The organism is Aeromonas sp. INTO2 (genome assembly GCF_049860605.1).
Lineage (GTDB): Bacteria > Pseudomonadota > Gammaproteobacteria > Enterobacterales > Aeromonadaceae > Aeromonas > Aeromonas caviae.
In genome coordinates this window covers 3,282,765-3,365,000 of record NZ_CP187588.1, presented here as the reverse complement: position 1 = coordinate 3,365,000, position 82,236 = coordinate 3,282,765, and the positions used below count along the sequence as shown (strand labels likewise).

Here is an 82,236-nt window from a genome sequence, read left to right as displayed (position 1 = left end):
GCCATGGGCAGGTTGAAGGTTGAGTAACATCAACTGGAGGACCGAACCCACTAACGTTGCAAAGTTAGGGGATGACCTGTGGCTGGGGGTGAAAGGCCAATCAAACTCGGAGATAGCTGGTTCTCCCCGAAAGCTATTTAGGTAGCGCCTCGGACGAATACTACTGGGGGTAGAGCACTGTTTGGGCTAGGGGGTCATCCCGACTTACCAACCCCATGCAAACTCCGAATACCAGTAAGTACTATCCGGGAGACACACGGCGGGTGCTAACGTCCGTCGTGAAGAGGGAAACAACCCAGACCGCCGGCTAAGGTCCCAAAGTTCTGGTTAAGTGGGAAACGATGTGGGAAGGCTCAGACAGCTAGGATGTTGGCTTAGAAGCAGCCATCATTTAAAGAAAGCGTAATAGCTCACTAGTCGAGTCGGCCTGCGCGGAAGATGTAACGGGGCTCAAACCAGGCACCGAAGCCGCGGATTCACGCTAAGCGTGAGTGGTAGGGGAGCGTTCTGTAAGTCTGCGAAGGTGTGTCGAGAGGCATGCTGGAGATATCAGAAGTGCGAATGCTGACGTAAGTAACGATAAAGGGGGTGAAAAGCCTCCTCGCCGGAAGACCAAGGGTTCCTGTCCAACGTTAATCGGGGCAGGGTGAGTCGACCCCTAAGGTGAGGCCGAAAGGCGTAATCGATGGGAAGCAGGTTAATATTCCTGCACGACTTGTAATTGCGATGGGGGGACGGAGAAGGCTAGGTGGGCCAGGCGACGGTTGTCCTGGTGAAAGTGCGTAGGTGGTGTTTCTAGGCAAATCCGGAGACACAACACTGAGACACGAGACGAACGCACCACGGTGCGGAAGCCATTGATGCCCTGCTTCCAGGAAAAGCCTCTAAGCTTCAGATTACAAGTCATCGTACCCCAAACCGACACAGGTGGTCGGGTAGAGAATACCAAGGCGCTTGAGAGAACTCGGGTGAAGGAACTAGGCAAAATAGAACCGTAACTTCGGGAGAAGGTTCGCTCTTGATGGTGAAGTCCCTTGCGGATGGAGCTGTCGGGAGTCGCAGTGACCAGATGGCTGGGACTGTTTATCAAAAACACAGCACTCTGCAAACACGAAAGTGGACGTATAGGGTGTGACACCTGCCCGGTGCCGGAAGGTTAATTGATGGGGTTAGCGCAAGCGAAGCTCTTGATCGAAGCCCCGGTAAACGGCGGCCGTAACTATAACGGTCCTAAGGTAGCGAAATTCCTTGTCGGGTAAGTTCCGACCTGCACGAATGGTGTAACCATGGCCATGCTGTCTCCACCCGAGACTCAGTGAAATCGAATTCGCCGTGAAGATGCGGTGTACCCGCGGCTAGACGGAAAGACCCCGTGAACCTTTACTACAGCTTGGCACTGAACATTGAACCTACATGTGTAGGATAGGTGGGAGGCTTTGAAGGCGTGACGCCAGTTGCGCTGGAGCCGTCCTTGAAATACCACCCTTGTATGTTTGATGTTCTAACGCAGGCCCATGAATCTGGGCCGCGGACAGTGCCTGGTGGGTAGTTTGACTGGGGCGGTCTCCTCCCAAAGAGTAACGGAGGAGCACGAAGGTTGGCTAATCCTGGTCGGACATCAGGAGGTTAGTGCAATGGCATAAGCCAGCTTAACTGCGAGACGGACAGGTCGAGCAGGTACGAAAGTAGGTCATAGTGATCCGGTGGTTCTGAATGGAAGGGCCATCGCTCAACGGATAAAAGGTACTCCGGGGATAACAGGCTGATACCGCCCAAGAGTTCATATCGACGGCGGTGTTTGGCACCTCGATGTCGGCTCATCACATCCTGGGGCTGAAGTCGGTCCCAAGGGTATGGCTGTTCGCCATTTAAAGTGGTACGCGAGCTGGGTTCAGAACGTCGTGAGACAGTTCGGTCCCTATCTGCCGTGGGCGTTGGATGATTGAAGGGAGTTGCTCCTAGTACGAGAGGACCGGAGTGAACGAACCTCTGGTGTTCGGGTTGTCACGCCAGTGGCACTGCCCGGTAGCTAAGTTCGGAATCGATAACCGCTGAAAGCATCTAAGCGGGAAGCGAGCCCTGAGATGAGTCATCCCTGACCCCTTGAGGGTCCTAAAGGGCCGTTGGAGACCACAACGTTGATAGGTGGGGTGTGTAAGCGTAGCGATACGTTGAGCTAACCCATACTAATTACCCGTGAGGCTTAACCATACAACACCCAAGAAGTGTTCTGGGCCTTGTAGCGAATGAACGAACTACTCATATTCAGTGGTAATGACAACGCACACTAGCGAAGTCGTTATTCACATCAGCTTTCTGGATTAAGATTTTGCCTGGCGGCAATAGCGCAGTGGAACCACCTGACCCCATGCCGAACTCAGAAGTGAAACGCTGTAGCGCCGATGGTAGTGTGGCATTCGCCATGCGAGAGTAGGACACTGCCAGGCACCCAATAGAAGAAACCCCGCTCAATCGAGTGGGGTTTTTTATTTCCTGTAATTTATTTATTAGATAATAAGTCTGGCTAATGCACAAAATCCAGTTTATTACATCGATAAACATTGCTATTCAGCCAGTATCACTGCCTTTCAAACGGCTCAATCTCTCTTTCTCACCAGGTTGAGCGTCAAGTATCTCCGGCTCAAACGCTATTCCCTTCCTTGATAATCACTATCGCCGGAAACGGGAGTGACAAGTACTTCAGGATCCATAGACTGTTTCTTTCATGTATAAGGAGCTGTCTATGTTGGGGATCCACGATCTGGCGTTGTTTGTCGTTTCTGGCCTGCTGTTGAACATGATGCCTGGGCCTGACTCCCTGCTCATCATGCTGCGCAGCGGCTCCCAGGGATGGCGTGCAGGGTCCATGGCGGCATTGGGTATCGGGACAGGTACCATGGTGCATGTGTTGGCGGCGGCGCTGGGGCTGTCTGCCCTGTTGAGTGCCTCCGCCGAGCTGTTTGCCGTCATCAAGCTGATGGGGGCGCTCTATCTGGTCTATCTCGGCGTGTCCATGCTCTGGCAGAGGAGTTGCACTTCAACGTCTGTGGATGGGGCTGTGGCGCTGCCTGCGCTCTCTTATGGGCGCATCTTCCGGCAGGGGTTGCTCACCAATGTCCTCAATCCCAAGGTGGCGCTCTTTTTTCTCGCTTTTGTGCCCCAGTTCATCGATCCCGCTTCACCGCAAAAGGCGATGGCATTCATCGTGCTGGGCTGCATCTTCAATCTCAACGGCATGATCTGGTGCCATCTGCTGGCGTTTTCCACCGCGTTTGCAAGCCGCAAGGTACGATTGCCCGCCCGGGTGGCCACCTGGCTGAATCGCGTGATGGGGGGGCTGTTCGTGTGTCTGGGTATCAAGTTGGCGGTGGAGTGAGCAGGTAAACTCCGGGCATAGAAAAAGGCGTATCCCATCGCTGGGATACGCCTTCGTCTGCACTGCAGCAGAATGACCGGGATCAGTTCATGCCGTATTATCGCACCACTTGTCTAATGCTGTTTTATGTCGTCCGTGACTTGCTCATATCTAATTGATTTATATCATTTAACCTTCCATTCTTGTCTAAAGTCATCTTAGGGGATATAAGACAGGTGTGGGTTCAAATGTGGGTTCAAAATGGCAATCTCAGATTCAAAACTCAAAGCAATGCTGCGTGGTCACGATGATGATACGCCCAGAAAGGTTGCAGACAGGGATGGGCTATCTGTTCTGTGGAGGAATAGCGGAAAAGTCAGCTTCGTGTACCGCTATCGAATTTTAGGCAAGGCAAAAAACCTAACTCTGGGCTCCTATACCGGCCAAGAGGGGGGGCTGTCGCTTTCCGAAGCAAGGAAAAAGGCGGCGCAATGTCGAGCTTGGTTGGAAGAGGGCAATGATCCCGCCTTGATGACTCGGATCGGGAAGGATGAAAGGCTTAAGCCTGTTACGGTTAAAGATGCACTCGAGTATTGGCTTTGCCATCACGCCGATAAGAAAAGGTCGAACAGTGAGAAGCATCGACAGCAATTTGCGAAGTGGGTCTATCCCCGTATCGGAGATCTTCCCTTGTCAGACTGTGATACTCGTCACTGGTTGAGCGTCTTTGACGAGTACTCGAAGGTAGCACCTGTGGCTAGTGGGTATTGTTTCCAAAACTGTAAGCATGCTCTGAAGTTTTGCCGTGTCCGACAGTTTGCAGTGAGTAATGCGTTGGATGACTTGACCGTCGCTGATGTTGGGCAAAAGGCGAGTAAGCGAGATAGGGTTCTGACGCTAGAAGAACTGCGAACACTATGGGATTGGGCTGAGAAGCTAGGTCTATATTGCTACTACGGAAATTTGGCAAAGATTCTGTTGTCGTTTGGTGCAAGGACTCAAGAAGTTCGGCTATCAGCCCCCGAAGAATGGAATCTAGTCGAAGGTACGTGGACAGTTCCTGCGTCCAACTCAAAAACAGGGAATAAGATCGTGCGGCCAATACCCGATTTTATTCTGCCCACTATCAAGACTCTACTACATGCAGCTGCAGAACAAGCATCCCCGTATCTATTGGGAGAGCTCAAACGTCCCGAAGCAGTAAGCCAGTGGGGAAGGGGGATTTGGAAACGGATCGGGCATAGCACCCCTTGGACATGGCACGATCTCCGAAGGAGTTTGGCGACCCGCCTAAACGAGGCTGGGATTGCCCCTCATGTCGTGGAGCAAATTTTAGGTCATGCTCTACCTGGTGTAATGGCTCACTATGTTCATACGGTTCGGTTACCTGAGCAAAAAATGGCTCTGGAGTTGTGGGGAGGGATCTTGAAACTATCAGAAAAACCGGCAGACAATATTGTGCATCTGCAAGTGGGGTAGGGGAGAAGAGCAACAGCCCTATTCTTCAGATCGATTTGTAGACTGTGTCTATGGAGGTTACACTAGGTGTAACCTCCATTTATTTTTTACCCTGTCTGTATAGCTAGTGTAGTGTGTACAGATATAGTTCTTCAGTGAATAAATAAGAAGATGGCCTATTAGGCCACCTATATTTAGTGTGAATATTGCCGCTGATATTCTTGAACTATCATATCTTCTACAACCTGATAGATCCGGCGGTTTGAATCCTTTGCAATCCTCTTTAGCATTTCTTTCCGCTCTTCGGAAAGTGGAATACTCATAGACTTACGACCTTCTGAGTTTATGCGATTTTTTTGCACAGACCCACTCTTGCTTATCGAGGCCATTAGTATGGTGCGATGTTCTGTCGATAGCAGATCGTAAAGAGTAATCATAGCTTGCTTTGCTTTATTGCTTTTATTTACCCCAGATAAATCAAGCCAAATGGGTGCTGTGAATGCAAGGTAAGTTTTGAATGTATAGTTCCAAGCCCATTCAGCCATCCCCTCGTTCTTTATTAACCAATCCTCCATCTTTGATTTGTTTTTAATTTTGCCCCAAGTATGTGAAAAGTACTCCAATTGTCGTTCTTTTTTTCGTCTAGAAGCTGTCCATAAATCAAAGAAATGAACTATGCATTCCCTCTTCTCTCGGCTACTAGTTACGTGAAGTGGTAACTTAAAATCAAGGTAGACGTATTCATTTTCTCTATGTGGGGGAATGAGCTCTATTACTGATTCAGGTCGCTCACCGTTCGTTCCCTGCTTTTCATCCTTTATGCTCAGTGATTGTTTACATTCTAAGACATCACCCCTATAAATAGATGTCAGAATATAAGACCAAACAAAATTGCATAGACGCTCATTATCCGGATCAATCCAGCTAAAACTGTCCGCACTCAAACAATGTGCGTTGAAAACATCCAACATTAATGTCTTTATTGCATTTTGTTCTTCGAAATCCTTTCTATATAGAGATGAGCCTATTTTTTTTAACTCGTTTACCAATAGCATTCTTTCTCGTCTTTCGTATCTATCAGCAACGACATTATATATAAATGATTCCAGCTTGCTTGCCTTATCTTCAATGCTTACCATTGCCGCGCTTCTACGCGGTCGATCATCTCCATTTAAAAAAACGTGGTAGAGAAAGGTGATTTCTCTTTCTTCCTTTTTGGGATGCCATGTCACTTTTGCCATCTGAACCTCACCATCAACCAAACCTGCGATCTAACCCGTAAGAGTCTCTTAAATGGGCGAACCATATCGTGAGGGAAGGGTGACCTTACCCACTGAAATGAAGATTACTATGTAGATTTTACGATGTGAAGTGGCGATTTTTCGTTGATTTAGGATAGAAAAATAGATTATTTCATGTTGATTTCAGGCTGATTTTATGCTCATGAAAAAACTTGGGTGTCACAACAACCTTGCCTCAGAGAGGTCCAATTCCCTTTTTTTGCGAACCGAGCTCGTTCGACCAAAAGACTGGCCACCCTCCTTGCTCCTGTTATCGGAAAGCCAACCAGATATCTGAGTTCGTGTAGGCTTACAGATACATTGACGTTTTGATGCTGCTATATAGGCTAATTACTGCCTCTGTAAGCCTATTTTACAAGGTGCCTCTGTTGAAATCTGTTTTTTTTTAACTGGCCCGTCCTTCTGATGAAACAACCCACCACGTCATTAGGAGCACACCATGAGCACCACCATCAAAGTCCTGCGCACCAAAGACCTCATCGCCAAGATTGGTATGGCACGGTCAACCATATACGACTGGCTCGATCCGAAGTCACCGCGCCATGACTGCACCTTTCCCAAACCGTTCAAAATTGGCAAATCATCCAATGCTTGGTTTGAACATGACGTTGACCGTTGGCTCATCCTTCGGAGTCAGTCCTGAGTCATTCGCTTTTTAGTCACCATCAGGCTCCTTAACTTCCCATTACCATCTGAGCCACTTTATTGCTGATAGCACAATCGAAATACTTATCTCTTCTTATATATGTTTTTCACTATTAGCCATCCTCTCTGAGGAGTATAGAGTTTAGGTTTATATATTATTTAATACCATTCATTACCATACACACTACGTACGATACGCATTACCATCCAACACCATGGATACCCAAGTATCCTATTGCTACACCCGCATACCACTACACCCGTATACATAACCACATTCCACTATGAGCAACCATACCCGCTATACGCGTGTGACTATCACACAGCGTAGGGGTAGCGCTGCCTAAGCGAGACCATCATGTTTAATACTGTTAGACTCTTAGATATCCTGACCCTGTCACGCAAACTCCAGCATACGACTTTCCCAGTCGTCATCGTGGCATATACCCCTATCCGCGAGTTGCATATAGATACGGAATATTCGAATGGACCATTATCGACTTGCCTCTTTAACGTATTGGATACCGTGTGTGATTATTTCTACTGCCACACCGAGATATCATCAGCCCACCCTACCATCGAGCTATTCCTGACTTATATGCGAGCAGTACCAAGGCTACACCTCGCCAAGATGAGCTCTCTCAATAGCCAGACTGCTCATAGACTGGCAGATGCTATCAATAACGCCTTGGAAGCCTTCCTAAGCGAGTCCAAGACTCAGTCGCACCGTAAGCGTCTCAATAACCTTCGACGCGTTGAGAAACGCAATCAGCGCAGCATAGCGACCTATATCGACAGCCTGTTCGCTCAACATGCAAAGTTATTATTCATTCGCTTGGATATTGGGTATCGCGAAGCCCATTATCACCAATTAACCGTAGATAGCACCAACTATGACCTACGTCAGTACTTGAACGTAATACAGCGACGATTCAAACACCTGAAGGGATATATCTGGAAGATAGAATACGGTGCCGACCGCCGTTTCCATTTCCATCTCACCTTTATCTTCAACGGGGCTGAGCATCAGCAGGATGTCTCACTGGGGCGATTGCTGGGGGAGCAGTGGGAGACCATCACCGATGGGCAGGGGAACTATTACAACTGCAATAGCCGGCGAGTCCAGTATCAGGAATGGGGGACCGATGGGATTGGTATGGTGCATTACGCCGATACCGGCAAACAGGCTCTACTACTGGACGCTCTCGGTTATCTGACCAAGTCCGATGAGCAGATCTTGGCGACCCTCCCAGCAGGTCGCCGCACCTTTGGCCGTATGGAGATCCCGGTAGCCCTCCCTCGTACCGGTAGGCCACGATTATTACTTCGTCAGTATGCATGAGGTTAAGCCGGCGTTAATGGGATGGTCGCCATCGCTGTGTGGTAAACCACCCACAGGTAGCAGGCCGAACTTGGCAAGCCGTGCATTCGTTTTGAACAGCAGTTTGGTATCTGCATCACATTACTGACGCTGGCTTGCACTGTTACTCGTGCATATTCCGGCCGATCATGAACACCAATTCCGATTCAACGTGAACACCATTTCCGGACCAATATGAACGCTCATTCCGGTTCAACCTGAACACTTCGCCCCTCCTTTCCGGAAACAGTGTTCAACATCCCGGAATCACTGTTCACATTCACCGGAATCATCCTTAACGCATTGATTTAAAAACCTTTGATACGCTCTCCCTTTTGCCAGGGAAGAGCCTATGTCTGCCAAGAGGATTGCAATGCGTAAAATTCGTGAAGTACTGCGACTGCGGCTGGAAGCTGACCTCTCTGTTCGCCAAATCAGTATCTGTACCAAGGTCAGTGTCGGCTCCATCCAGAAACTCCTCAAAAGTGCCCAGGCGCTCGGCCTTACCTGGCCCTTACCTACCGAGCTTGATGATGGCCGACTGGCTGCCCTGTTCTATCCGCAGGCCGATACCACCATCTCGGCCCGCCATGTTGTGCCGGATTGGCCCTCTGTCCATCAGGAGCTCAAGCGCAAGGGGGTCTCCAAACAGCTGCTCTGGGAGGAGTACACCCAGCGCTATCCCAATAGCTGTTACAGCTACTCCCAGTTCTGTGACCGTTACAAGTCCTGGTGTCAGTTGCAAAAGCGCTCCATGCGCCAGATCCACAAGGCGGGGGAAAAGCTCTTTATCGACTACTGCGGGCCCACGGTGCCCATCGTGTCGCCGACTACGGGTGAGGTCCGTCAGGCACAAGTCTTTGTCGCCGTGCTCGGTGCGTCCAACTACACCTTTGCCGAGGCCACCTGGTCACAGTCACTGCCGGACTGGCTGCAAAGCCATGTCCGTGCCTTTGAGTTTTTCGGCGGGACACCGGCACTGCTGATCCCCGACAACCTCAAGAGCGGTGTCAGCAAGGCTTGCCGATACGATCCCGAGCTCAACCCCAGCTACCAGCAGTTGGCCGAGCACTATCAGGTGGCGGTGATGCCAGCTCGTCCTTACAAGCCCAAGGACAAGGCCAAGGCAGAGGTGGGTGTGCAGATCGTCGAGCGCTGGATCCTGGCCCGTCTACGCCATCAGACCTTCTTCTCGCTTGCCGAACTCAACCAGTGCATCCGTGCCTTGCTGAACGAACTCAACGAGCGTCCGTTCAAGCAACTGCCCGGTAACCGACGTGACGCATTTGAGCAGTTGGACCGCCCGGCACTGGGACCACTGCCGGTGCATCCCTATCGCTATGTCGCCATCAAAACGGTCAAGGTCAACATCGACTATCACGTCAGCTATGAGCAGCACCATTACTCGGTGCCACACCAGTATGTGGGTCAGCAACTGGAGCTCCATGCAGGCGACACACTGCTTCAGGTCTATCACCAGCAACAGCTGGTCGCGAGCCATCCGCGTAAAACCATCCCGGGGATGAGCACACTCCCTGAGCACATGCCGGAACGTCACAGCAAGCAGCAACGCTGGACCCCAGGGCGTCTTAAACAGTGGGCTGCTGACATCGGACCGAGCACCTTGTGCTGGGTTAGCGAACGGTTGGAAGAGAAAGCCCATGCCGAGCAGGCATACCGACTCTGCCTGGGGCTGCTGAGTCTTAGCCGGGAATATCCGCCATCACGGGTTGAAGCCTGTTGCCAGTTGGCCAACCGGGAAGGTCTGGTGCGACTCAAACAGCTCAAGTCGGTGCTGACCAGTGGCCGCGACCAACTGCCCGCAAGCCCGCTGAGCTACCCAGAGTTACCGCAAGAGCACGAGAACATCCGTGGCCCCCAGAGCTTCCACTAAAGAGGATACGTCCCATGACCCAACAAACGCTGACCCGCTTGAGACACCTGAAACTGACCGGCATGGCGGATGCCGTGCAACAACAACTGGAACAGGCAAGTACCTACGAAGGGCTGCCCTTCATCGAGCGGCTAAGCCTGCTGGTCGAACACGAACAACTGAGCCGGGAGCAGCGTAAACAAGCTCGGCTGGTCAAGCAGGCGAGGCTCAAACTCCAGGCCACGGTGCAAGAGGTGGACTACCAGTCTGCACGCAACCTGGAGCGGTCACAGGTGGCAAACCTGGCCCAAGGAGAGTGGCTGCGCCGGGGCCAGAACCTGCTCATTACCGGCCCCTGTGGCTGCGGAAAAACCTACCTAGCCTGTGCGCTGGGCTACCAAGCCTGTCAGCAGGGGCACAGCACTCGTTACTACCGGCTGCCGCGTCTGCTACTTGAGCTGAGCCAGGCCAAGGTAGATGGCAGTTACGCCAGACTGCTGGGTCAACTGGCAAGGATAGAGCTGCTGATCCTGGATGACTGGGGACTGGAAGCGGTGAATGCCGAGCAGCGCAACGCCCTGCTGGAGATCATGGATGATCGGTACGGGAAATACTCGACGGTCGTGGTCAGTCAGCTGCCAACGGAAGAGTGGTACGCGAGCTTGGGGGACAACACTCTGGCAGATGCGATCCTGGACCGGCTGATGCACAACGCTCACCGGCTGTCACTGAAGGGAGAATCGATGAGAAAGAGGAGAAGTGAGTTGACCCAATCTGAACACTCGAGTTAGAAACGGGGTGACGTGAGCGCGTTAAGGATCAGGGTGTTCACGTTGGCCGGAATGGCTGTTCAACTTCGCCGGAATACGCAACTCGCCCGCCGGAGCCCTCGCTATTGGTAATAGCGACTTACCAATGGTACTGATATGGAAGGGGATTTGGTGTTCCCCTCTTTTTTAGAAGCACCATTCGGTCGTCAAGATTACGGAAACAAGGCCGATAGCAGAAATACTGCCACGGTTCCTTAATAAACAAGGACGTACATATGCCTTTGCCTCCCCCTCCCATGACTTTCAAGTGCACTCGATGCTCTTGGAGTAAAACCACTGCCCCAACCAGTGATGCTCTGCACTCAGGAGACTGGTTTCAAAAATGCCCGCAATGCGGTAGCCCAGATCTACAAATTTCACGAGCAAGGGTACTTGCCGCACTGCTAGCAAAGGCTAGCAGATACATCAACATCTAAGGACTTTCGGTACGAGATCCACCTAGTTCCACGCCAATCATCAGTACGTGAAGGATTACCACCATGCTTGAGAGCCAAAAAGAATTCGCAATTTATTTGAAAAAAATGGAAGGGTTGCTTAACGGCCAAGAATTTTCATTCGATCATTCCTTACTTCAGAAAGTGATGGAAACTGAACTGGTGGTCCCCGTCATAGGGGCCTTCAGTGCAGGTAAGAGCTCGGTGTTAAACGCATTGATAGGTACTGAAATCCTGCCGGTAGGGATTGCCCCGGAAACCGAACTGGCGACAGAGTTAAGGTACTCCAATGAGCCTTATTTATTAGCAATCAAACCCGATGGTACACAGGAGCACCTGCCTGTCGAAGCGCTGAACTCCATCAATTGTCGCTCTAGCGAGTTTTCACACTTACGGCTGTATCTCGATAGTGAAGCGCTGAAAAATATTGCACCACTGGTATTGGTTGACATGCCTGGGTTTGGATCTTCGCTGGAAAACCACAACAAGGCAATTGCTTACTACCTGCCGCGTGGTGTGCACTTTGTGGTGTTAACCAGCATTGAAGATGGCAATATCACGCAGTCAATGCTACGCAAACTTGATGATCTGAAAACCTACAATACCGAGTTCACCTTCCTGTTGAGCAAGTGCAACCTGCGTGCGGCCGATCAGGTGAAAGAAGTACAAGCATATGTTGATGATCAGCTCGGGGTGTATTTCGGAGAGCACTACCGCAGTCTTACCCTCGGCAACCAGATCAGTGACGAACTGAAGAATGCGCTAAGCGCATTGCGGCCAGACACTCTTTTTTCGCACCTGTTCCTCGACATCCTCAAAGACCAAAACTTTGACGTATTGTCGCAGATCAACCTAGCGCTCAGCCTTCTGAAAAGGGACAAGGCCGAAAACGAACAGGCCGCGCACGCACTCGAACAAGCTTTGCAAAAACTGTTAGAACAGCGGAAGGATGTAGAGTCGGACCTAAAGGAGCGCTATTCGAGTAAAATGCTCGATCGCAGTCTGCGCAGTTTGGACAATACCCTTAATGGGTCCTTAGAAGAGCTGGTCACGCTAGGCAACAGCAATAACCCTAGCGTCCTGTCGAACGCTCTTTCCGATATTATCCGTAACAGCTTGGCCAGCACCATCAAATCTGAAGTTCAAGATATCTCCGTCAACATAGTGGACCGGATTGCCAATAACCTGAGTTCCATTAGCAGCCAAATGGCTACACTCGACATCAATGGCAGTTGGAGCGAAGAGCTTTCCAGCAAGGTCAAGTTCTCGTTGGAACGTTCGACTGAAATGTTCAACGACTGGTCCACGCGCCTGAATGCTCGGGCCGAGAATGACGAGAACAAAGGCGCCACACTCTACCGCAGCCTTTCAACCGTGCTAGCCATCACCACCACCGTGGTCAACCCATTGGTTGAACTGGTAATCATCTTTCTGCCAGAAATCCTCAAGATGCTCAATGCCGGCGGCAACCAGCGCGAGAAATTCCGCCAAAAACTTACCGGTGAAATATTCCCCAGCATCAAGGCAGAACTACGTGGAAAGATTCCGGCAATCATCGACGAACAGCTCAGCGCCATGCTGAAGAAGATCGGCGATGGCTTTGAAGAACAGATCGCCAAACAAAAACATGTTGTTGACACCATTGCCAAGGAAAACTTGCAGCGTGAAGCCGAAATTGGCGAAAAAAGCGCGGCACTGGAAAGCCTTGCTGACGCCATAAAAGCCGCTGCAAATGAACACCTGTACAAGTAAGACGGACGACCTCATGAATTACCAAACTCTTGTCGCTTTTAGCGAAAACCTACACGTACTCGCAGAAAGTAATCAGGATCTGTTTGCACGTGAAATTGAGCAGTTCAAACGGACTAACGGCATTGACGAACCGCTGCAGCTCGCGCAAGCATGCCAAGTACTGCAGGACAAGAACCGGTTGATGAATATCGGTATTGTTGGCCGGGTGAAGGCTGGCAAGTCATCTTTGCTCAATGCCTTGATTTTCGATGGCGAGCCAATTCTACCCAAAGCCGCCACGCCCATGACAGCAGCGCTGACCACCATCACTTGGGGGGAAGTGTTCAAGGCCAAGGTCGAGTTCTACAACGAAACGGACATAGCAGCGATAAAATTCAAGTCCGATCAATTTGAACAACGGCTGGCCGTGCGCAGGCACGAGTGCTTGGAGGAACTGGTAAAGCGCCGCAGCCTTCAGGCCAATGGAACGCCCATCGATATGCAGCAACTGACACAGATGGCTGGTAAAAAAGCCTTCAGCGAGTTGCAACGTGAAGAGGGTCTTTTTGCAGCACACGATCAATACCAGCGCATGAAGGATTCCGGCCTCGATCCGACCACGTTGTATTTGCAGAGTGAGATAGAGGCCAGTAACCCGAAAGAGTTAGCTGACAGATTACACAATTACGTAGGTGCCAACGGCACTTTCATGCCATTCACTAAGACCGTGCATGTTGCCATGCCGCTAGATGCACTGCGCGATATCTGCATCATCGATACCCCTGGCATGAACGACCCTGTGCAATCGCGTGAAGAGCGTACCGTCGAACTGTTGAAGACTTGCGACGTGGTATTCATTGTTAGTCCAGCCGGGCAGTTCCTTAATGAACAAGATCTTGAAGTGATGGGCCGTATTACCCAGAAGGAGGGCATCCAGGAACTGGTGCTGGTCGCCAGCCAGATCGATACACAACTGTACGGCAGTGAAAAACGTACGCGCCTGCACGATGCAGTGGAGGCCATCCGCACCCAACTTTCGACACGGGCGCTAAGTACCCTCACAGACCTCAAATTGAGTAGCCCGGAAGTAGGGTCGGTATTTGATAATTTGATCAAAACGGTACATTGCAACCTGCTGCACAGTTCCGGTTTGTGCCACAGCCTAAATCGCCGCTTCGGCATGCCCGACACCTGGGACTCTAACGAGCAGGTGACTTGGGAGAATCTGAGCACAAATTATCCGGATTTCTTTTCACGGGATAACCAAGCGCTGACATTGAACAGTCTGGGCAAGTTGGCCAACATCGATGCGGTCCAAACCTTACTTGCAAAGGTACGTGAGAAAAAAACTGAAATCACCCGCGAGAAAATCAGCAGCTTGCTTCTACGCAAACAGAAGAACCTGGAAGCATTCAAGGCACTGATCATCAATCTTGCGCGTAACCAAATTCTGCAAATCAAAAATGCCAATGTCGAGCAATTGGAGGAACAGCGTGTTTCTCTGGAGTCGAAACGATTGGACCTATCTCTGGAGTTGGATGTCAGTTTCAAGTACATCATGGCTGACTATCGCCAGAAATTGCGTGACAACATGCGCAATAAGTCCGCCCAGCTACTCAGTGACACACAGTCCACTATCCAAGCGGCAGAAGGCACGTACACTGACACCTATATCGTCGATAACGACGGAATTGGCAGTTGGTTGGCTCGGAAACTTTGGGGTGGCGGCAAAACGGAAAAAACGGTCACTCGCGCCAAGATAATCAGTAGTCAGGTCGTGTCCACGATAGAAGAGTTCATGAACGATATTCAGGATGAATTGAGTTCCGCAGTTGAGCATTCTCATCGCGTACTGAATGAAGATCTGGCTCGAACACTCACCCCCAAGATTCGTGAAGTGCTTGAGAAAGATGCCAACCCGCAAATGATCAAGCTTGCGATTATTTCGGTCATCCAAGCTATTCCAGACGACGACTTCGACCTGAGTATCCCCTTGCCTGACAGTCTGAAGAGCAGAGGCACGCTCAAGGGCAACGAAGCCGAGCTGTTCAAAGATGCAGCCGATGACTTTGTCGGTTCATTGGGCAGTAAGGTCAAAAGCAAGATCAGTTCGTTCATTAATGATATTGAGCGCAGAGCACCCGCTACAATTTCCGACTCCTTCGTGAATGAGGTCCAACACCGGATCAATACACTCAAGGATCAGGTCGCCAACGCAGCGCAAACCATCGACAGACTTGAACGCCTGGCACGCAAAACCGAAGAGGTAACACTGTGAGCCTCCCACCACTCATCAATGAACAGGCATTGCCAACACTGGCGTCTCTCTCCCGATTCTGGCAGTTCAAACGCAAGAAACTGGCGGCTGAACTTCAAGGGCATTTGGTTGATGCCCAGCAACAATTGGACAGGTTATTCGGCACCAACCAGCAGTTAGCGACTCAGTGCACGCAGCAGAACGACGAAATTGCGCTTCTGCAATCAAGCAACAAATCACTCGCCGATCAGTTGCAGACTGAAATCGCCAAGTTGACCTCGACCACCCAGACTCTTGAACAGGAAAAAAGCAGGCTGCAAAAAACCATGCTGGCACTGGCACAGACTAAGACCCATATCAGAGATCTCGAACAACGCGAGGTTCAAGCGCTGAAGCAGATAACCGAGCTTGAGGTATTTCTGGAAGATAACCGAAACCAGTTACTGTCCAAGGAGCAGAGCGTCAGTTTGCTAGAAAACTTAGCAGAACAGCTCAAGTCCTCTCACCAGCACCTAGAAGATAGCTATACCAACATAAACAAACAGCACTTGTCACTCACTGAAAAGTTTACTCTGGTGAGCAAGATCCTAGCCCAGCAACCAGCTGCCAATGTGTCACTGGACAAGTTCGCAGAACTGATAAACCACGACTACATGGAGTTCGCCAACCGTGAATCGTCGTTGGCCGATGAAGCACAGGCCGTGCTCGATATGCAGTCGGTCCTCGCCGAGATGCGGATGATTAACAATTTCCCGAGCATTGCTGGCAAGACCATCCTCAGCATTGCCGGCGGTTTCAGCAGCGGTAAGTCGGCGTTCGTCAACAGCTTCATCTGTGATCCGAACGTAAAGCTGGCAACAGGTATCAACCCGGTGACAGTCGTACCCAGCTACGTGGTGTGTTCCGAAGAAACCCAGATCAAGGGCAACTCGTACAATGGTGGATCTCTCGATCTAGAGCCAAACCTGTATGCGTCCATGAGCCATGAATATGTCCAGGCCTTCGGTTTTGACTTACGCCGCATCTTGCCCTTTATCAGCGTCAAGGTGCCGATGAATGAGGATCTGTTTGAAAATCTATGCATTATCGATACGCCAGGCTATAACCCAGGCTCATCTGGTGGGACTGCTGCAGACCGTGGCACGGCAGCCTCGTTGGTCAATCAAGCATCGGCTCTGGTCTGGGTCATCGGCCTTGACCCGGCAGGGACTATTGACCAGTCCGATATCGAATTCATCGAATCTACGCCGTTTCGTGGGGAGTCGCTATATATCGTATTGAACAAGGCTGATGTGAAGTCCCAGACAGATATTCTGCAGATCATGGAGCAAGTTGCCGAGGATCTAAGTTTTGCTGGGATCGATTACGCAGGAATGAGCGCCTACTCATCCATTCGCCAGAAAGACTATCCATCCAGTGGGCTTACCCTCGACCAATTCTTGCGCTCGATCAACCGCAGGGTAGACGTAATCGGGAAGGTAACCCGCAAACTTGATGCTGTTTTTGACGCATACAAAGCGGCCATCGATGCCGATATTGCGCTGTTGGATAACCGTAAGTATGAGTTTGACGCCTTCAAACTTGATGCATTGGAAATAGGTGGAACGGCCCTATTCGACCGCATTGACAAAGCATTCCCGTTATCTGATCAAATGTTTGACACTTCAGAACTGGAAAGACTAGCAAATGAATGCGAAAGCCTTCGCCGAACCCTCAAACTTGCCGCTCAAGATGCTTTAACCACATTCAAAGATGTAAAAGGTATCTACAACGAAACGACTGCGGTTGAAAAAGGAAGAGTTGGCGGTTTTTGGGCCCAGTATGCTAGAGACATCGGCACGATATCGGCACAAATAGCCGGTATCGTTAAACGTATGGGGAGTACGGTCACTGAGGACGCGAATTCAGATAATAAATGAACGTTAGGTGAAGTCGGGGGAAGATCGGTTAGATCTTGTTTTGGAAGAAGGAGACCACCTTCCCCAACGACAGTCGCACAGTTTGGTACTGTGGGTCAGTCTAAAAAAATCTCAGTTATATATCATTGCCATGAACACCTACCGGGGCTGCTTTGTCAGCCCCTTTTTCATTGGAGATTTTTATATGGCTCACCTCATCGACACCATGGCCTATACCGGCCAGACGCCCTGGCACGGCCTCGGCAATCTATTACCCGCACAGCAATCGCTCGATATCTGGCTGCAAGCTGCCGGGATGGACTGGACCATCGAGCAGAGCGACGTGATGTTTAACGTGGCTTCCGATGCCCTACATATCCGTCCCTACAGCGATAGCAAGGTGCTTTATCGCTCCGATACCTTCGCCCCCCTGTCGGTAGTCTCCCAGCGCTATAACGTTGTGCAACCCCACGAAGTGCTGCACTTCTATCAGGATCTAGTGGAAGCCGGTGGCTTTGAATTGGAAACGGCTGGTTCGCTCAAAGGCGGTCGCAAGTTGTGGGCGCTGGCCCGTACCGGCCAGGATATGAAACTCAAGGGTGGGGATGTGGTGAAGTCTTACCTGCTGCTCGCCACCAGTTGCGATGGCACCCTCTGTACCACAGCGCAGTTCACCTCCCTGCGAGTGGTCTGCAATAACACCCTACAGATGGCGCTACGCGACAGCAGCGGGGCGATCAAGGTCCCCCACTCCACCCAGTTCGATGCGGCTACGGTGAAAGAGTCGCTGGGACTCGGCCTCTCCCATTGGGATGAGTTCAAAGCCCAGACCAAGGCATTGGCGCAGCGCCCGGTCGCTCCTGAAGAGGCCCTGCGCTTCTTTAGCGACCTGCTGGCCCAACCGCTGGATGACGAAAACATCATCCTCACTCGTCCTGTGCAGCGCCTGTACGAGCTCTATCAGGGCGCCGGGATGGGGTCTGATTTATCGAGCTCCCGCAATACCGCCTGGGGGCTGGTTAATGCGGTGACCGAGTACGTGGATCACCATCGCCGTGCCCGTAGTCAGGATCACCGGCTCGACTCCGCCTGGTTCGGACAAGGAGCGCAGCTCAAAACCCAGGCATTGAACCGGGCCCTCAATCTGTTGCAGTAATGGCCGTACCCATCTAGAATATAAACTAAAGATTATATTGGTGCGCTATGTGGACAGTAAAAACGACTGAGCTGTTTGATGCTTGGTTTGATGTGCAAGATGACGCGACACAGGAGAAAGTCTTGGCTGGGCTACTCGCCTTGGCGCAGGGTGGCCCATCGGTAGGACGTCCCCTGGTCGATACCATCAAGGGCTCGCGTTTTACGAACTTGAAAGAGTTGAGGGTGCAGCATCAGGGGGAGCCGCTACGTGCATTCTTCGCCTTTGATTCGTTGCGACAAGCCATAGTGCTGTGTGCTGGCAACAAGGGCGGGAACGAGAAGCGATTTTACAAAGAGATGCTGCCGTTGGCTGAGGCGCAGTACGCTAGGCATCTGGCTGAGTTGGAGGAAAAGTAATGGGAAGAACACTAGACGATTTGCTGGCCTCCCGTTCAGAAGAGAGTCAGCAGCGCATCCAGGAAATGGCTAACGAGCTGTTGCTGGAGGTGCGTATACAGGCGTTACGCGAAGAGCTGGAGGTGTCGCAGGTTGAGTTGGCCAAGGCACTCGGTGTCAGTCAGCCTGCCGTCGTGGCGATGGAGCAACGTGGCAGTGATATCAAGCTATCCACCATGAAACGCTATGTCGAAGCCATGGGCGGCAAGCTGCGTGTGGATGTCGAGTTGCCAACCGGACGACACATCGGATTCAACGTCTGACGCCGTTGCGACGACCCGATAACAGGCATCTACCAATGTAGATCGCTCTTCAACACCCCTATCCTGAGGCTGCATTTGCAGCCTCTTTTTCATTCCATCAGATAGCAAAAATCCCCTTACCCGGACTGGTATAAGCCAATCCGGGCGGGAATGTTTATGCCGCCGACAAGGAGCAATGATGAAAGCAAAAGCCAAATACGGTCAGGCCATTCGTTTAGCCTCCACCACCGACCTCTCTCGCGAACAGTGGTTGGCGATCCGCAAGCTGGGGCTCGGCTCGTCCGATGCCGCCGTGGCGGTGGGCCTCTCGCCCTATAAGTGCCCGCTGTCGCTGTGGCTGGAGAAAACCGGGCGCAAGGAGCCGGAAGATATCTCCCACAAAGAAGCTGTGTTGTGGGGTATCGAGCTCGAACCGGTCTTGGCACAGGTCTACGCCAAGCGCACTGGTTATCGGGTGCGTCGGGTCAATGCGGTACTCCAGCACCCGGAGCATCTGTTTATGCTCGCCAATCTCGACCGGGAGGTGGTGGGCCACCCCGACGGCCCCGGCATCCTCGAAATCAAAACCGCCAGCTATCACAGTGCGCCGCAATGGGAGGAAGGCGTGCCGGTCGCCTACCAGTGTCAGGTACTGCATCAGCTGGCCGTCACCGGTCATGCCTGGGCGGAAGTGGCGGTGCTCATCGGGGGTCAGGATTTTCGGATTTACCGCATCGAGCGCGACGAGGAGAAGATCCGGGATCTCACCGAACGAGAAGCGCAGTTCTGGCATCAGGTCACGAGTGACCAGCAACCCGATCCCGATGGCTCGGAAGATGCAGGCTCGGCGCTAGCCTGGCTATTTCCCCGCGATGACGGGGAAACCGTCGATCTCTCCGATTCGCCCGAGTTCAACCAGCTGTTCGGGGAGTTGCTGCATCTGCGTGAGCACAAGGAGGAAGTGGAGCTACGCGAATCGCAGATCAAGCAGCGGCTACAGGCCACGTTGGGCGAGGCCACTGCGGGACTCTTTGCCGACGGCAAGATCACCTGGAAACGCAGCAAGGATCGGCTGGCGCCCGATCTGGACCGGCTCGGTCAGGATCATCCCGACCTGCTCAGCCACTACGTCAAACCGGTGCCCGGCTCACGCCGATTCACCATTCAGGCAGTTCACACTGCCAGGAGACACACACCATGATCAAAGGACTAGCGATTACCCCGCCCGTGATCGGGCGGATCTGTATCGGTAGGCTGGTACAGAAAGAGGGGAAATGGGTGCCGGAGAAGGATGACAGTTTCACCCTCACCACCCAGGTCCAGCAGAAGGGGGGATGGTTGCTCCATCCCTTGCATCAGCAGTTCGCTCAAGGGCATGAGCAGGCCAAGATCCGCGCCATTCCGGTGCGGGTGCTGTTCAATGACAGCGATTTGAACCTGCGAGCAGAGTACAGCGCCTTTGACCGCCAAACTGGCAGACCGCTCTGTGTCGGCAATGGAGAGATGGCAAAACGGGTGGGGGCACAAGAGATGGAGGAGGTCAGTTGCCCCGGTCCGGAGCGCTGCCCTTACGGCCAGCAGCAGGGCTGCAAGCTGTACGGACGACTGAACCTGTTTGTGGAGGGACAGGGGGATGAACTCGGCAGCTTTATCTTTCGCACCACCGGCTACAACTCGGTGCGTACCCTGGCGGCACGGCTCAAGTACTTCGAGGCGGTGAGCGGTGGCCTGACCCGCTACCTGCCGCTGACCTTACGGCTGCGGGCCAAGAGCACCACCCAGTCCTACCGTACCCCGGTCTACTACGTGGATTTGACCCTGCGCGATGAACTGACCCTGACCGAGGCAGTCTGTCAGGCACGGCAGGAAGCGTTGCTGGATGATGAGGCTGGGCTGACGATTAGCGAGATGGAAGCCGTCGCACGGGCGCTACTGCGCAATGGTCAGTTCGAGGAAGTGGATGAAGAGGTGCCAATGCTGCTTGAGGAGTTTTACCCCCAGATGGAGGAAGGGGAACATTCGACTGCCGAACCAGCACCGCAAACAGTGGCCCAGCCACGGGGAACGCGAGCACGGGCATCTCCGTTAACCAACAAACTAGGTAAAGGCGCCACACCGGCACCCGGTGCGCCCTAACTCAGGATTTGGCTAGGCGCTCGACCAGCCGCTCAAACGTCTCCAGCAGCAATGCCCGGTCGGCACTGTCCAGCCGGGCGAGTTTCTGCCCCAAGACGATACCCTACTCAGTTGGCTGTGGGCGGGTCTCACACATCTTTTCACACCGACTCCAGGGCACCCACGAGGTGCCCTGTTGCGTTTATATGGCTAACCACAAGGAGTTAAGTTTATGTCTCGATTCACCCCAGGCGATCATCTGGTGACCGCTCGCCTCGGTTATACCCACCACGGCCTCTATGTCGGGGGCGACCTCGTTATCCACTACCAGGGGCCTAATCACGGCATACCCGGTGAGATAGTGATGACTTCTCTGGATGCGTTTTCCGATGGTAAGCCGGTCTGGTGCAAATTTTGCCCTGTCAGGCGGTATGACCGAACAGCGAGCCTCAAACGTGCCCGTACACGGCTGGGCGAGCATCGATACGATGTGTTGTTCAGTAACTGTGAACACTTCGTGATGTGGTGCATCCACGGTATCCACCACTCGACACAGGTTAGTCAGGTAGCAACGGCGGTGGCGAAAGCGGCCCTTCGTACTCCACAGACTACTATCATTCCCCCAGCTATGACTGTGTTGAGCCGCGAGCGCACAACGTCTGATTACATAACGCTCGCCACCTCTGCTATCACCCTGACCACCCTCGCGACATCGCCAAGCTGGGTCCCCCTGGCAACCGGCGCATTAGCCGTTCACGCAGTCAGCCGCCTCTGGTCCTGGCTCACCGACTGAGCCACTGCCTACCCTCGCACAACAAGGAGCACAACCTATGACTATTCCCTTCTACCGGGACGGCTTTGCCCTGCCCGTCACCCCCGCCCTGCTGGCTCTGCTCAGTCAGGAAGCCGAACGAACCGATCTCGATCTGGGGCGCTGCACCCAGCTGACCTTCAACTTCCGTAACCCCGGTTACAGCGCCGAGCAAGGCGGCGTACATCCTGTCGAGCTGCGGCTTATTCGGGGATTGCACGGCTGGGTCTTCGATTACATCACCGACTTCAGTTATCAGGGGCTCGGCCAGGATGCAGAGCTCGGCAAAGAGCTCGACTTCAACCTCTCCTGTGATGAGCACTATCTGCAGGGCTGGGGACCACTGCCCAGCGTGGAAGCGCGGGAACTGTTTGCCCTGTGGCAGAGCAATTTTATCGCCTATGGTCAGCTGGGGTATTTCACCGTCATCGTGAGTGGGGATTAGGAGGTGTGTGATGACTAACGAACTGCCGCTGTCCCACTACTCGCGCCAGTGGTTGGGACTGCTCGCGGCCAAAGCCGAGCTGCAGCCGACTCGCCAGGGCGAGCGCTGGTTGCTGCACCTAACTCCTGGTAGCCCAAACGCCCGCACCGTCACCCTGCATCTACGTTGGTCTGGCGTGCAGTGGCAACTGCTCTCCCTCACCAATGCCGAGGACTTGCGCACCATGAGTCAGCCCGTGGATGAGATCTGCATTGACCCCAAGCGCCGCTGTTTCTGGCGCTGCCAGGCAGGGCCCGTCCCGCTTTCTGAGCAGCCCCGCGTGCTGGGGAGCTTTCTGAGCGACCTGCAGCGTACCTGTATCCATCATGGCTATTGCGTGGAGAGTGACCCCTTACCCCAAGAGGGCGCGAAAGATGCCAAAACAACCGATAGCCGTTGAGCTTGAAGCAATTAATCGAGAGGGGGAAACGCAGGTGGTGCGTGACAGTGGCCTGGCCGTGCAGGGCTACAGCGTCTATCTGCGGGCGTTAGAGGCCAGTGGGTTGGCGCTGGCCACCTGCGTAGCGGATTACGACACCATCGGCCCCGCTTACGAACTGGCAGAGCGATTAAGCCTGGCACTGGTCATTTCGTTCACCGTACTGGTCCCCGAATCGCTGAGGCCGGTGCAGCGTGAACCCACAGCCAGGGTAGGAGCTATCACGACCGCCAACTGAACGACCCTCAAGATGAACCAACAACCTCTCTGCATTTAGCCCCGGTATGCCTCGCGCTGCCGGGGTTTTTTATTTTCAGGAGACCACTATGCGTTACCACAAACTCAAAGCCGGGGAATGCCCCGGCACTTATGTCGTCACCGAGCCGGTGACCGAGCAAGACTTGCTGCGTATCGCCAACCAAATTGCCCGCAAGCGTCTGGCCAAAGGGACCGCCATCACCAGTACCACGGAGGCCGCCGAACGGCTGCAAACCCTACTACAGGAGCGAGAGCACGAAGTGTTTGGCGCACTGTTCCTCGACTCCCAACACCGCGTACTGGCCTTTGAGGAGCTGTTTCGCGGCACCCTGGGCAGCGCCAGCATTTATCCACGGGAAGTGGTCAAGCGGGCCCTGATGCTCAACTGTGGGGCCATCATCGTGGTCCACAATCACCCCAGCGGCGACCCGGAGCCGAGCCACTCAGACCGGGTCTTTACCCAAGCCCTCAAAGAGGCCTTGGCCCTGGTCGATGTCCGGTTGCTCGACCACCTTGTTGTCGGCGCTGAGGGCGTGGTATCGCTGGCTGAACGGGGGATGCTTGTCGGATAGCGCCTGGCAAGAGCACGATACGGGCCTCGGTCTGCGCCTTGTGCTGCGCCGTCGTCCGTACCACGAAAAGCCGTTACCTCTAAACCGAGTTCATTCAACTCAACCCTTCTGTGCCTCAACCCGGATCATCAGTCACAACCAGCATGATCCCGATAATCCATCGCGCTCAACAGGGTCACCTCACCAAAGGTGGCCTTTTGCATTTCAAGGAGTCATCCCCATGTCTGCCTTCATGATTGACCGCCAGGATTACCTGACCTTTGCCGTGCAGTTGCACCGCTTTTGCAATGCCTCGCTGCCACCGCACTACACCCTGGAGCTACTGCGCACCCTCTGGTGGAACTCACCAATGGAGGTCACCAGTACCTGGACGTGGCGGGTAGACCGGTTGGTGCGGCTGATGATGCTCGCCAACCGTCGGGCGGTCTGGCATCGCTATCAGCTGGGGCGTCAGGAACCACGTCAGCACCGCGCTACCAAGCTGAGCCCGTTTAAACCAGCCCACCGTTATCACCAGGCACCGCTCACCGATGCAGAGCTGGTGGCCCTCTACAAATTCACCTGCTGCGCCCTGTACCAATCGAGCGAATGGACCGGGGGCCCTGAGCAGGCACCTCGGCTTGTGACGGTGCTACAGCAGTTGCAACAGGCTCTCGCACAAGACGTGCTGACCCGGCTGTCACTGTGGGAGCAAGCCCCCTGGGGAGAGATGTGATGGCCAGAACCGTCACTTACTCCCTTCTTCATCAGGAGCAATACCATGATCGAATTTAACGACAGCTTTAGCCAGGCCGCCGTGGCAGAGGCCATATGTGCTCACTCCGGGCTTGCCAAGCTCATCAGTCAGCAATTGATGCTGCCGGGCTTTGCCTATGCCCACGATGTGGAGGGGCAGCGTATTGGTGGCCCGCTGGTGGCCCCCAACCCTGCGCTGCACAAAACCTCGCTCTTTGTCAGCCCCCGCGATATGCGCGAGCACCTGCCACGAGAGATTAACTTCGCCCGCTTTCGCTGCGCCTGTAATGCAGCGGGTCAGCCGGTTGGTGAGTGGCAACGGGTAATAGTCGGGGCCTACGTCAACCACGGTAGTAATGACAAGCCGGATTGGAGTAGTCACACCTGAGCCACGGCCACCAGCACACACAAGACCTCTAACAGCCCCTCACACCGAGGGGCTGTTTGCATTTGAAGGAAACCCTACCATGCATGACTTACGTGATTACAAGACCCTGGCCGCTATGCAGATAACCGCCGCTATTGGTCAGCTCAACCACAACACCGCCCCGAAGATAATGGCCCATCTGGCATTGCGGGCCAGGCAGCCGCAATCGCTCGGTAATGGCCGTAGCAGAGCCAAGGCGCTCAAGCTGCTGCGCCGGGTCAAGAAAGCCCACAAGGTAGGGCGCATCCCGTTCGAGCTCACCGTAACGGGCTGCCGCATCGACCGAGGGTGCCATCAGGCAGACCGCTACTACTACGACCGCATGCTACTGGCCCAAGGCTGGCAGCAGTACGACACCGAAGAAGACGCGTGGTATTTCGGCATCTGGATTAACACCGAGAAGCTGGAGACCTATACCTACGCCGAAGGGGATACCTGCCATGTGATTGCGCCAAACGTTGAGGCGTTTCGCTCTGAATTGGCGCGGCTATACCAGTACCACCCACAAGCCCCGGCCTTTATCAGCATCGACCCGGAGGCGGGCGCTGTGACCCACCACTTTGAACGCAAGCCGGAGGTGTGAAATGGCCAAGCACATCACCATCAAGGTGCCAGGCAAACACCCGCAAACCGGCGAGCTCACGACCTTCGAGCTCAAGGGCCAGCGCATCGATATCGACATCGGCGGGCAGGCCGTGGCGTTTCTGATCCACGGGAGGGGCATTGGGACCTCGCTCACCCACATCTCGAGCGGCTATCGCATCGCGCTGCTCGGCGGATGGCTGACCGCTCGTTACGCCATACCGGAGAATAAGCCCAGCAGAATGGCCTGCGCTCAGATGGCCATAGATCGATTGGTAGCCCAGTACGGCTCGCTACACCTGCTGGACAGACTCAATTGCAAGCCGGTTATCAATGAGACGGCTGACTGCGCCCGTTGACGCCCAACCGTCCCGCTTATCCACAAACAGCATAAAGGGCCAGCCCTCTCAGGCTGGCCCTTGGCATCATTGGAGTAACCGACATGACCCGTCTTATCACCGGGCTCGAGGTGCATCGCTATGCCCCCGAGCTCAACAAACTGCATCTGCGAAACCGGCAGACGTTACCCGCTCCCGGCATCACCGCCATCAAAGAGGCCAAAGCACGCCTGTTTAGCCGATGGCAGCCAGGGCATCAGGTGACCATCACCGTGAGCCATCCCGACTACGTCAATCTCTCCCGGCTTTATCGAGGGAGGCTAGTAAACCTGAGCGAACTCCCAGAGCACCTGACCAGACTGCGCCAGCGCCACAATGTGCCTGGCACTATCATCCACACCCAGTTGAGGTATCGCTAATTATGACCACGAGCCATTCCGCATACCCTGCAGCCCACAATTCAGAGTTACAAGTTCCCGCACAAGCCTCCTGCATCAGCTGGGGCCTGCCGCGTGATATCTCACCACGCTTTGGCGCTCGTCTGATACAAAGTCACTACCGGCTCGATTTTCTATCCGATCGGGCCAGTCTGATAGGTGACTGGAGTGAGGTGCTAATAGCCAAGCTCGACCAGGCTTTCCCGGAGATCATCAAAGCTCTAGAAGCCAAGCTGCTGACCGGCGAACTGGATGCCCAACGCCAGCACTGCATCACTATCCAGCACGGCGGCTTTACTTGCGAAGCCGATACCCTGGGTAGTCACGGCTATGTCTATATCTGTATTTACTCTGCGGAGAGCATGGAGGCGACCCCTGATGTCAGGGATAGTCAGAGCTCATGTACAGAACCTTAAGCGGCAAGCGAATTAATAATACCGTCTAACGTGTTGTTTTGCTTGGATTTTCTCTGCCTACTCTTTTTGCCGTTTTTGGATAAATACACCATTGCCCACTCCAACTTCTCTGTTATTTCCTGCCACGCACCATGGATGATGCTCGCCAATATCGGCATTAACCAAAGCGCGCTGTTTTTGGCAATCTTCAGCATCGATAACTCCGCGCTGCCAATCAGCGTCAGCGCCAGCCGACGTTTGACCAGCAAGGCCAGCAAACTAGCCCAGATCAAGCCTTCCGCTATCGCTTTTTGTCGTGTCGCGAACGCCTTCAACCGGTTATGTGATTTCAGCTCTTTGAACAACAGTTCGATCTGCCAACGGCAACGATACAATGCCATCACCTTCTCGGCTGGCCATCGCTCACGCGGAAGATTGGTCATCCATATACAGAACCGTTTTTCCTCTGCAAACCAACGTCTTATGAGTCGATATTTATACTTTCCCGAACTCACATCCAGATCCAGAACCTCGGCTCTGCAGCTTCTCCGATCGATATCCTTGAGCTTTTTTCCGAGTAACTTGGGCATTTCCCTGCCGTCCTGTCGGTAAGCTGCCTGTACTTTGGGATTGAGATTTTGACTCCCTCTGACCAGATAGCTTCCTTTGGCTTTGGTCACATCAGCAAAGTACTCGCGGCTGATGTAACCGGCATCCGCCAATAACAGTTTGTTATTTAACGAATTTGCGGCCGGAAGATGCTTGCGCTCCGATTCGGTATCCGCCGTGATACTCATCGATATCGGCGACTGGTCCAGCAAGGACATGGTCATATGACACTCTACCGCAGCGGGGCTGTGCTTATTGAATCGGCCCGGGAAATGTTCTGCCAATTGCGGATGTAACGCGAATGACGACCCGTCCTGCAGCAGTACCTGCTCAAAGCCTGCCAGTCCGTGGGCGTCCGGTAGACACTCCTTGAGGCGTAAGGCGATGGCTCGTTCAACCAGTGCGCGCATGAACAAGGGAAAACCCTGCTTGCGTAACTGGTTGTGAAAGGGTTTATACGCTATTTGGTCAGTATCATGGAGCTGCAACGCATTGAAATGGCGATGCAAACCAGCAATACCATCCACCTTGTCGCAACCAAGCCCTGAGAGCAGAGCCGGGAGTAGTCTCGCAGGCTGGATATCCCGGAGTCGCTGACAAAAACCGGTAAATTTACCGATCCGGTTGAGTTCAGAAGAGCTAAGAAGTTGCTTGAGGTACTGGGTTGCATTGATAATAGTCATGGCTTCGGGCGTGTCGGTTTTTTTTTGCGATTAAATCAGATCACAAACGAAGCCTTTTTTCTATCTATTTCAATTGGTTGTAGCTAAAGATCCTGTACATGACAGGTCACTGCAGCGGCCAAACTGTTGCCACATCTCAGTTCAGGAGGAAACGCAATGACTCAGGAAAGGATCCAGACCCGCTACCCACTCGGCGGCCCCTTCGCCACCCAGGCTGAGCTGGAGCAGGCCATCACCCAGGCCATAACGACCCACAGACAAGATTTCTTCCCTCTGCTGGAACGGCTGGTGGACGTGGGGGACACCCGGGTCAACCTCAGTCAGGAGAACCCGCTGCGGGTGCTCAGCATCGAACTCGCTGACGGCCGTGAAGGAGTGGCCCATATCAACTACGAGTCCAACTTCGCCGAGAGCTGCCTGATTATCAACGAATACGACCAGCACCAGACCAGCCTGGCCTTTCGCCTCGACGGGGATGCACTTATCTTCGACGTCGAACTGCCGATCGCGTGGAATTTCAATAACTGAAGATTCAGCGGTGTAATGCCGCCTGGTTGCTACACCCGGTCAGCCAGCTCCCCTCACCCTAACCCTCTCCCAAAGGGAGAGGGGATCAGCCCGTGCCAACCTCCAGCCGTGGTAGTCACTCCATACTCTGCTGTTATTTCAGGCGCCTGTAATCTTCCCCATATGGCTGTCATCTGAATAGCAATATCCAGCATATAGCCACCATAACCCTCACTCATGTACAGGATCTTTAGCGGCAACCAATTGAAATAGATATAAAAAAGGCTTCGTTTGTGATCTGATTTTATCGCCAAACAAAATCAACACGCGCGAAGCCTATGACTATTATCAACGCTAATTACTATCTGGAGCAACTCTTGGCTCCCGCCGCACTCGAGCGCATTGCTCGGCTCTGCAAGTTTTGTCTGCGTCAGCGTGCCATTACCCCAGCCATGCTCGTACCTGCACTGCTGCGGGCCATGGGAGGCGACCAGGTCAATGACATTGCCGGTTTACACCGCCATTTCAATGCCTTGCAACTGGTAAACACCCATCAGGTTTCTTACAAACCGTTTCACAATCAGCTGCGCAAAGAGAGCTTTGCCCTGTTTATGAAAGCCCTGGTCGAGCGGGCCATCGCCTTGCGTATCGACCATCAACTCAAAGCAGCCTCCCTCGGCGCGTTCAAGCAGGTGTTACTGCACGATGGCACCTCCTTTGCGGTGCATCGGCGCCTTGCTGCTGATTTTCCCGGCCGGTTCAAGACCATCAGTCCGGCAGCTATCGAGTGCCATATGACCATGTCACTGTCGGAGCAGAGCCCGTTGTGCATGAGTGTGTCTGCCGATACCGCAGGGGAACGGCAATTTCTGCCTGAAGCCCACACGCTGACCAACTGCCTGCTGCTGGCTGACGCAGGTTACATTGACAGGGCTTGGTTTGAGCAGGTGAACGACGCTGGCGGATTTTATCTGGTGCGCGGCACGAAAAGCCTGAACCCCAAGATAATCCAAGCCTGGCGCGGTGATGGACGGGAAGTACCCAAGCTGGCGGGACTATCTCTGAGAGAGGCCGGACGGCGACGCTGTCGGGCCGAGGTACTGGATATGGTGGTGAAGTCCGGCCAGGTCGAGTACCGGTTGATCCGGCGCTGGTTTGCTGAGGAAAAGCGGTTCTGTCTGTGGATGACGAACCTACCGCGAGCAGCATGGTCAGCAGAGCAGGTGATGAGCCTGTATCGCTGCCGTTGGCAGGTGGAGTTGTTATTTAAAGAGTGGAAATCGCACAACCGGCTCAAGGGGTTTGTGACGGGCGAGAAAGCGATTGCCGAGGGGTTGGTGTGGACGAGCCTGCTGTCGCTGGTGATGAAGAGACGGGTCGCGCAGAGTGTGATGAGTGGGGCGCTATCGATGCTGAAAGCGTCGAAGAACAGTGCGACGTGGTGGCTACCGCTATTGGAAGCAGTGGCCCATAGGGCGCTGACAGAAATAAGGGAAAGATTGGAATGGGCTGCCGATTATTTGGCCAAGAACGCCTGCCGAACCAAGCAGAGAAAGTCGATACAGAACAGGACCTTGGAAGGCGTTTTAAATGGACTCGCCGCTTAAGGTCCTGTACATGAGTCAGAGCTAACTCTGATATCAGCACGATTGTAAATCGTTGGGAAGGTCAACTCGTGACCTTCCCGTAACGCCTGGGCGCAACTCCGCATAGCTCTTGGTTGTGTCTCAATTGGGTTCTTTCGGGATGATGATTGGCTACACTTCAGCCAATTTTATCGATAAAGATCATGGAGTTGTTATCTGGAGTGTCATTCAGAGTGACACCGTGATGTAATGTGATGCATCTCGCATCACTCTGTGACTTAGGCGCTATGAAATCCGTTAGAACGACCGTCTCTTTATCTCATTCACAGCTCGAGTCCTTGCAACGGATAGCTGAAAGCAATGAGGTGTCCATCTCATGGCTTATTCGCCAAGCTGTAGGGGATTTTCTGGCAGTTCATAACGAGGAGGATTTCCACCCCCTCAAGCGCAAAACTGCACAGCAAGAAGGCAATCAGGAATGACATTCTATTCACCACATCAACAGGCTTGGCTTGCCCATTACATGACCCTTGAGGGAAAGGCGGAAGAATCGTTAACCAAAACGATGGCCGGGGCTAAGGTGGACATGAACCCGCATCAGATTGAGGCGGCGATGTTTGCCTTGGCATCCCCCTTGTCTAATGGCGTTATTCTGGCCGATGAGGTTGGATTGGGGAAAACGATCGAGGCCAGCTTGGTTTTGGCGCAGAAATGGGCTGAGCGTCGGCGAAAGTTGCTTTTGATCGCTCCTGCCACTTTGCGCAAACAATGGAGCCAGGAGCTTGAAGAGAAGTTTTCGCTCCCCTCTTTCATCATGGAGGCCAAGTCCTTCAATGAGGCAAAAAAGGCAGGAATAGCCAATCCGTTTGATATGGAAAGTGCCTTTGGCCAGCCTGCAATCTGTATATGTTCCTACGAGTTTGCTGCTCGGAAATCATTGGAACTCCAACGAGTTCCTTGGGATCTAGTGGTCATGGATGAAGCGCATAAGTTGCGCAATATCTATAAAAATGATGGGGCCAAAACAGCCAAGGTGCTTGATAACGCTTTAATGGGCATCAAAAAGGTCCTGCTTTCTGCCACCCCATTACAGAACAGCATGCTGGAGTTGTATGGGCTTGTATCCGTCATAGACCCGTACTTTTTTGGCGATTTACCTTCGTTTAAGGCTCGATATGGTCGGCAGCAACTTGAGCAGGTTGAATTGGCTATGCTGCGAACTCGATTGAGCAAGGTTTGTAATCGCACTCTCAGACGTCAGGTCCAAGAAGAGGGCGGGATCAGCTTTACTCGCCGTTATTCCATGACTGAAGACTATCGACCGTCAGCGCAAGAAGAGCAATTGTACAGGCAGGTATCCGAGTACCTGCAACGTGAAGATCTGCTGGCAATCAAAAGCGGCGCTAGGCATCTGGTGACGCTGGTTATTCGTAAAATTTTGGCGTCCTCTTCACATGCAATTCAAGGTACTTTACAGACCATGATTGCACGGCTGGAACAAAAGCTGCCCCTGCTTGATGCCTTGGAGGATTATGAGAATTTTTCTGACCTTCAGGATGAAGAAGGGATTGGTGACGAGGAGCTGATCGACCCGCAAGCCCTGCAGGCCGAAATTGATCTACTTAAGGATTTTCAAGGCCTTGCCAGTAGTATTTCGAACAATGCCAAAGCTGATGCGCTTGTTCGTGTTCTCGAACGTGCATTTGAGAAAACGGCTGAGCTAGGTGGATCACGCAAGGCGGTGATTTTTACCGAATCGGTTCGGACGCAAACATGGTTGGCAGAGATGTTAGCCACCCAGGGCTATGATGGCCAAATCGTGATGCTGAATGGTAGTAACAGTGATTCTGTGTCGAAACAGATTTATCGGGACTGGCTTGAACGTCATCGAGGTTCAAGCCGTGTCTCTGGCTCCAAAACAGCAGACATGAAAGCCGCTCTGGTTGAGAAATTCCGCGATGATGCCACCTTGATGATCTGTACCGAAGCCGGTGCGGAAGGTATCAACCTGCAGTTCTGCTCTTTGCTGATCAATTACGACTTGCCATGGAATCCACAGCGGGTAGAGCAGCGCATTGGCCGCGTTCACCGCTATGGCCAGAAAAATGACGTGGTCGTGGTCAATTTCATCAACAAGGGTAACCGCGCCGATGAGCGCGTATTTGAACTGCTTAGCCAGAAATTCCAACTCTTCGAGGGCGTCTTTGGTGCCTCGGATGAAGTGCTGGGCTCTATCGAATCCGGTGTCGATATTGAGCGCCGGATCCATGATATCTACCAGCGTTGTCGCAGTGATGCGCAAATTGAGTCTGAATTTAATGCTTTGCAAGAAGAACTCAAGGAGCATCTGGAAGCCAAAAATAGCGACACTCGGCGCTCACTCTTCGAACACTTCGATGCAGATGTCGTCCGCCGCCTTAACCTTCGTCGCGGCAAGACAACAGCGGAATTGACGGCTTATCAGCAAAAGATGTTGTTGCTGGCACGTATGACCTTACAGGGGAATGGTGACTTTAGTGAGTCTATGGATGGTTTTGTCTGGCTAGGGAACAAGTACAATCTGAACTGGCAGAATGCAGAAATTGGGGAAGGTGAGTTTTTCCGCCCCCACGATGGTCTGGGTGCTGCATTGATCGAGCAAGCCAAGACCGCTCAATTGCCACCTGTTGCACTCCAGTTTGTTTATGAACGCTCGCCGGAGCAAGGGCAATGGGTTGATGTGAAGGGGCAGATAGGTAATAGCGGTTTGCTCAAAGTCATCAAGGTGAGCATTGAGTCAGAGGCGCAGCGACGTGAACAATTGCTGCTGCTAGCCACTAACCATCATGGCGAGCAGTTACATGCCGAGACGGTCGAACGGCTGTTACAACTCCCGTTAGCACAAGCTCCACTCGTCATTCCAGAGCCCGATGTATCAGCCCTGTTAGACCTGCAGCAAACACTGCTGGGGGATTTCCTGCGTGAGGTGGAACGGGATAACGAAACCTACTATGGCGAGGAAGTAGATAAGCTGGAACGCTGGTCAGAAGACAAACGCATTGCTCTGGACCTGCGTATCAAACAGCTGGACCAGGAGATCAAAGAAGCACGCAAGGCATCCCGGCAGCTGACCTCCTTACAGGAGAAGATGGAGGCCAAGAGAGCCCTTAAGCAGTTAGAGAGAGAACGAGACAACGCCATGCTGCATTATTACGAAGAGAAGAAACTGATTGAGCAGGAGGAGGATCGCCTGTTGGAGGAGGTTGAGGCACGCCTGGCTACCGAAACCCGCGTAACTGAGCTCTTTGCGGTAACATGGCAGATCGTAGCTAATGAATGTGAGGCTGCAGCATGAAGGATGTGACCAGTAGTGACCAGTTGAGCCGCATAGTGATTGATGGCTATAAATCGATTGCTCATTGTGACCTTAAAATGGGCAGTTTGAATGTACTAATTGGTGCCAATGGCGCCGGTAAATCAAACTTCATCGGATTCTTTAGATTAATTGCCACCCTGCTTGATCACCGTTTGCAATCATTGGTTGGCAAGGCGGGTGGACCTGATGCCTTGTTACATTTTGGTCGCAAACAAAGTGAAACGCTTAAAGGAGAGCTGTTTTTCGGCAACAATGGCTACAAGTTTGCACTGGAAGCCACCAACGATAACCGCATGATGTTTCAACGCGAGGCTTTATGGTGGAACATGAGCGGTGATAAAGGCGTTACATCTGGGCACTTTGAATCACAAGCAGATCAGCATAAAACCGGTATTAAACAATATACCTTGCCAATTATGCGCCGCTGGCGTGTCTACCACTTCCATGACACCAGCGAAAGTGCCAAGGTCAAGCAGATCCACCGTATCAACGATAATGATTATCTGCGTGAGGATGGATCTAATCTGGCAGCCTTTTTGTTCCGGGTACAAAAAAATCACCCTAGCCACTACAAGCGGATAATACGTACCATCCGCATGGTTGCGCCCTATTTTGGTGACTTTTACCTACGCGCCACGCCAGATAACCAAGACAGCATTCAGCTTGAATGGACTGAGAAAGATCACGATATCCCCTTCAAAGCCAGTGAGCTGTCGGATGGCACGCTGCGCTTTATTCTGTTGGCGACAGTGTTGTTACAACCAGAAGAGTTTATGCCCAGCGCCATCATCGTAGATGAACCCGAGCTGGGGTTGCACCCTTATGCGATCAACGTATTGGCGGAATTGATAAAGAGTGCAAGTCATGAGCATCAGCTGATTATTTCGACACAGTCTGTCGAGCTCGTTAACCAGTTCGATGCCGAGGATTTGATTGTGGTAGATAAACAAGGCGGCTCCTCAACCTTCAAACGCTTGGAGACTGCTTCATTAAGCGAATGGTTAGAAGATTACAGTCTCGGTGATTTGTGGAAGAAAAACCTGTTGGGTGGGAGACCACAATCATGAGTCGAGTATTGGTCTTCGTAGAAGGGCAGACTGAAGAAACATTTGTACGCGATCTGCTAGTGCCCTATTTTGCTCCACTTGGCATTTATCTCACCCCCATCCTGGCACAGACCAGTCCGGGTCATAAGGGCGGGATTGTCAGCTATGGCAAGGTAAAACATCAAGTCACCCGCTTGTGTCGACAAGATCACGGGGCTTATGTTACCACCTTGATCGACTACTACGGTTTGCCCACTGACTTTCCTGACAGCGATAACCAAGCACAGGATGCCCATCAACGCGTGTTGCAGATAGAGCAGGCGCTACAACAGGATATCGATGAGCCCAACTTTGTTCCTAATCTGCTACTGCATGAGTTCGAGGCCTTACTGTTCAGTGCGCCGGAAAAGTTTGCCGAATGGCTAGATGATCAGAGTCTGCTTGCACCGATGGCCGTGATCCGCGCCGAGTTTGCAACGCCGGAGCATATCAACAACAACCCACAAACCGCACCGTCAAAACGGATCCTGGCATTAGTACCAAGCTATAAAAAGACCGTTGATGGTCCTTTGATTGCTGAAGATATTGGGCTGGACGCCATTCGTGCCCAGTGCCCACATTTTAATAACTGGATTGATCGCCTGTTGGCGCTGCCTCGCTGATAATGACTGGAAAAAAACATGACAACATCTAAGCAAAAACTGGAACTCACCTGGATTGGCAAGGATAAACGTCCTCGCCTTGAGCCGCGTATTTTCCTCGAAGATAAGAGCCTCTCTTATCAGTTCTCACCAACCGCTGCAGATAGAGACAATGCAGCCAATACTGCTTTTAATGATAATCTGTTAATTCATGGCGATAATTTGTTGGCTCTTAAGTCGTTGGAGCAACAATATGCAGGAAAGGTGAAGTGTATCTTTATCGATCCACCATATAACACCGGTAGTGCATTTACCCATTATGATGATGGTCTTGAACACTCAATGTGGCTCTCTTTGATGAGAGATCGCCTAGAGTTGTTGCGGACACTAATGACATCCGATGGGTCAATATGGATTGCAATAGATGACAATGAATCCCATTACCTGAAAGTTCTCTGCGATGAGGTTTTCGGAAGAGGGAATTTCATTGGTAATGTTGTATGGCAGAAGAGAACATCTCCTGACAATCGGCTACGTCTTGGTAACGCTCAAGATCATATTTTAGTTTATGGTTTAAGCCCTGACACCCATAAACTTTTCAATCAGTTGGATATTAGCGAGGCAAGAAGGAGCGCATTTAAAAACCCTGATAACGATCCTAGAGGGCCTTGGGCTTCAACGGATTGTACTGCTCAAGCCGGTCATGCTACAGCTAGTCAGTTTTACACGCTAACTACACCAGGGGGGAGAGTGATCGAGTTACCTCAAGACCTGTGTTGGCGTTATACAAAAAAACGTATGGAAGAGGAGATTTCAGAGGGTAGGATTTGGTTTGGCAAAGACGGTAAAGGTGTTCCACGGAAAAAAACGTATCTTTCAGAAGTAGAAGGCCAAAACGCTTGGTCATGGTGGACGAACGCCGAAGTAGGACATAATCAAGAGGCAAAAAAGGAAATGGATTTGACCCCATAGATCCAGACACTTTTTCCCGCTTAGGGTTGTGATACCCGACTGCGCAGAAATTCCCGAGGTGAACGGTATCCCAAGGCGCTGTGCGGGTGGTGTTCGTTATAATGCTCAAACGCGATGGCCAAATTGCCTACCGCTGTTCGGCTATCTGGTTTCGGCATCATCTCGATATAGTCTCGCTTCATCGTCTTCACGAAGCTCTCCGCTATACCGTTGCTCTGTGGGCTTCTCACCGCCGTCGTTCTGGGCTCCAACCCGATTTCTCGTGCAAACGCGCGGGTCTCATGGGCTCGATACGCCGAGCCATTATCAGTCAGCCACTCCACCGGTGATGCCGGCAACGCATCCCCGAAGCGTCGTTCGACAGATCTCAGCATGACATCTTGCACCGTGTCACTGTCGTAACCCCCGGTGCTGGCAGCCCAGTCCAACGCCTCCCTATCGCAGCAGTCCATGGCGAACGTGACTCGTAGTTTTTCACCGTTATCGCAGCGAAACTCGAAGCCATCCGAGCACCAACGTCGATTGCTCTCTTTGACGGCAACACGCCCCTTATGTGCCTGCTGGGCCAATGGTGCAGCCGGTTTTCTTTCCAGCAGCAGGCCATGCTCTCTCATGACGCGATATACCCGTTTGGCGTTTACTACAGGCTGTCTTGTTGCCTCTGACTGACGCCGTAACAGCGCCCAGACCCGGCGATAGCCATAGGAGGGAAGTTCTGCCATCGCCTCCATGATACGGCCAAGTAAGGCTGCATCATCACGCTGGCGATGATGACGACCATCTTGCCAACCTGGTTTGCGATGAACACGAACGGATAGCTGCGCACGCGATACATTAAGGGCCTGGCTCACAGCACTTAATCGTCGTCCCCCGGCAACAAGGGCGCATGCGCAATCCATTTTTTTGCTCGACCATACTCCACGGCTTCTTTGAGGATCTCGTTCTCCATGGTCTTCTTCCCGAGCAGACGCTGGAGCTCTCGGATCTGCTTGATGGCAGCAGCCAACTCGGAGGCTGGAACAACATCCTCACCGGCGGTGATCGCCGTGAGAGAGCCTTCCTGGAATTGTTTACGCCATTTGAAAAGCTGGTTGGCGTTGACGTCGTGCAAGCGAGCGACATGAGATACGGTCATTCCGGGCTCAAAGGTCTGCTGCACGATGGAGATCTTTTCCTGCGGAGTCCGGCGTCGACGGCGCTCAGCCCCTGTTAACACTTCGACCATTTTCTCGTTGCGACTAGTACTGAACATAGTTCCAAGACTACCTCTTAAATTAAGAGGGGCGAAGTGTCTGGATCTTCAAGGGGCCAATCTAGGAAATTAAAACGATATTTCAAGGGGTCGATACTTTTGATACACCTAAGCCTGAAAGGTTGATTCAACGTGTTATTCGGATTGCAACTAATCCAGGCGATCTTGTTCTTGATTCATTTGCTGGTTCAGGAACAACTGGCGCAGTCGCTCATAAAATGGGCCGTCGCTGGATCATGGTTGAGCTGGGCGAACACTGCCACACCCATATCGTTCCGCGTCTGAAGAAGGTGATTGATGGGGAGGATCAAGGAGGCATTTCCAAGGCTGTTAACTGGCAAGGTGGCGGTGGCTTCCGTTATCTTCGCTTGGCCCCTTCTTTGCTGAAAAAGGATGACTGGGGCAACTGGGTGATCAACAAGGAATATAACGCCGAGATGCTGGCCGAGGCCATGTGTAAGCATATGGGCTTTACCTATGCGCCGAGCCAGACCCAGTTCTGGAACCATGGTTACAGCACCGAGACCGACCATATCTACGTGACCACCGGCTCGCTGGCCTATGACCAACTCAAGCGCATCAGTGAAGAGGTGGGGAGTGACCGAACCCTGCTGATCTGCTGCAAGGCGTTTATGGCGGAAGGTGCCGACTTCCCGAATTTGACGTTGAAGAAGATCCCCAAAGTGATTCTAAACAAATGCGAGTGGGATCATGACGACTACAGCTTCACCCTCAATGTGCTGCCGGAAGAGCAGGACGAAGAGTGGGCCGATGACGACAGCGAAGAATAAGGAAAGACAATGAGCAACGGGACCACTATCGCCAAACAAATCGGAGCGCGTCTCTCCCTGCGCAAGCCGCAGAGTGAATCGCTCGCGATCCTCTGCCGCTTGTTAGAACAGCTGAAGCTGGAGAAAGAGCCTGATTTACAGTGCTGGATTGATCTCCTTAAAACCGAGAAGCTGCCATTCAAGAGTTTTGAGCGAGACTTCCCTTCGCTCTGCTTTGCTCTGGCAACCGGTGTTGGTAAGACCCGCCTGATGGGAGCCATGATTGCATGGCTCTATCTGACCGGGCGTAGCCACCATTTCTTTGTCTTGGCCCCGAACCTGACAATCTATGAAAAGCTCAAGCAGGATTTCCTGCCCGGTTCACCCAAGTATGTGTTTCAGGGTATCCCCGAACTGGCCCAAACTCCGCCGGTATTGATCACCGGTGATGACTATCAGGAGGGGCGTGGCGTTCGCCTGGATCAGGTTCAAACAATGAGTGCCACGGGTGATATGTTTGCACTCGAGACAGCGCCGCATATCAACATTTTTAATGTCTCCAAGATCAATGCCCTGGATAACAAGAAGGGGGCAGAGAAGTCCAAGCAGGCAAAAATACGCCGCCTTCAGGAGTATATTGGCGACTCCTACTTCAACTACCTGGCCGACCTGCCTGACTTGGTGGTCTTGATGGATGAGGCTCACCGCTACTATGCCGATTCTGGGGCAACGGCAATCAATGACCTCAAGCCGGTGCTGGGTATCGAGTTGACGGCAACCCCGAAAACCACTGGGGCTAAGCCAAGGGATTTCAAGAACATTGTCTATCACTATCCGCTTGCCCGAGCGCTTAATGATGGTTACATCAAGACCCCGGCAGTGGCGACTCGCAAAGATTTTAAAGCCAGCAGTTACAGCGAGCTGCAGCTTGAAACCATCAAGCTGGAAGATGGTATTCACCATCATGAATACGTCAAGACTGAGCTGGCCAGCTACGCCAATAATACCGGTAGGCCACTGGTTAAACCCTTTATGTTGGTGGTCGCGCAAGATACCATCCACGCCGAAGCCATCAAGGCCCGTATAGAAGACAGCGAGTTTTTCCAGGGTGCCTATAAGGGTAAGGTGATTACCGTCCATTCCAACCAAACAGGCCAGGAATCTGACGAAAACACCCAGCGCCTGTTAGCAGTTGAGCATGACAAGAACACCGAGATCGTCATCCACGTTAACAAGCTCAAAGAAGGCTGGGATGTCACCAACCTCTACACCATCGTGCCGCTGCGTGCGTCTGCTTCCGAGATCCTGACCGAGCAGACGATTGGCCGGGGCTTGCGTCTGCCCTATGGGAAACGAACAGGGATCGAGGCAGTGGATCGCTTGACGATCATTGCCCATGACCGGTTTCAAGAGATCATTGACCGTTCCAACCAAGAAGACTCTATCATCAAGAAAACACTCTTCATCGGTGCCGATGATGACGATGACGGGATCCCGGAACATAAGCCCAATCAAGTGATCGTGCCATCGCAGGCCGATACGCTACTGGGACTAACTCCTACTGATGGCCAGGGCCATCAAGTCAAGGAGGGCTTTGCTCCACCATACCAGGGCAACAGTATACACACGGGTAATCCTCCACCGGTTCTCGCAACTGAGGCTCAGCGGCAAGTTGCCGAGATCACTGTCAGGATCATCAGCGATGAAGCCAAGCGTCTTGGAAGCAGCAAAGAGTTGATGACACCTGAAGTGCTACAAAGCGTTACCCGCAAGGTTCAGCAGGTAATGAAGGAGATATCACCACCTATCTCCAGCCCAGCCATTCAACCAGAGCTGACCGGTATGTCTTCCCCTGCTCCAATTGCTCCGCGTGAGTTGGATGAGAAGAGTATTGCGAAGTTAGTTGGCCAGATTTCTGAAAAAGTAGCAGAACACACTATCGACATTCCCCAGATAGTGATCCTGCCGACCCGTGATGTGAACTATGGTTTTGCAGAGTTTGAGTTGGGTCGGTTAGACAGCATTGCGATGCGGCCAAGTAGTCAGGAGATTCTGCTGCAAAATCTGCAGGACAACAGCTCCAGCACCATCAGTTGGGCGCAAAGCGGCATGTCAGAGGAGCGGCTGGAAAACTACCTGGTTCATTATCTCTTCGATCATGACGAAATTGACTATGACGAGCATGCGGGATTGCTTTACCGCCTTGCAGGGCAAATGGTTGCGCATTTGCAAACCTACCTGAATGATGAAGAGGTAGAGGTTCTGCTCAAAACGCAGGGACGGCAACTGGCAGACTTTATCTGGGTGCAGATGAAACAGCATATGTGGACGACACCAACCGATTACGTTGGCCACGTTACTAAAGGGTTTGATGTATTACGCCCAGCCACCTTCAACTATGCCCATAACGAACAGCCTCGTGACTTCCGCTCTCCCATCCAGGCAGGAGAGAAGAGTAGGGTTCGCCAGATGCTGTTCACAGGCTTTAGCAAATGCTGTTATCCGTACCAAAAGTTTGATTCTGTCGATGGTGAGTGGCGCCTGGCGCAGATCCTCGAAGGGGATGCAAGCGTGCTTAAGTGGATGAAGCCTGCCCACGGGCAGTTCCGGATCGAGTATGCCAATGGGCAGAACTATGAGCCTGATTTCGTGGTGGAGACTAAAGACGCCTGTTTGTTGATCGAGCCCAAAAAGGCAACCGAGGTATCAACCCCAGATGTGCAAGCGAAAGCTCGGGCTGCGGTTCGCTGGTGCAAGTACGCTAACGACTATGCAAGCCAGCATTCTGGCAAGCAATGGCGTTACTTACTGATCCCCCATGACGATATCGAGTTGGGTCGGAGCATTGCGGGTTTGATGCAAGAGCATGAGATGACGAGTTAACCGAGGCTCGTACAGCTAAACAGAAACAACAGCAGAGGGCTTTTTAGCCCTCTGCTGTTCTATGGAGTGGCCAAAAAATCAGGAGGACTGGAGGCTGTGGCTCAAAGACAGTAATCAGTACGACCTTAAAGGGGGGGTGGGGCAACATAGATGCCTAGCTCTACATATGTGGGTTCAAATGTGGGTTCAAAACTAAAAAAGCACTTTCATTAAAATGAAAGTGCTTTTGTTTTCAATAGCTTAGTTGTTATGGCTTAGTTCATGCCGTAACGCTTGAGTTTCTTGCGCAGGGTACCGCGGTTGATGCCCATCATCACGGCGGCGCGAGTCTGGTTGCCACGGGTGTACTGCATGATCACGTCCAGCATGGGAGCTTCGACTTCGGAGAGAACCATATCGTACAGATCAATCACTTCCTGACCGTTCAACTGGGCCAGGTAGTTACGCAGGGCCTGTTGCACAGAGTCACGCAGGGGGCGTTGGGTCGGCTCGGCAGCGTGATTGTGAGTAGTTGTTACCAATGCATCAGAAGTCAGGGTTTGTTCGAACATATTCGGTCGGCTCTTTAGTTATGCGTTAACCTAATCCATCGAAATACGCTTCGAGTGCCTCGAGTTGTGCGTCTGCACAATCCAGGGCATTGAAGTGCTTACGGAATTCTCGGCCCGCCTCTTCTTCATCCAGATACCAGCCCACGTGTTTACGGGCAATGCGCGCTCCCAGATAGGCACCGTAAAACTGGTGCAGATTGGTGACATGCTCGTTCATCAGGGTGCGAACCTCTTCCCTGTCGGGAGGCGGCAGCTTGGTGCCCGTTTCAAGAAAATGGCGGATTTCCCGGAAAATCCAGGGTCGTCCTTGCGCAGCACGGCCGATCATCACGGCGTCGACACCGGTATAGTCGAGGACATACCGGGCTTTCTCCGGGCTATCGATGTCGCCATTGGCGACAACAGGAATCGATACGGCCTGCTTAATCGCCCTGATAGTGTCGTACTCCGCTTCGCCCTTGTAGAGGCAGGCACGGGTACGACCATGCACGGCAAGGGCCGCGATACCGCAATCTTCGGCGATTCGGGCGATCTCCTCGCCATTGCGGTTATCCGGATCCCATCCTGTGCGGATCTTCAAGGTGACAGGTACTTCCACCGCATCCACCACGGCCCGGCAGATGGATCTGACCAGGTCTGGCTGACGCAGCAGGGCGGAACCTGCCAGCTTCTTATTCACTTTTTTTGCCGGACATCCCATGTTGATGTCGACGATCTGAGCGCCCTGCTCCACGTTGTAGCGGGCAGCAAACGCCATCATCTCGGGGTCGGCACCGGCAATCTGGACCGATCGCAAGCCGCCTTCAGCAGAGTGATCCATTCTCATCCGGGTTTTCTGGGTATCCCAGACATCCGGGTTGGCCAGCAGCATCTCGGAAACGGCCATACCGGCTCCCAAACGTAAACAAAGTTCACGAAATGGTCGGTCTGTTACACCGGCCATGGGGGCCACGATCAGGGGAGTTTCAAGCGTGTGGGGACCTATCTGCATTCCACGGTTACCATCGGCTTAGGGCGGCGTATATTACGCATTTTTTAGTCAGGAGAAAAGGTTAGTATTTGAGCGTCAGCCATTTTTTTCTGAAAAAAACGTCGCGCCAAGGCTTGCAAATTCAGGAGTGCTTGAAAATCGGACATATTGTCTGTGACCATGGTCAGGGGGGCGCGAGTGAGGGGGATGGTGATTTGTGAGTCTCCCTCTCAAGCCGGTTTAGGCTATGATAGCGGGCCTGAATTGAGCAAAGGCTCTACACAATTTCATTACAAACGGATCGGGGATGTATGACGGCAAAGTTCATCAAATCGCTCTGCCCATGCCTGCTGGGTGTCGTGCTGGGGTCGGCCCAGGCGCAGACGGTCAGCTTTACCGAGGCCTGGAGCCGGGTCATCCAGCAGGATGACGGCTTGGCGGCAGAGCAGGCCGGGGTGGAGAGGGCCCAGCAACTGCGGGAGGCGGCCAAGGCCATGTACCTGCCCAAGGTGGATGTGGGGGCCAGCTATACCCATCTCGATCAGCCGATGGAGCTGGACATGCTGGATCTCAACCCCATCGCCAATCATCCGGAATTCGGCAAGGTGCTGGGGCCCGTGATGCAGGCACTCAACCTCAGCCCGAGCGATTTCGTCACCCCCCTCACCAAGCAGAACGTGGTGACCAGTTCGGTCAAGATGTTATGGCCGCTCTTTACCGGCGGGCGCATCGATGCGGCCCAGGATATTCGTCAGGCCCAGGTGAGCGAGGCTGAGCAGTTGCTGGTGCTCAAACAGCAGTCCACCTTCGAGAGCCTCTCCCAGACCTACTTCGGGGTGGTGCTGGCGGCGCAGGTGGTGCAGACCAAGCAGGAGATCGAGCAGGGACTGGCACACCATCTGGATCATGCCAAGAAGCTCGAAGCCCAGGGGCAGATCGCCAAGGTGGAGCGCCTCTCGGCCCAGTCTGCCTATGACAGGGCACGCATCGATACCCAGAAGGCCAGGCGCAGCCTGGAGATCGCCCAGCTGGCGCTCGGCCACATGCTCAAGCTCAAGCAGGCTGAGCCCAATACCGCCCTCTTCATCAACGAAGGGATGCCAGCCTTGTCTCCCTTCGTGGAGGAGACCCTGTCGGTGCATCCCGGTCTCAAGCTGTTGACGGCCAAGAAGGAGCAGGCCCAGGGGATGATCAAGCTGGAGAAGGGCAAGTACGCCCCCGAGCTCTTCCTGTTCGGCAACTACAACCTCTATGAAGATGATTCCATTGTCTCCAAGACCACACCGGACTGGCTGGTCGGGGTCGGGGTCAGCATGCCGCTGGTGAGTCGTGATGGCCGCTCCGAGACGGTCCAGGCGGCCAAGAGCGCCGAACTCCAGGTCAACCTGCTGCAAGCCAAGACCCGCCAGGATCTGGAGCTGCTGGTCGAGAAGACCTGGCGCGAGGCTGCCCAGGGACTGGAGGAGTATCACTCTCTCTCCTCGACCCAGGCGCTGGCCGAGGAGAACGTGCGGTTGCGTGACAAGGCATTCGGTCAGGGGCTCTCCACTTCCCTCGATGTGGTCGATGCCCAGACCCAGCTTGCCGGGGTCAAGACCCAGCGCGCCGCCGCCGCCTATCAATACGTGATCTCCCTGGCCCGCCTGTTGGCACTCTCCGGTCAGATGAACAGTTTCAACCAGTATCAGCATGGTCAGGCGATCGAGGTGAACTCATGATCGCGCGCTCTTCCATTCCGTTATTCATGTCCGTTTCGACCGTCAAGGGTCGCCCGTTTGCCGAGGTGAATTCATGAGTCATCCCCCCATCAAGAAGAAGATGAGCCAGGGCAAGCCCTGGCTGCTGCCACTGGCGCTGGTATTGCTTGTGCTCTGGCTGGGCTGGCGCTTCTGGCTGGCCTATCAGCCGGAGCCGGTGCGTCTGCAGGGGCAGATAGAGGCGCAGCAGTATTCGGTCTCTTCCAAGGTGGCGGGCCGCATCGACGAGGTGCTGGTGAAGAAGGGGGATCAACTGGCCAGGGGCCAACTGGCGTTCACTCTGGCGAGCCCGGAGATCGAGGCCAAGCTGAGTCAGGCCAAGGCCGGGCAGGCCGCGGCGGGTGCCATGGCCGAAGAGGCCGAGAAGGGGGCGCGAGTGCAGCAGATCGCGGCCGCCAAGGATCAGTGGCAACAGGCCAAGGCGGCTGCCCTGCTTCATGGCAAAACCTACGAGCGCATTGCCAGCCTGCATCGGGATGGCGTGATGTCGCTGCAAAAGCGTGACGAGGCCTGGACGGCCTGGCAGGCGGCGAAGTACAGCGAGGGCATGGCCTGGCAGCAATACCAGATGGCGCTGGAAGGGGCGCGGGAAGAGACCAAGATAGCGGCCCGCGAGCAGGCCAAGATGGCGGCTGGCGGAGTGGCGGAAGTGGAAGCCTATCTGGCCGATACCCGCATCGCCAGCCCACACGAGGGGGAAGTTGCCCAGGTGCTGTTGCGTAGCGGCGAGCTGGCTCCCCAGGGCTTCCCCGTGGTGACCTTGCTCGACATGAAGGATGCCTGGGCCCAGTTCCATGTCCGTGAGGACCTCTTGCCAAGGTTCCCGGTCGGTACCGAGTTTGATGCCCGTATTCCCGGCCTGGGGGATCAGCTGGTGCGCTTCAAGGTGACCCATGTGGCCGTGATGGGGGATTTCGCCACCTGGCGTGCCACCGACACCCGCCAGGGGTTCGACATGAAAAGCTTCCAGGTGGAAGCGCGCCCCTTGCAGCCGGTTGACGGGCTGCGGGTCGGCATGAGCGTGCTGGTCGAGCTCTGATGGGACGCGAATGGCGGTTGCTCTGGCAGGACCCGTTCGGCCGGGCGCTGGCGAGCTGGGTCCCCTTGCTGCTGATAGGGATCCTGTGCTGGATCTTTTCAGCCGGCCTGGCGCGGGATCTCAAGGTCGGTCTGGTGGATCTGGATCGCAGCACCCTCTCCCGACAACTGGCGTTCTCTCTCGATGGCTCCGCCGGGCTCAAGGTCGCCCAGCAGTTTGATTCCATCGACGCAGGGGCCAGGGCACTGCGAGGGGGGGACATCTATGCCCTGGTGGTGATCCCCCATCACCTGGAGCGGGATGCCCGCGAGGGGACGCAACCCAGGGTGGCCGTGTTCAACAATGGCCAGTTCATCCTGATTGCCAAGCTGGTCAACTCCGCACTGGCCCAGGTGGTGGGAACTCTCAATGGCCAGGTAGGGGTGTTGGAGGCCATGGCCGACGGCAAGACGCTGCCCGGTGCCCTGGGACAATCCGTACCCATTGCGAGCCAGGTTACCGCGCTCTACAACATCAATTCCAGCTACGCCCAGTTTCTGCTGAGCGCCCTGCTGCCTGCGGTGTGGCAGATCCTGGTGGTGCTCTATGGCCTGAACGCCCTGGCCCGCACCGATCGCCTCGGGTTGGACTGGACCACCAGAGGGGCCTGGTTCGGCCTCTGGCGTACCCTGCTGCCCCATGTGCTCATCGGCTGGGGGTGGGGTCTGGCGTGGAGTCTGCTGCTGTTCAAGGGGCTTGGGTACCCCATGCAAGGCAGTTGGCTGGTGCTGACGGCGGGGCTGGGACTGGCGTCAGCCGCTTGCGTCACCATGGGGGCCTTCTTCTACGCCATCATCCGGGATCCGGCGCGCGCTCTGTCGCTGGCGGGGGCTTACACGGCTCCCGGTTTCGCCTTTATGGGGGTCACCTTTCCGGTCAGCGCCATGGGGGATGTGGCCCAGTTCTGGCGCAGCCTGCTGCCCATCTCCCACTATGTGGAGCTGCAGATCGGGCAAACCAACTACGGTCAACCGTTGACGGCGGCCCTGCCCCAGCTCGGGGCCCTACTGCTGTTTCTGCTGCCCCTGCTGCTGGTGGTACACCGCTACCGGACGCCGTCGGGCGCGCTACCCCATGAGGAGTCCAGGCCATGATGGGATTCTGGGATCTGATGCGCCTTGAGCTGCGCACCCTCTTGGCGGATCGCGCCATCATGCTGACCCTGTTTGGCGGCGTCTTCTTCTACTCCTTCCTCTACCCCCAGCCCTACCTGCACCAATTGCCCAGGGAAGAGCCCGTGGTGGTGGTCAACGAGGATGGCAGCCAGCTCTCCCGCCAGCTGGAGTTCATGGCCGATGCCACGGCGCAGGTGAAACTGGTGGCCCGTGCCGGTTCGCTCGACGAGGCCCGCCAGATGATGCTGACCGGCAAGGCGAGCGGCATTTTGCACATTCCCCGCCACTTCTATCGGGACCTGATGCTGGGCAGGAGCGTGACCCTGGGTTATGCCGGGGATGCCTCTTACTTCCTGGTCTATGGCACCATTGCCGAAGGGCTGGCCCAGGCGGGGGGCACGCTCGCCGCCCAGGTGAAGGTGGCCAGGCTGCTGAGCCAGGGCGAGGCGCTGCCCCAGGCCGCCATGGGCTGGAACGCGGTGGCCCTCAATGTGCTGCCGGTATTCAACTCCACCATGGGCTATGTGAACTACGTGGTGCCTGCGGTATTCGTGCTGATCCTGCATCAGGTGTTGCTGATGGGGACCGGCATCCTGGGGGCGACCCAGAACCAGCGCAGCCGCCGTGGCGAGTCAGGCTACTGGCAACATGCCCCCGTGCCGGCCTTGTTGCTGGCCCGCACCCTGGTGGTGGGGACTCTTTTCGTCCTTCCGGTGACCTACTTCTTCGGCTTCTGCTTCGATCACTACGGTATTGCCCGCACCGCTGTACCCGGCGAACTCTGGCTCTTTACTCTGCCGTTCCTGCTGGCCACCACCTGGCTCGGGATCGTGCTCGGCGCCTTGTTCACCCGCCGTGATCTGCCGACCCAGGTAGTGCTTGTCTCCTCTTTGCCGCTGGTCTTCCTGGCCGGCTTTATCTGGCCCATTGAGCTCATCCCGGCTCCCCTCAACTGGCTGGCCCAGTGGGCCCCGAGCACGCCGGCCATCGAGGGATTCCTGCGCCTCAATCAGATGGGGGCCGACTTTGCCCAGGTCTCCCGCTACTGGTGGCAGTTGTGGGGACTGGCGCTGCTGTATGGCGCTCTGGCGTGCTGGTTGCTCCGATGGCGTCAACCGTGCCCTGCAACGGGGCCGGATGATGGGACGACAGCGTCTTCCACCGACTAGGCCCCTTGCAACTACACGGTCAGCCATTGGGCTGACCGTGTTGCCATTCACAGGGATCATGGCTGATTCAGACCCGAATCGCCGATGGCATAGATCTGGCCGCACGCCTCCTGGTCGGTGAGCAGTTGCAAACCCCGTATAGCCACATCCTGGCGCCTGACCAGGCCATGCCTCTCCTGCCCCTGGCTCAGGATGGCCTGACCCGTGGGCTCCCCATCCTGCAACCCTGCGGGGCGTAAAATGGTCCACTCAAGGGTGCTTGTCTGCAGCCAGCTTTCCGCCAGGCTCTTGAGGCGTACCTCGTGTCCGAAGGCGGCGCGAGCCCGTTCGGGCAGGTATTGCCAGCTGTCGCCACAACCGAGGGAGGTGACCAGCAGCAGGCGGCTGAGCCCGGCGTGCTCCATCTCGTCGATCACATGGCGGTTGCCCTGATAATCCACCGGTGCACTCTGGCGAAAGCCGCCGAGGGTGGAGACTACCCGGGCATCCCTGTCCGCCAAGCGACAAGCCTGGGCCACGGCCTGGGGGTCCAGGGCATCCCCGATGACGACCTCGACTCCCAGGGTATGCAGCTCGCTGGCCATGTCGGCATGGCGCACCAGGGCAACGACCCTGTGGCCCAGTTGCAGTGCGTGGTCGGTGAAGGCGCGGCCCAGTCCTCGACTGGCACCGAAGATGAGTGTGGTTGGCATGACAGGCCCTCTCGAACAAAAGAGCAAGCCTAAATAACCGTTCCGAAATGTAGATCACTTATCCGGGAAAGAAGGGAACTCGGCGTCGTTTGTGCGATCTGATTAATCGCCAAACCAATCAAACGACAAACGAGCCGAGCCCGAAATGATACTAACACTCCCCGACCATGATGAGCGACGCCGGATCATCAACAAGATGCACCGGACCAAAGATAAAGATCTCTGCCGGAGGCTCAACGCCATCTTGCTCCTTGCTGACGGGCACAGTGTCTCGGCTGTTTCTCGGCTCACAGCCGCCGCCCGGTCATCGATCAATCGCTGGGTGAACTGGTACACCTTGTACGGTCTGGAGGGGCTTGAAAGCGAGCCTCGGGGGCGCAAGCCGGTGCTGCCATTTGCTCACATCTCGGGTCTATTACAGCTGTTGATCCAGTTGTCTCCACAGGAGCTCGGATATCAGCGCTCGCGTTGGAGTACCGAACTGATGGCGCTTGAACTCAAACGGAGTTGGCGCCTGACATTGCATGCTTCAACAATACGGCGATGGCTGCCCAGGCTAGGGATTGTCTGGCGCCGGGCCGCGCCCACTTTGCACATCCGCGATCCCCATAAAGAGCGGAAAATGGCCGCTATCAATGAGGCCTTGGGACGCTGCAGTGCGGACCATCCCGTGTTCTATGAAGATGAGGTGGATATCCACCTAAATCCCAAGCTGGGGGCGGACTGGATGATGCGAGGGAAGCAGAAGAAAGTGGCAACTCCGGGCCAGAATCGCAAACATTACCTCGCTGGCGCCCTGCATGCCGGAACAGGTAACGTGACCTATGTGGCGAGCGATAGCAAAGACACGGACTTGTTCTTGTCACTGCTCCAAACACTAAAGCGGACTTATCGGCGCGCCAAGAGCATCACGCTGATCCTGGATAACTACATCATCCACAAGAGCAAAAAAGCACAGCGATGGCTGGCAAAAAATCCGAAGTTCATCGTGCTTTTTCAGCCGGTGTATTCGCCATGGGTGAACCAGATTGAGCGGCTGTGGCATGCCCTCCATGAAACGATCACCCGGAACCACCAATGCCGCACATTGGGTGAGTTATTACGTCGCGTGTTCTACTTCCTGGATCATGCCGCCCCGTTCCCCGGTAATGGACATGGGCTTATGCAACTGGAGCGAAATTAGGATCAGCTATTTAGAGCCTGGATGGCTCTCTGTAAATGAGAGTGGTTTTTATTTGTGAGGTGCAGGGGATATGAAGGGCCGGACATCAGGGACGCCGGCCCGACGGGATCAACCGTTGTAATGGCCGATGCTGGGACGGCGGCTGGGTCCGCTCAGGTGGATGTCCACCGGATTGAACGCCTTGATCGCCTCATAGCTGAAATCACCGATGGCCTGATGCAGGCTCTGGGGGCTGTGGTTGGTGATGATGATGACGCTTTTGGACAGGTTGCGACGACGGCGCAGCAGGTGGCCGAGGAAGCTGGACTGACTCTCGGCCATCTTGGCGCGGTTGGCTGCCACCTCGTCGATGATCAGCAGGTCCACCTCTTCCAGGGCGCGGCGGTACTGGTTGCGCTCCTCCTGATCCTGGATGACGTTGAAGAAGAGCCTGTCCACGATGGAGGCCCACTGCTGGAAGATCACCGACTTCTGGTGGCGCGCGATCAACTCGTGGGCCACGGCACCCGCCAGGGTGGATTTGCCGGTGCCGTAATCGCCGTAGATCAGCATGCAGCCCCCGCCGCTCTTCTCCCAGTGCTCGAAACCGCTGATGAAGTAGCGGGCTGTCTCGATGGGGTATTGCAGGGCCGGGTCACCGGAATCCATCTTGTCGAAGATCCAGTCCGGATTGAGGTCGGCCTGGGCGATCAGCTTCTGGATCCGCTCCTGGCGGGCGGCCTTCTGCAACTCGCGCACTTCGGCATTGGCCTTGGCGTCGTACTCCTTGCGCAGGGTCTCGTAGTCGTACTGGCTGCCGCCGGTTGCGGCCCGCAGTCGGAGAATACGTTGCTGCAGGCTGCTGACGTGACGCTTGAGCTCGGGATCATGAGCCCGTTGCTCCTGTCTCGCCTTGGCGATTTTCTGGCGTTTGGCCTCGATCTCTTCCAGTGCCTGGCGCATCGGGTCGTGCGGATCTGTCATGGAATTCTCCTTCTGCTAGGGCTGTGGCTGGATGGGCAGGGGGTCAATAGTGCACTTCGTGGCCGCCTGGTATCAATCATTCTCCGGCTCCTGAGCTTGTGCCAGCCGTTTGGCCTCATAGATCATCTCTTGCGCCCGGCGGCTCGGGCCAGCCTCTACCGGGGCTGGCGCGACCTGCTGGTACCCGGTGACCACGGTCGCCGGGCGGCGGGCGTAGCGCCGACTCTTGAGGGCCCGAATAAATTTCAACATCCACTGGTGCTGGGAGTCGAACACCTCGGGGCGGCCGAGCCAGTAGGCGATGAACTCCCCGAGATCCTCTTCGCTGTAGCTGGCATCGATCACCCCGCACAGGCGTGCGAGAGCAGGCAGTTCTTCGTCCGGACGCCACTGCAGGTGCATCTGGAACGGGCGTGCCGGCAGAGGGCTGCGCACCCGCTGGCTCAGCAACGGCAACTGGAAAGGGCACTGGTGGTAGTGCTCACTGTCAGCCTGGGCCTCGACCTGAAGCAGTTCGGCCTCCATCAGCTCGTCGAGCAGTTCGGTCAGCTGGCGAGCGTTGACCTGATAGCTGAAACCACCGGGATTGCCCGGATCGACGACAGCCAGTGCCCGGCCAAGCTCGGGATAGTTGAGTCGGGCCAGCCGATTTTCCAGCACCAAGCGGCGCAGTTGCAGGGTATAGAGGCTGCGGGCCGGATGGGAGAGTCTGGGATGGGCGAGGGCGCTGTATTCGGCTGGCGTCATGGTCTGCTTCACGATCTGGAGTGGAGGGCATTATCCCTCATGGCGGTGCCTCATACAATTCATGGTGCCGACCTGCGAGATAACGGCTGCCGGGCGACGGTTGCCGACCATCTCTGCGCAAGGGGGCGATCAAAATAGTCGGACCATTTCAAACGCTTGGCAGATACCAAGGCCAGCCCGGCTCGCTGCTCGACAATATTGTGTGGCGGTATCCAGCGCCCATGATCTAGTCTTAATGCTCAAATAACCATTTGACTAATAAGAGCTTTGTCAAGATGTCAAAAGCCGGACTACGGATCTTGGTGGTAGAAGACGAAGCGGTTTTTCGCCACTCACTGGTATCTTATCTCGAGCACGACGGGGCCTGCGTCTTTCAGGCAGAAGACGGGATTGAGGGGCTCTCTGCCGCAGCGCTCTATCACCCCGATGTGGTGTTGTGTGATCTGAACATGCCGAACATGGATGGCCATGAGGTGATTGCCTGCCTCACCGCCCGCTATCCACAGGTGCCCGTCATCGTCATCTCCGGTCAGGATCAGATGGCTGCGATCGAGCGTGCGCTGCGGGCGGGGGCCAGGGACTTCTTCATCAAACCGGTGAATGACTATGAGCAGATCCGCCGCAGCATCGAGCAATGCCTGACAAACCTCGGGCATCAGAGCCAGCAACTGGAGCTGATGGAGCACATCGACTTCTTCCGTGGCCACGATCTGGCGAGCAGCCGGCTGCTCGCCTGGTTGGCCCCCCCTGGCATGCAGGATTGGGGGCCCTGGCAGGTCACCTTTGCCGGCATGGGCAATCTCTTCATCCCGGATACCTTCAAACTGGACGACAAGCTGCTGGTACTGGTGATGGAATTGCCCATCCTCGGTGTGGATGCGGCCTTCTGTGGTGCCTTGGTGCGATCCCTGATGAACGGCCCCTATCGCCAATACCAGCAACAAGAGAGCCTGCTGTTGACCCAGCCACACCGATTGCTGGATTACCTCAATCTGCAACTGCTGGAGTCGGGCCTGCGTCACTCCTTTGCCATGGCGGCCCTGCTGTTCGATCAGGAGGATGGGCTGCTTTTTGCAAATGCCGGGCTCACCTCACCTCACTGGTTGATGCGTGCAGGGGGGTTGCCGCTCGGCTTGATGCGCAGCAGTCGCTACACGTTGCACAGGCGAAGCTGGCACGAGCCCTTTGATCTGCAGTTTCGCAGTGACAGCGGCAGCGCCCTGACGATGCAGGTTCGTCACCACTGACGCCGTGAAGTGAACACATGCAAACAGGGCGCCCATGGGCGCCCTGTTTGGTCTCTGCTGTCCTGACCGGTCAAACGGTCGCAGACTGCAGTTTCTGCTCTTGTTCTTCGGGCTCTTTGGCCGGGCCTTCGGCACCGTGCATCCAGTAGACCAAGCGGTTGGCCATGGTCAGCAGGATGAGGGCGCTGATCACGGCGGCCAGTGCGATGCCACCGAAGATGGCCATGGCGCCGGATTCGCCGACGAAGGATCCGATGAAGCCGGCGGCATAGTTGGCCAGGGCCACGAAACCGAACCAGGCACCCATCATCAGGGAGGCCAGGCGCAGCGGAGCCAGCTTGGTCACCATGGAGAGACCGATGGGGGAGAGGCAGAGCTCACCCAGGGTATGGAACAGGTAGGCACCGACCAACCAGAACATGGAGGTCTTGACAGCCTGATCACCACCTTGCTCCAGCACGGCACCGATCATGAACAGGAAGCCGACGGCCAGGAACAGCAGGCCCATGGCGAATTTCACCGGGGAGTTCGGCTCTTTCTTGCCGAGCTTGATCCAGATGGCGGCCACGACAGGGGCCAGGGTGATGATGAAGAAGGGGTTCAGGGACTGGAACCAGGCTGTCGGCACTTCGAAGCTGCCGATCATGCGGTCGGTATACTCCTGGGCATACAGGTTCATCAGACCACCGGCCTGCTCGAAGCCGGCCCAGAAGATGATGGTGAACAGGCCCAGTACCAGGATCACCTTGATGCGATCCACTTCCTGTTTGGTCAGGGGCGCTTTTTGCTCCTTGGAGCGTTGCAGGGCGGCACGCTGGGCGGCGGGCACACGGCCGATGTCGCCAAGGAAACGCTGGGCCATGGTGGCCTGCACAACCAGGGAGAGCAGCATGCCGATACCGGCGCTGACGAAGGCGGCTTGCCAGCCATAGGCGGTGGCGGCGGCGCCGCAGATCACGCCGGCCAGCAGGGAGCCCAGGTTGATGCCCATGTAGAAGATGGTGAAGGCGCCGTCACGACGGTGATCCCCTTCTTTATACAGGTCACCCACCATGGTGGAGATGTTCGGTTTGAACAGGCCGTTGCCCACGATCAGCAAGCCAAGGCCGGCATAGAAGACGGTGTTGACCATGTCAGGGAACATGGCGTGAGGCAGTGCCAGGGTAAACTGGCCGGCGGCCATCAGCACGGCACCGAACAGGATGGCACGGCGCTGGCCCAGGAAGGTATCGGCGAGCCAGCCGCCGATGACGGGGGTGATGTAGACCAGACCGGTATAGATGCCGTACAGCTTGAGGGCGTCGGCCTGGGTCCAGCCCATGCCACCGTTGGCGGTCAGGTCGGTCAGATAGAGGACGAGCACGGCACGCATGCCGTAATAGGAGAATCTCTCCCACAGTTCGGTACTAAAGAGCAAAAAAAGCCCTTTAGGGTGACCTAAAAAGGTCCCTTTGGACGGGTTATTCATTGGAACTTCCACCTGTGTCTTATATTTTTTTAGAAATTTTATGCAAGGGCTAGGAACAAGCCTTAATCCTTATAGAACAAGCGACTTTAAATTACAATATTATGATTTAGCGATATTTTATCTATCAATGGTTGAATATTTGTTTATAAAATGAAAAAGGGCATCGAATGATGCCCAGTTTTTTATACTGCTTATCTTGTAAATATTCAGAGATTACAGCTCTTTGGCAAACTGTTTCAGCCAGCTGGTGAAATCTTTGCTGAGTTCCCGATGGCGCACGGCGTATTCCACATTGGCCTTCATATAACCGAGCTTGCTGCCGCAATCGTGGCTGCGTCCCTTCATGAAGTAGGCATTGACCTGCTCCTTTTCCATCAGCATGGCGATGGCATCGGTCAGCTGGATCTCGTCGCCGGCGCCGGCCGGGGTTTTTTCCAGCAAGGGCCAGATATTGGCCGAGAGCACATAGCGACCGACCACGGCCAGGTTGGACGGGGCTTCATCCCGGGGCGGCTTCTCGACGATGGCCTGCATCGGCAGGGACATGCCTTCGCTCAGGGCTTCCCCCTTGATGTCGGCGATGCCGTATTTGTCCACTTCGCTCTCGGGGACGGCTTCCACCATGATCTGGCTGATCTGCTCCTCTTCGAACAGATGCACCATCTCCGCCAGGTTGTCCTGCTTCAGATCGCTGGCCACCTCGTCGATGAGCACATCCGGCAGCAGAACGGCGAAGGGTTGATCCCCGATGAGGGGGCGGGCACACAGTACTGCATGGCCCAGGCCTTTTGCTTCCCCTTGACGCACGTGCATGATGGTGACGTCTTTGGGACAGATGTGCTGAACCTCTTCCAGCAGTTGGCGCTTGACCCGCTTCTCCAGGGTCGCCTCCAGCTCGAAGCTTTTGTCGAAGTGGTTCTCGATGGAGTTCTTGCTTGAATGGGTCACCAGGATGATCTCCTTGATGCCGGCGGCGATGGCTTCGCGCACCACATACTGGATCAGCGGCTTGTCGACCACGGGCAGCATCTCCTTGGGGATGGCCTTGGTGGCGGGCAGCATGCGGGTACCCAGACCGGCAACGGGGAGAACGGCCTTGCGAACAACGAGCGGTGTCTTTTTCATGGAGTGAGTCCGAAGATACAAAGTGGGCTCATGATACCCGAAGAAAAATAGGGCAGCCACAGGCTGCCCTCGGGATGATAGGGATTCAAACCGGTTACTTGACGATAATCATGTCCCGGTTTGCTTCCAGCGTGGCAGGTCCGATGCCACTGACGTCCGCCAGTTGATCGACGGAGGTGAACTTGCCCTGCTTCTCCCTGTGGTCGATGATGGCCTGTGCCTTCTTCTCGCCAATGCCTTTCAGGGCGGTGAGCTCGCTGGCACTGGCGGTATTGAGATTGATCTTGCCGCTTTCCTTGACTTGGGTGGTGGCCACAGGCTTGGTCGCCGCCTTGTCGGCGGCCAGCAGAGGTTGGCTCAACAGGGGGAGGCAGCCCAGCAGCAGTGCGGCGATCAGGGTCTTCTTGTTCATATCGTCATGTCCTTATGTGGCGTTAGTGCCACATTTATCATTAGCTGTGTTGCGCCACTTTTTGTCTGTCAGTTTTGACACTGTATAAGTCAGTGCAAACGGCTATAAGCCGAAGATACTCACTCGGTTACACTGACCAACCCTTTGAGCGAGAACTCTTTTCCATGTATCTACCCGCCATTTCCGAACTGGAGCCCATCGCCCGCGCCGCCGGTGAGGCCATCATGTCCATCTACAGCCAGCCCTTTGCGGTGGAGTACAAGCAGGACGAGAGCCCGCTGACGGCTGCGGACAAGGGGGCCCACGAGGTGATCGTTCAGGCGCTGGCGCGTCTCACTCCCGATATCCCGGTGTTGTCGGAAGAATCCTCCCCCGAGGTGATGGTTGCGCGACTCGGCTGGTCCCGCTACTGGCTGGTGGATCCTTTGGATGGCACCAAGGAGTTTGTCTCCCGCAACGGCGAGTTCACGGTGAATATCGCCCTGATTGAACAGGGGACCCCGCGCTGGGGGCTGGTCTATGCCCCGGTACTGGACAAGCTCTGGTATGGGGGCAAGGGGATTGGCGCCTGGCGTGTGGCCGATGGCAGGCACGAGACCATCCAGACCCGCCCTCATGACGCTGGGCGAGTGTGGCGCGTGGTGGGCAGTCGCAATCACCTGTCGCAGGAGACCCTCGAGTATCTGGCCCGTTTTGGCGAACTGGAGCGGGGCGAGATCGAGCTGGTCTCCATGGGCAGCTCTCTCAAGTTTTGCATCATTGCCGAGGGGGAGGCCGAGCTTTACCCGCGGCTCGCACCGACCTGCGAGTGGGATACGGGGGCAGCTCAGGCGGTACTGGAAGGAGCGGGGGGCAGCGTCACCCGGCTCGATGGTTCGCCGCTTTGCTACAACAAGCCTGATATCCTCAATCCCTGGTTTGTGGCCAGGGCATGAGTCAGAAGATGCAAAAAGGCCGGACAGTGTCCGGCCTTTTTCTTGTCAGCCTTGATGGGCTCAGAAGACTTTCTTGAAAGGTTTGATGGTCACCCTGGCGTAGACCCCCGCCGCGACATAGGGGTCCGCATCGGCCCAGGCCTGGGCGTCGGCCTGGCTGGCAAAGTCGGCGATGACGGTGCTGCCGGTGAAGCCCGCATCGGCCGGATCCTCGGCATCGATGGCCGGGTTCGGGCCGGCCGTCAGCAGTCGGCCCTCATCCTGCAAGGCTTGCAGGCGGGCCAGGTGGGCAGGGCGTGCCAGCTTGCGCTGGGGCAGGCTGCCCGCGACATCTTCGGAGTAGATCAGATACCACATGGAACAATCCCTTTCTGGTTGCGGTTATTTTTTCTGTTCTGCGTTCTGCTCGGCCGGCATGTGGCGATAGAGATAGACGCCGCTGAGCAGGGTGAAGACCAGGGTCATGCCCAGCAGGCCGAACACCTTGAAGTTGACCCACATCTCCTGGGAGAGGTTGAAGGCCACGTAGAGGTTGAGCAGACCGCACAGGGTGAAGAAGCCGACCCAGCCGAGATTGACGTTGTCCCAGACCCGGTCGGGGGCTTGGAGCTCCTTGGCCAGCATCTGCTTGATGAGGTTCTTGCCAAAGCCATAGCGGCCGATGAGCAGGGCGAGGGCAAAGAGCATGTTGATGACGGTCACCTTCCACTTGATGAAGGCATCGTCGTGGAAGAAGACGGTGAGGCCGCCGAAGAAACCGACCAGCACGAAGGTGAACAACTGCATCTTCTCGACCCGGCGATAGCGAAGCCAGCTGTACAGGAGTTGCAGGCCGGTGACGACCACCAGGGCGCCAGTGGCGGTGTAGATGTCGTAAAACTTGTAGACCGCGAAGAAGACGATCAGGGGGATGAACTCGATAAACTGCTTCATGCTGGGCTCTAACCTCAAAATTTCACTCAGTGTACCTGCCCGTCAGACAACGGCAAATGAATAAGACCGTCCATTCTGCAGGCAGTTCCTTCCCGGGGCGGCGGGTTACTCGAACAGCTGGCTGGCAATCTGGTTGCCAAGGCGCACCTGATCGTCCAGCAATGCGCGTATGTCTGCTTCCTCGATGAGAGGGTTGAGCAGGACGGCACGCAGCAGCGTGAGCGGTTGCTCGCCATAGCGGGAGACTGCGCGCTGGGTGCGTGAGACGAAGCTGTGCCCTTCGGCGCGCTGGGCTTTTTGCAGGGCGACGTTGAAGAGATTGATCTGTTCGTTGGCCGCCACATCGGGTACCTGACCTTGCAGGTGGGGCGGAATGCACCGGTAGGAGAGCAGGTTCATGACAGGTGCCGACATCAGCTCGAAGGCGGGGCTGGCGTCGATGAGCGCAGCCATTCGCCGCGCCCTGTCGTAGTTGGCGTCGATGAGTTGGGCATAACCCTGCTGTCCCAGCATCTGGAAGGCGGCATCCAGATAGAGCGCGTTGGCGGGACGGGTCCCCTCCAGAGTGAAGCGCCCCTGATCGAAGGAGGTGGCGCGGATGGCGTAGGGAGCCTCGCGCTTCACCGTCATCATCAGGTCCGGTTGGCGGCAGAGCAGCATGCCGGTACCGAGCGGGACCAGCAACTGCTTGTGACCGTCAAGGGTGACGGTATCGGCGTGCTCTATCCCCGTAAGCAATCCCTGATAGCGGGGCGAGAAGAGGGTCGGACCACCCCAGGCCGCGTCCACGTGGAAGTGGATTTGCTCGCGCCGGGCGATGGCGGCCAGTTCCGGCAGCGGGTCGACGGAGCCAAAATCCGTGCTGCCAGCCACGCCGACCAGCGCCAGCACCTTGAGCTTCTGCTCCCTGCATTGTTGAAGGGCCTGTTCCAGCGCCGCCAGACTGAGCCGGTTGTGCTCGTCGGTGTCGAGACGCCAGAGGCTGCGAGCTCCGAGTCCCAGTAGGTCCATCCCCTTGTCGAAGGAGTAGTGCATCAGCCGCGAGCCCAGAATGACGGCGCCGCGATAGCCCTGCTCGGCGAGGGCGAACAGGTTGTCGCCACAGGCCCGGTTGCGGGCCAGCCAGAGGGCGGTGACGTTGGCGATGGTACCGCCACTGGTCATGACACCGAGGGCCGCATCCTTGGCATGCATCTGGGCTGCATAGAAGGCGTCGTCCTGGCGGTAGACCAGACGGTGCAGTTTGGCCAGCACTTCCCGTTCCAGAAAGCTCAGCAAACGGGAGGACTCCATCTTCATCGGGTTCTGGTTGAGCATCACCAAGAGCCGGGAGAGCTCGGCGGTGAAGGCCGGCAGCGGTGCCGTCATGTGTCCCATGTAGCGGGGAGAGGTGAGGTGCGATGCCCCGGGTACCAGGGTGGCGAGCCGTGCCAGATAGTCCCGGGGAGAGATGCCGGTGGCGGGCATGCACGACTGATCGAGCTGGTGGGTGAAACTGCCCCGCTGATAGGGGGCCTGACTGTCGTCGGAATGATGGAAATGCTCCAGCAGGGCCGTCATGGCCTTGCCGAAATCAGGATCCGGTTGTGTAAACAGTTCAGTGAGCTTCATCGGGTTCTCCAGACCAGATTGTCGGGCAGACGCGGCCATCCGCATGGGCGGCGTCGGCGGCAGAGCATACACCAAAGGGGCGGGGGGCACAGCCATCTCTGGCCCTCCCTCTCCTCGCCCCTTTATTTTCAGCTAACACTTGTAGCCTGAAACGTCGGCCGCTAGAGTGGGCCGGTAATGGATTGGAGGTAATGATGGATGTGACGGGGTACTCCCCACGGGAAGAGTGGGCGAATCGTCTCAGCCATGGGCTGGGGCTGCTGCTGGGCGGACTGGGACTGGTCTTGCTGCTGCACAAGGGGTGGGATCAGGGGCCCAGGGTACTGCTGAGCTACGGCGTCTACGGTGCCAGCCTGGTATTGCTCTATCTCGCCTCGACGCTCTATCACAGCGTGAGCTCGGTGGCGGCCAGACGCTGGAGCAAGCTGTTCGATCACTGCGCCATCTATCTGCTGATCGCCGGCACTTATACCCCCTTCCTGCTGGTGGCGCTCGATACGCCGCTGGCGCAAGGACTGATGGTGGTGATCTGGGGGCTGGCCCTGGCGGGGGTCGTGTTCAAACTGATCTTCATCAATCGCTTCAAGAAGGTGTCGCTATTTACCTATCTGATGCTGGGCTGGCTGTCGCTGGTGGTCATCTACCAGCTCTATCTGCATCTGGATGGTACCGGGCTCCTGCTGCTGGGGCTGGGTGGTCTCATCTACAGCCTGGGAGTGATCTTCTATGTGGCCAAGCGCATTCCCTACAACCACGCCATCTGGCACCTGTTTGTGCTGGGGGGCAGTCTGTGCCACTTCATGGCCATTTATGGCTACATCTGATGGCTAACCCTTAATTGGTATTTTTGTGCTCATGAAAGCCTGAATTCGTGCGGCACCCCACAGTTGCCCCCTTCGTTTGCTGACAAGCTAGTGCCAGTTCAGTTTGGAAAGGATGCAAACGATGAGTGAGATCGCGCTTTCCATCAGCATGCTGTCGCTGGTGGCAGTGCTGGGGCTCTGGCTGGGAAACTGGCGGGTCTATGGCGTGGGTTTGGGTATTGGCGGGGTGCTGTTCGGCGGCATCATAGTGGGCCACTTCGCCGGCTTGTCCGGGTTGAAGCTGGATGAGCAAACACTTCATTTTATTCAGGAATTCGGCCTGATCCTGTTCGTCTACACCATAGGCATCCAGGTCGGTCCCGGCTTCTTCTCCTCCTTGCGCAGTTCGGGCCTCAAGCTCAATGGCTTCGCGGCCCTGCTGGTTCTGCTCGGCTGCCTGGTGGCGGCAGCGTTGCACCAGCTGTTCGATGTACCGTTGCCGGTGATCCTCGGGGTCTTTTCCGGGGCCGTGACCAATACCCCGTCCCTGGGGGCTGGCCAGCAGATCCTGGCGGAGCTCGGGGCGGATCCTGGATCCACCGGCCTGATGGGGATGGGCTATGCGGTGGCCTACCCGTTCGGGATCTGCGGCATCCTGCTCACCATGTGGCTCATCCGGATGTTCTTCCACATCAAGATCGAGGAGGAGGCGGTCGCTTTCGAGCAGCAGGCTGGCAAGACCAAGGAGAGTCTGCAAACCATCAACATTGCCGTGCGCAATCCCAATATGCATGGCCTGATGCTCCGCGAGATCCCGAGTCTGGACGAGGCGGACGTCATCTGCTCCCGACTCAAGCGTGGCGACGAACTGATGGTGCCAAAGCCCGACTCGCGCATCGAACTTGGCGACCTGCTGCACCTGGTGGGGGAGCGCCATGCCCTGCACAAGGTGCTGCTGGTGCTTGGAGAGGAGGTAGACACCTCCCTCTCCACCCGCGGGACCGATCTGCGGGTCGAGCGGGTGGTGGTCACCAATGAGCAGGTGCTCGGCAAGCGGATCCGCGATCTCGACATCAAGCAGAAATACGATGTGGTCATCTCGCGCCTGAATCGGGCCGGCATCGAGCTGGTGCCGACCAGTCAGACCAGTCTGCAGTTCGGTGACATCCTGAACCTGGTGGGGCGGCTCGATGCCATCGAGGCGGTCACCAGCGTGGTGGGCAACGTGCAGCAGAAACTGCAACAGGTGCAGATGCTGCCCGTCTTCATCGGCATCGGGTTGGGGGTATTGCTCGGATCCATTCCCTTCTACCTGCCGGGATTCCCGGCGGCGCTCAAGCTGGGGCTGGCAGGGGGACCGCTGGTGGTGGCGCTCATCCTGTCTCGTATCGGCAGCATCGGCAAGCTCTACTGGTTCATGCCGCCGAGCGCCAACCTGGCGCTGCGGGAAATAGGCATAGTGCTCTTCCTGGCGGTGGTGGGGTTCAAGTCCGGGGCCGGTTTCATCGACACCCTGATCAACGGTGATGGCCCAGCCTGGATGCTCTACGGTATGGCGATTACCCTGATCCCGCTGCTGGTGGTCGGTGTGCTGGCGCGCCTCTACGGCAAGATGAACTATCTGACCCTGTGCGGCTTGCTGGCCGGCTCCATGACAGACCCTCCCGCGCTGGCCTTTGCCAACGCCATGCACCCGACCAGTGGCGCCAGTGCGCTCTCATACGCCACTGTCTACCCGCTGGTGATGTTCCTGCGGATCATCTCGCCACAGCTGTTGGCTATCATCCTCTGGGCGGGTGTATAGGGTTAATCTTGACGGGAGCATGTTTTGTCATGCTCCTGTCATTACTCTGTAATTTATTGATAATTTTGGTTTTTGCCATTCTCGCAACCTCGTTTTACACACTTCTGTCTGGCTGAACAGTTCAGCCTCAAATCGGTCTATCCTTTCGAATTTTCGAGCTGGTTATTTTTCCCCTCAGTCTGCAAAGTAGGCTGTGGCTTATTGCATTCAAATCAGGATTCAGGAGAGAACATGATTACCAATGCCGTTACCTTGGAACAGGGCGTAACCGTAACCCAACTCAAAGGACAAATTTATCTGGTTGCTGCTGATGGCAGCCGGAAGCTGTTGGCTGAAGGTGATGTGCTGCCGAAAGGGGCGGTGATCATGTCGCCGGATGGCGCCAGTTTCATGGGCGGCGGACAGTCGTTCAATGTGCAACCAGCCAGCGAGCAGAGTGAACCTGCCGAAGAGGGGGATGCTCCCCAGCTGGCGCAAAATGGCGCTGCTGGCACTCCTGATGATATCAATGCCCTGCAACAGGCGATCTTGGGTGGGGCTGACCCGACTCAGGCCTTTGAAGCCTCTGCCGCAGGCGGTGCACCTGCCGCCGGTGGTGGCGGTATTGGAGGCGTCGCCGGTGCCAGTGGCAACGGCGGTTTTGTTACCATCGACCGTACCGGTTCCGCAACCATTGCTGAAGCCACCTTCGATACCACCTACAACGCCAATGGCGAGCCACCGCTTGAAGCCGTTGGTGAAGATGATCCTCTTTTTACCTCCGCCAACCTTGTCTTGAGTGCAGATGTACAGGTGAATGAAGGTGGGTTTATCACCTTTACTGCGACATTAGATGAACCTGTTTTTGGTTCTGACTTGGTTATTCAGCTGTCAAATGGTGCAGTGATCACCATTCCCGTCGGCCAGAGTTCCGGTTCAGTCACTGTTGCTGCTCCAGCAGACAGCCCTTATGTCGACCCGTCAACGATCTCCGTTTCGATTACCGGTACTCAGGGTGGTGGTTTCAACCAGATTATCACTGGACCTTCAACGACTACCCAGATTAACGACACTGTCGACACCACCGCCGTGACCCTGGGTGCTCCGGCGCAGGTCAACGAAGGTGGGCAGATCACCTACAGTGCCAACGTCAACAACGCCCCGCAGAGTGACCTGGTGCTGACCCTGTCCAACGGCGCCAGCATCACCATCAAGGCGGGTGAGTTGAGCGGCAGTGTGACGGTCGATGCCCCGAGTGACGACGTTTACAAAGATGGCAGCAGCCTGACGGTGAGTATCACCGGCAGCAGCGGTGGCAACTATGAACAGCTGGACACCAGCAGCAAGGTGACCACCGAGGTGGCCGACACCGTGGACACCACTACCGTGACCCTGAGCTCGGCCACCAACGGCCAGATCGTGACCGAGGGCGGCAGCATTGTCTACACCGCCAGCGTCAGCAACCCGGTGACCGGCAGCCCGCTGACCGTGACCCTCTCCAACGGGGTGGTGATCACCATTCCGGTGGGGGCCAGCAGCGCTAACAGTGACCCTGTACCGGTTCGTGGAGATGACATTTATCAGCAAGGTGAAGAGTCACTGAGCGTCACTATCGACAAGACCAGTGGTGGCAATTACGAGAATGTGGTTAGCACTGGCACCATCACTAATACAGTGGTGGATGACCAGGATGCCCCGACCCTGACCCTGACCGGCGATGCCAATGTGGTCGAGGGGGGCAAGGCGAGCTACACCCTGACCATCAGCGACGCCCCGAAAACCGACCTGACCATCAAGGTGGTGGTGGGTCATATCACCACCGACAACGGTGATGTCCAGGCGGTGACCCGCGACGTGGTTATCAAGGCGAACACCACCTCGGTGAGCTTCGACGTGGCGACCCTGGATGACGTTTATGCCGAGCCGGCCGAGCAGTTCCAGGTCAGCGTGAGCGAGACCAGTGGCGGTGGCTACGAGAAGGCGCCGGCACTGCCGGGTGCAGTGACCACCACCATCACCGACGAGGATGGCAGCGATCCGAAGCTGCCGACGGATGCCCCGACCCTGACCCTGACCGGCGATGCCAATGTGGTCGAGGGGGGCAAGGCGAGCTACACCCTGACCATCAGCGACGCCCCGAAAACCGACCTGACCATCAAGGTGGTGGTGGGTCATATCACCACCGACAACGGTGATGTCCAGGCGGTGACCCGCGACGTGGTTATCAAGGCGAACACCACCTCGGTGAGCTTCGACGTGGCGACCCTGGATGACGTTTATGCCGAGCCGGCCGAGCAGTTCCAGGTCAGCGTGAGCGAGACCAGTGGCGGTGGCTACGAGAAGGCGCCGGCACTGCCGGGTGCAGTGACCACCACCATCACCGACGAGGATGGCAGCGATCCGAAGCTGCCGACGGATGCCCCGACCCTGACCCTGACCGGCGATGCCAATGTGGTCGAGGGGGGCAAGGCGAGCTACACCCTGACCATCAGCGACGCCCCGAAAACCGACCTGACCATCAAGGTGGTGGTGGGTCATATCACCACCGACAACGGTGATGTCCAGGCGGTGACCCGCGACGTGGTTATCAAGGCGAACACCACCTCGGTGAGCTTCGACGTGGCGACCCTGGATGACGTTTATGCCGAGCCGGCCGAGCAGTTCCAGGTCAGCGTGAGCGAGACCAGTGGCGGTGGCTACGAGAAGGCGCCGGCACTGCCGGGTGCAGTGACCACCACCATCACCGATGAGACGGTACCGAGCGTGGAAGACACCGTGTTTGCCCAGATCGCGGTGGATAAGGCCAGCGTGGCGGAAGGTGGCGTGCTCAAATACACCGTGAGCTTGGTCGATAAGGATGGCAATGCCATAACCCTGCCGACAGGCAAAGTGGTGACCCTGAACCTAGCATGGAGCGGTGCTGCGGCCAATGATGGCGACACTAGCGGCCGCCCAGCCAGCGTGACCATAGGTACGAACGGCAAAGCCGAATTTACTGTTGCTACAGTAAACGACACCATTTATGAGATGGAGGAAAAGCTTGCTGTAACTATTAGCGGTGTGAAGACCAATTCGGCATTTGAAGCTATCTCGATAGTAAATGGAAAAGGTAGTGCTGAGACCGTCATTGTGGACAACGATGCCCCTCCTTCTGTGGTGATCAATAAACCGGCTGTTGTGTCTGAAGAGGGGCTGGCCAACGGATTACAAGATGATCTAGGCAATACGGATACCACTAATGCGAAGGTTGCTAGCGGCACTATTACAGTGGCGGATATCGATAGCAGTAGCGTGACGGTCAGCCTCTCTGGCCCGTCCGGGCTCAAGTCTGGCGGGCTGGATGTGAAGTGGAGCTGGGATGCATCAGGCAAGGTGTTGACCGGATATACCGGTACCTTGGGGGGGGCGGACTACAAGGCTGTGCTTGATGTCAAGCTGACTGCACCTGCAGGTAGTACCAAAGGAGATTGGGGTTATGACGTTACTCTGAAAGGCGCCCTAGATCATCCGGTGACTGGTGCCGAGGACACGCTGAGTTTCAACATCGTAGTCTCTGTTTCTGATGGCCAGAGTACTACGAGTGCTTCGTTGCCCATCACTGTGGAGGATGATGCCCCCATTGCTGGCGATGCTGCAGCGGTTTCGCTGGTAAAAACCAGTATTCCTGATGTATTGACCGGCAAGTTCAGCATGACTGGTTATAGCGGGGATCGCACCAGCATTGATGGTGGCAAGTTCACCATTACGGCTAAAGGGTTCCTCTCTTCAACGTCTACTGTCTTGACCGGTGCTCTGGTTAATGGCTCGGGCGAAGGCATTGGTGTCAAGAGCTCGACAGCCCCTTACCACAATATTGAGAACGAGGTCGATTTCCGCAAACTGGCAGACGGCTCAGGGGTATCTGAAGAGCTGGTGATCAAACTGGATGCTGGCACTGTGGCTTACGGTGCCAAGATCGAGTTCAGCAAGATGTTCGGTGGTGAGCTGGAGAGCGGCGTGGTCGAGTTCTACCGTGATGGAGTTCTGATCTCAACACTTCCCTTTAGGTCGGATGCGGCGGGGGGAGAGTACAACCAGAACTTCCAAGTGCAGCAGGGTGGTTTTGACACCATGGTGATCAAAGCAACCGATAACGGCAATTCGTTCAACGTCAAGGACAACAGCGACTTTACCGTCAAGTCTATCGAGTTTCTGGGTTCCGATACGCCACAGGCAATTGCCTATGGCTCGGGGACAGTTGCACCGCAATGGGGAGCTGATGGCAAAGGGAGTCTGGAGCTGGTTACCGGCACCGTTGAAACGGGTCTGAAAACTGCTGCTGGTCTGGCAATTACCATTACCGCGGAAGGTGCCAACAGCATGGTTGGCAAGGCCAGTGATGGCAGCTTGATCTTCAAGATGCAATTCACGCCTGCAACGGGCAAGTGGGAGTTCTTCCAGTATGCAGAGATGCAGCGCCCGGTTGGTGATGGCGACATTGACTTCACCTTCAAGGCCTATGATCGGGACGGTGACAGCTCGCAAGGCAGCTTTGCTGTCAACCCGCTGGCGCGCCCTGATGTAACCGGCGTATCGAGTGCCACTGTGGTTGAAGGGGCTACCTTGCAGCATGTTGTGACCTTGAGTGGTGCGACTAATGTGGCGACTGAGTACAGCCTCTCAATCGCGGGTAGTGGTACTCATGCTGCCTCTAACTCTGACTGGGGAACTCTGCAGTTCAGTCACGGTGTTACCTATAACAGCAGCACAGGCAAAATCTCAGTACCAGCCGGTGTGACGAGCTTTACCGTGTCAGTGCCGACAGTGAATGACAAGCTGGTAGAACAGACAGAAACCTTGACTCTGACTGTAGGTGGTGCGACCGGAGCCGGAACCATTACTGACAACGATCTCTCTGTGCGACTGGGCAATGGGCTGGTTGATGAGGATGGTTTGTCTGGCGGAAATGCACACTTGCCTGAGCCTGTGGGTATGCCTGCTAGCGGTCCGCTTTCTGTGACTCAGTCGCTGCAGGTGACGGATGGCAGTGGTGGCAATGTCTCTGGCGTACAACTCAAACTTGTTGGCATCACGGGTCTGAGCGGGGTGACGGGCATTGATGGTCAGCCGGTCAATATTGTTCAGGATGGCGCCGGGCTCAAAGGGTACTTTGGTAACAACCCCGCCAATGTGGCCTTTACTGTGACAGTGGATAACAGTGCCAACCCACCGAGCTACACCTTTACTCTGCTCAAGCCGCTTAGCCATACAGTGGATGGTCAGAGCACCGTGTTGACCAGCCAGGACGAACTGCGCTTTACCGTCAACTATGAGGTAAGCAAATCTGGAGCTGAGACTGCCACCGGTTCGTTTGACTTGGCTGTGCGTGACGATGTGCCGGTTGCAGTGGTCGATGATGCGAAAGTCGATGTTGTAGTTGATACCTTCCTGTTTTCTGGTGTCGAGGCTTCATGGATTAATGTTTCTGGCGGTAAAAATCTGGAGCATTTTGACGGCCCTGATAATGATACAGCGAAGGATCAAATTCGCTGGGGTGGAAAAAATGAAAATAAATCGGGTTATGGTTTTGCCGATAACGATGCGGCCTTGAACGGAGAGATCCCGCTCAACGAAGAGATCAAACTGGGTACTTTCACCCACTACAATTATCCGGTTTCCTCCGGTACGGCTATCAACACTGTAACCATGCAGGCAACCTTCTCGGTTACCGACTCCATGGGCAGAGTGACACCAGTGACTGTGACCATCAATTTCAATCACAACGAAACGCCGAACGATTGGGCCGATCCGCGAGATATCATCACTATCGGAACTGCGACCGCGAGCTTCAACTTTGAAGGCAAGGTCTACAGTCTCGAGGTGCTGGGTTTCCGTGATGCAGGTGGCAATGTGGTGAAGACTATCTACACCAACGAAAATGCCAGCAACAGCTTCGATCTGATCGTCAAGTTGGTGGAAGGGTCTGGTTATCAGCTGCCACAGACCACAGGTAATGTGCTGGCCAACGATCTTGCCGGTGCTGATGGTGGTCTGAGTGTCATTGGCTACGGGGTCGGCAGCAGTTCGACCACCTATACCAATGGTGCGGGTACCCAGGTAGTCGGTTTGTACGGGGTACTGACCATTCTGGCCAACGGTGCCTATACCTATCAGGTCACCAAGAATGGCAGCCAGATCCCGGCTGATGCACGCGAGGTGTTCAGCTACAGCGTGCGCGATGGCGATGGCGATACCACCAACAGCACCTTAACCATCAGCGTCAATCCGGTGGACAGCAACGGGGTTCCGGTTCATCTGCCGCTGACGGTAGATGGTACTGACCTCAACGACTCCATCGTGGTACGCAATGGCGAGAGAGCAGCTAATCCTGACCGTCTTGATGTTTCCTTCGGCGGTAATCTGCTGGGCGAAGTCACTACCAGTAACGGCGGTACCGACCACATACATGCCGGTACCAGCTACAACAAAGGGAGTGCCGACCAGATCGTCAGCAGCGGTGCAGGCAATGACCATATCGAAACCGGCAGCGGTAATGATGTGATTTATGCAGGCAAAACCGGGGCTGATGGATTCGGTACCGACGATTCGTTGCAACTGACGGTAAATCAGCTCAAGGCTCATCACATCATGACAGGCAGCTTGTCTGGTGCCGATGCCATGCTCGATGGCGACGGTCTGTTGCTGAGTGTTGATGTCAGCAGTAGCAAAGCGGATGTGGTCAATGGTGGCAGCGGCAATGACAAGATCTACGGGCAGTCAGGTTCCGATATCCTGTTTGGCGGTACCGGTGACGACTACATCGATGGCGGCAGTCATAACGATGGGCTGCGCGGCGGTCTGGGGAACGATATCCTGATCGGCGGGCTAGGCAATGATGTAATGCGTGGTGACGGCGGTTCAGATACCTTCGTCTGGAATCAGGGGGATACAGTATCCGGCTCCCTGACCAAGGATTACATCATGGACTTCAACAAGGGGTCAGGCACCATCAACCGTTTGGAAGAAGACAAGCTGGATCTGAGCGATCTGCTGGATCACGATGGTTCTCACAGTACGACTGACCTGAAGAGTCTGCTCTCGGTGTTCCAGGACAATGAAGGGGTGCACCTGCAGGTCAAGGAGAGCAGTGCCGCGCCGGTGACCCAGGAGATAGTGCTGATGAACCACACCTTCGACACCCTGACGGGCGGTTCAGGGACGACTGCCAACCAGGTGATCGATTTCATGTTGCAAAACAACATGTTGGATATCAACAAGTAACAGCCAAGCGGGCTGGGCAAAAGCGGCAGAGCAATCTGCCGCTTTTTTTATGGGGGATTTTTGGGTGGATGGGCGCAGACGAGGGGGAGGGCAATGCAAGAAGAAGATAAAAAAGGGCGCCCTTCAAGAGAAGGGCGCCCGGGGTAGACGGGATGATTGCCAGAGGATCAGGCGTTGACCCCTGCCAGGCGGGAGCCGCGCTGGAAGCAGTTGGCCAGCAGCAGCAAGGTGGTGACACCGACGGTGCCGAGCACCAGCCAGGGCAACCAGGGTTGCCCCTGGGCCATGGCGTAGTCGTGCAGAGCACCGCCCCCCACGTAACCCGTCATGCCCCCGAGCGCCAGCCCCAGTCGGCTGAAGCCCATGTAGCTGCCCCGCGCCCCCGGTTGTGCCAGCTTGGTCATCAGGGTTTCCCGCGCCGGCTCGGCGATGACGATGCCAAGGTAGAAGCAGGCGAGCAGCAGGAAGACGGCGGGCAAGGTGGTAGCAAAGGCCACCAGCCCGATCCCCGTGGTCATCAGCAGCACCCCCGCCATCAGGCGGTTCTCCAGCTTGAAGTGGCGCTCGCCGAACCGGGCAAGGGGGTAGAGCAGGGCCAGGGAGATGGCCGTCTCCAGGGTATACATCCAGCCCACCGCCGTGGTGCTGCCCGCCATCTGTTTGACCAGAATGGGGAAGATCAGCATGACCTGCACCCAGAGCGCGTAGTAGCCGCTTAAGATCAGCACCAGTCGGCAGAAGGCCTTGTCCGCCAGCACCTGGCCGAGGCCGTCCCGGATCGGCGTCGGGCGCACCGAAAGCTTGTAGGGGGGCAGGATCAGCAGGTTGCACAGGGCGGCGCAGACGAAGAGGCCGGCACCCAGCAGGCAGACATATTCAAAATCGAAGTTGAGCAGCCAACTGCCGAGCAGGGCTCCCACCACGGCGCCGGCGCTCTCCAGCATCATCAGCAGGGAGATGTAGCGACCCCGCTCCCGTGGCCGGGTGAACTTGATCACCAGGGCGGCGCGGGGGGGATCGAACAGGCAGCCACCCAGCCCCGAGATGATGCAGGAGAGGATCAGTTCCAATCCGCTCTGGGCATAGGCCAGGCTGGCAAACCCCAGCGCCCGCAGCAGCATGCCGCAGACGATGAGGGGGCGCGCCCCGAACTTGTCGGCGAGGGAGCCGCCAAAGACCCCCAGCCCTTGCTGGGTAAGCTGACGCAGCCCCAGTGCCAGTCCCACCACACCGGCGGCCCAGCCCAGTTGGTCGACGAAGCGCAGGCTGATCATGGGCATCACCACGAAGAAGCCCAGGATCACCAGCAGGGAATCCAATGCCAAGAACCACCGCCCCAACCGCCTCGCCCGATCCACCATGACCCTGATACCTCTGTTTGCTTCGCTGATATTGTTGTCTTTCTTGCCCGAACGGCGCCGTCACCAAACAGAGCCAAGGGGGATGACAACTCCCTGGCTCGGTGGCGTTCAGCCGGTTCATGACGATTGATGCTGCTATTCTGGTGGGGCTCCAGATATAGTGGTAGCCGACAACTGGCTATATTTCATATTGGATTTGGTTATGGCTATGACCCTCGACGATTTGCAACTGCTGCTGGACGTGGCCAACCGTGGCAGCTTCAGCAAGGTGGCCGCCATTCGCGGCTGGTCACAACCCATGGTGAGCCAGCGCATTGCCGTGCTGGAGCAGGAGCTGGGCCAGTCCCTGTTCCGTCGCCATCGTCGGGGGGCCACCCCGACCCCGGCCTGCGAGCAGTTTCTGCCTGCCGCGACCGCGGCCCTGAGCGCACTGGAAGGGGGGCGGCTGGCGATGCAGGGGGCGCCTGCATTGCCGCGGATCCGGCTCTCCTGCCTCCCCTCCCTGACCACGGCGGTGTTCGGCCCCCTGCTGCTGGCCCTGGTGGACGAGACCTTCGAGATCCGCTGCAACACGGATCACTCTGGCATCATCATGCAGGAGTTGCTGACCGGCGAGACCGACGTGGGCTTTATTCTCAAGTGCCCTGCCATCGCGGGCATCCAGCTCGAACTGCTTTACCGTTCCCCGATCATCGCCGTGGCCTGCGCCACCCACCCGCTGGCCGGGCGGCAGGGGCTGACCCTGCAGGACATTGCCAACGAGCGGCTGGCGCCCCAGCAGTGGGGGACGGGCTGCGACGAGCTGATCCTGCAGTTACGCCTGCTGCGCCAGGTGGCGAGCCCGCTGCACGCCATCCAGCCAGCGAGTGCGGCGCGGGAGCTGGCGCTGGAGCACGGCTTCATCACCCTGATGCCGGCGCTCGCCATCACCCGGGATCTGGAGTTCGGTCGCCTGGTGAAGCTGGACGTGGTGGATTTGCCACCGGATCACTGGGACGTGATGATGGCCTGGCGCAGCGGCAAGCGCCCCAATCCCGCCAAGGAGCGGGTGCTGGAGGCGGCCCGTACCCTGGCCCGGCGCTGGTCGGGCAAGCGGACATAAAAAAGCGCCGGACCAGGCCGGCGCTCTTCGCTTATTCCCCTTGATGCCCGCTCAGACTCAGTAGCTGGCCTTGAGGGTGACGCCGGAGAAGGCGCTGAACCCGCTCAGCTGCACGTGCCAGGTCCCCGCCTTGGGGGCGTTCAGGGTACAGGTTTCGGCATTGCCGCTCTTGTAGGGGCGGCAGTCATAGCTGCTGGCGGTCGGCGCGCTGCCGAACTTCACGTAGAGATCCGCATCCCCGTTGCCGCCGCTGCTGGTCACCACCAGCTGGCTTCTGCCGGCGGGCACCTCGACGGTGAAGTTCAGCTTGCCCCCCTTGGCGGCGGTGAGATTGCTCACCGGTACCCCGCTTTGCAGCACGCTGCCCGGTTGGGGCGTGGTGCCGGCGCAGGTGGCATTGACCCCGACGGCGGTGAAGGCGGCTGCCACGTCGCTCACGCTGTAACCGAGATCCGTGGCGGCCCTGGTCACCCCGCACGCCCCCTGATCGAAGGTGGTGTTGGGGCCCCAGTAGAGGCGGTTGGCCAGCACGAACACCTCGAACGCCTTGCGGGTTTGCCAACCGCTGGTGTTGGCCAGCAGGTAGAAGGCGCGGTTGTAGACCCCGGAGCTGTGGTGCACGTCGATGCCGTCATAGTAATCGCTGGCATGGCCGATGGACTTGCCGTCCCGGGCCGGGTCCTCGAAGTAGCGCAAGGAGCCGTTGCCCTTGAAGATCTGGGCCCCCACCAGCCAGTCGTTGCTGCCCTTCATGTAGTATTCGGCCGCTTCCCCCGCCATGTCGGAGAAGGCCTCGTTGATGCCGCCGGACTGACCGGAGTAGACCAGCCCTGAGTTCTGCTCGGTGAAGCCATGGCTCACCTCGTGGGCCGCCACATCCAGGCTCACCAGTGGATAGAAGGTGGTGGCCCCGTCGCCGAAGGTCATCTGGCTGCCGTCCCAGAAGGCGTTCTCGTAGTTGCGGCTGTAGTGCACCCGCATCTTGAGCTTGAAGCTCAGCGGTGCCGTGTTGTACCAGTTGCGGTACATGTCGAACACCACGTTGCCGAAGTAGTGGGCATCGTTGAGAGGAGAGTAAGCACCGTTGATCTCCTTGACCGTGTTCTCCGGGCAGGTGAACTGGTGGATGGCGCCCCCCGTGGTGCCGTGATTCATGTTGAGGGTGTCCACGTTGGTCCCCGTCATGCGGCAGTTGTCATCCACCTGCAGGGGGCCAAAGTCGGCGCCGTAGAAATACTTGCCGGTCTTGACGTTGCCCCCCGGGCCGGTGGCGTCCTTGTGGTTGATCCCCTCCCAGCGTTTGAGCTCGCTGCCGGTCTGGGCGTCGATCATCACGAAGGGGCGGCTCGGTTCCTTGCTGGCGGCGAGCCAGGAGACCAGATAGACCAGTCTGGCCTGGCCGGTCTCATCCTGCATCACGAACAGCTTGACCTGTTCGTTGCTCCCCTTGGCACCGCTGCGAGCCTGGCGTGCGGCGTCGCTGGCGGAGAGGGCAACGGCCGGGCCCGTCAGGTCGGCATCGATCTTGCGCAGCATGGTGCCGGACACCTGATTGACCTGGCCCCCCAGCGCCTGATCGGCCACCAGGACCTGGCCCCACACCGGAATCCCCTGCCAGGTCTGCTCATAGCGTATCCGCTGCTGGCCATTGGGCAGCGTCACCGCCCGCACCTTGCGAAACTCGCCATCCCCGGCGCCAAGGGCGCCAATCTTGGCGGCGCCACTCACCGCACCGGCCAGGTCCGAGACCTGGTTCACTTCCACCTGTTCTGCCGCCATGGCGGCGCTTCCCCAGCAGGCCAGCATGACGGCCAAATAGACTTTGTTCATCTCGTCTTTCCTTAGTCGATGAAGATTACACGCCGGGTCCGTTGCCCGGCGCTCTTACACTAGTGGGAAGGGGGAAAATAACGGCCTGTCATTTGTCACAGGGCAGCGAAAACAGGTAGCACGATTCACTTTTACAGCGCCAATCATCCACAAATACTGGTAATGGCAGCATGTTGAACCGCTGCGAGGGGTGATTGATGACCTGGGGGCAAGGTGCCCGCATGGGGATCGCCATATGGGGGTTGCCAGCGGGGAAGCCGGTTGAAAAGTCCTTGGCAAACAAGGGATTGATTGACTACATTGGCTCCCATGACGGCAGGTGGCCGGAGCGGAACCGGGGAGGAGTGGCGATGTTTTCATGGCAACTGGATGACGAGCTGGCGCTCCTGTTCCTGCAACCCGACATGGCCAGCGAGCTGTTTCGCCTCTGCCAGCGCAACCGCGATTACCTCTCCCAGTGGCTGCCCTGGGTGCCCCACATCCAGCAGCCCGCCGACAGCGCCACCTTCATTCGCCACTCCATCGAGAAGTTTGCCCGGGGGGAGGGGCTGACCACGGCCATCGAGTATCAGGGGGAGGTGGTCGGCGTCATCGGTTACAACCAGATCGATCAGGATCTCAGCAAGGTGACCATCGGCTACTGGCTGGCGGAGCGCTGGCAGGGGCACGGCATCATCACCCGGGCCTGCCAGGCCTTGATCCATCACGCCTTCGAGGAGATGGGGATGGAGAAGGTAGAGATCAGCGCCGCCCTCGAGAACGAGGCGAGCCGGGCCGTGTGCGAGCGGCTGGGAATGACCCAGGAGGGGATCACCCGGCGGGCGGAGCGGCTGGCGGACAGGGTGGTGGATCATGTGCACTACGGCCTGCTGCGGGACGAGTGGCTGAGGCTGAGGGATCTCTGATGACCTTCCTGTCCGCTTCCAACCTCCTGAGGGTGAGATGACGACGCTGCCACACATTGCCACCCCCCGTACCCGGCTGACCGTGCTGACCCCGGAGCGGGCCTGCCTGATGGTGGATTTCTATCTGCGCAATCGCGCCCACCTGTCCCCCTGGGAGCCCAGGCGGGAGGAGAGCTTCTACACCCTCGCCCACTGGCAGACCCGCTTGCGCGACGGTTACGGCCACTATTTCGAGGGCAGTGCCGTGCAACTGGTGGCGCTCGATCCCAGGGGGGAGCGGGTGCTCGCCACCTGCAATTTCACGAACATTGTGATGGGCATGTTCAAGGCGTGCCACCTGGGCTATGCCATCGACAAGGAGCACGAGGGGCAGGGCCTGATGCAGGAGGTGGTGGCCGCCGGCATCGATCACCTGTTCCGGGAGCGGGGCCTGCATCGCATCATGGCCAGCTACATGCCCGCGAACCTGCGAAGCGGCGCGCTCCTCGAACGGCTGGGGTTCGAGCAGGAGGGTTACGCTCGGGACTATCTGATGATCAACGGCCGCTGGGAGGACCACGTCCTCACCGCGCTCATCAATCCCGCTGGCTAGCAGAGCCGTTGTCGAAAGGAGGGCTGGCGGGTGACCGCCATCGCTTTTTCACTGCAAGATCGCACTATCTGTACGCCTCTCATACCCCTGGGGATAAAAGCGTGTAAAATTGCGCCCTGAATTTTCCCGGCCGGCAGACGCAGGCCGCGACTCCATACATGCAAGGCAGACATTGTGACAGAAGTAGATAGATTCGCGGACATTCGCCCCTATCGCGATGAAGAAGTGCCGGCTGCCATCGAGCGGCTGATCCAGGATGACGAGTTTATCGGCGCCATCGCCAAATACCGCTTCGGTTCCCTGATGAGCTGGCTGGGCTGGGCCATTCGCCCGCTGATCCGCCAGTTCCTGCGCCACAAGTGGGCCAAGGTCAGCACCATCCATCAGGTACAGATGGGGGTGACCCGCTACATGACCCGGATGATCGCCACCTCCACCCAGGGAGTGAGCTTCTCCGGGCTCGAACACCTCAAGAAGGAGCAAGGCTACCTGTTCGTCTCCAACCACAGGGACATCGCCATGGATCCGGCGTTCGTCAACTGGGGGCTGCACACCCATGGTTTCGATACCGTGCGCATCGCCATCGGCGACAACCTGCTGCGCAAGCCCTGCGCCACCGAGCTGATGAAGCTCAACAAGAGCTTCATCGTCAAGCGCTCCGCCAAGGGGCCGCGGGAGATGATGAAGGCCCTCGGCGAGCTGTCGGCCTACATCGGCCAGTCGGTGCATGAGGGGCACTCCATCTGGATCGCCCAGAAGGAGGGGCGCGCCAAGGACGGGGATGACAAGACGGATCCAGCCATCCTCAAGATGTTCTACGTGGACGGCAAGAAGCAGAAGATCGAGTTCGTCGACTACATGCGCAGCCTCAACATCGTGCCGGTGAGCATCAGCTACGAGCTGGATCCCACCGACAAGGCCAAGGCGCGCGAGCTCTACGAGAAGTCGGTCAACGGCAGCTACGAGAAGGGCGAGTTCGAGGACATCGAGAGTATCGTCGCGGGCATCGTCGGCCAGAAGGGGCGGGTACATGTCTCCTTCGGCGCCCCCATCACCGAGGGCTTCAGCGATCCGGACGAGCTGGCGGCGCTCATCGACAAGGCGATCTGGAGCAGCTATCGCCTCTTCCCGGGCAACTACCTCGCGGCGGATGTGCCCGGCAAGGCCAGCACCATAGAGCAGAGCGCCTTCCTGACTCGCCAGTCCGAGGTGCCACAAGAGCACAAGGCCATCTGGCGCGCCATGTACGCCAAGCCGGTGGAAAACGCCGGCAAGGTTTGAATGGTACCGCTTTGAGCGGGTGATGGAAAAAAAACGGGAGCAGATGCTCCCGTTTTTGCGTCTGGTCAAAGTCGGGGGAGATTGGGTAGTGAATAATATTGTTTCAACTGGTACGATCATCGGGTAAATGGGCGAGTATCTCTTGGCAGGGGCGGACGAGTATGCAACAGTGACTCGGCGCCATCGGCTAGGAAGCGACAGCGCCCCCGTCTGCACGGATGGCAGACGAGACGATAAAAGGACCTTCAATGGTCCTTTTTCATTGGTGCACAAAGATAGACCACAGATATATCTAAGGATGCGAACCTCATGATCACCGGCAGTCTGGATACCTTGCAACGCACCCCCTTGCCCGCCCCCCTGAACCGTATCGTGGCCGAGGTGGTGCAAAGCGTCGAACGCTGGCTGCACGCCCCCCTCGGCAAGCAGGAGGTCGACGGCCTCATGCTGTTCTGCCTGGTGAGCGAGGATTTGACAGAGCCGGTGGTGGATCGCCGGGGCGAGTTTCATGAGCAGTATCTGGACATCCAGCTGCTGCTGCGCGGCGAGGAGTGGATCGGCGTGGGCCCTCACGCCTACAGCCGGGACGGTGCCGACCATCCTCACCCCGATCTCTGGTTCGTCGATGACGAGCAGACCAGTTATCTGGCGTTGCAGCCCGGCGACTTCGCCATCTTCTGGCCGGGAGAACTGCATCGCCCCCTCTGTACCCTGACGACCCCAGGTCCGGTCAAGAAGCTGGTCGTCAAGGTTCACCAGTCGCTGCTGACCGGCGCCTGAGTGGCATTCGGGGCCTGGAGTCCCGAGTGATTGGGCCAACAGAGGCCCGTTGCGAATCGCTGATTCGACGCGCGCGCCAGACGAACGGTCTGCGCCCAACGATTTGAAAAATTGGACGCACCCTCCTGCGACCATAAGCCCCCGGCAGGGGAATCCCATCCATCGCTGGATGACACGACACTGTCGGCGTAAAGCCGAAGCACAGGAAGATGTAGAACATGAGCAAGTTGGTATTGATCCTTAACTGCGGTAGCTCTTCCCTGAAATTTGCCGTAATGGACGCTGAAACGGGCGAGGACATGCTGTCCGGCCTGGCCGAATGCTTCAATCTGGATGACGCACGTATCAAATGGAAACTCCACGGGGTCAAGGGCGACGCCATGCTGGGCGCCGGTGCCGCGCACCAGGAAGCCCTCGACCACATCGTGGGCCACATCCTGCCCCAGGATCCCGCCCTGGCCGATCAGCTGGTCGCCATCGGCCATCGCATCGTGCACGGCGGCGAGCAGTTCTCCCGTTCCGTTCGCATCGATGAGGGCGTGATCGCCGGCATCGAGGCCGCCATTCCGTTTGCCCCCCTGCACAACCCGGCGCACCTCATCGGCATCCGTGCCGCCCTCAAGGTGTTCCCGGCCCTGGCCGACAAGAACGTGGCCGTGTTTGACACCGCCTTCCACCAGACCCTGCCAGAGGAAGCCTACCTCTACGCGCTGCCCTACAAACTCTATCGCGAGAACGGCATCCGTCGTTACGGCGCCCACGGCACCTCCCACCGCTTCATCGCCGAAGAGACCGCCAAGGCGCTGGGCAAACCGCTCCATGAGCTCAACATCATCAACTGCCACCTGGGCAACGGTGCCTCCGTCTGCGCCATCAAGAACGGCGAGTCCGTCGACACCTCCATGGGGCTGACCCCGCTGGAAGGGCTGGCGATGGGCACCCGCTCCGGTGACATCGACCCTGCCATCGTCTTCTTCATGCACGACAACCTGGGTTACAGCGTGGACAAGATCAACCAGGTGCTGACCCGCGAATCCGGCCTGCTGGGCATGACCGAGGAGAGCAGCGACTGCCGCTACGTCACCGGCAACTACGCCACCGACGCCGGTGCCAAGCGTGCGCTGGATGTCTTCACCTATCGCGTTGCCAAGTACGTCGGTGCCTATGCTGCCGCCATGGATGGTCGCCTGGACGCCCTGGTGTTCACCGGCGGCATCGGCGAGAACGCCGCCATGGTGCGCGAGATGGTGCTGGCCCGACTGGCCCTGCTCGGCTTCAAGATCGACAAGGAGGCCAACAGCGCCGCCGTGCTGGGCGGTGAAGGCCCCATCACCGTCGAAGGCAGCCGTCTGGCCCTGGTGATGCCCACCAACGAAGAGCTGGTGATCGCTCGTGATGCCCTGAGCCTGGTCGGCTAAGGCACCCTCTGGTGATGACAACGCCCGGCCCCTGCCGGGCGTTGTCGTTTCGGCAATAGTGATCGGCCTGTCATTTGACATGGGGGACCAGATGCGTACCCTGACCGCTGTGTGATATTGCGGAGGTAACGATGAAAGAGATGTTTTTCAACTGGTTGTCAGGTCTGGGGGTCGATGTGACCCCCATGATGGCCCTGGTGATCGCCCTGGGGTTCATCGTGCTGACCGCCATGGTGCTGCACCTGGTGCTGCACCGCATCCTGCTGGTGCGCCTGGTGGGGCTGCTTGGCAAGACCAAGCAGATGTGGCTGCCGCCCCAGTTGCAGCAACGCCTCTTTTACCGGCTCGCCTTCGTGTTCCAGGGCGCCGTGCTGCTCGGTCAGGCGGAGATCTGGCTGCCCAAAGCGTCCGAGAGCCTGGCGCTTATCGAGTTGCTGGCCCAGCTCTGGATCCTGCTGTTCCTGCTGCTGGCCCTGTTCGCCCTGCTCGACTGCCTGCTCTCCCTGAGCCGGTATACCCGGCTTGGGCGGGATCTGCCCCTGCGCGGCATCTTCCAGGGGGTGAAACTGGTGGCCAGCATCCTGGTGGGCATCCTGATGATCGCCCTGCTGCTCGGCAAGTCGCCCCTCTTCCTGTTCAGCGGCCTGGGGGCCATGACCGCGGTCCTGATGCTGGTGTTCAAGGACCCCATCCTCGGCCTGGTGGCGGGTATCCAGCTCTCCGCCAACCGCATGCTGAGCGTCGGTGACTGGCTGCAGATGGACAAGTACGGGGCGGACGGCGAGGTGACCGACATCGGCCTCACCACGGTCAAGGTGTCGAACTGGGACAAGACCATCACCACCATCCCCACCTATGCCCTCATCTCCGACTCCTTCAAGAACTGGCAGGGGATGACCGAATCCGGCGGGCGCCGCATCAAGCGCAGCGTCAACATCGACATGACCAGCGTGCGCTTCCTCACCTCGCAGGAGCAGTTGCAGCTCAAGCAGGCCAGGTTGCTGGCACCCTACCTCAGCCGCAAGGAGCAGGAGCTCAGCAGCTACAACCAGCAGCTCAGCGATGCCATCAGCTGCCCCATCAATGGTCGCCACCTCACCAACCTCGGCACCCTGCGCGCCTATCTGGACGCCTACCTGCGGGCCCATGCGGGCATTCGCAAGGACATGACCCTGATGGTGCGCCAGTTGGCACCGACCACGGACGGCCTGCCGCTGGAGATCTACTGCTTCACGGCGACCACCGCCTGGGCCGAGTATGAAGGGATACAGGCTGATATTTTCGACCACATATTTGCGATAATTGAGCAATTCCATCTACGTTTGCATCAGTCGCCAACCGGTTATGACATGCACAGTTGGAAAAACGGCTGATCCCGCTTATGACAAGGTGCCGCGGCGCGGCGCGGCACCGTATTTAATCACCGACCCGTCAGCACGTGGCGGTTGAAATTTGCATGGCAGAGGAGAAAAATGGCGGCCTTCTCTTCGCCCCGGGCGCGCCCGTCGCCTCCGCGCTGGCCAGAGTGCTGAACCACCCCCTTTATCACAGGAAAGTTATGAAGCTCCTCCACAACACGGCGGCCGCACTGTGCTGCTCCCTGATCCTGGCCGCCATGCCCGCCCTCGCCATCGAATATGCCCTGCCCGCAGCCAACAGCCGCCTGGTGGGGGAGAACCTGGACTACGTGGTGTCCCCGGAAGAGGCGGGCCAACCCCTGGAAGCGGCAGCGGCCAGATTCCAGCTCGGCTTGACCAACATGCTGGAAGCCAACCCCAAGGCGGACCCCCTGCTGCTGCAGGCGGGCGAGAAGCTGGTCGTGCCGCATCAGCTGATCCTGCCGGATGCCCCCCGTGAAGGCATCGTGCTGAACGTCGCCGAGATGCGCCTCTACTACTACCCCAGAGGCAAGAAGGTGGTGGAAGTGCTGCCGATTGGCATCGGCCAGCTCGGCACCGACACCCCGGAAGACTGGGTGACCAGCGTGCAGCGCAAGAAGGCGGGCCCGACCTGGACCCCGACCGCGAAGATGCACGCCGAGTACGCCGCCCGTGGCGAGACCCTGCCTGCTGTCTGGCCGGCCGGTCCGGACAACCCCATGGGGCTGTTCGCGCTCTACATCGGCAAGATGTACGCCATCCACGGTACCAACGCCCAGTTCGGCATCGGCCTGCGGGTGAGCCACGGCTGCGTGCGTCTGCGCAACGACGACATCGAGTACCTGTTCAAGCAGGTCCCGGTCGGTACCCGCGTCCAGTTCGTGAACCAGCCCATCAAGGCCTCTGTCGAGCCGGATGGCCGCCGCTACCTGGAAGTGCACCAGCCCCTCTCGCGCAACCAGGAGGAGTTCAACTCCAGCCTGCCGGCCCCGCTGCCCATGTCCACCGCCGTGACCCGCTTCATCGCCCACGCGGACAGCGACTCCCAGCTGGTCAAGCAGGCCCTGGAGCAGCGCAGCGGCATGCCTATCGCCATCAACCGCTGATCCCGCCCGTCGGTATTCCGAGCCCCGGCCACTGTCGGGGCTTTTTTATGGCGCGGGGGAGGGAATCATCAGGGTAAACCCTTGGCAGGTCGGGATAAAATCCGGCCTTATTGCAATTGAGTGGTTGCTTGGTTAGGTGTTAAACGTTTTCCATGTGTTTTTTATTTGTTAAAAGTGGTTGTGGTCCGGCGATCTGCTGATTACTCTAGGCCGGTTTTTTTAAGGAAGAGTCCGTCGCAAGAACGGGCACAGACGTCACATAACGGAGTTTTGAATGACAGCTAGCACCCCCATGCTCATCACCTTTCTGGTGTACATCCTCGGGATGGTGTTGATCGGCTTTATCGCCTATCGCGCCACCCGTAACTTTGACGACTACATTCTCGGCGGCCGCCGCATGGGGAGCTGGGTGACCGCCCTCTCCGCCGGTGCCTCCGACATGAGTGGCTGGCTCCTGATGGGCCTGCCTGGCGCCGTCTTCATCGGCGGCATCTCCGAGAGCTGGATCGCCATCGGCCTCATCATCGGCGCCTACTTCAACTGGCGCTGGGTGGCCGGTCGGCTGCGGGTTCACACCGAGAAGAACCGCAACGCCCTGACCCTGCCGGACTACTTCACCTACCGCTTCGAAGACAAGAGCCGGGTGCTGCGCATCCTCTCCGCCCTGGTGATCCTGCTGTTCTTCACCATCTACTGCGCCTCCGGCGTGGTGGCCGGTGCCCGCCTGTTCGAGAGCACCTTCGGCATGAGCTATGACACCGCCCTCTGGATCGGTGCCGCGGCCACCATCACCTACACCTTCTTCGGCGGCTTCCTCGCGGTAAGCTGGACCGACACCGTGCAGGCGACCCTGATGATCTTCGCCCTCATCCTGACTCCTGTGTTCGTCATCATCGCCGTGGGCGGCATCGACACCGCCATGGTGCAGGTGGCGGCGCAGAACGCCAGCAATCTCGACATGTTCAAGAACCTGGACTTCATCGCCATCATCTCTCTGATGGCCTGGGGCCTGGGCTACTTCGGCCAGCCCCACATCCTGGCGCGCTTCATGGCGGCGGACTCCCACCACTCCATGGCCAGCGCCCGTCGCATCAGCATGACCTGGATGGTGCTGTGCCTGGGTGGCGCCGTGGCCATCGGTTTCTTCGGCCTGGCCTACTTCTCCACCTTCACCGAGCAGGCGGGTGGCGTGACCGCCAACCCGGAGCGCGTCTTCATCGAGCTCTCCAAGATCCTGTTCAACCCCTGGATTGCCGGCGTGCTGCTCTCCGCCATCCTGGCGGCGGTCATGAGTACCCTCAGTTGCCAGCTGCTGGTCTGCTCCAGCGCCATCACCGAGGATCTCTACAAGCCCTTCCTGCGCAAGAACGCCTCCCAGAAAGAGCTGGTGTGGGTCGGCCGCGCCATGGTGCTGCTGATCGCCCTGGTGGCCATCGCCGTCGCCACCAACCCGGAAAACCGGGTGCTGGGGCTGGTGAGCTACGCCTGGGCCGGTTTCGGTGCCGCCTTCGGCCCCGTGGTGCTGCTCTCCGTGCTCTGGTCCCGCATGACCCGCAACGGCGCCCTGGCGGGCATGCTGGTCGGTGCCCTGACCGTCATCATCTGGAAGCAGTTCGGCTGGCTGGGTCTGTACGAAATCATCCCGGGCTTCCTGTTTGCCACCCTGGCCATCGTGCTGTTCAGCCTGTTGGACAAGGCCCCCTCCAAGGCCATGCAGGATCGCTTCGCAGAAGCCGAGCAGGAGTTCCAGAGCCCCATGGCAGACGCCATCGCGGCAAAATAACCCCCGCCTCGACGACAAAAGCC

At 56.6% G+C, this 82,236-nt stretch carries 69 protein-coding genes and 2 rRNA genes (1 of these 71 cut by a window edge); 55 read left to right on the top strand and 16 right to left on the bottom strand.

Features of this window, described 5'->3' with window-relative positions; genetic code table 11:
- The 4 genes from ACPW74_RS15840 to ACPW74_RS15825 form a co-directional block, all read left to right on the top strand.
- Positions 1-2,211, top strand: a 23S ribosomal RNA gene (locus tag ACPW74_RS15840); it begins 678 nt to the left of the window's first position.
- A 121-nt stretch (positions 2,212-2,332) separates the two neighbouring features.
- A 5S ribosomal RNA gene (gene rrf / locus ACPW74_RS15835) occupies positions 2,333-2,447 on the top strand.
- A 296-nt stretch (positions 2,448-2,743) separates the two neighbouring features.
- The gene (locus ACPW74_RS15830) at positions 2,744-3,376 is read left to right on the top strand and encodes a LysE family translocator (RefSeq protein ID WP_282414637.1); all 633 of its coding nucleotides are present in this window, start codon (positions 2,744-2,746) and stop codon (positions 3,374-3,376) included.
- 240 nt (positions 3,377-3,616) lie between these two features.
- A complete protein-coding gene (locus ACPW74_RS15825; RefSeq protein ID WP_319915541.1) occupies positions 3,617-4,834 on the top strand; it encodes a tyrosine-type recombinase/integrase in 1,218 nt (405 codons plus the stop codon).
- A gap of 173 nt (positions 4,835-5,007) precedes the next feature.
- Here the strand turns inward: ACPW74_RS15825 and ACPW74_RS15820 are convergent, their stop codons facing one another.
- The gene (locus ACPW74_RS15820; protein WP_319915542.1) at positions 5,008-6,054 is read right to left on the bottom strand and encodes a hypothetical protein; all 1,047 of its coding nucleotides are present in this window, start codon (positions 6,052-6,054) and stop codon (positions 5,008-5,010) included.
- Between the two features lie 499 nt (positions 6,055-6,553).
- Here ACPW74_RS15820 and ACPW74_RS15815 point away from each other — a divergent pair, with 499 nt between their 5' ends.
- The 23 genes from ACPW74_RS15815 to ACPW74_RS15705 all read left to right on the top strand — a co-directional run bounded on the left by ACPW74_RS15815 (position 6,554) and on the right by ACPW74_RS15705 (position 26,591).
- Positions 6,554-6,757, top strand: a complete 204-nt coding sequence (locus ACPW74_RS15815; protein ID WP_319915543.1) for a helix-turn-helix transcriptional regulator — start codon at positions 6,554-6,556, stop codon at positions 6,755-6,757.
- Between the two features lie 360 nt (positions 6,758-7,117).
- Positions 7,118-8,101: a YagK/YfjJ domain-containing protein gene (locus tag ACPW74_RS15810; protein WP_425858327.1), complete on the top strand. Its 984-nt coding sequence runs from the start codon at positions 7,118-7,120 to the stop codon at positions 8,099-8,101.
- 370 nt (positions 8,102-8,471) lie between these two features.
- Positions 8,472-10,013, top strand: a complete 1,542-nt coding sequence (istA, locus tag ACPW74_RS15805; RefSeq protein WP_001274811.1) for an IS21-like element ISAs29 family transposase — start codon at positions 8,472-8,474, stop codon at positions 10,011-10,013.
- A gap of 14 nt (positions 10,014-10,027) precedes the next feature.
- Positions 10,028-10,783, top strand: a complete 756-nt coding sequence (istB, locus tag ACPW74_RS15800; RefSeq protein WP_000194037.1) for an IS21-like element ISAs29 family helper ATPase IstB — start codon at positions 10,028-10,030, stop codon at positions 10,781-10,783.
- A gap of 518 nt (positions 10,784-11,301) precedes the next feature.
- On the top strand, positions 11,302-13,008 hold the full coding sequence (locus tag ACPW74_RS15795; protein WP_319915686.1) for a dynamin family protein: 1,707 nt from the start codon (positions 11,302-11,304) through the stop codon (positions 13,006-13,008).
- A 13-nt stretch (positions 13,009-13,021) separates the two neighbouring features.
- A complete protein-coding gene (locus ACPW74_RS15790; protein WP_319915687.1) occupies positions 13,022-15,265 on the top strand; it encodes a dynamin family protein in 2,244 nt (747 codons plus the stop codon).
- Complete coding sequence (locus ACPW74_RS15785) at positions 15,262-17,163, top strand: dynamin family protein (protein ID WP_319915688.1); 1,902 nt, start codon at positions 15,262-15,264, stop codon at positions 17,161-17,163. Before ACPW74_RS15790 ends, ACPW74_RS15785 begins: the two co-directional genes overlap by 4 nt.
- A gap of 184 nt (positions 17,164-17,347) precedes the next feature.
- The gene (locus tag ACPW74_RS15780; protein WP_319915689.1) at positions 17,348-18,298 is read left to right on the top strand and encodes a DUF932 domain-containing protein; all 951 of its coding nucleotides are present in this window, start codon (positions 17,348-17,350) and stop codon (positions 18,296-18,298) included.
- 47 nt (positions 18,299-18,345) lie between these two features.
- On the top strand, positions 18,346-18,696 hold the full coding sequence (locus ACPW74_RS15775; protein ID WP_199428734.1) for a type II toxin-antitoxin system RelE/ParE family toxin: 351 nt from the start codon (positions 18,346-18,348) through the stop codon (positions 18,694-18,696).
- Positions 18,696-18,998, top strand: a complete 303-nt coding sequence (locus tag ACPW74_RS15770) for a helix-turn-helix domain-containing protein (protein ID WP_319915690.1) — start codon at positions 18,696-18,698, stop codon at positions 18,996-18,998. The genes ACPW74_RS15775 and ACPW74_RS15770 overlap by 1 nt, the downstream gene beginning before the upstream one ends.
- Before the next feature lie 178 nt (positions 18,999-19,176).
- The gene (locus ACPW74_RS15765) at positions 19,177-20,178 is read left to right on the top strand and encodes a YqaJ viral recombinase family protein (RefSeq protein ID WP_128313512.1); all 1,002 of its coding nucleotides are present in this window, start codon (positions 19,177-19,179) and stop codon (positions 20,176-20,178) included.
- The gene (locus tag ACPW74_RS15760) at positions 20,175-21,113 is read left to right on the top strand and encodes a hypothetical protein (RefSeq protein WP_128313511.1); all 939 of its coding nucleotides are present in this window, start codon (positions 20,175-20,177) and stop codon (positions 21,111-21,113) included. The genes ACPW74_RS15765 and ACPW74_RS15760 overlap by 4 nt, the downstream gene beginning before the upstream one ends.
- Positions 21,114-21,324: 211 nt before the next feature.
- Positions 21,325-21,885 (top strand): lecithin retinol acyltransferase family protein, encoded by a 561-nt coding sequence (locus tag ACPW74_RS15755; protein ID WP_128313510.1) that lies wholly within the window; start codon positions 21,325-21,327, stop codon positions 21,883-21,885.
- Between the two features lie 37 nt (positions 21,886-21,922).
- Positions 21,923-22,348 carry a DUF2787 family protein gene (locus tag ACPW74_RS15750; protein ID WP_319915691.1) on the top strand — a complete coding sequence of 142 codons (426 nt, stop codon included), beginning with the start codon at positions 21,923-21,925 and terminating at the stop codon, positions 22,346-22,348.
- A 10-nt stretch (positions 22,349-22,358) separates the two neighbouring features.
- Complete coding sequence (locus tag ACPW74_RS15745) at positions 22,359-22,787, top strand: hypothetical protein (RefSeq protein ID WP_113069888.1); 429 nt, start codon at positions 22,359-22,361, stop codon at positions 22,785-22,787.
- Complete coding sequence (locus tag ACPW74_RS15740; protein ID WP_319915692.1) at positions 22,762-23,064, top strand: hypothetical protein; 303 nt, start codon at positions 22,762-22,764, stop codon at positions 23,062-23,064. Before ACPW74_RS15745 ends, ACPW74_RS15740 begins: the two co-directional genes overlap by 26 nt.
- Positions 23,065-23,152: 88 nt before the next feature.
- Positions 23,153-23,656, top strand: coding sequence for a RadC family protein (gene radC / locus ACPW74_RS15735; protein WP_319915693.1), 504 nt, complete (start codon positions 23,153-23,155; stop codon positions 23,654-23,656).
- Positions 23,657-23,876: 220 nt separating this feature from the next.
- Positions 23,877-24,371 (top strand): hypothetical protein, encoded by a 495-nt coding sequence (locus ACPW74_RS15730; RefSeq protein ID WP_227263401.1) that lies wholly within the window; start codon positions 23,877-23,879, stop codon positions 24,369-24,371.
- Between the two features lie 45 nt (positions 24,372-24,416).
- Positions 24,417-24,779, top strand: a complete 363-nt coding sequence (locus ACPW74_RS15725; protein WP_408791977.1) for a hypothetical protein — start codon at positions 24,417-24,419, stop codon at positions 24,777-24,779.
- Between the two features lie 79 nt (positions 24,780-24,858).
- A complete protein-coding gene (locus ACPW74_RS15720; RefSeq protein ID WP_227263403.1) occupies positions 24,859-25,401 on the top strand; it encodes a hypothetical protein in 543 nt (180 codons plus the stop codon).
- 1 nt (position 25,402) lies between these two features.
- Positions 25,403-25,759, top strand: coding sequence for a hypothetical protein (locus ACPW74_RS15715; protein ID WP_227263404.1), 357 nt, complete (start codon positions 25,403-25,405; stop codon positions 25,757-25,759).
- Positions 25,760-25,842: 83 nt separating this feature from the next.
- Entirely contained in the window at positions 25,843-26,157 is a 315-nt protein-coding gene (locus tag ACPW74_RS15710; protein ID WP_227263405.1) for a hypothetical protein, read from the top strand.
- Between the two features lie 2 nt (positions 26,158-26,159).
- The gene (locus ACPW74_RS15705) at positions 26,160-26,591 is read left to right on the top strand and encodes a type IV toxin-antitoxin system YeeU family antitoxin (RefSeq protein WP_408791974.1); all 432 of its coding nucleotides are present in this window, start codon (positions 26,160-26,162) and stop codon (positions 26,589-26,591) included.
- Here the strand turns inward: ACPW74_RS15705 and ACPW74_RS15700 are convergent.
- On the bottom strand, positions 26,588-27,862 hold the full coding sequence (locus tag ACPW74_RS15700; protein ID WP_011191341.1) for an IS4-like element ISApu2 family transposase: 1,275 nt from the start codon (positions 27,860-27,862) through the stop codon (positions 26,588-26,590). The genes ACPW74_RS15705 and ACPW74_RS15700 overlap by 4 nt on opposite strands.
- A 156-nt stretch (positions 27,863-28,018) precedes the next feature.
- On the opposite strand from ACPW74_RS15700, the gene ACPW74_RS15695 reads away from it, so the two are divergent.
- The 7 genes from ACPW74_RS15695 (at position 28,019) to ACPW74_RS15665 (ending at position 35,969) form a co-directional block, all read left to right on the top strand.
- On the top strand, positions 28,019-28,390 hold the full coding sequence (locus ACPW74_RS15695) for a hypothetical protein (protein ID WP_004099020.1): 372 nt from the start codon (positions 28,019-28,021) through the stop codon (positions 28,388-28,390).
- A gap of 317 nt (positions 28,391-28,707) precedes the next feature.
- Entirely contained in the window at positions 28,708-29,976 is a 1,269-nt protein-coding gene (locus ACPW74_RS15690) for an IS4-like element ISApu1 family transposase (protein ID WP_011191342.1), read from the top strand.
- 233 nt (positions 29,977-30,209) lie between these two features.
- The gene (locus tag ACPW74_RS15685; protein WP_080938208.1) at positions 30,210-30,437 is read left to right on the top strand and encodes a CopG family transcriptional regulator; all 228 of its coding nucleotides are present in this window, start codon (positions 30,210-30,212) and stop codon (positions 30,435-30,437) included.
- Positions 30,434-33,289: an SNF2-related protein gene (locus ACPW74_RS15680; RefSeq protein ID WP_408791970.1), complete on the top strand. Its 2,856-nt coding sequence runs from the start codon at positions 30,434-30,436 to the stop codon at positions 33,287-33,289. The genes ACPW74_RS15685 and ACPW74_RS15680 overlap by 4 nt, the downstream gene beginning before the upstream one ends.
- Entirely contained in the window at positions 33,286-34,377 is a 1,092-nt protein-coding gene (locus tag ACPW74_RS15675) for an AAA family ATPase (protein ID WP_200164138.1), read from the top strand. Before ACPW74_RS15680 ends, ACPW74_RS15675 begins: the two co-directional genes overlap by 4 nt.
- Positions 34,374-35,018 (top strand): DUF4276 family protein, encoded by a 645-nt coding sequence (locus ACPW74_RS15670; protein WP_408791967.1) that lies wholly within the window; start codon positions 34,374-34,376, stop codon positions 35,016-35,018. Before ACPW74_RS15675 ends, ACPW74_RS15670 begins: the two co-directional genes overlap by 4 nt.
- 18 nt (positions 35,019-35,036) lie before the next feature.
- Positions 35,037-35,969, top strand: coding sequence for a site-specific DNA-methyltransferase (locus tag ACPW74_RS15665; RefSeq protein ID WP_425858323.1), 933 nt, complete (start codon positions 35,037-35,039; stop codon positions 35,967-35,969).
- A gap of 20 nt (positions 35,970-35,989) precedes the next feature.
- Here ACPW74_RS15665 and ACPW74_RS15660 read toward each other — a convergent pair.
- Positions 35,990-37,194, bottom strand: a protein-coding gene (locus ACPW74_RS15660) for an IS3 family transposase (RefSeq protein ID WP_117027705.1) whose coding sequence is annotated in 2 segments (ribosomal slippage) — positions 35,990-36,876 and positions 36,876-37,194 — 1,206 coding nt in all. Because the reading frame shifts where the segments join, the coding sequence is not laid out codon by codon here.
- A 95-nt stretch (positions 37,195-37,289) separates the two neighbouring features.
- Between ACPW74_RS15660 and ACPW74_RS15655 the strand changes: the two genes are divergently transcribed.
- Positions 37,290-38,012, top strand: a complete 723-nt coding sequence (locus tag ACPW74_RS15655; protein WP_425859212.1) for a DNA methyltransferase — start codon at positions 37,290-37,292, stop codon at positions 38,010-38,012.
- A 9-nt stretch (positions 38,013-38,021) separates the two neighbouring features.
- Positions 38,022-40,874 (top strand): DEAD/DEAH box helicase, encoded by a 2,853-nt coding sequence (locus ACPW74_RS15650; protein WP_408791963.1) that lies wholly within the window; start codon positions 38,022-38,024, stop codon positions 40,872-40,874.
- 254 nt (positions 40,875-41,128) lie between these two features.
- Here the strand turns inward: ACPW74_RS15650 and fis are convergent, their stop codons facing one another.
- Together fis and dusB are read right to left on the bottom strand one after the other, a co-directional pair.
- Complete coding sequence (gene fis, locus ACPW74_RS15645) at positions 41,129-41,425, bottom strand: DNA-binding transcriptional regulator Fis (RefSeq protein WP_005309538.1); 297 nt, start codon at positions 41,423-41,425, stop codon at positions 41,129-41,131.
- Between the two features lie 25 nt (positions 41,426-41,450).
- Entirely contained in the window at positions 41,451-42,416 is a 966-nt protein-coding gene (gene dusB, locus ACPW74_RS15640) for a tRNA dihydrouridine synthase DusB (RefSeq protein ID WP_010675552.1), read from the bottom strand.
- A gap of 290 nt (positions 42,417-42,706) precedes the next feature.
- On the opposite strand from dusB, the gene ACPW74_RS15635 reads away from it, so the two are divergent.
- The 4 genes from ACPW74_RS15635 (at position 42,707) to ACPW74_RS15620 (ending at position 47,514) form a co-directional block, all read left to right on the top strand.
- The gene (locus ACPW74_RS15635; protein WP_010675551.1) at positions 42,707-44,113 is read left to right on the top strand and encodes a TolC family protein; all 1,407 of its coding nucleotides are present in this window, start codon (positions 42,707-42,709) and stop codon (positions 44,111-44,113) included.
- Between the two features lie 73 nt (positions 44,114-44,186).
- Entirely contained in the window at positions 44,187-45,191 is a 1,005-nt protein-coding gene (locus ACPW74_RS15630) for an HlyD family secretion protein (protein ID WP_080767988.1), read from the top strand.
- Positions 45,191-46,324 carry an ABC transporter permease gene (locus tag ACPW74_RS15625; protein WP_257707661.1) on the top strand — a complete coding sequence of 378 codons (1,134 nt, stop codon included), beginning with the start codon at positions 45,191-45,193 and terminating at the stop codon, positions 46,322-46,324. The genes ACPW74_RS15630 and ACPW74_RS15625 overlap by 1 nt, the downstream gene beginning before the upstream one ends.
- The gene (locus ACPW74_RS15620) at positions 46,321-47,514 is read left to right on the top strand and encodes an ABC transporter permease (protein ID WP_362777306.1); all 1,194 of its coding nucleotides are present in this window, start codon (positions 46,321-46,323) and stop codon (positions 47,512-47,514) included. Before ACPW74_RS15625 ends, ACPW74_RS15620 begins: the two co-directional genes overlap by 4 nt.
- A 56-nt stretch (positions 47,515-47,570) precedes the next feature.
- Here the strand turns inward: ACPW74_RS15620 and ACPW74_RS15615 are convergent, their stop codons facing one another.
- Positions 47,571-48,206 (bottom strand): SDR family oxidoreductase, encoded by a 636-nt coding sequence (locus ACPW74_RS15615; RefSeq protein WP_111897035.1) that lies wholly within the window; start codon positions 48,204-48,206, stop codon positions 47,571-47,573.
- A 145-nt stretch (positions 48,207-48,351) separates the two neighbouring features.
- Here ACPW74_RS15615 and ACPW74_RS15610 point away from each other — a divergent pair, with 145 nt between their 5' ends.
- The gene (locus ACPW74_RS15610) at positions 48,352-49,389 is read left to right on the top strand and encodes an IS630-like element ISAeme16 family transposase (protein ID WP_041206064.1); all 1,038 of its coding nucleotides are present in this window, start codon (positions 48,352-48,354) and stop codon (positions 49,387-49,389) included.
- A gap of 108 nt (positions 49,390-49,497) precedes the next feature.
- Here ACPW74_RS15610 and ACPW74_RS15605 read toward each other — a convergent pair whose 3' ends face one another.
- On the bottom strand, positions 49,498-50,352 hold the full coding sequence (locus ACPW74_RS15605) for a DnaA ATPase domain-containing protein (RefSeq protein ID WP_010675546.1): 855 nt from the start codon (positions 50,350-50,352) through the stop codon (positions 49,498-49,500).
- Positions 50,353-50,424: 72 nt separating this feature from the next.
- Positions 50,425-51,099 carry a DnaT-like ssDNA-binding domain-containing protein gene (locus tag ACPW74_RS15600; RefSeq protein WP_111896795.1) on the bottom strand — a complete coding sequence of 225 codons (675 nt, stop codon included), beginning with the start codon at positions 51,097-51,099 and terminating at the stop codon, positions 50,425-50,427.
- A gap of 275 nt (positions 51,100-51,374) precedes the next feature.
- Here ACPW74_RS15600 and ACPW74_RS15595 point away from each other — a divergent pair, with 275 nt between their 5' ends.
- Complete coding sequence (locus ACPW74_RS15595; RefSeq protein WP_111896793.1) at positions 51,375-52,346, top strand: response regulator; 972 nt, start codon at positions 51,375-51,377, stop codon at positions 52,344-52,346.
- A 70-nt stretch (positions 52,347-52,416) separates the two neighbouring features.
- Here ACPW74_RS15595 and ACPW74_RS15590 read toward each other — a convergent pair whose 3' ends face one another.
- From ACPW74_RS15590 to ACPW74_RS15580, 3 genes are all read right to left on the bottom strand, one after another.
- The gene (locus ACPW74_RS15590; RefSeq protein WP_052815577.1) at positions 52,417-53,814 is read right to left on the bottom strand and encodes a peptide MFS transporter; all 1,398 of its coding nucleotides are present in this window, start codon (positions 53,812-53,814) and stop codon (positions 52,417-52,419) included.
- Between the two features lie 213 nt (positions 53,815-54,027).
- Entirely contained in the window at positions 54,028-54,939 is a 912-nt protein-coding gene (gene galU / locus ACPW74_RS15585) for a UTP--glucose-1-phosphate uridylyltransferase GalU (protein ID WP_111896792.1), read from the bottom strand.
- 94 nt (positions 54,940-55,033) lie between these two features.
- A complete protein-coding gene (locus ACPW74_RS15580; protein ID WP_043156043.1) occupies positions 55,034-55,351 on the bottom strand; it encodes a ComEA family DNA-binding protein in 318 nt (105 codons plus the stop codon).
- Positions 55,352-55,515: 164 nt separating this feature from the next.
- On the opposite strand from ACPW74_RS15580, the gene cysQ reads away from it, so the two are divergent.
- Complete coding sequence (gene cysQ / locus ACPW74_RS15575; protein WP_111896791.1) at positions 55,516-56,286, top strand: 3'(2'),5'-bisphosphate nucleotidase CysQ; 771 nt, start codon at positions 55,516-55,518, stop codon at positions 56,284-56,286.
- Positions 56,287-56,346: 60 nt separating this feature from the next.
- On the opposite strand, the gene ACPW74_RS15570 is transcribed toward cysQ, so the two are convergent.
- From ACPW74_RS15570 to ACPW74_RS15560, 3 genes are all read right to left on the bottom strand, one after another.
- Positions 56,347-56,643, bottom strand: a complete 297-nt coding sequence (locus ACPW74_RS15570; RefSeq protein WP_010675539.1) for a YciI family protein — start codon at positions 56,641-56,643, stop codon at positions 56,347-56,349.
- A gap of 24 nt (positions 56,644-56,667) precedes the next feature.
- Entirely contained in the window at positions 56,668-57,219 is a 552-nt protein-coding gene (locus ACPW74_RS15565) for a septation protein A (protein WP_039041321.1), read from the bottom strand.
- A 105-nt stretch (positions 57,220-57,324) separates the two neighbouring features.
- Positions 57,325-58,830, bottom strand: coding sequence for an aminotransferase class V-fold PLP-dependent enzyme (locus tag ACPW74_RS15560; protein ID WP_111896790.1), 1,506 nt, complete (start codon positions 58,828-58,830; stop codon positions 57,325-57,327).
- A 191-nt stretch (positions 58,831-59,021) separates the two neighbouring features.
- On the opposite strand from ACPW74_RS15560, the gene trhA reads away from it, so the two are divergent.
- The 3 genes from trhA to ACPW74_RS15545 all read left to right on the top strand — a co-directional run bounded on the left by trhA (position 59,022) and on the right by ACPW74_RS15545 (position 68,676).
- The gene (trhA, locus tag ACPW74_RS15555; RefSeq protein WP_039041319.1) at positions 59,022-59,654 is read left to right on the top strand and encodes a PAQR family membrane homeostasis protein TrhA; all 633 of its coding nucleotides are present in this window, start codon (positions 59,022-59,024) and stop codon (positions 59,652-59,654) included.
- A gap of 121 nt (positions 59,655-59,775) precedes the next feature.
- Positions 59,776-61,437: a putative transporter gene (locus ACPW74_RS15550; RefSeq protein WP_111896789.1), complete on the top strand. Its 1,662-nt coding sequence runs from the start codon at positions 59,776-59,778 to the stop codon at positions 61,435-61,437.
- A 231-nt stretch (positions 61,438-61,668) separates the two neighbouring features.
- Complete coding sequence (locus tag ACPW74_RS15545; RefSeq protein ID WP_261925279.1) at positions 61,669-68,676, top strand: retention module-containing protein; 7,008 nt, start codon at positions 61,669-61,671, stop codon at positions 68,674-68,676.
- Positions 68,677-68,843: 167 nt separating this feature from the next.
- Here ACPW74_RS15545 and mdtH read toward each other — a convergent pair whose 3' ends face one another.
- Positions 68,844-70,037: a multidrug efflux MFS transporter MdtH gene (gene mdtH, locus ACPW74_RS15540; RefSeq protein ID WP_029314794.1), complete on the bottom strand. Its 1,194-nt coding sequence runs from the start codon at positions 70,035-70,037 to the stop codon at positions 68,844-68,846.
- A 202-nt stretch (positions 70,038-70,239) separates the two neighbouring features.
- Between mdtH and ACPW74_RS15535 the strand changes: the two genes are divergently transcribed.
- Entirely contained in the window at positions 70,240-71,139 is a 900-nt protein-coding gene (locus ACPW74_RS15535; protein ID WP_029314793.1) for a LysR family transcriptional regulator, read from the top strand.
- Between the two features lie 57 nt (positions 71,140-71,196).
- Here the strand turns inward: ACPW74_RS15535 and ACPW74_RS15530 are convergent, their stop codons facing one another.
- Positions 71,197-72,969: a M4 family metallopeptidase gene (locus ACPW74_RS15530; protein WP_111896788.1), complete on the bottom strand. Its 1,773-nt coding sequence runs from the start codon at positions 72,967-72,969 to the stop codon at positions 71,197-71,199.
- A gap of 350 nt (positions 72,970-73,319) precedes the next feature.
- Between ACPW74_RS15530 and ACPW74_RS15525 the strand changes: the two genes are divergently transcribed.
- The 8 genes from ACPW74_RS15525 to putP all read left to right on the top strand — a co-directional run bounded on the left by ACPW74_RS15525 (position 73,320) and on the right by putP (position 82,213).
- Positions 73,320-73,874, top strand: a complete 555-nt coding sequence (locus tag ACPW74_RS15525) for a GNAT family N-acetyltransferase (protein ID WP_048206978.1) — start codon at positions 73,320-73,322, stop codon at positions 73,872-73,874.
- Positions 73,875-73,911: 37 nt separating this feature from the next.
- Positions 73,912-74,466 (top strand): GNAT family N-acetyltransferase, encoded by a 555-nt coding sequence (locus ACPW74_RS15520; protein WP_041212415.1) that lies wholly within the window; start codon positions 73,912-73,914, stop codon positions 74,464-74,466.
- Positions 74,467-74,640: 174 nt separating this feature from the next.
- Complete coding sequence (locus ACPW74_RS15515) at positions 74,641-75,747, top strand: 1-acyl-sn-glycerol-3-phosphate acyltransferase (RefSeq protein ID WP_010675527.1); 1,107 nt, start codon at positions 74,641-74,643, stop codon at positions 75,745-75,747.
- Positions 75,748-76,056: 309 nt separating this feature from the next.
- A complete protein-coding gene (locus ACPW74_RS15510) occupies positions 76,057-76,527 on the top strand; it encodes a YhcH/YjgK/YiaL family protein (RefSeq protein WP_052815909.1) in 471 nt (156 codons plus the stop codon).
- Between the two features lie 218 nt (positions 76,528-76,745).
- Entirely contained in the window at positions 76,746-77,945 is a 1,200-nt protein-coding gene (locus tag ACPW74_RS15505; RefSeq protein WP_069652036.1) for an acetate kinase, read from the top strand.
- 131 nt (positions 77,946-78,076) lie between these two features.
- Complete coding sequence (locus ACPW74_RS15500) at positions 78,077-79,318, top strand: mechanosensitive ion channel family protein (RefSeq protein ID WP_052815905.1); 1,242 nt, start codon at positions 78,077-78,079, stop codon at positions 79,316-79,318.
- A gap of 185 nt (positions 79,319-79,503) precedes the next feature.
- On the top strand, positions 79,504-80,430 hold the full coding sequence (locus tag ACPW74_RS15495; RefSeq protein WP_052815902.1) for a L,D-transpeptidase family protein: 927 nt from the start codon (positions 79,504-79,506) through the stop codon (positions 80,428-80,430).
- Between the two features lie 274 nt (positions 80,431-80,704).
- The gene (gene putP, locus ACPW74_RS15490; protein WP_045525661.1) at positions 80,705-82,213 is read left to right on the top strand and encodes a sodium/proline symporter PutP; all 1,509 of its coding nucleotides are present in this window, start codon (positions 80,705-80,707) and stop codon (positions 82,211-82,213) included.
- Positions 82,214-82,236: the final 23 nt, after the last annotated feature.

Coding starts and splice junctions, on each gene's coding strand:
- ACPW74_RS15675 (WP_200164138.1), top strand. CDS start 33,286: ATGAAGGATGTGACCAGTAGTGACCAGTTGAGCCGCATAGTGATTGAT.
- ACPW74_RS15620 (WP_362777306.1), top strand. CDS start 46,321: ATGATGGGATTCTGGGATCTGATGCGCCTTGAGCTGCGCACCCTCTTG.
- ACPW74_RS15615 (WP_111897035.1), bottom strand. CDS start 48,206: ATGCCAACCACACTCATCTTCGGTGCCAGTCGAGGACTGGGCCGCGCC.
- ACPW74_RS15545 (WP_261925279.1), top strand. CDS start 61,669: ATGATTACCAATGCCGTTACCTTGGAACAGGGCGTAACCGTAACCCAA.
- ACPW74_RS15755 (WP_128313510.1), top strand. CDS start 21,325: ATGTCTCGATTCACCCCAGGCGATCATCTGGTGACCGCTCGCCTCGGT.
- ACPW74_RS15570 (WP_010675539.1), bottom strand. CDS start 56,643: ATGTGGTATCTGATCTACTCCGAAGATGTCGCGGGCAGCCTGCCCCAG.
- fis (WP_005309538.1), bottom strand. CDS start 41,425: ATGTTCGAACAAACCCTGACTTCTGATGCATTGGTAACAACTACTCAC.
- ACPW74_RS15525 (WP_048206978.1), top strand. CDS start 73,320: ATGTTTTCATGGCAACTGGATGACGAGCTGGCGCTCCTGTTCCTGCAA.
- ACPW74_RS15710 (WP_227263405.1), top strand. CDS start 25,843: ATGACCCGTCTTATCACCGGGCTCGAGGTGCATCGCTATGCCCCCGAG.
- ACPW74_RS15770 (WP_319915690.1), top strand. CDS start 18,696: ATGGGAAGAACACTAGACGATTTGCTGGCCTCCCGTTCAGAAGAGAGT.
- ACPW74_RS15610 (WP_041206064.1), top strand. CDS start 48,352: ATGATACTAACACTCCCCGACCATGATGAGCGACGCCGGATCATCAAC.
- mdtH (WP_029314794.1), bottom strand. CDS start 70,037: ATGGTGGATCGGGCGAGGCGGTTGGGGCGGTGGTTCTTGGCATTGGAT.
- ACPW74_RS15730 (WP_227263401.1), top strand. CDS start 23,877: ATGTCTGCCTTCATGATTGACCGCCAGGATTACCTGACCTTTGCCGTG.
- ACPW74_RS15600 (WP_111896795.1), bottom strand. CDS start 51,099: ATGACGCCAGCCGAATACAGCGCCCTCGCCCATCCCAGACTCTCCCAT.
- ACPW74_RS15780 (WP_319915689.1), top strand. CDS start 17,348: ATGGCTCACCTCATCGACACCATGGCCTATACCGGCCAGACGCCCTGG.
- ACPW74_RS15560 (WP_111896790.1), bottom strand. CDS start 58,830: ATGAAGCTCACTGAACTGTTTACACAACCGGATCCTGATTTCGGCAAG.
- ACPW74_RS15670 (WP_408791967.1), top strand. CDS start 34,374: ATGAGTCGAGTATTGGTCTTCGTAGAAGGGCAGACTGAAGAAACATTT.
- ACPW74_RS15625 (WP_257707661.1), top strand. CDS start 45,191: ATGGGACGCGAATGGCGGTTGCTCTGGCAGGACCCGTTCGGCCGGGCG.
- ACPW74_RS15510 (WP_052815909.1), top strand. CDS start 76,057: ATGATCACCGGCAGTCTGGATACCTTGCAACGCACCCCCTTGCCCGCC.
- ACPW74_RS15820 (WP_319915542.1), bottom strand. CDS start 6,054: ATGGCAAAAGTGACATGGCATCCCAAAAAGGAAGAAAGAGAAATCACC.
- ACPW74_RS15715 (WP_227263404.1), top strand. CDS start 25,403: ATGGCCAAGCACATCACCATCAAGGTGCCAGGCAAACACCCGCAAACC.
- radC (WP_319915693.1), top strand. CDS start 23,153: ATGCGTTACCACAAACTCAAAGCCGGGGAATGCCCCGGCACTTATGTC.
- ACPW74_RS15765 (WP_128313512.1), top strand. CDS start 19,177: ATGAAAGCAAAAGCCAAATACGGTCAGGCCATTCGTTTAGCCTCCACC.
- ACPW74_RS15520 (WP_041212415.1), top strand. CDS start 73,912: ATGACGACGCTGCCACACATTGCCACCCCCCGTACCCGGCTGACCGTG.
- ACPW74_RS15745 (WP_113069888.1), top strand. CDS start 22,359: ATGACTAACGAACTGCCGCTGTCCCACTACTCGCGCCAGTGGTTGGGA.
- ACPW74_RS15595 (WP_111896793.1), top strand. CDS start 51,375: ATGTCAAAAGCCGGACTACGGATCTTGGTGGTAGAAGACGAAGCGGTT.
- ACPW74_RS15505 (WP_069652036.1), top strand. CDS start 76,746: ATGAGCAAGTTGGTATTGATCCTTAACTGCGGTAGCTCTTCCCTGAAA.
- ACPW74_RS15580 (WP_043156043.1), bottom strand. CDS start 55,351: ATGAACAAGAAGACCCTGATCGCCGCACTGCTGCTGGGCTGCCTCCCC.
- ACPW74_RS15705 (WP_408791974.1), top strand. CDS start 26,160: ATGACCACGAGCCATTCCGCATACCCTGCAGCCCACAATTCAGAGTTA.
- ACPW74_RS15700 (WP_011191341.1), bottom strand. CDS start 27,862: ATGACTATTATCAATGCAACCCAGTACCTCAAGCAACTTCTTAGCTCT.
- istB (WP_000194037.1), top strand. CDS start 10,028: ATGACCCAACAAACGCTGACCCGCTTGAGACACCTGAAACTGACCGGC.
- ACPW74_RS15500 (WP_052815905.1), top strand. CDS start 78,077: ATGAAAGAGATGTTTTTCAACTGGTTGTCAGGTCTGGGGGTCGATGTG.
- ACPW74_RS15815 (WP_319915543.1), top strand. CDS start 6,554: ATGAGCACCACCATCAAAGTCCTGCGCACCAAAGACCTCATCGCCAAG.
- ACPW74_RS15665 (WP_425858323.1), top strand. CDS start 35,037: ATGACAACATCTAAGCAAAAACTGGAACTCACCTGGATTGGCAAGGAT.
- ACPW74_RS15680 (WP_408791970.1), top strand. CDS start 30,434: ATGACATTCTATTCACCACATCAACAGGCTTGGCTTGCCCATTACATG.
- ACPW74_RS15760 (WP_128313511.1), top strand. CDS start 20,175: ATGATCAAAGGACTAGCGATTACCCCGCCCGTGATCGGGCGGATCTGT.
- ACPW74_RS15720 (WP_227263403.1), top strand. CDS start 24,859: ATGCATGACTTACGTGATTACAAGACCCTGGCCGCTATGCAGATAACC.
- ACPW74_RS15775 (WP_199428734.1), top strand. CDS start 18,346: ATGTGGACAGTAAAAACGACTGAGCTGTTTGATGCTTGGTTTGATGTG.
- ACPW74_RS15630 (WP_080767988.1), top strand. CDS start 44,187: ATGAGTCATCCCCCCATCAAGAAGAAGATGAGCCAGGGCAAGCCCTGG.
- ACPW74_RS15695 (WP_004099020.1), top strand. CDS start 28,019: ATGACTCAGGAAAGGATCCAGACCCGCTACCCACTCGGCGGCCCCTTC.
- ACPW74_RS15495 (WP_052815902.1), top strand. CDS start 79,504: ATGAAGCTCCTCCACAACACGGCGGCCGCACTGTGCTGCTCCCTGATC.
- galU (WP_111896792.1), bottom strand. CDS start 54,939: ATGAAAAAGACACCGCTCGTTGTTCGCAAGGCCGTTCTCCCCGTTGCC.
- ACPW74_RS15690 (WP_011191342.1), top strand. CDS start 28,708: ATGACTATTATCAACGCTAATTACTATCTGGAGCAACTCTTGGCTCCC.
- ACPW74_RS15535 (WP_029314793.1), top strand. CDS start 70,240: ATGGCTATGACCCTCGACGATTTGCAACTGCTGCTGGACGTGGCCAAC.
- ACPW74_RS15830 (WP_282414637.1), top strand. CDS start 2,744: ATGTTGGGGATCCACGATCTGGCGTTGTTTGTCGTTTCTGGCCTGCTG.
- ACPW74_RS15795 (WP_319915686.1), top strand. CDS start 11,302: ATGCTTGAGAGCCAAAAAGAATTCGCAATTTATTTGAAAAAAATGGAA.
- putP (WP_045525661.1), top strand. CDS start 80,705: ATGACAGCTAGCACCCCCATGCTCATCACCTTTCTGGTGTACATCCTC.
- ACPW74_RS15650 (WP_408791963.1), top strand. CDS start 38,022: ATGAGCAACGGGACCACTATCGCCAAACAAATCGGAGCGCGTCTCTCC.
- ACPW74_RS15790 (WP_319915687.1), top strand. CDS start 13,022: ATGAATTACCAAACTCTTGTCGCTTTTAGCGAAAACCTACACGTACTC.
- trhA (WP_039041319.1), top strand. CDS start 59,022: ATGATGGATGTGACGGGGTACTCCCCACGGGAAGAGTGGGCGAATCGT.
- ACPW74_RS15740 (WP_319915692.1), top strand. CDS start 22,762: ATGCCAAAACAACCGATAGCCGTTGAGCTTGAAGCAATTAATCGAGAG.
- ACPW74_RS15810 (WP_425858327.1), top strand. CDS start 7,118: ATGTTTAATACTGTTAGACTCTTAGATATCCTGACCCTGTCACGCAAA.
- ACPW74_RS15685 (WP_080938208.1), top strand. CDS start 30,210: ATGCATCTCGCATCACTCTGTGACTTAGGCGCTATGAAATCCGTTAGA.
- ACPW74_RS15530 (WP_111896788.1), bottom strand. CDS start 72,969: ATGAACAAAGTCTATTTGGCCGTCATGCTGGCCTGCTGGGGAAGCGCC.
- ACPW74_RS15605 (WP_010675546.1), bottom strand. CDS start 50,352: ATGACAGATCCGCACGACCCGATGCGCCAGGCACTGGAAGAGATCGAG.
- ACPW74_RS15725 (WP_408791977.1), top strand. CDS start 24,417: ATGATCGAATTTAACGACAGCTTTAGCCAGGCCGCCGTGGCAGAGGCC.
- ACPW74_RS15590 (WP_052815577.1), bottom strand. CDS start 53,814: ATGAATAACCCGTCCAAAGGGACCTTTTTAGGTCACCCTAAAGGGCTT.
- dusB (WP_010675552.1), bottom strand. CDS start 42,416: ATGCAGATAGGTCCCCACACGCTTGAAACTCCCCTGATCGTGGCCCCC.
- ACPW74_RS15825 (WP_319915541.1), top strand. CDS start 3,617: ATGGCAATCTCAGATTCAAAACTCAAAGCAATGCTGCGTGGTCACGAT.
- ACPW74_RS15565 (WP_039041321.1), bottom strand. CDS start 57,219: ATGAAGCAGTTTATCGAGTTCATCCCCCTGATCGTCTTCTTCGCGGTC.
- istA (WP_001274811.1), top strand. CDS start 8,472: ATGTCTGCCAAGAGGATTGCAATGCGTAAAATTCGTGAAGTACTGCGA.
- ACPW74_RS15750 (WP_319915691.1), top strand. CDS start 21,923: ATGACTATTCCCTTCTACCGGGACGGCTTTGCCCTGCCCGTCACCCCC.
- cysQ (WP_111896791.1), top strand. CDS start 55,516: ATGTATCTACCCGCCATTTCCGAACTGGAGCCCATCGCCCGCGCCGCC.
- ACPW74_RS15635 (WP_010675551.1), top strand. CDS start 42,707: ATGACGGCAAAGTTCATCAAATCGCTCTGCCCATGCCTGCTGGGTGTC.
- ACPW74_RS15550 (WP_111896789.1), top strand. CDS start 59,776: ATGAGTGAGATCGCGCTTTCCATCAGCATGCTGTCGCTGGTGGCAGTG.